Source organism: Hasllibacter halocynthiae, assembly GCF_003003095.1.
GTDB lineage: Bacteria > Pseudomonadota > Alphaproteobacteria > Rhodobacterales > Rhodobacteraceae > Hasllibacter > Hasllibacter halocynthiae.
The window spans coordinates 1,037,501-1,144,838 of the sequence record NZ_PVTT01000002.1 but is presented as its reverse complement, the minus strand read 5'-3'; the positions used below and the strand labels follow the sequence as shown (position 1 = coordinate 1,144,838).

General features: G+C 72.2%; 114 protein-coding genes, 1 tRNA gene, 2 rRNA genes, 1 other RNA gene and 1 pseudogene (1 of these 119 only partly in view). 44 read left to right on the top strand and 75 right to left on the bottom strand.

Annotation, left to right across the window (positions count from 1 at the left end; genetic code table 11):
* Positions 1–183: 183 nt before the first annotated feature.
* The 3 genes from BCF33_RS12660 to clpS are packed head-to-tail and all read right to left on the bottom strand — an operon-like array spanning position 184 to position 2,395.
* Positions 184–990, bottom strand: coding sequence for an SDR family NAD(P)-dependent oxidoreductase (locus tag BCF33_RS12660; RefSeq protein ID WP_106161252.1), 807 nt, complete (start codon positions 988–990; stop codon positions 184–186).
* Positions 991–1,041: 51 nt separating this feature from the next.
* Positions 1,042–2,034: a class I SAM-dependent methyltransferase gene (locus tag BCF33_RS12655; protein ID WP_106161251.1), complete on the bottom strand. Its 993-nt coding sequence runs from the start codon at positions 2,032–2,034 to the stop codon at positions 1,042–1,044.
* A gap of 13 nt (positions 2,035–2,047) precedes the next feature.
* Positions 2,048–2,395 (bottom strand): ATP-dependent Clp protease adapter ClpS, encoded by a 348-nt coding sequence (gene clpS / locus BCF33_RS12650; RefSeq protein ID WP_425432779.1) that lies wholly within the window; start codon positions 2,393–2,395, stop codon positions 2,048–2,050.
* A 95-nt stretch (positions 2,396–2,490) separates the two neighbouring features.
* On the opposite strand from clpS, the gene BCF33_RS12645 reads away from it, so the two are divergent.
* Together BCF33_RS12645 and BCF33_RS12640 are read left to right on the top strand one after the other, a co-directional pair.
* On the top strand, positions 2,491–3,186 hold the full coding sequence (locus BCF33_RS12645; RefSeq protein WP_106161250.1) for an HAD family hydrolase: 696 nt from the start codon (positions 2,491–2,493) through the stop codon (positions 3,184–3,186).
* Between the two features lie 186 nt (positions 3,187–3,372).
* A complete protein-coding gene (locus tag BCF33_RS12640; RefSeq protein WP_245883825.1) occupies positions 3,373–5,040 on the top strand; it encodes a D-alanyl-D-alanine carboxypeptidase family protein in 1,668 nt (555 codons plus the stop codon).
* Here BCF33_RS12640 and BCF33_RS12635 read toward each other — a convergent pair.
* The 6 genes and pseudogenes from BCF33_RS12635 to BCF33_RS12610 all read right to left on the bottom strand — a co-directional run bounded on the left by BCF33_RS12635 (position 5,037) and on the right by BCF33_RS12610 (position 12,183).
* Positions 5,037–6,650 (bottom strand): ABC transporter ATP-binding protein, encoded by a 1,614-nt coding sequence (locus BCF33_RS12635; protein ID WP_211292390.1) that lies wholly within the window; start codon positions 6,648–6,650, stop codon positions 5,037–5,039. The genes BCF33_RS12640 and BCF33_RS12635 overlap by 4 nt on opposite strands.
* Positions 6,647–7,948, bottom strand: a complete 1,302-nt coding sequence (locus BCF33_RS14235) for an ABC transporter permease (RefSeq protein WP_106161248.1) — start codon at positions 7,946–7,948, stop codon at positions 6,647–6,649. Before BCF33_RS14235 ends, BCF33_RS12635 begins: the two co-directional genes overlap by 4 nt.
* Entirely contained in the window at positions 7,948–8,694 is a 747-nt protein-coding gene (locus BCF33_RS12625) for an ABC transporter permease subunit (RefSeq protein WP_281260024.1), read from the bottom strand. The genes BCF33_RS14235 and BCF33_RS12625 overlap by 1 nt, the downstream gene beginning before the upstream one ends.
* Before the next feature lie 42 nt (positions 8,695–8,736).
* A pseudogene (locus BCF33_RS12620) lies at positions 8,737–9,513 on the bottom strand (ABC transporter permease family protein); the annotation flags it as partial.
* 6 nt (positions 9,514–9,519) lie between these two features.
* On the bottom strand, positions 9,520–11,436 hold the full coding sequence (locus tag BCF33_RS12615) for an extracellular solute-binding protein (RefSeq protein WP_106161247.1): 1,917 nt from the start codon (positions 11,434–11,436) through the stop codon (positions 9,520–9,522).
* Between the two features lie 228 nt (positions 11,437–11,664).
* Complete coding sequence (locus tag BCF33_RS12610; RefSeq protein ID WP_106161246.1) at positions 11,665–12,183, bottom strand: c-type cytochrome; 519 nt, start codon at positions 12,181–12,183, stop codon at positions 11,665–11,667.
* Positions 12,184–12,297: 114 nt separating this feature from the next.
* On the opposite strand from BCF33_RS12610, the gene BCF33_RS12605 reads away from it, so the two are divergent.
* Positions 12,298–13,134, top strand: a complete 837-nt coding sequence (locus BCF33_RS12605; protein ID WP_106161245.1) for a prephenate dehydratase — start codon at positions 12,298–12,300, stop codon at positions 13,132–13,134.
* Here BCF33_RS12605 and BCF33_RS12600 read toward each other — a convergent pair.
* Both BCF33_RS12600 and nudC read right to left on the bottom strand, forming a co-directional pair.
* Positions 13,131–13,607, bottom strand: coding sequence for an SRPBCC family protein (locus BCF33_RS12600; RefSeq protein ID WP_106161244.1), 477 nt, complete (start codon positions 13,605–13,607; stop codon positions 13,131–13,133). The genes BCF33_RS12605 and BCF33_RS12600 overlap by 4 nt on opposite strands.
* On the bottom strand, positions 13,604–14,590 hold the full coding sequence (gene nudC, locus BCF33_RS12595; protein ID WP_106161243.1) for an NAD(+) diphosphatase: 987 nt from the start codon (positions 14,588–14,590) through the stop codon (positions 13,604–13,606). Before nudC ends, BCF33_RS12600 begins: the two co-directional genes overlap by 4 nt.
* A gap of 149 nt (positions 14,591–14,739) precedes the next feature.
* On the opposite strand from nudC, the gene ffs reads away from it, so the two are divergent.
* An RNA gene (gene ffs, locus BCF33_RS12590) (signal recognition particle sRNA small type) lies at positions 14,740–14,838 on the top strand.
* Between the two features lie 12 nt (positions 14,839–14,850).
* Here the strand turns inward: ffs and BCF33_RS12585 are convergent.
* On the bottom strand, positions 14,851–15,708 hold the full coding sequence (locus BCF33_RS12585; protein ID WP_106161242.1) for an alpha/beta hydrolase family protein: 858 nt from the start codon (positions 15,706–15,708) through the stop codon (positions 14,851–14,853).
* A gap of 59 nt (positions 15,709–15,767) precedes the next feature.
* Here BCF33_RS12585 and BCF33_RS12580 point away from each other — a divergent pair, with 59 nt between their 5' ends.
* Genes BCF33_RS12580 through recR form a run of 5 tightly spaced genes read left to right on the top strand, consistent with a single transcriptional unit; the run spans position 15,768 to position 19,519 of the window.
* On the top strand, positions 15,768–16,367 hold the full coding sequence (locus BCF33_RS12580; RefSeq protein WP_106161241.1) for a TetR/AcrR family transcriptional regulator: 600 nt from the start codon (positions 15,768–15,770) through the stop codon (positions 16,365–16,367).
* A gap of 20 nt (positions 16,368–16,387) precedes the next feature.
* Positions 16,388–16,777, top strand: coding sequence for a YidH family protein (locus tag BCF33_RS12575; protein WP_106161240.1), 390 nt, complete (start codon positions 16,388–16,390; stop codon positions 16,775–16,777).
* Positions 16,778–16,817: 40 nt separating this feature from the next.
* Complete coding sequence (locus tag BCF33_RS12570; RefSeq protein WP_106161664.1) at positions 16,818–18,551, top strand: DNA polymerase III subunit gamma/tau; 1,734 nt, start codon at positions 16,818–16,820, stop codon at positions 18,549–18,551.
* Between the two features lie 3 nt (positions 18,552–18,554).
* Entirely contained in the window at positions 18,555–18,899 is a 345-nt protein-coding gene (locus tag BCF33_RS12565; RefSeq protein ID WP_106161239.1) for a YbaB/EbfC family nucleoid-associated protein, read from the top strand.
* Positions 18,899–19,519 carry a recombination mediator RecR gene (gene recR / locus BCF33_RS12560; protein WP_106161238.1) on the top strand — a complete coding sequence of 207 codons (621 nt, stop codon included), beginning with the start codon at positions 18,899–18,901 and terminating at the stop codon, positions 19,517–19,519. Before BCF33_RS12565 ends, recR begins: the two co-directional genes overlap by 1 nt.
* Positions 19,520–19,548: 29 nt before the next feature.
* Here recR and BCF33_RS12555 read toward each other — a convergent pair whose 3' ends face one another.
* The gene (locus BCF33_RS12555) at positions 19,549–20,337 is read right to left on the bottom strand and encodes a DUF1013 domain-containing protein (RefSeq protein WP_106161237.1); all 789 of its coding nucleotides are present in this window, start codon (positions 20,335–20,337) and stop codon (positions 19,549–19,551) included.
* A gap of 123 nt (positions 20,338–20,460) precedes the next feature.
* Between BCF33_RS12555 and BCF33_RS12550 the strand changes: the two genes are divergently transcribed.
* Entirely contained in the window at positions 20,461–21,090 is a 630-nt protein-coding gene (locus BCF33_RS12550; RefSeq protein WP_106161236.1) for a ribonuclease T2 family protein, read from the top strand.
* Here BCF33_RS12550 and BCF33_RS14105 read toward each other — a convergent pair.
* The 3 genes from BCF33_RS14105 to BCF33_RS12540 all read right to left on the bottom strand — a co-directional run bounded on the left by BCF33_RS14105 (position 21,087) and on the right by BCF33_RS12540 (position 23,081).
* The gene (locus BCF33_RS14105) at positions 21,087–21,227 is read right to left on the bottom strand and encodes a hypothetical protein (RefSeq protein WP_158259422.1); all 141 of its coding nucleotides are present in this window, start codon (positions 21,225–21,227) and stop codon (positions 21,087–21,089) included. The genes BCF33_RS12550 and BCF33_RS14105 overlap by 4 nt on opposite strands.
* A 76-nt stretch (positions 21,228–21,303) precedes the next feature.
* Positions 21,304–22,296, bottom strand: a complete 993-nt coding sequence (locus tag BCF33_RS12545; protein ID WP_245883824.1) for an NAD(P)H-quinone oxidoreductase — start codon at positions 22,294–22,296, stop codon at positions 21,304–21,306.
* A 59-nt stretch (positions 22,297–22,355) separates the two neighbouring features.
* A complete protein-coding gene (locus tag BCF33_RS12540) occupies positions 22,356–23,081 on the bottom strand; it encodes a COQ9 family protein (protein ID WP_106161235.1) in 726 nt (241 codons plus the stop codon).
* A 101-nt stretch (positions 23,082–23,182) separates the two neighbouring features.
* Here BCF33_RS12540 and rpsU point away from each other — a divergent pair, with 101 nt between their 5' ends.
* Positions 23,183–23,389 carry a 30S ribosomal protein S21 gene (rpsU, locus tag BCF33_RS12535; protein ID WP_106161234.1) on the top strand — a complete coding sequence of 69 codons (207 nt, stop codon included), beginning with the start codon at positions 23,183–23,185 and terminating at the stop codon, positions 23,387–23,389.
* An 85-nt stretch (positions 23,390–23,474) separates the two neighbouring features.
* Positions 23,475–24,368, top strand: a complete 894-nt coding sequence (locus BCF33_RS12530; protein ID WP_106161233.1) for a Gfo/Idh/MocA family protein — start codon at positions 23,475–23,477, stop codon at positions 24,366–24,368.
* An 8-nt stretch (positions 24,369–24,376) separates the two neighbouring features.
* On the opposite strand, the gene BCF33_RS12525 is transcribed toward BCF33_RS12530, so the two are convergent.
* Both BCF33_RS12525 and mscL read right to left on the bottom strand, forming a co-directional pair.
* Positions 24,377–24,970, bottom strand: a complete 594-nt coding sequence (locus BCF33_RS12525; protein ID WP_211292389.1) for an SCO family protein — start codon at positions 24,968–24,970, stop codon at positions 24,377–24,379.
* 105 nt (positions 24,971–25,075) lie between these two features.
* Positions 25,076–25,522: a large conductance mechanosensitive channel protein MscL gene (gene mscL, locus BCF33_RS12520; protein ID WP_106161232.1), complete on the bottom strand. Its 447-nt coding sequence runs from the start codon at positions 25,520–25,522 to the stop codon at positions 25,076–25,078.
* Positions 25,523–25,678: 156 nt separating this feature from the next.
* On the opposite strand from mscL, the gene BCF33_RS12515 reads away from it, so the two are divergent.
* Positions 25,679–26,374 carry a glutathione S-transferase family protein gene (locus BCF33_RS12515; RefSeq protein ID WP_106161231.1) on the top strand — a complete coding sequence of 232 codons (696 nt, stop codon included), beginning with the start codon at positions 25,679–25,681 and terminating at the stop codon, positions 26,372–26,374.
* A gap of 22 nt (positions 26,375–26,396) precedes the next feature.
* Here the strand turns inward: BCF33_RS12515 and pheT are convergent, their stop codons facing one another.
* Both pheT and BCF33_RS12505 read right to left on the bottom strand, forming a co-directional pair.
* The gene (gene pheT / locus BCF33_RS12510; RefSeq protein WP_106161230.1) at positions 26,397–28,784 is read right to left on the bottom strand and encodes a phenylalanine--tRNA ligase subunit beta; all 2,388 of its coding nucleotides are present in this window, start codon (positions 28,782–28,784) and stop codon (positions 26,397–26,399) included.
* A gap of 116 nt (positions 28,785–28,900) precedes the next feature.
* Complete coding sequence (locus BCF33_RS12505; protein ID WP_106161229.1) at positions 28,901–29,269, bottom strand: hypothetical protein; 369 nt, start codon at positions 29,267–29,269, stop codon at positions 28,901–28,903.
* 241 nt (positions 29,270–29,510) lie between these two features.
* Here BCF33_RS12505 and BCF33_RS12500 point away from each other — a divergent pair, with 241 nt between their 5' ends.
* Positions 29,511–30,041 (top strand): hypothetical protein, encoded by a 531-nt coding sequence (locus tag BCF33_RS12500; RefSeq protein WP_106161228.1) that lies wholly within the window; start codon positions 29,511–29,513, stop codon positions 30,039–30,041.
* 37 nt (positions 30,042–30,078) lie between these two features.
* Here the strand turns inward: BCF33_RS12500 and BCF33_RS12495 are convergent, their stop codons facing one another.
* Both BCF33_RS12495 and pheS read right to left on the bottom strand, forming a co-directional pair.
* Positions 30,079–30,339 carry a hypothetical protein gene (locus BCF33_RS12495; protein ID WP_245883823.1) on the bottom strand — a complete coding sequence of 87 codons (261 nt, stop codon included), beginning with the start codon at positions 30,337–30,339 and terminating at the stop codon, positions 30,079–30,081.
* 6 nt (positions 30,340–30,345) lie between these two features.
* Positions 30,346–31,410 carry a phenylalanine--tRNA ligase subunit alpha gene (pheS, locus tag BCF33_RS12490; protein ID WP_106161227.1) on the bottom strand — a complete coding sequence of 355 codons (1,065 nt, stop codon included), beginning with the start codon at positions 31,408–31,410 and terminating at the stop codon, positions 30,346–30,348.
* A gap of 144 nt (positions 31,411–31,554) precedes the next feature.
* Here pheS and BCF33_RS12485 point away from each other — a divergent pair, with 144 nt between their 5' ends.
* Complete coding sequence (locus BCF33_RS12485; protein WP_106161226.1) at positions 31,555–32,751, top strand: AI-2E family transporter; 1,197 nt, start codon at positions 31,555–31,557, stop codon at positions 32,749–32,751.
* Positions 32,752–32,815: 64 nt separating this feature from the next.
* Here BCF33_RS12485 and rplT read toward each other — a convergent pair whose 3' ends face one another.
* The 4 genes from rplT to pyk all read right to left on the bottom strand — a co-directional run bounded on the left by rplT (position 32,816) and on the right by pyk (position 35,354).
* Positions 32,816–33,184: a 50S ribosomal protein L20 gene (gene rplT / locus BCF33_RS12480; protein ID WP_106161225.1), complete on the bottom strand. Its 369-nt coding sequence runs from the start codon at positions 33,182–33,184 to the stop codon at positions 32,816–32,818.
* Between the two features lie 12 nt (positions 33,185–33,196).
* Complete coding sequence (gene rpmI / locus BCF33_RS12475; protein WP_106161655.1) at positions 33,197–33,397, bottom strand: 50S ribosomal protein L35; 201 nt, start codon at positions 33,395–33,397, stop codon at positions 33,197–33,199.
* Between the two features lie 256 nt (positions 33,398–33,653).
* On the bottom strand, positions 33,654–33,890 hold the full coding sequence (locus tag BCF33_RS12470) for a hypothetical protein (RefSeq protein ID WP_106161224.1): 237 nt from the start codon (positions 33,888–33,890) through the stop codon (positions 33,654–33,656).
* Positions 33,891–33,905: 15 nt separating this feature from the next.
* Positions 33,906–35,354 (bottom strand): pyruvate kinase, encoded by a 1,449-nt coding sequence (gene pyk, locus BCF33_RS12465; RefSeq protein WP_106161223.1) that lies wholly within the window; start codon positions 35,352–35,354, stop codon positions 33,906–33,908.
* A 101-nt stretch (positions 35,355–35,455) separates the two neighbouring features.
* Between pyk and BCF33_RS12460 the strand changes: the two genes are divergently transcribed.
* Together BCF33_RS12460 and BCF33_RS12455 are read left to right on the top strand one after the other, a co-directional pair.
* A complete protein-coding gene (locus BCF33_RS12460) occupies positions 35,456–36,184 on the top strand; it encodes an N-formylglutamate amidohydrolase (RefSeq protein ID WP_106161222.1) in 729 nt (242 codons plus the stop codon).
* A 39-nt stretch (positions 36,185–36,223) separates the two neighbouring features.
* Entirely contained in the window at positions 36,224–36,523 is a 300-nt protein-coding gene (locus tag BCF33_RS12455; protein ID WP_106161221.1) for a DUF1244 domain-containing protein, read from the top strand.
* Between the two features lie 249 nt (positions 36,524–36,772).
* Here BCF33_RS12455 and BCF33_RS12450 read toward each other — a convergent pair whose 3' ends face one another.
* From BCF33_RS12450 to dgcN, 3 genes are all read right to left on the bottom strand, one after another.
* Complete coding sequence (locus BCF33_RS12450) at positions 36,773–37,627, bottom strand: D-amino-acid transaminase (RefSeq protein WP_106161220.1); 855 nt, start codon at positions 37,625–37,627, stop codon at positions 36,773–36,775.
* A gap of 437 nt (positions 37,628–38,064) precedes the next feature.
* A complete protein-coding gene (gene dgcA / locus BCF33_RS12445; RefSeq protein ID WP_106161219.1) occupies positions 38,065–39,015 on the bottom strand; it encodes an N-acetyl-D-Glu racemase DgcA in 951 nt (316 codons plus the stop codon).
* Between the two features lie 72 nt (positions 39,016–39,087).
* Positions 39,088–40,083 (bottom strand): N-acetyltransferase DgcN, encoded by a 996-nt coding sequence (dgcN, locus tag BCF33_RS12440; protein WP_106161218.1) that lies wholly within the window; start codon positions 40,081–40,083, stop codon positions 39,088–39,090.
* Positions 40,084–40,251: 168 nt separating this feature from the next.
* Between dgcN and BCF33_RS12435 the strand changes: the two genes are divergently transcribed.
* Positions 40,252–41,214: an acetyl-CoA carboxylase carboxyltransferase subunit alpha gene (locus tag BCF33_RS12435; protein ID WP_106161217.1), complete on the top strand. Its 963-nt coding sequence runs from the start codon at positions 40,252–40,254 to the stop codon at positions 41,212–41,214.
* Here the strand turns inward: BCF33_RS12435 and BCF33_RS12430 are convergent.
* The 5 genes from BCF33_RS12430 to BCF33_RS12410 form a co-directional block, all read right to left on the bottom strand.
* On the bottom strand, positions 41,211–42,014 hold the full coding sequence (locus BCF33_RS12430; protein ID WP_146132817.1) for an AAC(3) family N-acetyltransferase: 804 nt from the start codon (positions 42,012–42,014) through the stop codon (positions 41,211–41,213). The genes BCF33_RS12435 and BCF33_RS12430 overlap by 4 nt on opposite strands.
* On the bottom strand, positions 42,011–42,613 hold the full coding sequence (locus BCF33_RS12425) for a pyridoxamine 5'-phosphate oxidase family protein (protein ID WP_106161215.1): 603 nt from the start codon (positions 42,611–42,613) through the stop codon (positions 42,011–42,013). Before BCF33_RS12425 ends, BCF33_RS12430 begins: the two co-directional genes overlap by 4 nt.
* A gap of 119 nt (positions 42,614–42,732) precedes the next feature.
* Positions 42,733–43,479 carry a lysophospholipid acyltransferase family protein gene (locus BCF33_RS12420; protein WP_106161214.1) on the bottom strand — a complete coding sequence of 249 codons (747 nt, stop codon included), beginning with the start codon at positions 43,477–43,479 and terminating at the stop codon, positions 42,733–42,735.
* Positions 43,479–44,324 (bottom strand): cell division protein FtsX, encoded by an 846-nt coding sequence (locus BCF33_RS12415; protein ID WP_106161653.1) that lies wholly within the window; start codon positions 44,322–44,324, stop codon positions 43,479–43,481. The genes BCF33_RS12420 and BCF33_RS12415 overlap by 1 nt, the downstream gene beginning before the upstream one ends.
* A gap of 44 nt (positions 44,325–44,368) precedes the next feature.
* Positions 44,369–45,037, bottom strand: coding sequence for a cell division ATP-binding protein FtsE (locus tag BCF33_RS12410; RefSeq protein WP_106161213.1), 669 nt, complete (start codon positions 45,035–45,037; stop codon positions 44,369–44,371).
* 126 nt (positions 45,038–45,163) lie between these two features.
* Here BCF33_RS12410 and BCF33_RS12405 point away from each other — a divergent pair, with 126 nt between their 5' ends.
* Positions 45,164–45,988: a zinc-ribbon domain-containing protein gene (locus tag BCF33_RS12405; protein ID WP_106161212.1), complete on the top strand. Its 825-nt coding sequence runs from the start codon at positions 45,164–45,166 to the stop codon at positions 45,986–45,988.
* Between the two features lie 136 nt (positions 45,989–46,124).
* Here the strand turns inward: BCF33_RS12405 and BCF33_RS12400 are convergent, their stop codons facing one another.
* The 4 genes from BCF33_RS12400 to argH form a co-directional block, all read right to left on the bottom strand.
* The gene (locus BCF33_RS12400) at positions 46,125–48,722 is read right to left on the bottom strand and encodes a DUF4175 domain-containing protein (RefSeq protein ID WP_245883822.1); all 2,598 of its coding nucleotides are present in this window, start codon (positions 48,720–48,722) and stop codon (positions 46,125–46,127) included.
* 301 nt (positions 48,723–49,023) lie between these two features.
* The gene (gene lysA, locus BCF33_RS12395) at positions 49,024–50,304 is read right to left on the bottom strand and encodes a diaminopimelate decarboxylase (protein ID WP_106161211.1); all 1,281 of its coding nucleotides are present in this window, start codon (positions 50,302–50,304) and stop codon (positions 49,024–49,026) included.
* Between the two features lie 130 nt (positions 50,305–50,434).
* Positions 50,435–50,578: a hypothetical protein gene (locus BCF33_RS14100; protein ID WP_158259421.1), complete on the bottom strand. Its 144-nt coding sequence runs from the start codon at positions 50,576–50,578 to the stop codon at positions 50,435–50,437.
* Between the two features lie 88 nt (positions 50,579–50,666).
* The gene (gene argH / locus BCF33_RS12390; RefSeq protein ID WP_106161649.1) at positions 50,667–52,037 is read right to left on the bottom strand and encodes an argininosuccinate lyase; all 1,371 of its coding nucleotides are present in this window, start codon (positions 52,035–52,037) and stop codon (positions 50,667–50,669) included.
* A gap of 76 nt (positions 52,038–52,113) precedes the next feature.
* Here argH and BCF33_RS12385 point away from each other — a divergent pair, with 76 nt between their 5' ends.
* The 6 genes from BCF33_RS12385 to yddG all read left to right on the top strand — a co-directional run bounded on the left by BCF33_RS12385 (position 52,114) and on the right by yddG (position 57,551).
* Positions 52,114–52,644, top strand: coding sequence for a TlpA disulfide reductase family protein (locus BCF33_RS12385; RefSeq protein WP_106161210.1), 531 nt, complete (start codon positions 52,114–52,116; stop codon positions 52,642–52,644).
* Between the two features lie 42 nt (positions 52,645–52,686).
* Complete coding sequence (locus tag BCF33_RS12380) at positions 52,687–53,511, top strand: EAL domain-containing protein (RefSeq protein ID WP_106161209.1); 825 nt, start codon at positions 52,687–52,689, stop codon at positions 53,509–53,511.
* A gap of 146 nt (positions 53,512–53,657) precedes the next feature.
* On the top strand, positions 53,658–54,830 hold the full coding sequence (locus BCF33_RS12375; RefSeq protein ID WP_106161208.1) for an acetyl-CoA C-acetyltransferase: 1,173 nt from the start codon (positions 53,658–53,660) through the stop codon (positions 54,828–54,830).
* A gap of 14 nt (positions 54,831–54,844) precedes the next feature.
* Positions 54,845–55,699, top strand: coding sequence for a patatin-like phospholipase family protein (locus BCF33_RS12370; protein ID WP_158259420.1), 855 nt, complete (start codon positions 54,845–54,847; stop codon positions 55,697–55,699).
* Positions 55,700–55,703: 4 nt separating this feature from the next.
* Complete coding sequence (gene phbB, locus BCF33_RS12365) at positions 55,704–56,429, top strand: acetoacetyl-CoA reductase (protein WP_106161206.1); 726 nt, start codon at positions 55,704–55,706, stop codon at positions 56,427–56,429.
* 228 nt (positions 56,430–56,657) lie between these two features.
* A complete protein-coding gene (gene yddG / locus BCF33_RS12360) occupies positions 56,658–57,551 on the top strand; it encodes an aromatic amino acid exporter YddG (protein WP_106161647.1) in 894 nt (297 codons plus the stop codon).
* Here yddG and BCF33_RS12355 read toward each other — a convergent pair.
* Together BCF33_RS12355 and BCF33_RS12350 are read right to left on the bottom strand one after the other, a co-directional pair.
* Entirely contained in the window at positions 57,520–57,684 is a 165-nt protein-coding gene (locus BCF33_RS12355) for a YdcH family protein (RefSeq protein WP_106161205.1), read from the bottom strand. The genes yddG and BCF33_RS12355 overlap by 32 nt on opposite strands.
* Positions 57,685–57,836: 152 nt before the next feature.
* Entirely contained in the window at positions 57,837–58,067 is a 231-nt protein-coding gene (locus BCF33_RS12350; protein WP_106161204.1) for a putative signal transducing protein, read from the bottom strand.
* Here BCF33_RS12350 and BCF33_RS12345 point away from each other — a divergent pair.
* Positions 58,066–59,085 (top strand): polyprenyl synthetase family protein, encoded by a 1,020-nt coding sequence (locus tag BCF33_RS12345; RefSeq protein WP_106161203.1) that lies wholly within the window; start codon positions 58,066–58,068, stop codon positions 59,083–59,085. The two genes, BCF33_RS12350 and BCF33_RS12345, sit on opposite strands and share 2 nt — an antisense overlap.
* 26 nt (positions 59,086–59,111) lie before the next feature.
* On the opposite strand, the gene BCF33_RS12340 is transcribed toward BCF33_RS12345, so the two are convergent.
* From BCF33_RS12340 to BCF33_RS12330, 3 genes are all read right to left on the bottom strand, one after another.
* Positions 59,112–60,008: a 4-(cytidine 5'-diphospho)-2-C-methyl-D-erythritol kinase gene (locus BCF33_RS12340; RefSeq protein ID WP_245883821.1), complete on the bottom strand. Its 897-nt coding sequence runs from the start codon at positions 60,006–60,008 to the stop codon at positions 59,112–59,114.
* Positions 60,005–61,699, bottom strand: coding sequence for a tetratricopeptide repeat protein (locus tag BCF33_RS12335; RefSeq protein WP_106161202.1), 1,695 nt, complete (start codon positions 61,697–61,699; stop codon positions 60,005–60,007). The genes BCF33_RS12340 and BCF33_RS12335 overlap by 4 nt, the downstream gene beginning before the upstream one ends.
* 116 nt (positions 61,700–61,815) lie before the next feature.
* A complete protein-coding gene (locus tag BCF33_RS12330; protein ID WP_106161201.1) occupies positions 61,816–63,462 on the bottom strand; it encodes an electron transfer flavoprotein-ubiquinone oxidoreductase in 1,647 nt (548 codons plus the stop codon).
* A 260-nt stretch (positions 63,463–63,722) separates the two neighbouring features.
* On the opposite strand from BCF33_RS12330, the gene greA reads away from it, so the two are divergent.
* The 3 genes from greA to BCF33_RS14095 all read left to right on the top strand — a co-directional run bounded on the left by greA (position 63,723) and on the right by BCF33_RS14095 (position 65,127).
* Positions 63,723–64,193 carry a transcription elongation factor GreA gene (greA, locus tag BCF33_RS12325; protein ID WP_106161200.1) on the top strand — a complete coding sequence of 157 codons (471 nt, stop codon included), beginning with the start codon at positions 63,723–63,725 and terminating at the stop codon, positions 64,191–64,193.
* A 568-nt stretch (positions 64,194–64,761) separates the two neighbouring features.
* The gene (locus BCF33_RS12320; protein WP_146132816.1) at positions 64,762–64,968 is read left to right on the top strand and encodes a hypothetical protein; all 207 of its coding nucleotides are present in this window, start codon (positions 64,762–64,764) and stop codon (positions 64,966–64,968) included.
* 6 nt (positions 64,969–64,974) lie between these two features.
* Entirely contained in the window at positions 64,975–65,127 is a 153-nt protein-coding gene (locus tag BCF33_RS14095) for a hypothetical protein (protein ID WP_158259419.1), read from the top strand.
* Between the two features lie 9 nt (positions 65,128–65,136).
* Here BCF33_RS14095 and BCF33_RS12315 read toward each other — a convergent pair whose 3' ends face one another.
* The 12 genes from BCF33_RS12315 to BCF33_RS12260 form a co-directional block, all read right to left on the bottom strand.
* On the bottom strand, positions 65,137–67,266 hold the full coding sequence (locus BCF33_RS12315) for a molybdopterin-binding protein (RefSeq protein WP_106161198.1): 2,130 nt from the start codon (positions 67,264–67,266) through the stop codon (positions 65,137–65,139).
* Positions 67,263–67,748, bottom strand: a complete 486-nt coding sequence (mobB, locus tag BCF33_RS12310; protein ID WP_106161197.1) for a molybdopterin-guanine dinucleotide biosynthesis protein B — start codon at positions 67,746–67,748, stop codon at positions 67,263–67,265. The genes BCF33_RS12315 and mobB overlap by 4 nt, the downstream gene beginning before the upstream one ends.
* Positions 67,745–68,329, bottom strand: coding sequence for a molybdenum cofactor guanylyltransferase MobA (gene mobA, locus BCF33_RS12305; RefSeq protein ID WP_106161643.1), 585 nt, complete (start codon positions 68,327–68,329; stop codon positions 67,745–67,747). Before mobA ends, mobB begins: the two co-directional genes overlap by 4 nt.
* On the bottom strand, positions 68,326–68,838 hold the full coding sequence (locus BCF33_RS12300; protein WP_106161196.1) for a hypothetical protein: 513 nt from the start codon (positions 68,836–68,838) through the stop codon (positions 68,326–68,328). Before BCF33_RS12300 ends, mobA begins: the two co-directional genes overlap by 4 nt.
* A complete protein-coding gene (locus BCF33_RS12295; protein ID WP_106161195.1) occupies positions 68,831–69,382 on the bottom strand; it encodes a hypothetical protein in 552 nt (183 codons plus the stop codon). The genes BCF33_RS12300 and BCF33_RS12295 overlap by 8 nt, the downstream gene beginning before the upstream one ends.
* Positions 69,370–69,765: a cytidine deaminase family protein gene (locus BCF33_RS12290; protein ID WP_106161194.1), complete on the bottom strand. Its 396-nt coding sequence runs from the start codon at positions 69,763–69,765 to the stop codon at positions 69,370–69,372. The genes BCF33_RS12295 and BCF33_RS12290 overlap by 13 nt, the downstream gene beginning before the upstream one ends.
* A complete protein-coding gene (locus BCF33_RS12285) occupies positions 69,762–70,604 on the bottom strand; it encodes a formate dehydrogenase accessory sulfurtransferase FdhD (protein ID WP_425432775.1) in 843 nt (280 codons plus the stop codon). Before BCF33_RS12285 ends, BCF33_RS12290 begins: the two co-directional genes overlap by 4 nt.
* A gap of 1 nt (position 70,605) precedes the next feature.
* Positions 70,606–71,220 carry a hypothetical protein gene (locus BCF33_RS12280; protein ID WP_106161192.1) on the bottom strand — a complete coding sequence of 205 codons (615 nt, stop codon included), beginning with the start codon at positions 71,218–71,220 and terminating at the stop codon, positions 70,606–70,608.
* A gap of 87 nt (positions 71,221–71,307) precedes the next feature.
* Positions 71,308–71,448, bottom strand: coding sequence for an aa3-type cytochrome c oxidase subunit IV (locus BCF33_RS12275; protein WP_106161191.1), 141 nt, complete (start codon positions 71,446–71,448; stop codon positions 71,308–71,310).
* A gap of 60 nt (positions 71,449–71,508) precedes the next feature.
* Complete coding sequence (locus BCF33_RS12270; protein WP_106161190.1) at positions 71,509–71,997, bottom strand: DUF6173 family protein; 489 nt, start codon at positions 71,995–71,997, stop codon at positions 71,509–71,511.
* Entirely contained in the window at positions 71,994–73,049 is a 1,056-nt protein-coding gene (locus BCF33_RS12265) for an MBL fold metallo-hydrolase (protein WP_106161189.1), read from the bottom strand. Before BCF33_RS12265 ends, BCF33_RS12270 begins: the two co-directional genes overlap by 4 nt.
* Positions 73,050–73,151: 102 nt before the next feature.
* Entirely contained in the window at positions 73,152–74,855 is a 1,704-nt protein-coding gene (locus tag BCF33_RS12260; RefSeq protein ID WP_106161188.1) for an acyl-CoA dehydrogenase family protein, read from the bottom strand.
* Positions 74,856–74,936: 81 nt separating this feature from the next.
* On the opposite strand from BCF33_RS12260, the gene BCF33_RS12255 reads away from it, so the two are divergent.
* Positions 74,937–75,866, top strand: coding sequence for an L-threonylcarbamoyladenylate synthase (locus BCF33_RS12255; RefSeq protein ID WP_106161187.1), 930 nt, complete (start codon positions 74,937–74,939; stop codon positions 75,864–75,866).
* Between the two features lie 21 nt (positions 75,867–75,887).
* Here the strand turns inward: BCF33_RS12255 and BCF33_RS12250 are convergent, their stop codons facing one another.
* The 6 genes from BCF33_RS12250 to BCF33_RS12225 form a co-directional block, all read right to left on the bottom strand.
* A complete protein-coding gene (locus tag BCF33_RS12250; protein ID WP_106161186.1) occupies positions 75,888–76,439 on the bottom strand; it encodes a YqgE/AlgH family protein in 552 nt (183 codons plus the stop codon).
* A gap of 10 nt (positions 76,440–76,449) precedes the next feature.
* Entirely contained in the window at positions 76,450–80,079 is a 3,630-nt protein-coding gene (locus BCF33_RS14405) for an efflux RND transporter permease subunit (protein WP_245883820.1), read from the bottom strand.
* A complete protein-coding gene (locus BCF33_RS12240; protein WP_106161185.1) occupies positions 80,076–81,533 on the bottom strand; it encodes an efflux RND transporter periplasmic adaptor subunit in 1,458 nt (485 codons plus the stop codon). Before BCF33_RS12240 ends, BCF33_RS14405 begins: the two co-directional genes overlap by 4 nt.
* A gap of 98 nt (positions 81,534–81,631) precedes the next feature.
* Complete coding sequence (gene moaB, locus BCF33_RS12235; RefSeq protein ID WP_106161184.1) at positions 81,632–82,174, bottom strand: molybdenum cofactor biosynthesis protein B; 543 nt, start codon at positions 82,172–82,174, stop codon at positions 81,632–81,634.
* Positions 82,171–82,761: a metallophosphoesterase family protein gene (locus tag BCF33_RS12230; protein WP_106161183.1), complete on the bottom strand. Its 591-nt coding sequence runs from the start codon at positions 82,759–82,761 to the stop codon at positions 82,171–82,173. Before BCF33_RS12230 ends, moaB begins: the two co-directional genes overlap by 4 nt.
* Entirely contained in the window at positions 82,758–83,615 is an 858-nt protein-coding gene (locus tag BCF33_RS12225; protein WP_106161182.1) for a uracil-DNA glycosylase, read from the bottom strand. The genes BCF33_RS12230 and BCF33_RS12225 overlap by 4 nt, the downstream gene beginning before the upstream one ends.
* A gap of 178 nt (positions 83,616–83,793) precedes the next feature.
* Here BCF33_RS12225 and BCF33_RS12220 point away from each other — a divergent pair, with 178 nt between their 5' ends.
* The 6 genes from BCF33_RS12220 (at position 83,794) to BCF33_RS12195 (ending at position 88,122) form a co-directional block, all read left to right on the top strand.
* Entirely contained in the window at positions 83,794–84,696 is a 903-nt protein-coding gene (locus BCF33_RS12220) for an aspartate carbamoyltransferase catalytic subunit (protein WP_106161639.1), read from the top strand.
* Positions 84,693–85,277, top strand: a complete 585-nt coding sequence (locus BCF33_RS12215) for a hypothetical protein (RefSeq protein WP_106161181.1) — start codon at positions 84,693–84,695, stop codon at positions 85,275–85,277. Before BCF33_RS12220 ends, BCF33_RS12215 begins: the two co-directional genes overlap by 4 nt.
* Before the next feature lie 23 nt (positions 85,278–85,300).
* The gene (locus BCF33_RS12210; protein ID WP_106161180.1) at positions 85,301–85,843 is read left to right on the top strand and encodes a hypothetical protein; all 543 of its coding nucleotides are present in this window, start codon (positions 85,301–85,303) and stop codon (positions 85,841–85,843) included.
* Positions 85,844–85,854: 11 nt separating this feature from the next.
* Positions 85,855–87,141 (top strand): dihydroorotase, encoded by a 1,287-nt coding sequence (gene pyrC, locus BCF33_RS12205; RefSeq protein ID WP_245883819.1) that lies wholly within the window; start codon positions 85,855–85,857, stop codon positions 87,139–87,141.
* Positions 87,142–87,253: 112 nt separating this feature from the next.
* Positions 87,254–87,862: a glycerol-3-phosphate 1-O-acyltransferase PlsY gene (plsY, locus tag BCF33_RS12200; RefSeq protein WP_106161178.1), complete on the top strand. Its 609-nt coding sequence runs from the start codon at positions 87,254–87,256 to the stop codon at positions 87,860–87,862.
* On the top strand, positions 87,859–88,122 hold the full coding sequence (locus tag BCF33_RS12195; RefSeq protein ID WP_245883818.1) for a hypothetical protein: 264 nt from the start codon (positions 87,859–87,861) through the stop codon (positions 88,120–88,122). The genes plsY and BCF33_RS12195 overlap by 4 nt, the downstream gene beginning before the upstream one ends.
* Here the strand turns inward: BCF33_RS12195 and BCF33_RS12190 are convergent.
* From BCF33_RS12190 to BCF33_RS12180, 3 genes are all read right to left on the bottom strand, one after another.
* Positions 88,116–89,486 (bottom strand): glutamate--cysteine ligase, encoded by a 1,371-nt coding sequence (locus BCF33_RS12190; RefSeq protein WP_106161177.1) that lies wholly within the window; start codon positions 89,484–89,486, stop codon positions 88,116–88,118. The genes BCF33_RS12195 and BCF33_RS12190 overlap by 7 nt on opposite strands.
* A 106-nt stretch (positions 89,487–89,592) precedes the next feature.
* Positions 89,593–90,117 carry a hypothetical protein gene (locus BCF33_RS12185; protein WP_106161176.1) on the bottom strand — a complete coding sequence of 175 codons (525 nt, stop codon included), beginning with the start codon at positions 90,115–90,117 and terminating at the stop codon, positions 89,593–89,595.
* Positions 90,114–90,851, bottom strand: a complete 738-nt coding sequence (locus BCF33_RS12180; protein ID WP_106161175.1) for a 16S rRNA (uracil(1498)-N(3))-methyltransferase — start codon at positions 90,849–90,851, stop codon at positions 90,114–90,116. Before BCF33_RS12180 ends, BCF33_RS12185 begins: the two co-directional genes overlap by 4 nt.
* Positions 90,852–90,864: 13 nt before the next feature.
* On the opposite strand from BCF33_RS12180, the gene ubiA reads away from it, so the two are divergent.
* From ubiA to BCF33_RS12165, 3 genes are read left to right on the top strand one after another with little or no spacing between them, the layout of a single operon-like run.
* Positions 90,865–91,845, top strand: coding sequence for a 4-hydroxybenzoate octaprenyltransferase (ubiA, locus tag BCF33_RS12175; RefSeq protein ID WP_106161174.1), 981 nt, complete (start codon positions 90,865–90,867; stop codon positions 91,843–91,845).
* Between the two features lie 59 nt (positions 91,846–91,904).
* A complete protein-coding gene (locus tag BCF33_RS12170; protein ID WP_106161173.1) occupies positions 91,905–93,803 on the top strand; it encodes an OmpA family protein in 1,899 nt (632 codons plus the stop codon).
* Positions 93,800–94,126 carry a hypothetical protein gene (locus tag BCF33_RS12165; RefSeq protein WP_106161172.1) on the top strand — a complete coding sequence of 109 codons (327 nt, stop codon included), beginning with the start codon at positions 93,800–93,802 and terminating at the stop codon, positions 94,124–94,126. The genes BCF33_RS12170 and BCF33_RS12165 overlap by 4 nt, the downstream gene beginning before the upstream one ends.
* Before the next feature lie 56 nt (positions 94,127–94,182).
* On the opposite strand, the gene BCF33_RS12160 is transcribed toward BCF33_RS12165, so the two are convergent.
* The 3 genes from BCF33_RS12160 to pgsA are packed head-to-tail and all read right to left on the bottom strand — an operon-like array spanning position 94,183 to position 95,509.
* On the bottom strand, positions 94,183–94,617 hold the full coding sequence (locus tag BCF33_RS12160; RefSeq protein ID WP_106161171.1) for a molybdenum cofactor biosynthesis protein MoaE: 435 nt from the start codon (positions 94,615–94,617) through the stop codon (positions 94,183–94,185).
* Positions 94,618–94,619: 2 nt separating this feature from the next.
* On the bottom strand, positions 94,620–94,865 hold the full coding sequence (moaD, locus tag BCF33_RS12155) for a molybdopterin converting factor subunit 1 (protein ID WP_106161170.1): 246 nt from the start codon (positions 94,863–94,865) through the stop codon (positions 94,620–94,622).
* The gene (pgsA, locus tag BCF33_RS12150) at positions 94,862–95,509 is read right to left on the bottom strand and encodes a CDP-diacylglycerol--glycerol-3-phosphate 3-phosphatidyltransferase (RefSeq protein WP_106161169.1); all 648 of its coding nucleotides are present in this window, start codon (positions 95,507–95,509) and stop codon (positions 94,862–94,864) included. Before pgsA ends, moaD begins: the two co-directional genes overlap by 4 nt.
* Positions 95,510–95,596: 87 nt before the next feature.
* Here pgsA and BCF33_RS12145 point away from each other — a divergent pair, with 87 nt between their 5' ends.
* From BCF33_RS12145 to uvrC, 5 genes are all read left to right on the top strand, one after another.
* A complete protein-coding gene (locus tag BCF33_RS12145; RefSeq protein ID WP_106161168.1) occupies positions 95,597–96,403 on the top strand; it encodes a S49 family peptidase in 807 nt (268 codons plus the stop codon).
* 1 nt (position 96,404) lies between these two features.
* Positions 96,405–96,560, top strand: a complete 156-nt coding sequence (locus BCF33_RS14210; protein ID WP_170073291.1) for a hypothetical protein — start codon at positions 96,405–96,407, stop codon at positions 96,558–96,560.
* A complete protein-coding gene (locus BCF33_RS12140) occupies positions 96,548–97,504 on the top strand; it encodes a calcium/sodium antiporter (protein WP_106161167.1) in 957 nt (318 codons plus the stop codon). Before BCF33_RS14210 ends, BCF33_RS12140 begins: the two co-directional genes overlap by 13 nt.
* A complete protein-coding gene (locus BCF33_RS12135) occupies positions 97,501–98,271 on the top strand; it encodes an SDR family oxidoreductase (RefSeq protein ID WP_106161166.1) in 771 nt (256 codons plus the stop codon). Before BCF33_RS12140 ends, BCF33_RS12135 begins: the two co-directional genes overlap by 4 nt.
* A 312-nt stretch (positions 98,272–98,583) precedes the next feature.
* A complete protein-coding gene (gene uvrC / locus BCF33_RS12130) occupies positions 98,584–100,455 on the top strand; it encodes an excinuclease ABC subunit UvrC (protein ID WP_211292388.1) in 1,872 nt (623 codons plus the stop codon).
* Between the two features lie 9 nt (positions 100,456–100,464).
* On the opposite strand, the gene glpK is transcribed toward uvrC, so the two are convergent.
* From glpK to BCF33_RS12090, 8 genes are all read right to left on the bottom strand, one after another.
* Positions 100,465–101,922, bottom strand: a complete 1,458-nt coding sequence (glpK, locus tag BCF33_RS12125; protein ID WP_106161165.1) for a glycerol kinase GlpK — start codon at positions 101,920–101,922, stop codon at positions 100,465–100,467.
* Between the two features lie 51 nt (positions 101,923–101,973).
* Positions 101,974–103,518, bottom strand: a complete 1,545-nt coding sequence (glpD, locus tag BCF33_RS12120) for a glycerol-3-phosphate dehydrogenase (RefSeq protein ID WP_106161632.1) — start codon at positions 103,516–103,518, stop codon at positions 101,974–101,976.
* A 22-nt stretch (positions 103,519–103,540) separates the two neighbouring features.
* Positions 103,541–104,302 (bottom strand): ABC transporter permease, encoded by a 762-nt coding sequence (locus BCF33_RS12115; RefSeq protein ID WP_106161164.1) that lies wholly within the window; start codon positions 104,300–104,302, stop codon positions 103,541–103,543.
* The gene (locus BCF33_RS12110) at positions 104,299–105,240 is read right to left on the bottom strand and encodes an ABC transporter ATP-binding protein (protein WP_106161163.1); all 942 of its coding nucleotides are present in this window, start codon (positions 105,238–105,240) and stop codon (positions 104,299–104,301) included. Before BCF33_RS12110 ends, BCF33_RS12115 begins: the two co-directional genes overlap by 4 nt.
* 84 nt (positions 105,241–105,324) lie before the next feature.
* Entirely contained in the window at positions 105,325–106,503 is a 1,179-nt protein-coding gene (locus BCF33_RS12105) for a DVUA0089 family protein (protein ID WP_146132814.1), read from the bottom strand.
* A 172-nt stretch (positions 106,504–106,675) separates the two neighbouring features.
* Positions 106,676–106,752 (bottom strand) — tRNA-Met (locus tag BCF33_RS12100).
* Positions 106,753–106,794: 42 nt separating this feature from the next.
* A 5S ribosomal RNA gene (gene rrf, locus BCF33_RS12095) occupies positions 106,795–106,909 on the bottom strand.
* A 71-nt stretch (positions 106,910–106,980) separates the two neighbouring features.
* Positions 106,981–107,338 (bottom strand): 23S ribosomal RNA (locus tag BCF33_RS12090) (it continues 2,466 nt past the right edge of the window).

The following is a 107,338-nucleotide window of genomic DNA, read 5'->3' as shown; positions in this document are numbered from 1 at the left end:
TCGGGGGCGTCATGGAGGCATCCTGCCACGCGGGGGTTCCCGATCCGTTAACGCACCGCGCGGTGCGTCGGGCCGGCGTCGAGGGCACCGCGCTGCGGCCAGATTCTCAGAACCTTCTCAGAGACATGCCCCCTCAGGGCCGGCCCCCTCCCGCCGCCGCCACGCCCGCGCGGCCCGCGGCCCTCAGTGCGCCGGGGCCCGCGCCGCGTCCAGCAGCGACCGCCCGCCGTCCACGGTCAGCACCTCGCCCGTGACGAACCCCGCCCCGTCGCTGGCCAGGAACTGCGCCGCCTCCGCGACCTCGGCGGGCCGCGCGATCCGGTGCAGGGGCGTGTGCTCGGTGATGTCCTCGCGCCAGTCCCCGTTCTCCTTCAGGGCGCCCTTGAGGGACGAGGACATGACGCTGCCGAACGCCACCGCGTTCACCCGGATCCGCCGGGGCGCCAGCGCCACGGCCAGCGACCGCGTCATCTGGTCCAGCGCCGCGGCCGAGACCGAGTAGGCCAGCAGCTCCGGCTGGGTCCGCCGCGCCGCGATGGAGGAGAGGTTCACGATCGAGCCGATCACCCCCTCGTCGCGCCCCTCCTCCTCGGCCTGCCGGATCATCCGACCCGCGACGGACTGCGAAAGGCGCAGGGACGTCAGCAGGTTCTGGCGCAGCAGCTCCTCGACGGAATCGTCCTCGGGGTTCAGGGGGTCGGTCGGCATCACCTGCCGCGAGGCGTTCACCAGCACGTCGATCCGGTCGAAGGCGTCGATCGCCGCCGACAGGAGGTTCGCGACCGTCAGCTTCTCGCGCAGGTCGCCCGCGAAGACGCGGTAGCCCCCCGATTCGTCCGAGGCCCCGACCTCCTCGGCCAGCGCGGCCTCGTCGCGATCGGCGAAGACGACGTTCGCCCCCTGGTCGAGGAAGTGCCGCCCGATGGCGAGGCCGACGCCGCTCGCGGCCCCGGTGACGATGGCGGTCCTGCCGCGGATCGAGAAGGACATGGATTCTCCCGCTGTAGGGGCGCCGGTCTAGCGCGGGCCGGCGTGTCGCGCCTAGGGGTTCCGTCGCGGCGACCCGCCGACGAGCAGCTTGAACGCGGGCGTGCCGCCCACCTCCTCCACATGGCGGAACCGCTCGGCCAGCGCGGCCTCGTAGGGCAGGTGGCGGTTGGCGACGAACCAGGCGCGCCCCTTGGGGGACAGCACCCGCGCCGCCTGCGCGATGAACGCACGCCCCAGTGCCGGATCGGCCGCGCGCCCTTCGTGGAAAGGGGGGTTGCAGATCACCGCGTCCGCGGGCCGGTCGGGGGTCCAGCGGGTCGCGTCGGCCCAGTGGAAGCGGGCGCGCGGATCGGCGATCGCCCGCCGCGCGGCGTCCAGCGCGTCCTTCTCGGCCTCCACCAGGTCGATCCGCTCGACGCCCTCGCGCAGCAGCGCGGCGGCGCTCAGCAGCCCCCACCCGGCGCCGAGGTCGACCAGGTGGGCCGGCATCCGCGCGGGCAGCGCCTCCGCCAGCATCAGCGAGGCCGGATCGGCCCGCCCGGCGCTGAACGCCCCGGCGGGCGTCTCGAAGGTCCCCCAGGGCGTCGCGACCTCCGCGGCCCCCGCGGCCCAGCCTTCGGGCGCGGGCCCGCCGGGCACCCGGAACACCTTGCCATGCGCCTTCGAGATGGCCGGCGACGTGCCCGGGACCGCCTTCCGGCACGCCCGGAGGAGCCCTTCGATCCCGTCCGCCTTCAGCCCCTCGACCAGCACGGGTGCGCCGGCGGGCACCGCCTCCATCGCCTTCGCCACCAGGGCCTTGGCATGCTCGCGGGCGCGGGGCATCCGGACATGGGCGGCCGCGAAGGGCCCCCCGGGGGTCTCCGCCTCCACGGCCACCCCTGCGGCGGCGAGCGCGTCGAGGTCGGGCCGGAACCCTGTCACCGCCAGCACGTCGCCCAGGGGCGAGAGGTCCTCGCCCGCGCGGGGGCGCAGGGACAGCACCCGCCCTTCGGGCAGGGGCCATTCGCGAACGGCGAGGTCGAGGCGGGTGGGCGTCGGCATGATCCGCCGGCGCCTACTCCTTCTCCATCGTGCACTGCAACGGGTGCTGGTGGCGCTGGGCGAAGTCCATCACCTGCGTCACCTTCGTCTCCGCGATCTCGTAGGAGAACACCCCCACCACCGCGAGGCCCTTCTTGTGCACCGTCAGCATCAGCTCGAAGGACTGCGCGTGATTCAGGCCGAAGAACCGCTCCAGCACGGCGACGACGAACTCCATGGGGGTGTAGTCGTCGTTCAGCAGCAGCACCTTGTAGAGGGGCGGCTTCTGCGTTTTGGGCTTGGCCTTCGGCCGCAGCGCGACGTCCACGCCCGGGGCGGCGGGCGCGTCGTCCTTGTCGGCCATGCGGATGGTCTGCGGCATCGAAAGGCCCCGGTTCGGATCGGATTGTCGGACGGTCAGGCCCGACCATATAAGCGCCGCGTCCTGCCTGTGAAGGCCCGCCATGGGGATCCCCGATGCCGCTGGAATGCTTCGCCTTCGACGCCGACGACACGCTCTGGCACAACGAGCGTTTCTTCCGGCTGACCCATGCGACCTTCTTCGACCTGCTGAAGGACCATGCCGACCCCGACCACCTCGGCGCGCGCCTCCTCGAGGCCGAGCGGCGCAACCTCGGCACCTACGGCTACGGCATCAAGGCGTTCACGCTCTGCATGATCGAGACCGCGCTCGAGGTGACGGAAGGCCGCGCCCCCGGCCCCGTCATCGCCGAGATCGTCGCCGCGGGGCGCGAGATGCTGTCCCATCCGATCGACCTGCTGCCCGGCGCGCGCGAGGCGGTCGAGACGGCCGCGGCGCGCGGGCGCGCGGTCATGGTCACGAAGGGCGACCTCCTCGACCAGGAGCGCAAGCTCGCCCAGTCGGGTCTCGGGGACCTCTTCGACCATGTCGAGATCGTCTCCGAGAAGGACCCGGCGGTCTATGCGCGCGTCTTCGGCGCGGCGGCGGCCCGGACGCTGATGGTGGGCGATTCGATGCGCTCGGACATCCTGCCCGCGCTCGCCGCGGGGGCCTTCGCGGCCCACGTGCCGCAGGGCGTCCCCTGGGCGATCGAGCATGCCGAGGCCCCGGAGAATCATCCCCGATTCCGCCGCGCGGCGGACTTGTCGGGGTTCCCCACCCTTGTGGACGAGCTCGACGAAGTGACCTGAGGGCAACGCGTTGGCCGATCTGGTGCCCAGCCGCGCCGGACCCGCAAGCCGTGGGTGAGGATTTCCGCGCACCGCCTTGAGAACGTCGAAACTTCGCCCTCGCCGGCCGCGTCCGCGCCATGGTATCGAGACGTCGAGCGGCCGCGATCAACGACGGCCGCCGAGGCAGAAATCGAGGCAGACATCGTGCGGACCCGTCCGGGGCTATCGCCCCTATCCTACCTGATCGCGGCCCTGATCTGGGGGCTGTTCGCGCTGGCCGCCCAGACGGCCCATTCGGCGCCCTACGCGGCCATGGTGATCGACGCCCGCACGGGCGAGGTCCTGCATTCGCGGAACGCGGACACGCCCCTGCACCCGGCGTCGCTTACGAAGATGATGACCCTCTACATCGCGTTCGACGCGATCGAACGGGGCGAGATCGGCCTCGACACCCCGATCCCCATCAGCGCCCACGCCGCGGCGACCCCCTACGCGATCGGCTTCCGGGCCGGCTCCTCCGTGCCGCTGCGCCACCTCCTGCGGGCGGCGGCGATCCGCTCCTCCAACGACGGGGCCACCGCGATCGCCGAGGCCCTCTCCGGCTCGGAGGAGGCGTTCGCCCGCCGCATGACCGAGACGGCCCGCGCCCTGGGAATGTCGCGTACGACGTTCCGCAACGCACACGGCCTCACCGCCTCGGGGCACATGTCCACCGCGCGCGACATGACCACGCTGGGGCGGCGCGTGTTCTACGACTTTCCCCAGTACTACAACCTCTTCTCCCGCCGCAGCGCCGATATCGGCATCACCACGGTGCGCAACACGAACCGGCGCCTCCTGGACGCCTATCGCGGGGCGGACGGCATCAAGACGGGCTTCACCAATGCCGCCGGCTGGAACCTCGTCGCCTCGGCCGAGCGGGGCGGCGAGCGGGTCGTCGCCACCGTCTTCGGCGGTCAGAGCGCCGGCTGGCGCAACGCCCGCGTGGCCGAGCTGCTCGACATGGGGTTCGAGCGCGCGCCGACCCACGCGACCGTGCGCCGCCCCCGGCACGTGGACCTCACGGGCATCGCGCGGGGCGGGGCCGCCACGACGCTGCGGACCTCCGGCGCGGTGTCGCGCTCCATCCGGCCGCACGGAAGGCCCCGCCGCGGCACGCCGGTGCTGACGGTCGAGATGCAGGATCTGATCGAGGAGGCCGTCGGCGTCGCCCTTCTCGAGCCCGAGGCAGACGCCTCCGCCGCCGAGGAGGAGGCCGCAGCCGCGCCCATGCCCGCGCCGCAGCAGGGCGACGCGCCCGCCGCCGGGGAGACGGTCGTCGCCCAGGCGCAGGCGCCCGCCGAGGAGGAAGGGGGGGACGCCCTGCGCCTCGCCGCCGCCGCGCCCGACCCCGCCCCGGAAGCACCGGATGCAGGCGCCGCCCTCGCCCAGGAGGCGCCGGCCGACCTTTCCGCGGGCGATGCACCCGAAGGGGCGCCGCTCCTCGCGGTCGCGGAGCCGCAGATCGTCATCGAGGCCGTGCCGCTCCTCGCCACCGTCCCGGTCGCGGAAGCCGCCGTCGGCCTGCCGGCCATCGCCGATCCCGCAGCCGCCATCGCCCGCCCCGAGGCGATCGAACGCGTCTCCACCTCCGGCGGCGAGCGTCTCGCCGCCGCGCATCTCGGCCTCTACCCGACCGAGTTCGAGGCCAGGCGCGCGCTGCTGCAGGCCGCCCTCGCGGACGTCTCGACCCTCTCGGAGGCGCGCCGGGCGGTGCGCCACTCCCCCCGGGGCTGGGCCGCGCGCTTCGAGGGACTGACGCCCGCCGCCGCCGGCAGCGCCTGCGCCCGCCTCGCGGCGCGCGGCGCGGGCTGCGAGGTCGAGGCGCCCTAGCCCGCCGCCGCGTCCGAGGCGCGCATGTCGAAGGCCGCCCCGAGGAGCGCGCGGGTATAGGCCGTCCTGGGTGCGGTGAAGATCCCCTCCGCCGTGCCCTCCTCGACTACGTCGCCCTCCTTCATCACCATGACGCGATGCGACAGCGCCCGGACCACCTTCAGGTCGTGCGATATGAAGAGATAGGCGAGGTCGTGGCGCCGCTGCAGGTCGCGCAGGAGCTCGACGATCTGCACCTGCACCGTGGCGTCGAGCGCGCTCGTCGGCTCGTCCAGGACGACCAGCTCCGGCCGCAGGATCATCGCGCGCGCGATCGAGATGCGCTGGCGCTGCCCGCCCGAGAACTCGTGCGGGTAGCGATCCATCGCGGCCGGGTCGAGGCCGACCTCCTGGAGTATCTCGGCCACCATCTCGCGGCGGTCGCGGCCGGGATCGACGCCGTGCACGCCGAGGCCCTCGGCGACGATCTCGGCCACGGTCATCCGCGGTGAGAGGCTGCCGAACGGGTCCTGGAACACGATCTGCATCTCGCGCCGGAGGGGGCGTAGCGCCTTCTCGCGCAGGCCCTGGATGTCGCGGCCCTGGAAGACCACCGGCCCGTCCGACCGGATCAGCCGCAGGATCGCCAGCGCCAGCGTGGTCTTGCCCGACCCCGATTCACCCACCACGCCCAGCGTCTCGCCCCGCCGGACGTGCAGCGTGGCCGCGTTCACCGCCTTCACATGCCCTACCGTGCGCTTGAGGAGGCCGCGCTGTATCGGGAACCAGACGCGCAGCCCCTCGGTATGGACGATCTCCTCGGCGGCGTCGGGGACCGGGTCCGGGCCGCCCGCCGATTCGGCGGCCAGCAGCATGCGGGTGTACGGGTGCCGGGGGGCGCGGAAGATCGTCTCGGCGTCGCCCTGCTCGACGATCTCTCCGTCCTTCATCACGCAGACCCGGTCGGCGATGGCCCGCACCACCCCGAGGTCATGCGTGATGAAGAGCATGGACAGGCCCCGCTCGCGCTTCAGATCGGCGAGCAGCTCGAGGATCTGCGCTTGGATGGTGACGTCCAGCGCGGTCGTCGGCTCGTCGGCGATCAGCAGGTCGGGACCGTTGGCCAGCGCCATCGCGATCATCACCCGCTGCCGCTGGCCGCCCGAAAGCTGATGCGGATAGGCTGCCAGCCGGCTTTCGGGATCGCGGATGCCGACCTGGTTCAGCAGCTCCACGATGCGGTCGCGCTTCGCGCCCCCCGACAGCCCCTGGTGCAGGTCCAGCGCCTCGCCCAGCTGCTTCTCGATCGTGTGCAGCGGGTTCAGCGAGGTCATCGGCTCCTGGAAGATGAAGGAGATGTCGTTGCCACGCACGCGCCGCAGCTCCCTCTCCGGGGCGCCGATCATCTCGGCGCCGTCATAGCGCACGGACCCTTCGACGCGGGGCGCGCCGGGCACAAGGTCCACGGTCGAGAGGGCCGTCACCGACTTGCCCGAGCCCGACTCGCCCACCAGCGCGACGGTCTCTCCCCGGTCCACGTGGAAGGACACGCCCTTGACGGCCTCCACGTCCCGCCCCTCCGACCGGAACGTCACGCGAAGGTCGTCCACTTCGAGGAGGCGATCGGTCACTGGAAGGTCTTCCGGGGGTCGAACGCGTCGCGCACGCCCTCGAAGATGAACACGAGGAGCGAGAGCATGATCGCGAAGGTGAAGAAGGCGGTGAACGCCAGCCAGGGCGCCTGGAGGTTGTTCTTGGCCTGCAGCGTGAGCTCGCCCAGCGAGGGCGCCGAGGAAGGCAGCCCGAAGCCCAGGAAGTCCAGGGAAGCCAACGTGCCGATCCCCCCGGTGATCAGGAAGGGCAGCAGCGTCACCGTCGCCACGAGGGCGTTGGGCAGGACGTGGCGCAGCATGATCGTCCCGTCCCGGACCCCGAGGGCGCGGGCCGCGCGGACGTACTCGAAGTTGCGGGCGCGCAGGAACTCGGCCCGCACGACGCCGACGAGGGCGGGCCAGGCGAAGAGCGTGGTTATGAACACCAGCAGCCAGAACGATCGGCCGAGGATCGCGAAGAGGATGATGATGATGTAGAGCGACGGGGTGGAGCCCCATATCTCGATGAAGCGCTGCATCAGGAGGTCGGTCCAGCCGCCGAAATAGCCCTGGATCGCCCCCAGCGCGATGCCGATCAGGGACGCGATGCCCGTGACGATGAGGGTGAAGAGGATCGACAGCCGGAAGCCGTAGATCACCCGCGCCATCACGTCCCGGTGCGAGCGGTCCGTCCCCAGGAGGTTCGCCCCCCGCTGATCCGGGGGCAGCAGGCCGAAGCGCCGCTCGCCCGTCTCGTCGGTGTAGAAGCCGATCACGTCGGGGGCGCCCGGCGCGCTGCCGCGGCGGTCCACGATGGTTCGGTAGCCGTAGGGAATCAGCGGATCGAGGACCCAGCCCTCGACCTGATCCTCCCACACGGTCTCGCCCGCGTCGATGCGGGCGATGAGGTCCTCGGGCTCGTAGTAGCACTCCTCGTAGCCGCCCGTCTTGATGAGGCAGCGGACCTCGACGTCGCGGTAGATCGCCTCCGTCGGTACGTCGCCGCCGAAGGTCCGCTCGGAGTAGAACTGCGTCAGGGGGGTGTACAGCTCGCCCCGGTACTGCACGAGGAGGGGGCGGTCGTTGGCCAGAAGCTCCGCGAAGAGCGAGAGGCCGAAGAGCAGCGCGAAGATCCACAAGGACCAGTAGGCGCGCCGATTGCGGGTGAAGTTGCGCCAGCGGCGCTGGTTCAGCGGCGAGAGCGCGAGGCGCCGGCGGCGCGGGACGGGCGCGGCGACGGGCGCCGGCGCGCCCAGGGCTTCGGCGGGCGCGTCGACGCGCCGCTCGTCGATGCGGTCGGGCCGGTCGGGGCCCGGAAGGGGGCGCTGATCGTTCATCAGGTCCTCCTCGCCTCGAAGTCGATGCGGGGGTCCACGAGGACGTACATCAGGTCCGACAGGATGCCGACGACGAGGCCGACGAGCCCGAAGAAGAAGAGCGTGCCGAAGATCACCGGGTAGTTGCGCGCGACGGCCGCCTCGAACCCCAGTCGACCCAAGCCGTCGAGCGAGAAGATCGTCTCGATGATGATCGAGCCGCCGAAGAACACCGCGATGAAGAGGCCGGGGAAGCCTGCGATCACGATCAGCATCGCGTTGCGGAAGACGTGCCCGTAGAGCACGCGCCCCTCGGACAGGCCCTTGGCCTTGGCGGTCATCACGTACTGCTTCCTGATCTCGTCGAGGAAGGAGTTCTTCGTCAGCAGGGTCAGCGTCGCGAAGGACGCGATGGTCGACGCCGCGACCGGCAGGGTGATGTGCCAGAAGTAGTCGCCGAGTTGCCCGAAGAGGGTCGTCGGCCCGTCCGGGCGCGGGGCGCCCGGCGGCACCGCGCGCACGAGGCCCGCGACGGAGAGGAGGCCGATCAGCACGAGGCCGAGCCCCGCCCCGAGCGCCATGCGCAGGAGGATCGCGCCCGCCCCCTCCGCGCCCCGCCGCGCCGCCCATGCCGCCCAGAGCGTGCCGGCGGCCGCCGGGGCTGCGACGATCCAGAGATGCTGCCCTTCGCCGCCGAGAAGGTCGCCGGCCAGCCCCCGGGCGGCCAGCGCGGCGAGGACCAGGCCCGCCGCCCCCCCGGCCAGCACCGCAAGGCCCGGCCCGGCCCGCCCGGACCCCGCCCGCCGCGCCGCCAGCGCGCCGAGCCACGCCCCCGCGAGGACGAGGAGGATGAACGGCAGGTAGAGCTGCACCCGCCCCAGCGGCGACAGCACGTCGAAATAATCCGAGGTCAGCCCGCGAAGCGGATAGGCTTGGTAGTAGGACCCGCCCGCGAAGAGCACGAGGAGGAGGATCGCGAAGAGGAAGCCGGGGATGGCGTAGCCCACGATGATGAGGCCCGAGGTCCATGTGTCGAAGCGCGAGCCGTCGCGCACCGCCTTGCGGATGCCCAGCGGGATCGAGATCAGGTAGGCGATCAGCGTCGACCAGAGCCCCAGCGTGATCGAGACCGGCATCTTGTCGAGGACGAGGTCCACCACGGAGGTGCCGGGATGGCGGAAGCTCTCGCCGAAGTCGAAGCGGACGTAGTCCCAGATCATCAGCCAGAACCGCTCGAAGGCGGGGATGTCCACGGCCTCGCATTCCGGGGCGTCGAAGGCCGGCGCGCCCTCGTGGCCCGGGGCGCAGACGAGGCGGGCGAAGTTGTACTGGACGCGCAGCTCGTCGAGGAAGCTCTGCGGCAGGCCCCGCGCGCCGGCATAGCCGTCGTCGGAGGCGCCCTGCTCGATCTCGCCGCCGCCCGTGCCGGCGATGCCCTCGAACACGTCGCCGCCGCCCTCCAGTTCGGCGATGACCTGCTCGATGGGTCCGCCGGGCACGAACTGGGTGAGGACGAAGTTGATGACCATGATCCCGAAGAGCGTCGGGATGATCAGCAGGAACCGCTTGAGGAGGTAGGCGCCCATCCCCGGTTACAGCGCGCCGGCGTCCCGAAGGCGCGCGGCCGCGGCTTCGTCGAACCACCAGAAGTCGAGGTCCCCGAGCGCGAAGGGCGGAATCTCCTCCGGGTGACGGTACATGTCGTAATAGGCGATCGTGTGGAACGGCTTGTACCAATGAGGGATCCAGAACCGCTCCGCCCGCAGGACGCGGTCGAGGGCCGCTGTCGCGGCGCGCAGCTCCTCCTCGGTGCCCGCCTCGACGGCCGCCTCGATCAGGCGGTCCACGGCAGGGTCCATCAGGCCCATCAGGTTGCGCGTGGACTCCTCAGCGGCCTCCGAGCCGAAGAACTGCTCGAGGCCGGTGTCGGGCTCCAGTTGCTGGCGCATGGTGTGGACGGTCAGCTCGAAGTCGTAGTCTCGCCGGCGGTCCGTTTCCTGCGCGGGGTCGACCCGCTCGAGCGTGGCGTCGATCCCTAGCCGGCGCAGGTTCTCGACGAAGGGGTCGTGCACGCGGTCGAAGGTCGGGCTCGCCTCGAGGATGGCGACCGACAGAACCTCGCCGTCCTTGCTCCAGCGTCCGTCCTGGCCGACGGTCCAGCCGGCCTCCTCCAGAAGGGCGGAGGCGCGGCGCAGCGCGGCGCGGTCGAGCTGCCGATTCGAGGAGACTGGCCAGACGAACGCCTCGTCCGTCAGGATGGACGCGTCGAGCAGCCCTTCGTCCACGAGGGGGCGCAGCAGCGCCAGCTCGTCCTCGGACGGGGTGCCGGTGGCGGCGAGGTCGCTGTTCTCCCAGAAGGAGTTGATGCGGTCGTAGAGGCCGTAGAACAGCGCGTCGTTCGACCATTCGAAATTGAACATCAGGCCGATCGCCTCGCGGACGCGGGGGTCCTGGAACTTCGGCAGCCGGGTGTTGAACACGTAGCTCTGCGCGGTGGCGAGGGCGCCGTCAGGCACCTCCTCGGTGACCACCCACCCGTTCTCCACCGCCGGGAAGTCGTAGCCCGTCGCCCAGAGGAGCGAGTTGTTCTCGACCCGGAACGTGTATTCCCCGGCCTTGAACGCCTCGAAGGCGGCGGTGCTGTCGGCGAAGTACTCGACCCTGATGCGGTCGAAGTTGTTGCGGCCACGGTTGATGGGCAGGTCGGCGCCCCAGTAGTCGTCCCGCCGCTCGTAGACGACGCGGCGGTTGAAGTCGAAGTCGGCCAGCTCGTAGGGGCCGGTGCCCATGTACGGCTCCGTCTGGGCCTCGTCGATCCTGAGGTCGTTCGCCTCGAAATGCTCGCGCGAGAGGACGGGCAGCCCGCCGGCGAGGGAGATGCGGTCGCGGGGCGGCGCATCCTCGGCGAAGGTGAAGCGGACGCGATGCTCGTCCACCGCCTCGACCTCGTCGATCTGCCCGCCGAAGGCCGCGCGGAAGGAAGGCAGGGCCTGCTCGATGAAGATGTCGTGGGTGAAGACGACGTCCTCGGCCGTCATGGGCGTGCCGTCCGCGAAGCGGACCTCGGGACGCAGCTCGAACTCCACCCAGGCGAGGTCCTCGGGATAGGTCAGCGTCTCGCAGAGAAAGCAGTAGAGCGAGGTGGGATCGTCCGCCGTCACGGTCATGATCGCCTCGTGGCCGATGTTCGACAGGGCGGCGGGCCGGCCCACCCGGGCGTAGGGATTGAAGCCGTCGAAGGTGCCGGGCGCCCATTGCGAGATCTCGCCGCCCTTCGGGGCGTCGGGATTCACGTAGTCGAGATGGTCGAAATCCGCGGCGTACCTGAGGTCGCCGAAGAAGGTGTAGCCATGCGCCGTGACTGTGTCCTCGCCTGCCTGCCCGAAGGCGGCCTGCCCGGCGGCGATCAGCACCCCCGCCCCGACGGCGAGCCCTGCGAGCGCGATCCTGGGATCGGGCCTCGTGGCGGCCCTGGCCTTCGAGGCGCGGCGCGTTTCGCGATCGGTCATGGGCTGGCCTCTTGCTGATGACGTAGGGCGTTCGGCGGTCTTGGAAACCCGCGGGCGAGGCTACGATTCGTTCCGCCCGTTGTTCAAGGGAGGAACGCTGAACGCTCCGTGACCGGATAGGCCGAGGGTGCGGGTGCGGGCCCGCGTAAACCCTTGGCACGGGGCAGGACCCTGCCGGGCGGGGCGGGATGCGGGGGTCGTGACGATCGGACGCGGGGGGGCTTCGCCTCAGCCCTCGGCCTCGAGCCAAGCGATGATGTTGGCGCGGTCCTCGACGTCGCCGATGCCCGAGTAGGTCATCTTCGTGCCCGGCACCCAGCCCGACGGGTTCTCGAGGAAATGACTCAGGTTCTCGGGGGTCCAGACGCCGTCCAGCTCGGCGAAGGCGGAGGAGTAGGCGTATTCCGAGACGGCCGCCTGCTCGCGCCCGACGATCCCGGCGAGGGTGGGGCCGGTGCCGTTCACCCCCGGCTCCATCGCGTGGCAGGCGCGGCATTGGTTCCAGATGCGCCCGCCGGCGTCGGCGTCTGCGCTGGCATAGACCACGTCGAAGGCGACCTCCTCGACGGCCTCCTCCTCCGCGCCGGCGTCAGGCAGCGGGATGACGTAGGCCTGGTGGACCTCGTCGCCGTAATGGTCGCCGCCCGTATGGTAGAGCGTTTCCGCCGCCCAGCCGCCGAGCAGGAAGATCAGCAGCGCGCCGCAGAAGCCGCCGACCAGCTTCGTAAGGGTCATCGTGTCGAACATGGGGGGACGCCTGCTTCCTGCCTGCTAAGTCGGGGCGACATAGACGGTTCCCGCGCGGGCCTTCAAGGTGTAGCGGGCGCGACCGAGGGACACGGGTGCTCGAGGGGGCCGCCGATGGAGAGACCGCGCATCGCCTTCCAGGGCGAGCTTGGCGCCTATGGGCACGAAGCCTGCGCCCGCGCCCGCCCGAGCCACCGGCCGCTGCCCTGCCCCACCTTCGAGGACGCGCTGGCCGCGGTGCGCGACGGGCGCGCCGACCTCGGCATGATCGCGATCGAGAACTCGACCTACGGACGCGTTGCGGACGTGCACCGCCTCTTGCCCGAATCCGGCCTCTCCATCGTGGGCGAGACCTATATCCGCGTCCGGATCGCGCTGATGGCGCCGAAGGGCACCGCGCTCGGGGACATCGGTGTCGTTCGGGCGCATCTCGTGCTGATCCCGCAGGCGCGAGGATTCCTCGACGCGCACGGCATCCGCGCGGAGCCCGCCGCCGACAGCGCCGGCGCCGCCGCGCGCCTCGCCGAGCGGCGCGTGCCCGGCGAGGGGGCGCTGGCCTCGCGCCTCGCGGCGGAGACCTACGGCCTCGACGTGCTGGCCGAGGGCATCGAGGATCACGGCCACAATACCACGCGGTTCCTCGTCATGTCGCGCCGGCCCGATCCGCCACCCGCCGGCGACGGGCCGGTCAAGACGACCTTCGTCTTCCGCGTCCGCAACATCCCGGCCGCCCTCTACAAGGCGATGGGCGGGTTCGCGACGAACGGCGTGAACATGACCAAGCTGGAGAGCTACATGCTCGACGGCTCGTTCGAGGCGACGCAGTTCTACGCCGACATCGACGGCCATCCCGACGACCCGCCCGTCCGCCGCGCCCTGGAGGAGCTGGACTACTTCACCTCGCGCCTCGAGGTCCTCGGCACCTATCCGGCCGGATCGCCTGCGGACTAGCCCCGCCCCTCGCCCGCCGCATGGCGCCGCGAGAGGTCCTGTGCGTAGCCGCGCATCCGCTCCCCCAGCCGCCGGTTCAGCTGCTGCTTGGCCAGGCGCAGGGACTGCACGAGGATTCGGCCGGGGATCGTGGTGGGCCTCAGCTCGATCCCCAGCACGATGCGCGTGCGGCGCGGCGACAGCTCGACGAGATCGACGCCCACGTCGCCCGAGACGCCGCCCGTGCCGGAGACGAAGCGCAGGGCATGCGGCGGATCCATGTCGACGAGACGGAGCCGCGTCTCGCGGGGGCGGCCGCGGAACTCGTAGGTGATGCGCCAGGCGGCGCCGGGGGCCGCCTCCCCGCCGTCGTCGAGCCGCTCGATGTCCGCGCCGCGTCGCAGGATCGCCCGCTCATGCGCGGCGAAGTCGGCGAGGTCGCGCCAGACGAACCCGATCGGCGCCTCGACGTCCTCGCGGTTGCTGAGCTTCATTCTCTCGCCTTTCGCTGCCGCCCGGCCTCCCACTCGCCCCGGGGAAGCCGGCCTTCGACCCAGAGGCGGATCAGGTGCCCCGCGATGGCGCCGGGGCGCGGCGCCCTGATGCGCGGGTGCAGCCCGCCGATCACGGCCAGCCCCTCCTCGCGGGTGATCCAGACCGCGTCCTCGATCTCCGCCGGATCGGCGGCGATCTCGCGGCCGGCCGCCTGGCCCAGGCACCCTATCATCAGCGACCCAGGGAAGGGCCAGGGCTGCGAGCGCAGCACCTCGACCCGCTCGACGGGCACGCCGGTCTCCTCGTGGACCTCGCGGCGCACGGCGGCCTCGAGCGTCTCGCCCGGCTCCACGAAGCCCGCGAGGCAGGAGTACATCCCCTCCGGCCAGCCAGGGCTCCGCCCGAGGAGGAGGTCGTCGCCCTCCAGCACCAGCATGATGACCACCGGGTCGGTGCGCGGGAAGTGGTGGCGTCCGCAGGCCGCGCAGTTCCGCTGCCACCCGCCCTGCGCGACCGCCGTTCCCGCCCCGCAGTTCGCGCAGAAGGAATGCGTCCCGTGCCATTCGAGCAGATGCCTCGCGATGGCCGCGAGCTCGGCCTCCAGCGGGTCCAGGGCGGTCATCCGCGCGCGCAGCTCGGCGAAGGCGCTGCCGGCCGGCGCGTCCGGGTGCCGCTGCTCGGACGGGTCGAAGAAGGCGCCGACCGTGCCCGGGACCTCCTCCGGGGCCCAGTCCACCGCCGCGGCGAGGCGCGGCGCGCCATTCGCGAGGCCCAGGAAGGCGGGGGGCCCGGCGGCGTCCAGCAGCCGGTGGCCTGGCCGCACCCATTCGAGGCCGCGCGCCGACATCAGCGGCTTGCCCCGCCAGAGGGCGAGCACCCGCGCGCCCTCGGCCGCGGCCATGTCGCGTCCGCGCAAGTGCGCCGCCCGGTCCAGCGCTCCGTTCGCGCCCCCGAAGGCGAAGCCGTGATCCGTTCCGTCCATCGCGCCGCCCTGCCACGCGGAGAGGCCGGCCGGAACCCGTTCGCCCTCGGGCGATGCGGAAATGCCGCCCGATGGCTTCCGCGGGAACAGAGAGTCCCGCCGCCGCCTACCCCCTTTGCACGGGGGCGGCTCCTCGCTTATATGGCGGGGGAGAGGTTGGCGCGGGCAGGCGCCTCGCCAACCGGGTCAGGTCCGGAAGGAAGCAGCCCCAACGAGTCCCGCTTGGGTCGTCGTCCAGCCTCTCACCATCCTCGCTACGGTCATAGGCCCACGATCTCGGGCCAGACGGCTCGGCTAGCGCGTGCGAAAGGCGCGACGTGGCCGATGCGGCGCAGGCCGTGGGCCTCGGGCCGCAGCACCGCCTGCTCGTGCCGGGCCTCGGGGAAGGACCGCATGTGCCGCCAGGCCGTCGCCGGCGGGCAGAGGTCGTCGTCGGAGGCCACCACGAAGCGCGCGGTTCCGGTCAGCTCGGCGCCGCGTGGCGGGGGCAGCGCCGGGTCCCCCGCGCTGAAGCCGCGCGTCGTGCACCAGCGGCGCCACTGCCGGAACACCCCGCCCGGAAGGTCGGCCCCCGGCCCGAGCCGCGCGGGAAGATAGCCGGCCGTCCGCACGGCCAGCGCCGCCGGACCCCACCAGAAGCCCGCCGCCACGGGGCGGTAGCGCCAGGGATGGTCGGAGATGTGGACGGGGCCCGATGCGACCGCGACGAAGCGCTCGATCCGCCCGAGGCCCGCCTGATAGGCCAGCCCCAGCCCGCCGAGCGAATGGCCGATCACCCAGATCGGCAGCCCGGGAAAGCGCCTTTCGGCGCAGTCGCGGGCGGCCTGCTGATCGGCGACCGCCCAGTCGGACATGCGCGCCCGACTCTCGCGGGCGGGCCGCACGGCGGAGGAGCCGAAGTCCCGGTAGTCCCAGGTCAGGACCGCCGCCTGCCGCGTCTCGGCCAGCCAGTCGGCGAAGGCCCGGTAGTAGCCCGCAGGCACCCCCGTCGCGCCGTTGATCACCACGACCCGCCGCGGGGGCCCCGCCGGATGCGCCAGCCGCCCGGCCAGCCGGTTCCCCTCGCTCTCGAAGGCGACGGCTTCGGTGGAGCCGCTTTGCCCGGCATGGTCCCGCATGGCGCGTCCTTCCCTGGACCGATCGGTCCAGCCTGGATGCTAGACCGATCGGTCCAACCATGGCAAGAGAGGTCATGGCGACCTTGGCTGCCCCCGCGAAGACAGGCGAGACCACGCGCGAGCGGATCGCCCGCGAGGCGGCGCTCCTCTTCCAGCGCAAGGGGTTCCACGGGACCGGCATGGCCGATGTGCTCGCCGCCGCCGGGGTGCCGAAGGGGTCGCTCTACCACCACTTCCCGAACGGCAAGGCGGACCTCGCGCTCGCGGCCGCCGACTGGGCGTCGGGCTCGCTCCTCGGGATCGTCGAGGATGCGTTCGCCTCGGCGACGCGCTGGGACGACGGGGTGGCGACCCTCTCGCACAAGCTCGCCAAGCTCTTCGAGGAGTCGGGGCGCTGGGCGGGATGCCCGATCACCTCGACCCTCTTCACGAACGAGGAGGACGAGAGGTCCCGCGCCGCCACGGCCGCGCATCTCGACCGGTGGACCGAGGCCGTCGCCCGTCACGCGGCGCGAATGGGTTGCGACGATCCCGCCGCCCGTGCCGAGGGGATGTGGATGGCGGTCCAGGGGGCCTGGACCCTCTCGCGGGTGCGGCGGACGGGCGATCCCCTGCGACGGGTGCCGCGTCTTCTGGGCCTCGCGCCGGAACCGCGTTGAGCGCGCGCCGTTCGCCCCCCATGCGCGACACCAAGGGCACAGAGGAGACGGACGACTCGACAGAGCTGGCGAAGGACCGCACGGATTGGGCCGAGGATCGGACCCTCCTCGCCAACGAGCGCACCTTCGCGGGCTGGATGCGGACCGGCATGGCCGCCATCGCCATCGCGATCGGCCTGCGCGCGGTCTTCGGCGAGTTCGAGCCCGCCTGGGCCGCGAAGATCGTCGCCACCCTCTTCATCGTCACCGCCATCGGCATGTTCTGGGCGTCCGCGACGAAATCGCGGGAGGCGCAGCGGCGCATCCGCTCGCACGACGCGGAGGCGCAGCCCTCCTCCACCATGACCGTCATCGCGGTCGCCCTCTCGGCCGGCGCGCTGGCCACGGGGGCGATCCTCTGGGCGCTGTGAACGGGTGGCGCCGGCCGGCCCGAACGCCTATCTGCAGGGGGTGACGGAAAGCCCCCAATCCTACCGCGTCCTGGCGCGCAAGTACCGGCCCGAGACCTTCGACCAGCTCGTCGGTCAGGATGCGATGGTGCGCGTCCTCTCGGCCGCGTTCGAGACCGGACGCATCGCGCAGGCCTTCGTGCTGACGGGCATCCGCGGCACCGGCAAGACGACCACCGCCCGCATCATCGCCAAGGGGCTGAACTGCGTCGGCCCGGACGGGAACGGCACCGAGACGGTCACGCCCTGCGGCGTCTGCGCCGAATGCGTAGCCATCCAGGAAGGCCGGCACGTCGACGTCCTCGAGATCGACGCCGCCTCGAACACGGGGGTGCAGAACGTCCGCGACGCGATCATCGACACGGTCGCCTACGCCCCCTCCCGCGCGCGCTACAAGGTCTTCATCATCGACGAGGTGCACATGCTCAGCACCTCGGCGTTCAACGCCCTCCTCAAGACCCTCGAGGAGCCGCCCGCCCATGTGAAGTTCATCCTCGCCACGACGGACATCCAGAAGGTGCCGGTCACGGTCCTCTCGCGCTGCCAGCGCTTCGACCTGCGCCGGATCGAGCCGGAGGCGATGGTCGCCATGCTTCAGGACATCGCCGAGCGCGAGGGAGCCACCGTCACCGACGGCGCCGCCGCGCTGCTCGCGCGGGCGGCAGAGGGATCGGCGCGCGACGCGCAGTCGCTGCTCGACCAGGCGATTGGCCGGGGCGCGGGCGCGGCGGTCGACGCGGAAGGCGTTCGCGCCATGCTGGGCCTGGCGGATCGGGGGCGGGTGCTGGACCTCTTCGACCTGATCCTGCGGGGCGACGCCGCCGGCGCCCTGCACGAGCTCGCCGCCCAGTATGCCGACGGCGCCGATCCGGCGGCCGTCCTGAAGGGGCTGGCCGAGGCCACGCACTGGACGAGCGTCATCAAGATCACGCCCGAGGCGGCGGACGATCCCGGCACCTCGCCGGACGAACGCGACCGCGGCCGCGCGATAGCGGGCGCCGTCCCCATGCGGGTCCTCTCGCGTATGTGGCAGATGCTGCTGCGCGCGGGCGAGGAGGTGGCATCGGCGCCGAACGCGCTCATGGCCGCCGAGATGGCGGTGATCCGGCTGACCCATGCCGCGGACCTGCCCTCGCCCGACGACCTGATCCGCAGGTTGAAGGACGCTGCGCCCCGGGACACTCTGCCAGGCAACCCAGCATCGGATGGCGCGCCCGCGCCGACGCGGCAGGCCGCCGCCCCCCCGCCGCCAGCCGCGCGCGTCGCCAACGGCGGGCCCGTGGCCAGCCCCGGCGCGCTCGCCCGGTACGGGCGGTTCGAGGACGTCGTCGCCCTGATCCGCGCGCGCCGGGACGTAGCCCTCCTCGTGGAGGTCGAGGCGGGGGTGCGCCTCGTATCCTACGCGCCCGGCCGGATCGAGTTCACGCCCGCGCCCGAGGCCAGGCCCGACCTCGCCCAGCGGCTGGGGCAGCGGCTGGCCCAGTGGACGGGCGCCCGCTGGGGCGTCTCCGTCTCCGGGGGGGGGACCGCCCTCACCATCGAGGAGGTCCGTCGCGCGAAGGCGAGCGGTCTCGAGGCCGAGGCGAAGGCCCATCCCATGGTACAGGCGGTGCTGCAGCATTTCCCGCAGGCCCGCATCACCAGGATCGAGAGTCGCGAGGCCGTCGCCGCTGAGGCGCAGGCCGAGGCGCTGGAGGAAGTCCCCGAAGAGTGGGACCCGTTCGAGGAGGACTAGAGCATGTTCAAGGGACTGGGCGGCATGGGGGACATCGGCAAGATGATGTCCGCCGCCAAGGAGATGCAGGGCAAGATGGAGGCCCTCCAGGAGGAGGCCGCCAACGCCGAGGTCACAGGCGAGGCCGGCGGCGGGCTGGTGAAGGCCACCGTCACGGGCAAGGGCGACCTGAAGGCTCTGAACGTCGACCCTTCGATATTCGTCGCCTCCGAGAAGGAGGTGGTTGAGGACCTGATCGTCGCCGCCGTCGCCGACGCGCAGGCCAAGGGCCGCGACGAGCAGCAGCGCCAAATGGCCAAGATGGCCGAGGGGCTGGGGCTGCCGCCGGGGATGAAGCTGCCCTTCTGATGACGGGCTTCGGTCACAACTCCGAGGACGAGGCCGAGGGCCGGATCGAGGCCCTGGCCGAGATGATGGCCCGTCTGCCCGGCCTCGGCCCCCGCTCGGCCCGCCGTGCGGTGCTGCACATGCTGCAGCGGCGCGATCTGTTGATGACGCCGCTCGCGGACGCGATGCACGACGTCGCCGCCGCCGCGCGCGAATGCGTCCAGTGCGGCAACCTCTCCACGGCCGAGACCTGCGCGATCTGCCGGGAGGAGCGCCGCGCCAACGGCGAGATCTGCGTCGTCGAGGACGTCGCCTCCCTCTGGGCGATGGAGCGGGCGGGTGCGTTCCGGGGCCGCTACCATGTGCTGGGCGGCCTTCTCTCGGCGCTGGACAACGTGGGCCCGGACGACCTTCGCATCCCCAGGCTGCGGGGCCGCATCGCGGACGAGGGCGTGCGCGAGGTGATCCTGGCCCTGCCCGCCACCGTGGACGGCCAGACCACCGCCCACTACGTCGCCGACGCCGTGGAAGGGTCCGCCACGGTCAGCACCCTCGCCCAGGGGGTGCCGGTCGGGGGCGAGTTGGACTATCTCGACGACGGCACGATCGGCGCGGCCCTGAGGGCCCGTCGCAGCCTCTAGACCGCGCCGGCCGGACGCCCCGGAGGCCGTCAGATCTTCGGGACGTTGTTCTCGGGGTCGTCCTCGCCTTCCTCGCCCGCTTCCTCCGCGTCCGAGGGCAGGTTGAAGAGGCTTTCGGCGTCGAGCGGCTCCTCGTCGTCAGCACGCAGGTTCTCCTCGCCCGTGTCCGAGAGCGTGAAGGTCTCGAGCCCCGCGATGGAGGAGGGCATCCGCGCCTCGGGCTCCGCGCCGAGCGACTGCTCCGTCGAGAGGAGCTTGCGCCGCTCGTCGTCCGACATCGCCTCCCCCTCCTTGGCCCTCCTCGCGGCGGCCTTCTGCACGGCTGCGTCCAGCTCGGACTGCTTGCACAGGCCCAACGCGACGGGATCGATGGGCTCGAGGTTCTGGATGTTCCAGTGGGAGCGGTCGCGGATCGACTGGATCGTCGGCTTCGTGGTGCCGATCAGCTTGGAGATCTGCGCGTCCGTCAGCTCGGGGTGGAACTTCACCAGCCACAGGATCGAGGCGGGGCGGTCCTGCCGCTTGGAGAGGGGGGTGTAGCGCGGCCCGCGCCGCGCCTCCTCGCCGTCGGCGGCCGGGTTGTGGAACAGGCGCAGCTTGTGGAGCGGATCGCCCTGGGCGCGGTCGATCTCGTCCTGGGTCAGCTGCTTGTTGGCGATGGGGTCGAAGCCCTTCACGCCCGCGGCCACGTCGCCGTCGGCGATGCCCTGGACCTCCAGCTCGTGCAGGCCGGTGAAATCGGCGATCTGCCTGAAGGAGATCGTGGTGTTCTCGACCAGCCAGACGGCGGTCGCCTTGGGCATGATGGGCAGGGCCATGTTTGATCTCCGTCGAAGCAAGCCTTCCCCGTCCGGTGAAACCGGGTGGCGGAAACCGCCGGACCTCGATTTGCGGGGATTGGCCGGGCATATAGGCGTGCGGCCGCTTCGAGGGAACCCCGAATGATTCGCGCCCTGCTATGCCTCCTGGCGCTGACCGGCGCCGCGCGCGCCGAGGATGGGCGCTCGGGCGTCTTCGACTACTACGTCCTGTCCCTCTCCTGGTCGCCGACCTGGTGCGCGCTTGAGGGGGACGGGCGCGGCGCGCCCCAGTGCGGGCAACCCTTCGGCTGGGTGCTGCACGGCCTCTGGCCGCAGAACGAGATCGGCTGGCCGAGCGACTGCCCGACCACCGAACGCGATCCCACCCGCGCCGAGGCTGCCGCGATGGCTGACGTGACGGGGACCTCGGGCCTCGCCCGGCACCAATGGCGGAAGCACGGCCGCTGCTCGGGGCTGCCGCCGGCGGATTACTTCGCCCTCTCCCGCCTCGCGCTGGGCCGCATCGAACGGCCCGACCTCCTCGAGCGGCTAGAGCGGCCGGTCGAGGTGCCGGCCGCCGTGATCGAGGAGGCCTTCCTCGAGGCGAACCCGGGCCTCTGGGCGGACGCCATCACCGTCACCTGCCGGCGGGGACGTATCCACGAGGCGCGCATCTGCCTGACCCGCGAGATGGAGTTCCGCCGCTGCGGGGCGGACGTGATCCGCGATTGCGAGCTGGAGGACGCCCTTCTAGACCCCGTGCGCCGCTAGCCTAGGAGGATCCGCAGCGCCCATTCCCCGGCGAGCGCTGCCGCCAGGGTCGCCGGCAGAAGCCCGGCCACCCAGAGGACGCTCAGCGCCAGGTCCACCGCGAGGTGGCACGTCCGGTCGATGCCCCTGTCCCCCACCCTTTCGTCCCCCTTCGCCGGACCGTCCGCACGACCCTATCCGCAGGGGATTAAGAATTTCTGAACGGGGCCGGGATCAGGCGCCGACGTTCAGGACGATCTTGCCGATATGGCCGGAAGCCTCCATCCGCGCATGCGCCTCCGCCGCACGCGCGAGGGGGAAGGCGCTGTCCATCACCGGGCGGAGCCGTCCGGCGACGACATCGGGCCAGACCTCCGCGAGGATGCGGTCGCGGATGGCGGCCTTCGCCTCCACCGAGCGGGGGCGGAGGGTGCTGCCGGTGATCGTCTGCCGGCGCGCCATGAGCGGGGCGAGGTTCACCTCGGCCCTGGCGCCGCGCAGGAAAGCGATCTGCACGAGGCGGCCGTCCTCCCGCAGGCAGGAGAGGTTCCGGGGGAGGTAGTCGCCACCGACCATGTCGAGGATGACGTCCGCCCCGCCGAGTTCCTCGACGGCGTGGACGAAGTCCCTGTCGCGGTAGTTCACGGCCATGTCGGCCCCCAGCGCCTCGCAGGCCTGGCACTTCGCGTCGGTCCCGGCGGTGACGACCACCCGCGCGCCCAGGAGCCGGGCGAGCTGGATCGCCGTCGTCCCGATCCCGGACGAGCCGCCATGCACCAGAAGCGTCTCGCCCGCCGAGAGGCTCGCGCGCATCACGAGGTTCGAGAAGGTCGTGAACAGCGTCTCGGGCAGGCAGGCGGCCTCCGCCAGGGGCAGGTCGTCGGGCACGGGCAGGCAATGCGCGGCGGGCGCGAGCGCGTATTCCGCATAGCCACCACCGGGCAGAAGGGCGCAGATGCGATCCCCCTCGGACCATCCCGAGACGTCCGCTCCCAACGCGGCGACCGTCCCCGCCCCCTCAAGCCCCGGCAGGTCCGAGGCACCGGGGGGCGGCTCGTAGGCGCCTGCGCGCTGCAGCGCGTCGGGCCGGTTCACGCCGGCATGGGCGAGGCGGACCAACACCTCGCCCGCGCCGGGACGGGGAACGGGGCGGGCGACCTCGGCCAGCACGTCGGGTCCGCCCGGACGGGCGATCTCGACGGCGCGCATGGTGTCGGGAAGGGTCATGGGTTCGTCCTAGCAGGCACGGGTGTCGGGATGTCTCGGCGTGGCCGTTCCGCCCGCCCTCAACTCCCGCGGGAGGGATCCTCGCCGAGCGCGGCGTCGTTCGCGCCTGCGACGTGCCCCGGAAGGTCGACCCGCGGGACCCGCATCGGTGGACGGACGCGCGACATCACCCACCGCGGCCCCGCGAACACGGTCCGCAGAACCGGATTCGCGTCGATCTGCGCCTTGGCCTTCTCGATCCGCATGACGTCCTCGATCCGGCGGTCCAGGAAGGCCCAGGTATCCTCGTGATCCATAGACCCGTCTCCCAGCCAGTAGAGCACGGTCGAGCCGTAGACCCCCGCCAGGGTGGCACGCTTGGTGTACCAGTTCCCGTCCCGCGAGGTGTCCCCTAGCGCGTCCCAGATGGCGTCCGCGGTCCCCCAGATCAGGCGGGTCCCGATCGGGGCGTTGTTCGGCAGCGCGAAGAATGTCGTCCCGCGGCGGACCGCCTCGACGTCCTCTATGGCCTCGATACGGGCGCGGACGGCACGGGTCACCTTCTCGCGCACCTTCATCTCGGCCAACGGCATGGCCCGCAGCGCCTCGAGCATCCTCCGGTCGCCCCGTTCGTGGAACGCCACGGCAAGGTCCAGCGCGCCCCTTGGGCAGAGCGCGCGGGCACGCGCCTCCTCCATCCTGGAATCCCGTATCGCAGCGCGGAAGGTCGCGTGCGACCAGCCGTCGAAGGCGACGTGCGGCAGGGCCGCGTCCAGAAGCGCCTCGCGGGCGGGGTCGGCGTGCATGGGCGATCCTCCTTGCAGGTGGACAAGCTAGCGGGCCTGCCTTATGGGGCCACCTTCCTGCATTCATTTGCAACTCGAACCAGAAAGGTGGTGACAACCACATGCAGGTCAGCGTCCGCGACAACAACGTCGATCAGGCCCTCCGCGCCCTGAAGAAGAAGCTTCAGCGCGAAGGCGTCTTCCGCGAGATGAAGCTCCGCCAGCACTTCGAGAAACCTTCGGAGAAGAAGGCGCGGCAGAAGGCCGAGGCGATCCGCCGGGCTCGCAAGCTCGCTCGGAAGAAGGCCCAGCGCGAAGGGCTGATGTGATCCGACGCGATCGCACGCCGCCGGGGGCGATCCCGGCACGCAAGGACCCCCGCCCCGCGCGGGGGTTTTCGTAGGGAAGACCGCCATGAGGGTCGCGATCGTGGGGACGGCCCACGTGCATGCGGCGGATTACGCCGCCGTCTGCGAAGGCCGTCCGGGAACCACCCTTGTCGGCATCGCGGCCCCGGACCCGGGCTCGCCCTTTCGGTTCCCGCCGGACGTTCCGGTCGTGGCGGAACCCGCCGTCTTGATCCCTCACGACCTCGCGGTCGTGACGGTCGACGCGCGGAGCCAGGAGAGCGTGATTCCTAGCCTGCGCGCGCCGCACCTCTTCGTCGAGAAGCCCCTGGGCGCGGATCGCGGTGCGCGCGAAAGGCTGGCCGTCCATTTGGCGGCGCGCGGCGGTACGACCAGCTTGGGCTTCTTCCTCCGGCACGGTCCCGCGCCGTGCGCGATGGCGGAGGCCGTCCGCGGGGGACGACGGCTGCGCGAGCTGCGGCTACGGTTCGCGCATGACGGACTGCGCGCCGGCTGGCTCGAAGCATGGCCCGCGCATCTGTCGCCGGAGCGTATGGGCTACGGCGCGTTCGGCGACCTCGGGATCCATCTGCTCGACGCCGCGACGCTCGTGGCCGGCCCGCTCGCGCCCGAAGCGTGCCGGCTTCGCCATCGCGCCGACGGGTTGGAGACCGGAGGATCGGCGCGCCTCGCCGGCCCGAACGGCGTGGCTGTCCATCTCGAGGTCGACGCCGCCGCGACCGAAGCTTGCCTGACGGTAGAAGCCAAGTTCGAGGACGGCACCCTGACCTGCGGCGGCCGGCTCGGCCCGCCCGGCACGGGCGCCGGGGGGCTTCCCGACCCGGCCTCGGGTTTCTCGACCGTTCTGGACGCGTTGGAACGGGGCGAGCCACCGGGCGGCGCGATCCTCTCCGACGCGGTCGCCGCCGGGCGCCTCCTCGACGCCGTGCTCGCCACCTAACCCCTCAGCTAGCCTCTCAGAACCCTCCGGATGGTCTCGACCGCGCGGCCTTCGTCCTCGCCGTAGCCGATAGTTCCGGCGAGGTTCCCGTCACGGTCCAACACGTAGACCGTGGACGTGTGGTCGACGTTGTAGTTGCCGCCCCCCAGATCCTCGCCCTTGGCCCAGTAGATCGACCAGGACCGGGCCATGTCCCAGACATCCTCCGGCTCGCCCGTGATGCCGGTGATCCGGTCCGACTGCCCCTCGAGATAGGGCTTCATCGCCTCGGGCGTGTCCCGCTCTGGGTCGACGGAGACGAAGAACCCTTCGACCTCCTCGCCCTCCTCGCCGAGGGCCCGCAGCCAGTTCTCCATCTCGTAGACGGTCGTGGGGCAGATCTCGGGGCAGTGGGTGAACCCGAAGAAGAGAAGGCTGACCTGCCCGTCGAACGCCGCCTCCGTGATGGCGCCGCCGTCATGGTCGACCAGCTCGAACGGGGCGCCGATGACGGCCTGCTGCCATGGCTGGGACCGGTTCACCCACCAATTGCCCGCCGCGAGGCCGGCGACCATCACGATGGCGGCCACGCCGGCCAGGAACAGCATCTGGATACGGGTCATCGGGTCTTCCTCCACGTGCGGGAGATCAGTTGGCCGCATGCCCGGGCGTCCGCAACCCGGTTGCGGCAAGGCGCCGCGACGCTGGGGCGGCCACCCGGCGCGCGCTCATCCGGGCCGCGACGCCGCCCCATCTCCGCGCAGCGCGTCGCGGATCTCCATCAGGAGGTCCTTCTCCGAAGGGCCGGTCGGCACCTCGGGGGCGACCTCGTCGTCCTTCCAGGCCTCCGCCTTGATGCGGTTCACCATCTTAACCAGCACGAACACGGCGGAGGCTACGATCAGGAAGTTGATCACCGCCATCAGGAAGCTGCCGACCGCGAAGACCGAGGCGCCGGCCTCCTGCGCGGCGGCGAGCGACGCGTACTCGCCCCCGTCGAGGACGTAGAACCAGCCCGAGAAGTCTATCCCGCCCGTGAAGAGCGCGATGACCGGGTTGATGATGTCCCCCACCAGCGAGTTGACGATCGCCGTGAATGCGGCGCCGACGATGATGCCGACGGCCATGTCCATGACGTTGCCCTTGGCGATGAAGTCCTTGAACTCGTTGATCATCCTGAACACCTTTCCCTCGTCCGTCCAGCGCTACGCGCCCCTGGAAGTGCGCGGATGCACATCCCTATCGCGATTCCGTAAGGTCGGGGATCCCTTTCGCCCGCTCCGCGCGCCCCTAGGTCGCGGGGGGCCGAAGCCCCGTCATGGAGACCTCTCATGGCCGATCTCTCCGACTTTCCGATCACCACCCGCTGGGTGCCCCTGGACCCCTCGAAGCTGCAGCTCTTCTCGTTCCCGACGCCGAATGGGATCAAGGTCTCGCTCATGCTGGAGGAGACGGGTCTCGACTACGAGGCGCACCGGGTGACACTCTCGGACGACGACGTCCGCTCGCCCGAGTTCCTGTCGCTGAACCCCAACAACAAGATCCCCGCCATCATCGACCCCGACGGGCCGGGCGGCGCCCCGCTGGGCCTCTTCGAGAGCGGCGCGATCATGCTCTACCTGGCGGAGAAGACCGGCCGTTTCGGCGGGGCGGGCGCCGGGGCGCAGCACGTGCGACAGTGGCTGATGTGGCAGATGGGCGGCCTCGGACCGATGCTGGGGCAGATGGGCTTCTTCGTGCGCTTCGCCGGCAAGGACTGGGACGAGCGGGCGCGGGGCCGCTACGTCGACGAGGCCAAGCGCCTCCTGAACGTGCTCGATGGGCATCTTGAGGGGCGCGAATGGGTCGCGGGCGACTACTCGATCGCCGACATGGCCATAGGCCCATGGTTGAACGCTGTCGATTTCTATGGGGCGAGGCCTTTGGTCGGCTGGGACGAGCTGGCCAACGTCGCGGCCTACTCGGATCGCTTCCAGGCCCGCCCCGCGGTGCAGCGCGCCGCGGACATCCCCCCGCGCGAGGGCTGACGCCGCGTCCGGCGGGGGAGGCTCAGCCCCTCAGAACCCCGCCGGTCGCCCGACCGACCTTCGCGACGATGGCATCAGAGACGCGGCCGATCTCGTCCTCCGTCAGGGTCTTCTCCTTGGGCTGCATCCGCACCGCGAGGGCGAGCGACTTCTTGCCCCCCTCCAATCCACGGAACTCGTCGAAGACGCGCACGCTCTCGATGAGGGACCTGTCAGCGCCCTGGGCGGCGTTCGCGACGTCCTGCGCCGCCACCTTATCGTCGACGAGGAAGGCGAAGTCCCGCTCGACCGGCTGCAGGTTAGACATCTCCAGCGCGCCGCGCGACGGACCCTTGCCCTTGGGCAGGGGGATCGCGTCGAGCATCGCCTCGAAGGCCACCGCGGGACCCTTCACGCCGAACGCCTCCAGAACCTTCGGGTGCAGCTCGCCATAGGTGCCGATCGTCGCCTTCGGCCCAAGGCCGAGTCGGGCCGAGCGGCCAGGGTGCCACCAGCCGGGCAGATCGCGGAACGTCTGGGCGCGCGGCGGCGCGCCCGCGGCGGCGAGCACCGCCTCCAGATCGGCCTTGGCGTCGAAGAGGTCGCGGGCCCGGCCCTCCCCGTGGACGTCCTTCGGCCCCGTCCGTCCGACCAGCAGCCCCGCCAAGGTCAGCCGCTGCTCGCCCGGCTCGCCGCCGTCGAAGACATACCCGCATTCGAACAGGGCGAGGTCCATGCGCCCGCGGCTCTGATTGCGGGCGGCCGCGCGCAGAAGGCCCGGCAGCAGCGAGGGGCGTAGATGGCTCATCTCGCTGCTGATGGGGTTGTCGAGGCGGACGGCCTCGCCGCCCCCGCCGAACGCCTCGGCATCTTGGCCGGCGACGAAGGAATAGGTCACCGCCTCCGCATAGCCGAGCGCGGCCGCCTGTCGGCGCGCCGCCCGCTCGCGCCGCTGCGCGGGGGTCAGGACAGGCTCAGGCACGCCCGCCGGACGAGGCATCGGCACGCCTTCCAGCTTGGCAAGGGAGGCGATGCGCGCGACCTCCTCCACGATGTCCGCATCGCCCTGCACGTCCGGCCGCCAGGGGGGCACGTGCGCCTGCCCCCCCTCGACACGGAAGCCCAGGGCCTCCAGCGCGGCGCGCTGCTCGGCCTCGGGAACATCCATGCCGACGAGGGTGCGCAGGCGGCAGGGATCGAAGGCGTAGCTCCGCGCGGTCTCGGGGATCGTGCCGGCGACGACGACCTCGGACGCCTCGCCTCCGGCATGGTCCAGGATCATGCGGGTCGCGTGCTCGATCCCCTCAGGGGTCCATTCGGGATCGATCCCCCGCTCGAACCGGTAGCGGGCATCCGAGTGGATGCGCAGCGCCCGCCCCGTCAGCGCGGTGCGGACCGGATCGAAATAGGCGGCTTCCAGGAAGACGTCCGTGGTCCCGTCCGTGACGCCGGTCGCCTCGCCGCCCATGATCCCGCCCAGGCTCTCGACGCCGTCGTCGTCCGAGATGAGGACCGCGCCGGGGATGGCCTCGTACTCCTTCTCGTCAAGCGCGACGAGACGCTCGCCCCCTTCGGCCAAGTGCACCCGCAGATCGCCCTTCACCTTGGCGGCGTCGAAGACGTGCAGCGGCCGGTTGCGATCGAAGGTGAACCAGTTCGTCACGTCCACGAGGAACGAGATGGGGCGCAGCCCGATCGCCTTCAGCTGCCGCTGCAGCCACTCCGGCGAAGGGCCGTTCCGCACGCCGCGTATGAGGCGCCCGTAGAAGACGGGGCAGGCGCCGCGCGCACCCTCGTCGATGGTCACGCCGACCGGACTGGGGAACGTGCCTTCCACCGGCGCGGCGTCCCGGGGCTTCAGCTGGCCCAGCCCGCGTGCCGCAAGGTCGCGGGCCACGCCCCGTACCCCCAAGGCGTCGGGCCGGTTGGGGGTGACCGCGATCTCGATCACGGGGTCGACCTTGCCCGGCTCGTTCGCCGCGAGCCAGTCGGCGAAGCTCTCCCCCACCTCGCCGGAGGGAAGCTCGATGATGCCGTCATGCTCGTCCGACAGCTCCATCTCGCGTTCGGAGGCCATCATGCCGTGACTCTCGACCCCACGGATCTTGCCAACCCGGATCGTCGTGCCGATGCCCGGCACGTATGTTCCCGGTTCGGCCACGACGACGGTGATGCCCTCGCGCGCGTTCGGCGCGCCGCAGACGATCTGCTTCACGCCGGCCGCGGTCCGCACCCGGCAGACCTTCAACCGATCGGCGTCCGGGTGCTTCTCGGCGGCCTCCACATAGCCGATCCGGAACGGGCGCAGCGTATCGCCGGGGTTCGTCACCCCCTCCACCTCGAGGCCGAGGTCGGTCAGCGTCTCGGCGATCTCGTCCACCGACGCGTCCGTCTCGAGATGCGATTTCAGCCAGGACAGGGTGAACTTCATGGGGGGCCTCCGCGGATCGCCGCACCCCTAGCGCGCAGCCCCGGCAAGGAAAAGCCGCGCACGAGAAAGGGCCGGGGGATCGCCCCGGCCCTGCACATCGAGTTGTGGCTACGCGCTTAGTTCTCGATGACTTCGACGTCGGTCTCCAGTTCGATCAGACCGTCGTCGGCGGGGGTCTCGCCGATCACCGGATCGGTTTCGACGGGCGCCACGGGATCGACTTCCTCTACCACGACCGGATCGGTCTCGACCGGCGCAACGGGATCGACTTCCTCTACCACGACGGGCTCGGGCTCGGGGTCTACCGTCTCGATCGCGACCGGCTCGACCTCCTCGACCTCGGCAACCTCGGGACCGTCGAACCACCCCAGCAGCCAAGCCAGAAGCAACAGCACGACGAGGACGGCGATCAGGATGCCGATCCACTTGCCGATGCCGCCGCCCTCGTTCGTCTCCGTCACCTTCGGATCGCGATAGTCCGCCATCAGTCGTCTCCTTCGTATGATGTTGCGTCGCGGGGACGCTCGGGCGGTCAACGTCGCTGCATGGGGTTCGGGTTCCCCTCCCCTCCAAAAGGGTTCGGCGGAGGATCGCCAAAAGGCCTTCCGGAGGGTCCCCGGGGGGGTTCGATGAAACCAAGCTGCCCCCCTTGGGCGTTGTGGAGGCGCAAAGGGCCCCCGGCTTCCGACCGCGCGGCCCGCACATGCGCATCGAACAGGAGACACCATGACCAAGGCAGTCACCGCAATCTACCGCACCCACGCGACCGCCGACCTCGTCCGCAAGGAGCTGCAGGACGCCGGCGTCGGCGTGTCCGACATCCACATCGTCCCCGACGATCCGGCCCCGCTCGCCGAAGGGACCACGCGTTCCGACGACGACGGCTGGAACGAGGGGCTCCATCGCCTGCACGTCCCCGAGGAGGACATGCGCACCTATCAGAACGCCGTCCGCAAGGGCGACTACGTGGTGTCGGTCGACCTCGACGGCGACGAAGGCGCCGCGCGCGTGAAGGAGATCATGCGTCGCCCCGAGGGCGAGGCCTACGACATCGACGCGATGGACAAGCTCTACGCCGGGACCGAGTACAAGCCCATGACCGGCGCCGACGCCTATGCGGCGGACGACCGCTATCTCGGCACCCGTGACCCGGCCCTGGAGGGCGAGGACAACTACGTCCGGACCTACTCGCGACCCAACCGCTACTCGTGGGACGACGACGCCTCCGCGGCCGATCCGGACCGCCGGACCGTCTGACCGCGGCGCATACGGATGTGAACGAGGGGGCGGGCCGCTACGGCTCGCCCCTTTCGCGTTCGGCATTCCGCTTCTCGACGGCCGCGAGCCATCGACCCACCAGCCAGACCGGCCCCAACACGACCGTCCAACCGGCCGCATTCAGCACGGTCAGTCGCCATTTCGCGTCATCCGGCATGTCCGACAGCCACAGCGCGACATGCGCCGCCACGACACCTACGAGCAGGAACGCGAAGGCGACGCGGCCTCTCGTTCGCAGCTGCGCCAGGGCGCCGAACCGCCGGGCGTTCCGCCCCACCGCGTGTCAGGTCCCCGCGTGCAGTGAAGGCACGGCGAGGGGCGAGAAGCCGTAATGCCGCAGCCAGCGCAGGTCGGCCTCGAAGAAGGCGCGCAGGTCGGGGATGCCATATTTCAGCATGGCGATCCGGTCGATGCCCATCCCGAAGGCGAAGCCCTGCCATTGGGCAGGATCGATCCCTCCCGCTTCCAGGACCTTGGGATGCATCATCCCCGAGCCGAGGATCTCCAGCCAGTCGTCCCCCTGCCCCAGCTTCAGCGCGCCCCCCTCCCACGAGCAGCGAATGTCCACTTCGGCGGAAGGCTCCGTGAAGGGGAAGTGCGAGGCGCGGAACCGCAGGAGGCCCTTCGGCTCGATTTCGAAGAAGGCGCCGCAGAACTCCTCCAGGCACCACTTGAGGTTCGCCATGGTGATGTCCCGATCGACCGCGATCCCTTCGACCTGGTGGAACATGGGCGTGTGGGTTTGGTCGTAGTCCGCGCGGTAGACCCGCCCGGGGCAGATCTTCCGCAGAGGCGCGCCGTTCTCCAGCATCGAGCGGATCTGCACGGGGCTCGTATGGGTCCGCAAGACGTGCGGCCGCCGCCCCTCGGGCGCAGCGAGGTAGAACGTGTCCATCTCCTCGCGCGAGGAATGGTGCCAGGGGATGTTGAGCGCATCGAAATTGTGCCAGTCGTCCTCGACCTGGGGGCCTTCGGCGACGCCGAACCCCATGTCCGCGAAGATCGCCGTCACCTCCTCCGTCACCTGCGAGACGGGATGGATGGACCCTTCCGGCCGGCGCCGGGCAGGCAGGGTAACGTCCAGCCACTCCTCGGCGAGCCGTGCCTCAAGGGCGGCGTCCCTCAAGGCGGCGGCGCGCGCGGCGAGGGCGGCGTTCAGTTCGGATTTCAAGGCGTTGAGCGCAGGCCCGGCCACCTGCCGCTCCTCCGGGGTCATGCGGCCCAACTCGCGCATCCTCAGCGCGACCTCGCCTTTCTTTCCCAAGGCCCGGACGCGCACGTCCTCGATGGCGGCCTCGTCGCCTGCTTCCGCAATCTCGCCCAGCCACCTGCCCCGAAGATCGTCCATCGCACCCGTCCGCGCCGCACCTTGCATCGGGCGCGGCCCTAGCGCCGGGCGGGCCCGCGCGCAACGGCGGCGCAACCTTGTCGCACCGTCGCGCGTTCCAGAACCGCCGGCGCCTCGTCCGGCCGCACCACCGGAACCCCGAGCATGGCTCATACCGCCGGCCCCGTGACGCCCGTTCCCGGCAGCCCTCAGACCGACCCCCCGCCCCAGCGGCCGTTCCCGCGATGGGCGGTCATCGGCATCTTCGCGATGCTCGCCGTGGCCGGCCTCGCCTATGCGCAGACCTTCCTCACGCCGGTCATCCTCGCCTTCGTGCTCGCGCTCGTCTTCTCGCCGCTCCGAAGGGCGCTCGAGCGCGTGCGCATAGCCCCCGGGCTTGCCGCCGCACTGATCGTAACGACCCTTCTCGCGCTGCTGATCGTGGCGGTCACGGCGCTGGCGACGCCGGTCCGGCAATGGACGGCCGATGCGCCGCAGATCGGCGCCAAGCTGGAGGAGCGGGTCCGCGACATCCGGGCGTCCTTCGGCGCCGACGAGGAGGGAACCTCCCTCGGGGAGGTGGTCGAGAAGGTAACCGAAGCCGCCGCCCCTGGGGAAGACGATGCCGAAGCGCCGGTCGAGGTCGTCGTCCAAGAGGAAAGCTGGCTGACCACCATAGCCAGCAGCGGCTCGGCGATCCTCATCCAGTTCATCCTGACGCTCGTGCTGCTCTTCTTCATCCTCGCATCGGGCGACATGTTCTACGAAAAGATGGTCCACGTGACGCCGCGCTTCGCCGACAAGCGCAAGGCCATCCGCATCGCACGCGAGATCGAGCGCAAGCTGTCGCGTTACCTCCTGACGATCACGGTCATTAACTTCGGCCTCGGCACGGCCGTTGGCTTGGCATTCTGGGCGCTGGGGATGCCCGATCCCCTTCTCTTCGGGGTGCTGGCCGCGCTGATGAACTACGTCCCCTATGTCGGGGCGGTCGTTGGCGCGGCCGTGGCGCTCGTCGTGGGGTTGCTGACCTTCGACGGCCTGTGGGGCGGCGTCGCGCCGGCGTTGGTCTACTACGCGCTCACCTCGATCGAGGGGCAGTTCGTCACGCCCTACGCGGTCGGTCGGAACCTCAAGCTGAACACGGTGGTCGTCTTCATCGCCGTCGCCTTCTGGGCTTGGCTCTGGTCCATCGTCGGCATGTTGCTGGCAGTGCCGCTCCTCGTGGCGGTGCGGGTCCTGTGCGAGCATGTCGACGCGCTCGAGCCGCTCGGCGACTTCCTATCAGCGCGCGGGGCCGAGCGTGAGAAGGACGACGACGAGGAGGAGCCTCCCGCCCCCCAGGGGCGCGTCGCCGCCTAGCGCGGAACGGAAAAGGGCCGCCCCCGCGGGCGGCCCTTCCTGTCGCCAAGCTTTGGTCGCGGTGTCAGGCCGGCTGAAGCGCGGCCTTGGCCTGATCGACGATGGCGCCGAAGGCCGCCGGGTCGTGCACGGCCAGATCGGCCAGGACCTTGCGGTCCACCTCGATCCCCGCGGCGGCGAGGCCGCCGATGAAGCGCGAGTAGGTCAACCCCTCGTCATGCGCGCGCACGGCCGCGTTGATCCGCTGGATCCACAGCGCGCGGAACTGCCGCTTGCGGTTCTTGCGATCGCGCGTCGCGTACTGGTTGGCCTTGTCGACCGCCTGGCGGGCGACCTTGAACGTGGTCGAGCGCCGACCGTAATAGCCCTTGGCCTGGTCGAGGACCTTCTTGTGGCGACGATGGGTGACGGTTCCGCCCTTGGTACGAGACATGTCCGATCCTCCTCAGCGGTCGTAGGGCATGAACTTGAGCGCGATCTTCTGATCGGGCTCGCTCATCACGGACAAGCCGCGGCTGTTGCGGATGAACTTGTTCGACCGCTTGATCATGCCGTGCCGCTTGCCCGCCGGGCCGGACATGACCTTGCCCGTGGCCGTCACCTTGAAGCGCTTCTTCGCGCTCGACTTGGTCTTCATCTTCGGCATCTTGTCCTCCATCGGGGTTCGTCGCGCCGGTCGGCGATGCCACTCGGGCCGCCGGCGCGGTTATTCGAGACGCGCCGGCTATCCCGGCCGGGCGGGCTTGTCCAGCGGCCCGCGCAGCACGAGCACGAGCACGAGCACGGAGACCGGCGAGGCCCGCGCCATCCTCGGCGGCGGAACCGAGCGACGGGGCCGGGAAGCCGGATCGGGAAGCCCCCCCGCGCGAGGAACGCCTGCACTGCCTTCTTTCCAGGGCCGCTTATCGCAGGAAGTAGGCGACGACGTTGGCGAAGGCGCGGGGGATGTCCTCGGGGGCGTAGCCGGTCGCGCTCTGCGCGAGTGCCCAGATGACCAGGCCGCCGCCGACCATCACCATGACGGACGGCAACACCGGGACCCGCCCGCCTGCCCAAGCCGAGACCATGCCCGGAACCGACAGGAGCAGGACGACCATGCCCGTCACGAGGTAGAGATCGAACAAGAGGCTCTGCGTCATCCCCCTGCCCTAGCGTCACTCGGGCCCCTGGCGATAGATCAAACGTTCCTCGCAGGGCGCGACGCGAAGGATGTTGGTCGTTCCTGCCACACCGAAGGGCACGCCCGCGGTCACGACGATGCGGTCGGCCTCCGTCGCGAAGCCCAGGCGCAGCACCGCGCGGACGGCTGCGATCACGGCCTCCTTGAAGCGCTCCACGTCGTCCGTCAGCACGCAGGTCGTCCCCCAGCTCAGGCACAGGCGGCGGGCCGTTCCCGGCAGCGGGGTCAGCGCGAGGATCGGCACGCGCGGCCGCTCGCGCGCGGTCAGCAGCGCCGTCTCGCCGGACTGGGTGAAGCAGCAGATCGCCTGCACGTCGGCCGTCTCGGCGATCTCGCGCGCGGCCGAGACGATGGCGTCGGCGACGCTGGACTTCTGGGCGCTGCGCTGGGCGTCGATGATCTCGCGGTAAAGGGGGTCGCCCTCGACCTCGCGCGCGGTGTTGTCCATCGTGGTGACGGCCTCGACCGGGTAGCCGCCGGCGGCCGACTCCGCCGACAGCATGATCGCGTCCGCGCCCTCGTAGATCGCCGTCGCCACGTCCGAGACCTCGGCCCGGGTGGGAACGGGGCTCTCGATCATCGACTCGAGCATCTGGGTCGCCACGATCACCGGCTTTCCCACCGTGCGGCAGAGCCGCCCGAGGCGCTTCTGAATCGGGGGCACGTTCTGCACGGGCAATTCCACCCCCAGGTCGCCGCGCGCGATCATGATCCCGTCGGAAGCGGCAAGGATGTCGTCGAAGGTCTTCACCGCGGCGGGCTTCTCGATCTTCGACAGGATCGCCGCGCGGCCGCGGGACAGGGCGCGCGCCTCCTCCACGTCGGCGGGCCGCTGGACGAAGCTCAGCGCCAGCCAATCCACCCCGAGCTCGCACACGAACTCGAGGTCGCGGCGGTCCTTCTCCGACAGCGCGGCCAGCGGCAGCAGGACGTCCGGCACGTTCACGCCCTTGCGGTTCGAGATCACGCCCCCGACCTCGACGCGCGTCTCGGCGAAGTCCTTGCCGCACTCCGTCACCTTCAGACGGATCTTGCCGTCGTTCACCAGAAGCCGCGCCCCGGGCTCGAGCGCGTCGAATATCTCGCGGTGGGGAAGCATCACGCGGCGCGCGTCGCCCGGCGCCTCGTCGAGGTCGAGGCGGAAGGAGGCCCCCTCCTCCAACACGGCGCCGGCCTCGTCCGCGAAGGTGCCCACCCGCAGCTTCGGCCCCTGCAGATCGGCGAGGATCGCGATCGGCCGGCCGGTATCCTCCTCGACCTGCCGGATGATGGCGTGGCGGGCGCCGATCTCCTCGTGGTCGCCATGGGACATGTTCAGCCGGAACACGTCCGCGCCGGCTTCGAAGAGGGCGCGGATGGTCTCGTAGTCGGAGGAGGCGGGGCCGAGCGTGGCCACGATCTTGACGTTGCGTTGACGGCGCATCGGGGGGATTCCTCGGGCGAACGTATGTCGGGTTGCAGGGCGCTTAGCGGCTGGATACCGCCCGCGCAACGCCGAGATCACCAAGGGGATTTACCGCTAACATGGACGCCTTCCGGATCACGGGCGCCGATCGTCCCGGCCCTTGGGTCGTCACCGTGGACCATGCCATGAACCGCGTCCCCCCCGGGGTGGGGCCGCTCGGCTTGCCCGACCGTGACATGCGCCGCCATATCGCCTGGGATCCCGGCGCGCTCGGCACCGCGCTCGCCCTGGGCGAGACGCTCGGCGCGCCGGTGGTCGCCTCGACCTACTCGCGCCTCGTGATCGACCCCAACCGGGGCGAGGACGATCCGACCCTTCTGATGAAGCTCTACGACGGCACCCCGATTCCCGGGAACCGCCGCGCCGGCACCGCGGAGCGCGAGCGACGCCTCCGCCTCTTCCACCGGCCCTACCACGACGCGGTCGCCCGGCTCATGGCGCGTCCCGGCGCGATCCTCCTTGCGATCCACACCTTCACGCCGCGCCTCCGGGGCCGCCCGCCCCGCCCGTGGGAGGTCGGCATCCTCTCCGCCCGGGACCGCCGCCTCGCGGACCCGCTTCTTCGGCTCTTGCGGGCCGAAGGGCTGACCGTCGGCGACAACGAGCCTTACACCGGCGCGCTTCCCGGCGATTCCGTCGATCGCCACGCCCTCTCGCAGGGCCGGCCCAACGCTTTGGTCGAGCTTCGCAACGACCTCGTCGCGACGCCCGAGGGCGAGCGCGCCTGGGCCGCCCGGCTCGCCCCCGTCCTCGAGGCGGCGCGCGCCGAAGCGCTACCATCAAGCTGACCCAGCCCCTAAATCAAGGTCGCAACAGGAGGACCCGCCATGGACGAACGGACGAGGACCGAAGCCGAGGCCGCCGCCTTCCGGCGCCTGCGCGACCACCTCGCGGAGCGTACGGACGTGCAGAACATCGACATGATGAACCTCGCCGGGTTCTGCCGGAACTGCCTCTCGCGCTGGTACGGCGAGGCCGCGGCCGAACGGGGACACGAGATGTCCAAGGAAGAGGCGCGCGAGGCTTTCTACGGCATGCCCTACGCGGACTGGCGCGACCGCTACCAGCGCGAGGCGACGCCCGGGCAGATCCACGACTTCGGCCAGAACGTGAACCGCCACGAGTGACGTCGCCGCCGCCATGAATCCTCGCCGCCACCGCAGGGCTGCCCCTTCGGCGCCCGATTTCAGGCGGAACCCTGCTTACAGAAAAGCAGCATTCGGGGGATCGTCCGCTCATGGGGCTGATCGCGCTCATCGTGGCTTGGGTCATCATCGGCGGCGTTGTCTACGACCTCGCCGCCGACCGCACCCGCCGCGCCAGAGGCAAGGGCTGAGCGTTCCGCTTCCGTGCGGGACGTCCGGCCGTTCGACCGCTCAGATCGCCGCCGCGCGCATCTCGTCGAGATAGACCTCGCGTAGCCGCGCCGCGACCGGGCCGGGACGCCCCTCGCCCACCGACGCGCCGTCGATCTCGACCACCGGCATCACGAAGGTAGAGGCCGAGGTCACGAAAGCCTCGTCCGCGGCCCGCGCCTCCTCCAGGGTGAACGGCCGCTCCTCGACCTCCATCTGCAGGTCGCGCGCCACGCGCAGGACGGCCGCGCGGGTGATGCCGTGCAGGATCTCCTCGCCGAGATGGCGGGTGACAATCCGACCCCCCGTGACGATGTAGGCATTGTTGCTGGTCCCTTCGGTCACGAACCCGTCCTCGACCATCCAGGCGTCGTCAGCGCCGGCCTTCCTCGCCGCCATCTTGGCCATGCTGGGATAGAGCAGCTGCACGGTCTTGATATCACGCCGCCCCCAGCGCCGGTCGGCGATAGAGATGACCTTCATCCCCTCGCGCGCCTTCGGATTGTCCGCCAGCCCCGGCTTCGACTGCGTGAAGAGGACGATCGTCGGCTCACCCTCGGCGCCCCAGGCAAAGTCCCGGTCCGCCACCCCGCGCGTGACCTGCAGATAGACCATCCCTTCTTCGATCCCGTTCACGCGCACCAGCTCGCGGTGGATGTCCAGAAGCTGCTCGTCGGTGACGGGGCTTTCCATCTCCAGCTCGCGCAGCGAGCGGGAGAGCCGCTCGGCGTGGCCCGGAAAGTCGATCAACCGGCCGTCCAGCACGCTCGTCACCTCGTAGACGCCGTCCGCGAAGAGGAAGCCGCGGTCGAACACGCTCACGCGGGCCTCTTCCTCGGGCAGGTACTCGCCGTTGACGTAGACGGTGCGGGACATGGTGGGGCCTCCTTGCGCTCCGCGCCGTCGTCGCGCCGCGCCGGGGGCGCGTCAAGCGCCCGGAACGCCGCCTCGTCCCGCGTCCATCCCGCCTCGAAGCTGCCCATGCGCCGTGCCCGATCACGGCCGCCCTCTCCCCCTCCGCTCGGAAAGGCTGCCACGCCTACGACCGCCGCCCGCGATCTCGTGATCGCCGGCCGGGCGGCCCCGCCGGCGAAGGGTCCCGCCCCGACGAGAAGGGCCGGAGAGTGCACAACCTTCCGAAGTGCGGACTACGATGGCCCCAGGCACGCCCCCGGCGGCAGGGAGGCGGCCGTGGTGGCGGAGGTAGGGCCGCTGGATCCCTTCGGCCGCCAAGGCTGCCGTCAATCCATCCTCACCTGGCATCGGACCGCAAGCGTGCGACGAAGGCGGGTCTCGTCACGAGACCCCGCCCGTCATCCCCACAGCGCCGGATCGGGGGGGTGAACCCCCTCCCGATCGAAGCGAAGCGGCGTCTCCCGATCCTCCGCCAGCAGGAGCGGCCCATCCAGATCCGTGACCGCAGCCCCCTGCGCCGCCAGGACCGCCGGTGCCATCGCCAGCGAGGTGCCGACCATGCACCCCACCATGACCTCGAATCCCCGCGCCCGCGCCGCCTCACGCAGCCGCAGGGCCTCCGAAAAGCCCCCGGTCTTGTCGAGCTTCACGTTCACGACGTCGTAGAGGCCCGCCAGCCGCGCCAGATCCGCCGTCACATGGCAGGATTCGTCGGCGCAGACCGGCAGGGGTCGCGCCATTCCCCCCAGCGCATCGTCTTCCCCCACGGGCAGGGGCTGCTCAACCATCTCCAATCCAAGGCGCACCAGCACGGGCGCGATCTCCGCATAAAGGTCGGCCGTCCACCCTTCGTTCGCGTCCGCGACCAGCCGCGCGTCCGGCGCCCCGGCGCGCACCGCCTCGATCCGCGGCACGTCGTCCTCGGTCCCCAGCTTCACCTTCAGGAGCGGTCGCCAGGCGTTCTCGCTCGCCTGCCGGCGCATCTCCTCCGGGCTACCCAGCGACAGCGTGTAGGCCGTCACCTCCGGCCCCGGGCGCGGCAAGCCCGCCAGGGCCCAAACGGGCCGCCCCTCGCGCTTGGCCCGCAGGTCCCAAAGCGCGCAGTCCAGCGCGTTGCGCGCCGCGCCCGCAGGCATCCCCTCCAGCGGCCCGCCGGACCAGTCGCGTATCTGGGCATCGACCGAGTCCGGCGTCTCGCCGTAGCGGGCGTAGGGCACGCATTCCCCTCGCCCGGAATGACCGCCCTCGCGCAGCGTGACCGTCAGGACCTCTGCATGGGTCCGCGTCCCGCGCGAGATCGTGAAGGGTCGCTGCAGCCGGAACCGCTCGCGCCTGACGTCGATCTCCACCCCCGAACCTCCTCCTCGTCGGTCGAAATGTTCTCAGGGCGCGAGAGCGGAGCGTCTCGCCTCGCCGCCCTCTCAGGGCAGGGCGTCCACCAACCGCCCCGCGCCGTGGCGGTAGGGGTCGACCGTGGGCAAGCCCATCCGGCCCTCGATCTCCTCGCAGCAGCGCACGGCCTCGTCCTCGCCTAGATGCTGCGTGTTCACCGAGACCGCCACCACCTCGCAGCCGGGGTTCGCCCAGCGGGCCAGCGGCAAGGCCGTGTCGCGCAGCCGCTCCAGCGTGGGCAGCCCGTAATGCGGCAGGCCCCTCATGTGGCTTCGCGTCGGCTCGTGGGCCAAGATGAGCGCATCGGGGCGGCCACCATGGATCAATGCCATGGTAACCCCGGAATAGGAGACGTGGAACAGGCTGCCCTGCCCCTCGATCAGGTCCCAGTGGCCGGGATCGTTCGCGGGCGTCAGCCACTCCACCGCCCCGGCCATGAAATCCGCCACCACCGCGTCGAGCGGCACGCCCGAGCCGGTCACCAGGATCCCCGTCTGCCCCGTCGCGCGGAAGGTGGCCTGCATGCCACGACTGCGCATCTCACGCTCCATGGCCATGGCGGTGTACATCTTGCCGACCGAGCAGTCGGTCCCCACCGCGAGGCACCGCCTGCCCGCCCGCTCGCGCCCCTCCGCGATGGGATACTTCACCGAAGGCACCCGGACGTCGTGCAGCGTCGCACCCCCCGCCTTCGCGGCGGCAACGAGGTCGGGCTCGTCCCGCAGGAGCTCGTGCAGGCCCGACGCCACGTCGAGGCCCATCCCCAGCGCGTCCTTCAGCACGGCCTTCCAGCTCTCGGCGACGACCCCGCCCCGATTGGCGACCCCGACCACGACCGTCCGCGCCCCGGCGGCGCGCGCCTCCTCCAGCGTCATCTCCGGAAGGCCCAGGTCGGCTCCGCAGCCCGGAAGGCGGAACTGGCCGACCGCATGCCCGGGCCGCCAGTCGCGGATGCCGACGGCGACCTTCGCAGCCAGGATGTCGGGCGCGTCCCCTAGGAACAGAAGGTAGGGCGTAGGAATCATGGCGCCTCCGATGACCGACGCGCGATCCCTGCACGGGCGGACGGCGGCCGCCAAGGAAAATCTCGGTGGGTCCGAACGGGGCCCCGCTGCGGGCTGGGCGTCCCGGGGGCCGTTGCGGAGACGCGGCCGGAGGGGCATATCCGGCCCGATCGCGCCGGAGGCCCCCGCATGACCCACTACCTCGATTTCGAGAAGCCCCTCGCCGAGCTGGAGGGCAAGGCCGCCGAGCTGCGCGCCCTCGCCGCCCAGGAGGAGACGAAGGACGTCGTGGGCGAGGCCGACGCCCTGGACCGCAAGGCCAAGGACAAGCTGCGCGAACTCTACGCCAAGCTCACCCCCTGGCAGAAGGCGCAGGTGGCCCGCCATCCCGAACGGCCGCATTGCGTGGACTACGTGCGCGAGCTCTTCACAGAGTGGACGCCGCTGGCGGGGGACCGGAACTTCGCGGACGACCATGCGGTGATCGGAGGGCTCGCGCGGCTCGACGGACGGGCGGTCATGGTGATCGGCCACGAGAAGGGGCACGACACCCGCACCCGGATCGAGCGGAACTTCGGCATGGCCCGCCCCGAAGGCTACCGGAAGGCGATCCGCCTGATGGAGCTGGCGGGCCGCTTCGGCGTGCCCGTGGTGACGCTGATCGATACGCCCGGTGCCTATCCCGGCAAGGGCGCGGAGGAGCGCGGCCAGTCCGAAGCCATCGCGCGATCGACCGAGACGTGCCTGCGGATCGGGGTGCCCATCGTCGCCGCCATCGTGGGCGAGGGCGGGTCGGGCGGGGCGGTGGCCTTCGCGACGGGAGACCGCATCCTGATGCTGGAGCATTCGATCTACTCGGTGATCTCGCCGGAGGGTTGCGCCTCGATCCTCTGGAAGGACGCGGAGAAGATGCGCGAGGCTGCCGAGGCGCTGCGCCTGACGGCGAAGGATCTCTCGCAGCTCGGCGTGATCGACCGTATCGTGGAGGAGCCCTTGGGCGGCGCCCACCGCGACCGCGCCGCGACGATCCGCGCCGTGGGCGAGGCCATCGAGGAGGAGCTGAAGGCGCTGGACGGGCAGAAGGGCGACGCCCTCGTCGCCGCCCGCCGTAGGAAGTTCCTTGACATGGGCACGAAGGGTTTGGCGGCCTAGCCGGGCACGACACCGTCGGCGGCGTTCCGGCGGTCGATCCAGCCGGAAGCGAACCCAAGCAGGCTGGCCGCATCCGCGACCCGGGCTTCCGCTGCCCCGACGTGGCCGCGGGCAACCGCCTCCATCTCCTCGAACCGCTCGCCGACGAGCGGAAAGAGGCGATCGCCGTCATCGGCGACGTCTGAGGTCTCCCTCCAGAACCGCTCGCCGGTTTCGGGGTCGGACCACAAGAAGCGGCGATGCTTGACGCGCTGGTGCGCCGCCAAGGTCTCGGCCGTGTGGAGCAGCGAGCACCGGTTCCAGCCGACGCCCAGCAGGAGCACCTTCGAGTCCGGAACGAGGGCGAACGAATGGAGGGGCGTGCCCTCGCCGCAGGCGAAAGCCAGCGCGTGCCGGCGCACGAGCCCGGCGGCCGCCGGGCCTCGCGCACATATCGAGACGACCGGGTGACCGCTGCGCCGGGTGCCCGGCCATGTCCGGAAGGTCTCGGCTATGGCGCCCACCCCCGCCGCCGGCGAAAGCGCGGCGTCGAAGCCCGGCACCGCCTCGTCGAGCGAGGGGTTGAGGTCGCGGCCGAGCTGCCGGCTCGCCGGGTACGCATCGATGGAGAACGCGGGCATCGCCAGGGTTCCTTCCGCGCCCACCGCATCGGCGAGGGCGGCGACGACGGTGCGCGCGCCACCCAGAACCGGGCCCATGGCCCCCATCGACGCATGGACGAATACGGCGCCGCCCTGGGCCACGCCGACGGAGCGAAGGCCCTCGAGCAAGGCGGCGCGCGTCCAGACCGTACGCTTCACCACATCGTCCGCGCGGCCCGCCCCGGCCACTCGGCGTCGTAGGCCGCGCCGTCGAAGCCCCGCTTCGCTTCGGCCAGGAGGTCGCCCACGGTCGGCAGCCCCGCACTCTCGTCCCCCGCCGTCCAAAGGCGCGCGCGGATCAGGGCGCGGGCGCATTGGGAATAGACCTCCCCCACCGCGACGAGGATCGCCACGCGGGGGCGGCGGCCGTCCCTCTCGAACCCCTCCAGCAGCGCGGCGTCCGCCGTGATCCTGCCCCGGCCGTTCACCCGCACCACGTTGTTCGAGCCGGGGACCATGAACACCAGGCTCAGCCGTCCGTCGCGCACTACGTTGCGCAGGCTGTCGATGCGCTGGTTCCCCCGCCAATCCGGCAGCGCGAGCGTCCGCCCGTCCAGCACCCGCACCACGGGGCCGTCGTCGCCTCGGGGGCTGCCGTCCGTGCCCTCGGGCCCCACTGTCGAGAGGACGCAGAACCGCGAGGCGTCGATCCAGCGCCGGTAGAGCGGCGTGATCCGATCCATCACCTTAATCGTCGATGCCTCTCCCGGTGCGCCGTAGAGCGCCTCCAGCGCCGCGATGTCCTCGATGAACTCCATCCGCTCCTCCTCTTCGCCGCTCCGGCATCGCCGCCGCGGGCCCGGGTCGATCCTCCCACACGTCCCGCTCCCCGGGCGCAAGGCAGCGCCCACGCGGGGGCAGGGGCCGGCGGGCGGCCCTACCCCTCCGCCAGCGGGCCGGGGGCCGAGGGGGCACGGAAGCCCGCCTCCGCCATCAGCCGGTCGCTCGACGCCTCGACCTCGCGCTCCAGCCGTTCCATGAACGCCTCTTGGCCGAGGCCGGGGGGGATAGGCTCGCCGAACTCTACCACCGCCGTGCCGGGACGGCGCAGGACGCCGCGGCGGGGCCAGAACACGCCCACGTTGCAGCCCACCGGCACGCAGGGTTGGCCAGTCTCCTTGTAGAGGACGTAGGTGCCCGCCTTGTAGGGACGCGACGCGCCCGGCGCGACGCGCGTGCCCTGCGGATAGATCACCAGCTGTCCCGGCACCTCGCGCCCGGCGGCGACCTCGGCCACCATACGGCGCATCGCCTCGGCCCGGCGCCCGCGCTTCACCGGAACGCAGCCCACACGCATCGCGAACCAGCCGACGACGGGGGCGTAGCGCAGCTCGTCCTTCATGATAAACTTGGCGTTCGGGAGGGATCCATAGATCAGGAAGATGTCGAGGAAGCTCTGGTGCTTGGCCGCGACCAGGACCTCGCCTTGCGGGACCGGGCCCCTCACCTCCGTCCGCAGGCCCACCATCCAGGGGGCGGACCAGCGGACGTAGCGGCAGACGGCCTTGCAGGCCGCGACGGCCTTGTCACGCCTGAACACGGCCTGCGGTGCGTACCAGAGGCCGACCGCCGCGATCACGACATAGACCGAAAGGTTGAAGAGAAGGCTGCGGAGGAGCTGCATCAACTCACGGCCCGAAGCTGGCGCATGGCCGCCGCGCGGGTCGCGGCGAAGGCCACCGCGCCCGCGACGGGCGGGATCAGCAGCGGCCAGAGCCAGCCCGCCCCCCGAAAGCCCAGGCCCGTCAGGAAACCGCCTGCCGCGTCCGCCGACGGCAGGAGCGCGATGGCCATGGCACCGAGCGCCGTGCCCCCCGCCGCGCCGATGAAGGCACGCAGAGTGAATCGGCGCACGAAAGCGCGGGCGACGTAGTCGTCGCGCGCGCCGTTCAGGCGCAGCACCTCGATCACGCGCGCGTTCGCCGCGAGCGCCGCGTTCGCCGCGAGCGTCACGATCGCCGCCGACGAAAGCGCGATGATCCCCATCGAGAGCCAACCCAAGAGCCGTAGCCGTCTCGCGGCCGCCACGAGGGGTCCGCGCCAGCGGGCGTGGTCGTCGAGCACCGCGCCCGGCGCCTCTGCTGCGAGACGCAGACGCAGCCCTTCGGCATCATAGCCGGGCACTGCCTCGGTCACGGCGATGAGAATTGGCAGCGGCAGGTCGGCGACCGGCACGTCCTCGCCGAACCAAGGCGCGACGAGCGCGGCCCGCTCCTCTGCCGAGAGCGCGCGAACCTCCGCGACGCCGGGGGTCTGCCGCAGCACCGTCAGGGCGGCACGCATCTGGGGCTCGACCTGGGCCCGGGGGGCTTCGATCCGCACGGTGGCGGTGCCGGCAAGGCCGTCGGACCAGCGGTCGGCCAGCCGTCCCGACGCGAAGGTCAGCGCCAGGGCGAACATCGCGAGGAACCCCATCGCGGCCGACGCCCCCAGGGTCAGCGTGGCGGCCGCACCGGTGCGCGGAACCATGCGCCCCGCGCCGCTCTCGCCCCGCAACAGCGTGAGGACGCGCCTCACAAGCCGGCCCCCGCCAGTTCGGGGGCGCCGTCCCTGATGCGCAGTGTTCGGGCCGAGGCGCGGCCCTTCATCGCGCGGATCAACCCGAGGTCGTGGGTCGCGATCAGCACCGTCTTGCCCATGCGGTTCAGCTCCACGAGGAGGGTCATCAGGCGCATCGACATCTCCCAGTCGACGTTTCCCGTCGGCTCGTCGGCGAGGACCACGTCGGGGGACATGACCACGGCCCGGGCAAGGGCCATGCGCTGCCGCTCGCCCCCCGAGAGCTGGGGCGGCAAGGCCCGTGCGCGCGATCCGAGGCCGGTCCAGGCGAGAAGCTCGCGCACGGCCTCGGGGTCCGAGCGGCCCGCGACCGTCAGCGGCAGGGCGACGTTCTCGGCCACGGAGAGGTGGTCGAGAAAGGCGAGGTCCTGGTGCACCACGCCGATGCGCCGCCGGACGCCCGCCACGGCGTCGCGATCCATGGCCGCCGCGTCGTCGCCGAAGATCCGCAGCGTGCCGCCCGTCGGCACGAGCTGGCGCGCGAGGAGGCGCAGGAAGGTCGTCTTGCCGCTACCCGAGGGACCGGTCAGGAAGTGGAAGCTGCCGGGCGCCAACGTCAGGTCCATGCCGCGCAGAACAGCCTCGCCCCCGTAGGCATAGCTCACGTCCTGCAGCTCGATCATGATCCCGCGCCTCCGCTGTTGCCGCGTCCCCGCGAAACGGGATCGCTCCTTCCCGGCGGACTGTTGCCGATCCGGCGCGGGTGTTACACGGGCCAAGTTCGGGGAAAAGGTGGGGCGGGAGATGGAATGCGTCTGAGGTGCCCGAGTTGCGATGCGGTCTACGACGTGCCCGAGGGCGCCGTGCCGCCGGAGGGGCGCGACGTGCAGTGCACGAACTGCGACCATCTCTGGTTCCAGGAGGGCGCGCGCGCGGACGATCCAGCGCCCAAAGGAGACCAAGAGGAGGTCGAGGCGCCACCTGTCTCCGCCGCGCGGGAGGGGACGGACGCCGCCGCCGGGGAGATGCCGGAGGGGTGGGACGAGGGCATCGAATGGCCACGGAAAGCCAGCGAGGCCGCGCCGACGGCGCATGACGGCCCGCGCCTCCGCACCCCGGCGGACGTGGCCGACATCGACCTTCTGCGCGAGGAGGCCGAGCGCGAGCGTCGCGCCCGCGCGGCCGAACGGCGTGCCGCAGCATCCGCGGCCGGGTCGCAGGTGGACCCGACCCCTGGCGCGCCGCCGGCCGCGCCCGTCGGCCTGGTGGAGCCGCCTTCCGTGCCGGCGGAGGATCGCATCGCCACCGGGCCGAAGGGCCGCGGACGCGAGGCATTGCCCGACGTGGACGAGATCAACTCGTCCCTGCGGCCCGCCGAACCGGGCGAGGAGGACGGCGCCCCCGCACCCCGGGACCGCGAGCGGAGCGGGTTCCGCGCGGGGTTCATCGGCTCGGTCCTCGTCTTCGCGCTGGCCGTGCTGTTCTACGGGTTCGCCCCGGACATCGGACGGGCCGTGCCAGCGCTCGCCGGGCCGATGGACGGGTATGTCGGCTGGGTGAACGGACGGCGGGCGACGCTGGACGCCGGCGCACGCGACCTCGCCGCTCGCCTGTCCGGGCTAGCTGACGACTAGGGTCCATATGGTTTCCCGCCCCTCGTAGTTCCGGCCGTTCCAAGGGGCCAACAGCGGGCCGCTGCCCCCTTTGTCCGGCGGGACGAAGGGCGCCACGGTCCGCTCCGGCCGTCGCCGGGAGGCGCCTTGCCTTGCCTCAAAATCGATTCAGCAGACGCTCGTAGTAGTCTCGCTCGTCCGCCGGGCGGTTCCGGTCGGCAGCGCGTCGGCGCAGCTCCTCCAGCAACTCGTTCGCGCGGCTTTCGGCCTCCGCGCCCGGCACGTCGCCGTCGCCGCCGAGGCGCCCATCCGTGCCTGCCATACGCCCCAGCGGGTCGGCGCCCTGACCGCTGATCGTATCCTCGCCATCGCCGCCGCGGTCGGCCTGCCGCGTCTCGTCGTCCCGCTCGAACTGCTCGCGCAGGGCGCGCATGGACTCGCGCAGCCCCTCGATCGCGTCGGCCTGCCGGTCCAGCGCGCGGGGCACGTCGCCCTGGCGCAGCGCGCGCTCGGCCTCGTCCATGGCTCCCTCGGCCCGGTCGAGGGCGCGGCTCGCCCGCTCGTCCGCCTCCGATCCGTCGCCCGGAAGCTGCCCGCGCCGGTCCTCCAGATCGCGGCGCAGCCGCCCCTGCCGTTCGGCAAGATCGCGGGACGAGGTGCCTTGCCCCTCGCGCTCGCCGCCGCCTTCCGCGCCCTGCCGCTCGGTGTCCGACCCGTCACCTTCGCGGCTGCCCGGCTGCTGCTGGCCGGACTGGCCCTGACCCGCCTGCGGCTGGCCTCGCTGCTGGCCCGGCTGCCCTTCGGGGCTCGGCTGCTGACCCTGCTGGTCCTGGCCCTCCTGCCGCTCCTGGAGCGAGCGGAAGGCTTCGTCCGAAAGCTCCTGCTGCTCGCGCAGGGTGTCGCCGAGGTCGCCCATCAGGGGATCGCCCTCGCCGCCCTCGCCTTCGGTGATGCGCAGGTTCTCCATCATTTCCTGGAACTCCTGGAGGAGCTGCATCGCCTCCTCGGTGCGGCCCTCCTCCATCAGCTCCTGGATGCGGTCCATCATCTCCTGGATTTCGCTTCCGGTGACGCGCTGACCCTCGCCGCCCTGCTCCGCGAAGTCCTGCTCGCCCGGATCCATGCCCTGCTGGGCGAGTTGGCGCATGTATTCCCGCGTGGCCTCGCGCAGCTCCTGCATCAGCTCGGCGATCTCCTCCTCCGTGGCGCCGTTCTCGATCGCGTCGGCGAGGCGTTCCTGCGCCGCCTGCATCCGCGCGAGCGCGTCCGAGAGGCGCCCCTCCTCGATCTCGACGGCGACATCCCAGAGGGCATCGGTGACCTCGTCGCGCCGCTCGGCGGTGAGCGGCCCGGCGGCCAGGAACGCCTCGAGCCGGCGGATCACCGTCCGCAGGCGCAGATAGGTCACCTCGTTGGAGAAGGCGTCCTGCGGGCGATGGGACACGGCCCGCAGGAGGAGGCGCGCATCCGCGGCGTTGACCTCGCGGTTCCACAAGAGAGCCTGCCGCTGCTCGATCACCGCGCGGGCGAGCGGGTCGAAGAAGCGGCGCTGCGGCAGCGAGCCCTCGATCGAAAAGGGCGCGGAGAGCTGCCCGGCGCCGTCCTCGGCCCGAAGGGTGACCACGACGGGAAGCCCCGCGAACGGATGACGAGCCAGATCGGCGACGAGGATCTCCTCGAAGGCGCCGCGATCGCCGGAGATGGGCAGCGGCAGGTCGAGGACGAAGGCTTCGCGCGGCTCGGGCTCGGGGGCGAGGTGGAAGATCCGGTCGACGGCGGGAAGGTCGAGCGCGATGCGCGCCGTCCCCGCGGTGACGGCGTAGTCGTCCCGAAGGGCGAAGGGCAACTGTGTCTCGCCCTCGGGGGTGCGCTCCATCGGACCGGCGGAGGCGACCTCCGGCGGGGCGTCGGGCAGCGGCTCGACCCCCCATTCGCGCCCCCCGGGGCCGCGGATCGCCAGAAGGCCGGGCCCGTCGGCGGTGAGGGCGAAGGCCCCCTCGCCCCCTTCGGGCCCGTCGGCATCGATCGTCTCGTCGAGAGTCAGCCCCTCACCGTAGAGGCGCAGCGTGATCTCCGAACCTTCGGGCACGCGAAGGACCTGGGCATCCTGGTCGGCGAGGTAGAGCACCGGCAGGCCGGTATGGGCGGGAGGCGCGATCCACCCCTCCCAAGCGGGGCCGGGGGGCGGGCCGTCCGACGGCCCGAGCGCAAGGGGCGGCAGGTCGGGCGCGGCCCCGAGGCGCAGCGCCGGGCCGAAGAGCAATCCCAGCGCGAGGGCGAGCATCGCGACGTAGCGCAGGGCGAAGGGGTCGCGGGCGGAGGCCCGCAGATCGCCCGGCACCGCACGCGCGCCCTTCAGGCGGGCGGCCATGCGCCGCTGGTGCGCGGCCCAGATGGCGGAGGTCGCCGGATCGGAGGGGCTCATGGAGGGCGCGTCGGCGAGCGTGCCGAGCGGGCGGCCCGGAAGGGTCGCATCGAGGCGCGCGGCGGCCTCGGCCCAGGTGGGGCTGCGAAAGCGGCGGGCGCCATGGACCAGCGCGGTGATGAAGGCGACGAGGAAGGCCAGCGCGCCGATCCAGAACGCCTCGATCGGCGCGGTGGCGTGGAGGTTGAACAAGGCCGCCGCGAGGGTCAGCGCGGTCACCGTCCAGAGCGGCCAGAAGGCCCGGACCGCCCGTTCGGCCGTCATCCCGAGGCGGGTCAGGGCGATCTTGCGCCTCAGGGCGCGGTCGGTGCTGGCCACGTCGAAGGTCATGGGGGCGTCCGGCTGAGGGTCCGCACGGGATCGCACGGCTGCCACGGGGGCAACGTAACCCCTCCCGCATGGGCGTCAAAGGTCCCGTTGACGCGCCCGTGAGCGGGTTCCCCCCGCCCGTGCCGAGGTCCTTTCGTGACCCGCCCATGCCGGGGTTGGGGCATTCGGCGGCTGCTCAGGAAGGGGTGAAGGCCGGCGCGGGCCGCCCCGCCTCCGCCGATGCCCGGCCTTCGACGCCGGCCACCCTCGATGGACTTCCGGCCTGCCGCCGGCGGCGTGGCTGCGCCCTTCCGGGGCATCGTCAGCCGTGCGCGTCCAGCCAGTCGGGCACGCGCTCGCGGGCGATCATCGCCTCCACGGTCGGCCGGGGGCGGACCACGGCCCAGCGATCCCCGTCAACCAGCACCTCGGCGGCGAGGGGCCGCGTGTTGTACTCCGAGGACATGACCGCGCCGTAGGCCCCGGCCGAGCGGAAGGCGACGAGGTCGCCTTCGCCCATGGGCGGCAGCGGGCGCTGGCGGGCGAAGGTGTCGCCGCTCTCGCAGACGGGGCCTACGACGTCGAAGGGACGGCGCTCGGCGCCCGGTTCGGCCTCCCGCACGGGTACTATGTCGTGCCAGGCGCCGTACATGGCGGGGCGGATCAGGTCGTTCATCGCCGCGTCGAGGATGAGGAAGTCCCGCCCCTCCCCCTCCTTCAGCCAGATTACCCGCGACAGCAGCAGCCCCGCGTTGCCCGAGACGAGGCGCCCGGGCTCGATCTCGATCTCGCAGCCGAGATCGCCGACCGTGCGCCGGATCAGCGCGCCGTACTCCAACGGCAGGGGCGGCGCCTCGTTGGAGGTCTCGTAGGGGATGCCGAGACCCCCGCCGAGGTCGAGGCGGTCTATGGAATGGCCGTCCCCGCGCAGCGCCCGCGTCAGGTCCGCGACCTTGCCGTACGCCTCCTCGAAGGGCTCGAGGTCCGTGAGCTGCGAGCCGATGTGCACGTCGACGCCCCTGACGCGCAGGCCCGGCAGGCGGGCCATCTCGGTATAGACCTCGCGCGCGCGGGCGATGGGGACGCCGAACTTGTTCTCGGCCTTCCCGGTCGCGATCTTCTCGTGCGTGCGGGCATCGACGTCGGGGTTCACGCGCAGCGCCACGGGGGCCTCGACGCCCAAGGAGGAGGCGACCTCCGAGAGGGCGCGCATCTCGGGCTCGGACTCGACGTTGAACTGGCGCACCCCGCCTTCGAGCGCGGCACGCATCTCGTCGCGGGTCTTGCCCACGCCGGAGAAGACGATCCGTTCGCCCGGCACGCCGGCGGTGCGGGCGCGCGCGTATTCGCCCCCCGACACCACGTCCATGCCGGCCCCCTCGGCGGCGAGTACCGAGAGCACCGCCTGGTTGCTGCAGGATTTCACCGCGAAGCAGACGAGAGACGCCTCAGCCCAGTCCAGCGCCTCCGTGAAGAGGCGGTAGTGCCGGCGCAGGGTCGCGGCCGAGTAGACGAAGGTCGGCGTGCCCGCGCCCTCGGCGATCTCCGAGAGGGGCACGTCCTCGGCATGGAGCGCGCCGCCGCGGTAGAGGAAATGATCCATGGATGGGCCTCGGAAGGGGTGGAGCCGGCAGGTGCCGGTAGGGGTGGCGTCGCCCGAGGCGTCCGCACGGAGGGCAGAGATGGCCGTCTCCCGCAGCGCCTGAAGAAGGAAGGGACCGCCGCGGCGCGCGTCAGCCGCCTTCGGAGAAGACGACGCCGATGCGAGCCTCGCCGCCGGCGGTGAAGGTCGGCCCGGCACCGCCCGGGGTAAGCGGGGCATCGGCGCCGCAGGCGGCAAGGAACGCAAGGGCGAGAACGTGGAAGAGCGGCTTCATGGCAAATCTCCTGGAGGCATGGTCAGGGTGCGGCGGCGCCCCGGCAAGCGCCGCCCGGCGGGGGCGTCCGAAGGCGGGCGCGGCGGCTTCATCCGCCCAGGCGCTCGCGCCATCGGCCCACCTGCGCGCGAACGTTCTCGGGCGCCGTGCCGCCGTAGGAGCGGCGCGAGGCGACCGACGCCTCGACCGTGAGGACGTCGAACACGCCTTCGCCGATGGCCGGGTGCGCCTCGCGCATCTCCTCCAGCGAGAGGTCCGAGAGGTCGCAGCCCTTGCCTTCCGCCCTCGCGACGAGCGCGCCGGTCACGTGATGCGCCTCGCGGAAGGGCAGGCCTGCCTCGCGCACCAGCCAGTCGGCGAGGTCCGTCGCGGTCGAGAACCCGGTCGCGGCCGCGGCGCGCATGGCTTCGGCCCGGGGGGTCATGGTGGCCACCATCCCCGCCATCGCCGCCAGCGAGAGGGCCAAGGTGTCGGCGGCGTCGAAGACCTGCTCCTTATCCTCCTGCATGTCCTTCGAATAGGTCATCGGAAGCCCCTTCATCACCGTCGCCAGCGCCACGAACGCCCCGTTCACGCGCGCGACCTTGGCGCGGATCAGCTCGGCCGCGTCGGGGTTCTTCTTCTGCGGCATGATCGAGCTGCCGGTCGACCACTGGTCGGACATGAGGACGAAGCCGAACTGGGCGGAGGACCAGATCACCAGCTCCTCCGCGAGGCGCGAGAGGTGGGTGGCGCAGATCGAGGCGGCGGCGAGGTACTCCAGCGCGAAGTCGCGGGCCGCCACGGCATCAAGGCTGTTGGCCATGGGCCGATCGAAGCCCAATGCATCCGCGGTCATCTCGCGGTCGACGGGAAAGCCCGTGCCGGCCAGCGCAGCGGCGCCGAGGGGGGATTCGTTCATGCGCGCGCGGGCGTCGCGGAAACGCCCGGCGTCGCGGCCCAGCATCTCGACATAGGCGAGCATGTGGTGGCCCCAGGTGACGGGCTGCGCGACCTGCAGATGGGTGAAGCCCGGCATCGGCCAGTCCGCCCCCGCCTCCGCCTGATCGAGGAGCGCGCGCTGCAGCGCGGCTATCCCGTCCGCCGCCTGGTCGCACTGCTCGCGGACCCAGAGGCGCAGGTCCGTCGCCACCTGGTCGTTGCGCGAGCGCGCGGTGTGCAGCCGTCCCGCCGGCTCGCCTATCAGTTCGCGCAGACGGGCCTCGACGTTCATGTGGATGTCCTCGAGGTCGGTGCGGAAGGCGAAGCGCCCTCCCTCGATTTCGGCGAGCACGGCGGCGAGGCCTTCTCGGATCGCCTCCGCGTCGCTAGGGGTGACGATGCCCGTCGCCGCCAGCATGGCGGCATGGGCGCGGCTGCCCTCCACGTCTTGGCGGGCGAGGCGCCGGTCGAAGCCGATCGAGGCGTTGATCGCCTCCATGATCGCGGAGGGGCCGGCGGCGAATCGGCCGCCCCACATGTCGTTCGCATCGCCCAAGGGAGTTCTCCTTGCCCGTCCCATGCGCCCTTAGCCGCTCCGCCCCCGGGGGGCCAGCATGAGGCGGCGCGCGCTGCTGATCGCCGGGGGGGGCGCCGCGCTGATCGCCGTGGCGGGGGCCTGGACGCTCTGGCCGAGCGATGGGATCCCGCGCAGGGGCGACATGGCCAAGCTGCGCCCGCCCGGCCCGGAGGGCGCGCTGCCCGCCGGCGCGGTGCCGCTGGCGCCTCGGCTGACGCTGGTGAACTTCTGGGCCACCTGGTGCGCGCCCTGCCGCGAGGAGATGCCCGCCCTCGCCCGCGCGCACGGGATGCTCGCACCCAAGGGGATCGGCGTGGTGCTCGTCGCCTCGGACCGCTCGCCGCCCGAACGGATCGAGGCCTTTCTCGCGGATGCGGGCGCCGGGGCGCTGCCCAACGTGCCCGACCCCGACGGCGCGCTGCGCCGGGCCGCGGGGGCGGCAGGGCTGCCCACCACGCTGATCCTCGGGCCGGGCGGGGATGAGGTCGCGCGCCTGCCCGGGACCGCCAGATGGGATGGAGCGGACGCGCTGGCCACGATCCGCGCGCTCGCGGACACGGTTTCTTAAGGTCCGTCCCCTAGAGCGGTCCGGAAAGGAGGGCCGCCCCCCGTGACGCGCGACGCATCCGAACCCGATACCGGCGCCAGCCCGCTGGCGGTGGCCGACGCCGCCCGTTCGCACGGGATCCTCGACTTGGTGGCGCAGGCCGTGGCCGCGCGCCACGTCGCGCTGGCCTTCCAGCCGGTCCGGCGCGCGGACGAGCGAACAGGGCCGCCCGCCTTCCACGAGGCGCTGGTGCGCGTGATCGACCCGGCTGGCCGCGTGGTGCCCGCACGCGACTTCATCGACCGGATCGAGCGGACCGAGACCGGGCGCCGGGTCGACGTCCTCGCGCTCGAGATGGGGTTGGCGGCGCTGCGATCCGACCCGGGTCTCGCGCTCTCGGTGAACCTCTCGGCCCGCTCGATCGGCTACCGCCCCTGGACCGCCGCGCTGGAGGCGGGCACCGCCGCCGACCCCGCCAGTGCCGAACGCCTCATCCTCGAGATCGAGGAACGGTCCGCTTTGGCCATGCGCGAGGTGATCGCGCCCTTCGCCGCCCACTGGCAACAGGCGGGCGTCTGCTTCGCACTCGACGGCTTCGGCGCGGGCGCAACGGACCTCCGGGGGGTGCGCGACCTCGGCTTCGACCTCGTCAAGATCGACGGGCGCGCGTCGCGCGGCGTCGCCGCGGACCCCGAGGCGCGCGTCCTCGCACGGGCGCTGCAAGGCGTCGCGGCGCGGTTCGGGATGCTCAGCGTGGCCCAGGGGGTCGAGGCCGAGGAGGACGCAGAGGTCCTCGCCGCGATGGGCGTCGACTGCGTCCAGGGGTTCCTGGCTGGCCCGCCGGTTTTGGGGCGCCCCAACCCGCCGGGCTCCCGCTCCGCTGCCTGAACGGGGGATCGCTCCGGGGGCGGGGCGGGTGCAGCGGGCCGCAGGCGCGATCTTGCCCAGCGGGCATATGGCATCCTATGCCGGGCGGCGACCCGGCTCCGCCTGCCCACCGTCCGGCGGGGCATCCTTCCGAGGAAAGGACCCCTATGACCGGCACCGTCATCGTTTCAGCCGCCCGCACCCCCGTCGGCAGCTTCGGGGGCGCGTTCGCGCGCACCCCCGCCCACGATCTCGGCGCCGCTGTGCTGCGGGCGGTGGTCGGGAGGGCGGGCATCGAGAAAGCCGAGGTCGAGGAGACGATCCTGGGCCAGGTCCTGACGGCCGCGCAGGGCCAGAACCCGGCCCGGCAAGCCCATGTCGGGGCCGGCCTTCCGCAGGAGAGCGCGGCCTGGGGCATCAACCAAGTCTGCGGCTCGGGTCTCCGGGCGGTGGCGCTGGCCTCGCAGCACGTGCAGCTCGGCGACGCGAAGGTGGTCGCCGCCGGCGGACAGGAGAACATGTCCCTCTCGCCCCATGCCCAGTCCATCCGGCAGGGGCACAGGATGGGCGACGTGAAGCTCGTCGACACTATGATCCGCGACGGTCTCTGGGACGCGTTCGGCGACTACCACATGGGCCAGACGGCAGAGAACGTCGCGACGCGCTGGCAGATCACCCGCGACCAGCAGGACGAGTTCGCCGTCCGATCGCAGAACAAAGCCGAGGCCGCGCAGGAGGAGGGGCGCTTCAAGGACGAGATCGTCCCCTTCACGGTGAAGGGCCGGAAGGGCGACACGGTCGTCGAGAAGGACGAGTACATTCGCCACGGCGCGACGCTGGAAGCCATGCAGAAGCTGCGCCCCGCCTTCGCGAAGGACGGCAGCGTGACGGCTGCCAACGCTTCGGGGATCAACGACGGCGCGGCGGCCGCCCTCGTCATGTCCGAGGGGGAGGCCGCGCGCCGGGGGATCGAGCCGCTGGCGCGGATCGCGTCTCACGCAACGGCAGGCCTCGACCCCGCGGTCATGGGGATGGGCCCCGTCCATGCCTCGCGCAGGGCGCTCGAGAAGGCGGGCTGGACGGTCGCGGATCTCGACCTCGTCGAGGCGAACGAGGCCTTCGCCGCCCAGGCCTGCGCCGTGAACAAGGAGATGGGCTGGGATCCAGCGATCGTGAACGTCAACGGCGGCGCCATCGCCATAGGCCATCCGATCGGCGCGTCCGGCGCGCGCGTGCTCAGCACCCTGCTCTACGAGATGCGCCGACGGGACGCGAAGCGCGGCCTCGCCACGCTATGCATCGGCGGCGGCATGGGCGTCGCCATGTGCGTCGAGCGTTGAGAGGTCCGGGCGGCATGGACGGCATCAAGCAGATCGTCTTCTCGGGCGGTGGGCTGCGCTGCTTCTGGCACGGCGGATGGATGGCCGCCCTCTCCGAGGCGGGCGCCGAGCCCCGGCCCCGGCGCGTGACCGGCGTGTCGGGCGGCGCGCTCTCGGCGGCGGCCTGGATCGCGGGCGCCGAGACCCGACTGTTCGAGCGGTTCGCCCGCGCGGCGATGCGGAACGACCGGAACGTGACCCTGCGCGACCTGGACGAAGAGGATGGCCGCTCGCCCCATCAGCGGATCTACGATACCATCGTGGAGGACGTGCTGGACGCCGAGGCGCAAGCCCGGATCGCCGAAGGACCGGCCTTCCAGATCAGCGTCTCGACGACGGGCGGTGGCGGTGGCGCCACGCTGCGTGCCCTCGCCGCCGGCGCCATCTATCAGGTCGAGCAAGTGCTCGCCCCCACGCCTCGTCCGCGTCTCTCGGCCGCCGGCGGGGTCGAGCAACGGCTGATCGACGCGCGCGGCGCCGCCCGCGACGGCACGCTGCCGGACCTCGTCCGTATGGCGGCCACGGTGCCGCCGGCGTTCCGGCCGGACACGTGGCACGGGCCCGAAACGGACGGGGACGAGCCGATCTACGACGGCGGCATGGTCGACAAGGCCCCCCTGCCCGAACCGAACGAGGGTTCGACGCTGGTGCTGCTGACCAAGCGGTTCGAAGCGCTACCCGACGAGGCGGGCGTGCATTACGTCCAGCCGTCGGAGCCGGTGCTCGATGGATCGAAGCTGGACTTCACGGATCCGGGCCTGCTGCGCCAGGCCTGGGATCAGGGCCGCCGCGACGGCGAGGCCTGGCTGGATAGCCCCGAGGAAGGATGAAACCATGGCCCGCGTCGCGCTCGTCACCGGAGGAACCCGCGGCATCGGCGCCGCGATCGCCAAGGCGCTGCACGCCGAAGGCCGCGAGGTCGCAGCGACGTATGGCGGCAACGACGAGGCTGCGAAGGCCTTCACCGACGAGACCGGGATCGCCGCCTACAGATGGCCCGTGGGCGAGTACGACGCCTGCAGGAACGGCGTCGCACAGGTCGAGGGCGACATCGGCCCCGTCGACATCCTCGTGAACAACGCCGGCATCACCCGCGATGCGCCCTTCCACCGAATGACCCCCGCACAGTGGTCCGAGGTGATCGAGACCAACCTCACGGGGGTGTTCAACATGACCCACGCGGTCTGGCCCGGCATGCGCGAGCGGCGGTTCGGCCGCGTCATCACGATCTCGTCGATCAACGGGCAGAAGGGGCAGTTCGCCCAGGCGAACTACGCCGCTGCGAAGGCGGGCGACATCGGCTTCACCAAGGCGCTGGCGCAGGAGGGAGCGCGGGCGGGGATTACGGTGAACGTGGTGGCGCCCGGCTACGTCGACACGGACATGATGAAGGGCGTGAAGCCCGAGGTCATGGACGACGTGATCCTGCCCGCCATCCCCGTCGGACGCCTTGGCCGCACGAAGGAGATAGCCCGTTGCGTGGCCTTCCTCGCCTCGGACGAGGCGGGTTTCGTCACGGGATCGACCTTGTCGGCCAATGGCGGCCAGTACATGTGTTGACCCTTTGGACTGCAGGGGTGGCGCAGGCCGCGGGCCTGCCTTCCTCGGCGGCAGGGCCGGCGCTTCCCAGGCCGCGACGAGATCGCCCGCCGCACGGCCGGCGGACAGGAAACCGCGTAGGCCCGTCCCGCGTCGGCCGATCTTGCGAAGACCTGCCGCCCCATGCCGCGCGCCATTCGGTGCGGGTGCGCGCATGACCGCCGGCTGTTGCGCCGGCCGCTCCTCGGGATGACGCGGCGCGGCGCCAACGCCACGGGCTTCGTCGCGGTCCTTCTCTGGTCGCTCCTCGCGCTTCTGACGACGCGCGCCGCGCCGGTGCCGCCCCTGCTGCTGAACGTCGTTTGCTTCGGCATCGGCGGGGTCGTCGGGATCATCTGGATGCTGCTGACCGACGATACCGGGGCGTTGCGGGCTGTGCCGCTGCGGGTCTATGCCTTCGGGACGGCAGGCCTCTTCGGATATCATCTCCTCTACTTCTCGGCCTTGCGGCTTGCCGCACCGCACGGGGCCGAGGCGCAGGCGGGGCTGATCGCATATCTCTGGCCGCTGCTCATCGTCCTTCTCTCCGGCCTGCTGCCGGGGGAGCGGCTGCGAGCGGGCCACCTCCTCGGCGCGGTTCTGGCCCTTGCGGGGGCGACGCTCCTGATTCCGGGGACGGAGGTTGGCGGGACGGGCGCGGGGGCGCTGCCCTCCTACGCGCTCGCGGGGCTCTGCGCGCTGGTATGGGCGGGCTACTCGGTCGCCTCGCGGCGGCTCGGCGACGTACCGACCGCCTCCGTCGCGGTGTTCTGCCTCGCAACGGCGGCCCTTTCGCTGCCGCTGCACCTGGCGCTGGAAGAAGCGGCCTGGCCGGACACGAATGTGGGCTGGGCGGCGCTGCTGGCGCTCGGCGCGGGCCCGGTCGGCGCGGCCTTCTACGTCTGGGACATCGGCATGAAGCGGGGCGACATCCAACTCCTCGGCACGGCGAGCTACGCGGCGCCCGTCCTGTCGACCGCGTCGCTCGTCATCGCGGGAGTCGCGGAGCCGAACTGGCGCCTCGGAGGCGCGGCGGCGCTGATCGCCGCCGGCGCCTTTCTGGCGGCGCGGTCTAGCCGCTCAGCCGCACCATCTGCTCCTTGAGGGCGAGCTTCTGCTTCTTCATCTGCGCGATCGCGAGATCGTCCGCGGAGGGCGATCGCTGCGCGGCCTCCACCTGCTGCGAAAGGGACTGGTGCTTCTTCCGAAGGGCGGAGATATGCGCGTCTGTCGTCATGAAGGTCCTCCTCTCTTTGCGAGACGGGCCCCTGCGCCGCAGGGCGCGGGGCCCATCCCGGAATGGTAGCACGACCCTCTCCGATACCCTCCTAAAAAATCGTTAACGGCCCGGATCCGGGCGCCCTACCGCCGGCGGGAAAGGCGGACGCCTCATGTCCAGGGGCCGGGCTCGCTCAACTCGATGTCGTTGTCGCGCAGGATCGCGGCTGCGCGGAAGTGATCCTGCCGCCGCACCATCAGCCGGCGGGGAAACAGCCCGATCCCGCCCTCGAGGATGCTCATGTTTACATCGAGCGTGACCGCTTCTATCCCCTCGCCGTCCAGCAGGGCCGTGGCGAACGCGATGACCGTCGGGTCGGTGGTGCGGAGGAGTTCCTTCATGGCGACCGATCTAGGCGCGCCCGCCGCCGCCCGTAACCCCGCCGCTGCCGGCCGGCCGCTCGACCGGCTGAACGCCCTGCTCGCGCCTGGCCTCTCGCGGACGGCCGCGATCATCGAGGGGCGCATGGCCTCGGATGCCGCGCCGCGGATCCCCGAAGTCACCGCCCACCTCGTCGGCGCGGGCGGCAAGCGGGTGCGCCCCGTGCTGGTCCTCGCCTCGGCCGCCCTCTGCGGCGAGACCGGCGAGGACGCCGCCAAGCTGGCCGCGACGGTCGAGTTCATCCACACTGCCACGCTGCTGCACGACGACGTGGTGGACGAATCGCGCCAGCGCCGTGGTCGCCCTTCGGCGAACCTGCTCTGGGACAACCAGTCGAGCGTGCTCGTCGGCGACTACCTCTTCGCACGCGCCTTCCAGCTTATGGTCGAGCCCGGCTCGCTGCGCGTCCTCGGCATTCTGTCCAACGCCGCCGCCACCATCGCCGAAGGCGAGGTGCTGCAGCTCACCGCCTCGCGCAACCTCGCCACGGACGAGGCGACCTATCTCAGGGTCGTTCGCGGCAAGACCGCGGCCCTCTTCTCGGCCGCGACGGAGGCAGGGGCCGAGCTGGCCGGCGCGGACGCCGGAACGGTGGCGGCGCTGCGCGATTACGGCGACGCATTGGGGATCGCCTTCCAGATCGCGGACGACCTTCTCGACTGGGAGGGGGGGGCCGAGATCGGCAAGAATCCCGGCGACGACCTGCGCGAGGGGAAAATGTCGCTGCCCGTCATCAAGGCCGTCGCCAGCGGGAGCCGCGAGTTCTGGCACCGCACGATCGAGCTCGGGCGCGTGGATGCCGGCGACTTCGAGCAGGCGCTCGACCTCGTGCGCGCAGCCGGCGCGCTGGATGAGACGCGGACCGAGGCGCTGGGCTGGTCGGCCCGCGCCAAGGCGATGCTGAACGGGGCTCCGGAGGGGCCGGTCCGGGACGCGCTCGCGGATCTGGCGGACTACGTGGTGGCGCGCATCGCCTGAAGGCCAGGCCCTTCGCCGCGACGCCTTCAGGCGTCCAGCGGAGCGTCCGGCGTCAGGATCGGTCCGCCCAGAACTATCCATTCCGGGTGCGCCTCCCGCAATCGGGCAAGGGAGGCGCCCCCTTCGCGGCACAGCGCCCAATGCGCCGCGCCCGAGCCCGAGAGGCCGACCGCCAGCGCGTCCGTCCCCTCCAGCACAGCCCGGACGTCGCGCAACTCAGGGGCGAGGGAATAGGCGGCTTCGGCAAGATGGTTGCGCTCCTCCGCCCGAAGCCAGACGGCTAGATCGGAAAGGTCCGCGCCTGCGGGGGGCATCGCGCCGGGTCCGGCCGTGCCGATCCGCGCCCGCTCGGCGAAGACCGCCGGGGTCGAGAGATGCAGGGGCGGCGCGACGATCCAGAGCGCGGCACGTGGCAGCGCTGCGAGGGGCGCGACCTCATCGCCTACCCCGCGCATCCGCTGCGGGCCGGGCGCGGCCATGCAGACCGGCACGTCCGCGCCGAGAATCAATGCCTCCTTCGGGGACAGGGGTTCGACGCCCCAGAGGCGGGCGAGGAGGGCAAGGGCCGCCGCCGCGTCCGAGGACCCCCCACCGACCCCGCCGCCGTGCGGCAGAGCCTTGCGAAGCGAGAGGGCCGCCCCCGTCCTCACGTCCCGCCGCTCGCGCAGGAGGGCGGCCGCTTTCAAAACCAGGTTCCGCCCGTCCGTCGGCACGCCCCCGGACCGCGGCCCCGTCACGGCGAGCGTCAGGTCCTCCGCGGCGCGCGCCTCGAGCGTCTCGCCGAGGTCCGCAAACACCACGAGGCTGTCGAGGAGGTGGTAGCCGTCCGCCCGCCGCCCCGTCACCGCGAGGGAGAGGTTGACCTTGGCCGGCGCGAGGCGACGCAGGGGACGGGGGCCCTCCCCCTGGTCGAAGGTCGTCAATCGGAGAGCCGCGCCTGCTCGATCCGGGCCTCCTCCGCCATCACCTCGTCGAGGCCGACGGCGAGCTTGCGCTCGATGCGGACGGGGTCCTCGGCACCGAGGGTCAGCGCACGGGCCCACTGGAAGCGTGCCTCGCGCGTGCGGCCCACCGCCCAGAGGACGTCGCCGAGATGATCGTTGATCGTCGCGTCACCCGCCTCCAGCGCCGCGGCACGCTCGAGATGGGGGATGGCCTCCTCGGCGCGACCCAGCTTGAAGAGCGCCCAGCCGAGGCTGTCGGCGATGAATCCGTCCTCCGGCTCGGCGGCGGCGGCGCGCTCGATCATGGCGAGTGCCTCGGGAAGCGCCTCGCCCGCCTCGACCATCGAATAGCCAAGATAGTTCAGGATGTTCGCCTCTTCCGGGCGCTGCGCGAGGGCAGCGCGCAGGTCGGCCCGGGCAGCGCCCCAGTTCCCGGCCCGGTGGTGCGCCACCCCCGAAGCGTAGAGCGTGCGCCAGGGCGCCTCGTCACGCCCACCATGCAGCGTCAGCGCGGCCGCATAGGCGTCCGCCGCCCCGCCCCAGTCGCCCACGGCCCGGCGCGCATCGCCAAGCGCCACCTGCACGCGCGGCATCGCGCCATAACGCTCCGCGAGGGCGTCCATCACCTCGACCGAGGCGCGGGCGTTGCCGGCGGCCAGCAGGCCCCGGGCCCGCCCGATCGTCGCGGCGGGATGGGCCGGATCGTCCGCGGCGACGCGGCCATAGGCGCGGATCGCCAAGTCGTGCCGCTCGAGGCGCATCAGGAGGCGCGCCGACAGCATCAGCGCGTCCGTGTGGTCTGGGGCGAGGTGCTCTGCCGCGCGGGCATAGAGGAGCGTGTAGCCGTCCGCCGCCTCTCCCGAGAGGGCGGAGGCCACGGTGAAGAGGCTTTCGCCCATGCCTTCGCGGGCATCGGCCACTGTCTCGAAGGCGAGGGTCCCGCCATCGGTGAGGACGGCGCGCATGCGGGCGAGGCGCGGGTCGAGGTCCTTCCCGAAAAGGCGGTCGAGCAGCGCAAGGGCGCCGGAGCCGTTGCCGGCCCGCGACAGGTTCTCGATCCGGGCAACGGCGCTGCGGCGCGTCAGTCGGAGCGGCCCGGCCTCGCTCCCCTCGCCCGAGAACGCGATCTCGGCCTCCGCATGGCGACCGGCGGCGGCCAGCGCATACGCGCGGTGCAGCCGTCCGAACCGCGCGAGCCCCGGCCGCGCGGCGGTGCGATCGAAAGCCGCGAGCGCGGCCCCGACGTCGCCGCGCCCGAAATGCGCCCATCCGGCGGCGAGCCCGTCGACCAGCGGACCCACGCTTCCCCCCGCCTCCAGCCGGGCGAGGATGCCCGCCCAGTCGCCCTTCTGGGCAGCGTCGACCAGCAGGATCATGTCGGCGATCTGGCTGTCCCCACCGGCCTCGGCGAAATGCGCGGCCGTCAGGGCCGCCCGCTCGGGCCGTCCGGCGTTGAGCTGGACCGACATGGTCGCCTCCAGCAGCATTCGGTTCCCCGGATCGTGACGGAGCGCTTCGGCATAAGCGGTGGCCGCCATGGCATAGTCGCCCCTGTAGGCCGCCGTCCGCGCCTGGAGATAGGCCGACGCGAGCCCTTCGGCTAGCGCGCCCGTGCCCATGGCCGCCATGGCGGCCGCGCCGAAGATCCGGCGCAGGTCCCGTCGCTGCATGATCCCGTCCTTGCCTGTCCCGCGGACCACGCTAGGAGGGGCCGGCCGCGCCGCGCAAGCCCTCTAGAAACGGACGCGGCTGCGATGTCACATGTGGGTTATCTGCCAGCCGGCCTTCACATGTTCGGGTAGTTCGGCCCGTCCCCGCCCTGCGGCACCGTCCAGACGATGTTCTGCAACGGGTCTTTGATGTCGCAGGTCTTGCAATGGACGCAGTTCTGGAAGTTGATCTGGAAGCGTGTCGCTCCGCCCTCCTCCACGAACTCGTAGACGCCTGCGGGGCAGTAGCGTGCGGACGGCCCGGCATAGCGCGGCAGGTTCACGTCGACCGGCACGTTTGGGTCACGCAGCTTCAGGTGCGAGGGCTGCGCCTCCTCGTGGTTGGTGAAGGAATAGGCGACGTTGGTCAGCCGGTCGAAGGAGAGGGTGCCGTCCGGCTTCGGATACTCGATGGCCTGATGCTTCTCGGCCGGCTCGGTCGCCTCGGCGTCGGTCTTGCCGTGCCCCAGGGTGCCGAACAGGGTCAGACGGGCATGGTTCAGCCACATGTCCGCGCCGCCCGCGACCATAGAGGCGGTCAGCCCGTAGCGCGACCAGAGCGGCTTGACGTTGCGCACCCGCTTGAGGTCCCGGCCGACCGGGCCGGTCCGCAACTCATCCGAGTAGCCCGAGAGGACGTCGCCCTCCCGCCCCTCGGCGATGGCGGCACGGGCATGCTCGGCCGCGGCGATCCCGGAGAGCATCGCGTTGTGGTTGCCCTTGATGCGGGGCACGTTGACGAGACCCACCGAGCAGCCGAGCAGCACCCCGCCCGGGAACGCCGCCTCCGGCATGGACTGGAACCCCCCTTCGGAGATCGCGCGCGCGCCGTAGGCCACGCGCTTGCCGCCCGCCAGGAGGTCCGCGACCATCGGATGGTGCTTGAACTGTTGGAAGGAGAGGTAGGGGTTCACGTATGGGTTCTTGTAACCCAGGTGGACGACGAACCCGACATAGACCTGCCCCGGCTCGGCAAGGTGGTAGATGAAGCTGCCGCCGCCCGCGTTCTTGCCCAAGGGCCAGCCCATCGTGTGCACGACCTTGCCGGGCTGGTGCTTCTCGGGCGCGACCTCCCATAGCTCCTTCATGCCGAGGCCGTATTTCTGAACGTCCGCGTCCGCATCGAGGCCGTAGCGTGCGATCACCTGCTTGGAGAGGCTGCCGCGCACCCCCTCGGCCAGCATGACGTACTTGCCGCGCAGCTCCATCCCGGGCTCGTAGCCCTCGCCGATCGTGCCGTCGGGCTCGCGCCCGAACTCGCCCGCGACGACGCCGGCGACGCGGTCGCCGTCCATCACCAGCTCCGAGCAGGCCATGCCTGGGAAGATCTCGACCTCCAGCGCCTCGGCCTGTTCGGCAAGCCAGCGGCAGACGTTGCCCATGGAGACGACGTAGTTTCCATGATTGGACATCAGGGGCGGCATCAGGGCGTTGGGCATCCTTATGCGCCCACCCTCGCCCAGCACGTAGAAGCTGTCGGACGTCACGGGCGCGTCGAGCGGGGCGCCCTTCTCCTTCCAGTCGGGAATCAGCGCATCGAGGCCAACGGGGTCGAGCACGGCGCCCGAGAGGATGTGCGCGCCCACCTCCGAGCCCTTCTCGAGAACGACGACCGACAGATCGGGGTCGAGCTGCTTCAGGCGGATCGCCGCCGAGAGGCCCGCAGGGCCCGCGCCCACCACGACCACGTCGTAATCCATCGCCTCGCGCTCGATCTCGGCCATGACTGCCTTCCCTTCGCGTCAACCGGCCCCGATGTGGCCATGCAGGCGGGGGCCGTCAATCGCGCCGCCGCGTCATTCGGGCGGACGCGTCGTCGCGGTGGCGGGTGCGGCCGGGCGCGGGGCGCCGGCGCCGAACGGCGCGGATGCGCCGGCGGCCGGGCCGGTTTGCCGCCCGCCGGCGCCCCCTTCGGCGCCCCCCGCTTGCGGCGGGCCGCCACGCCCTGCATCAAGGCCCGGACATCCCAAGCGGGACGAAGCCCATGGAAAAGATCCCCCTCACCCCCGCCGGCGCCAAGCGGCTGGAGGCCGAGCTGAAGCACCTCAAGTCCGAGGAGCGGCCGGCCATCATCCGCGCCATCGCGGAGGCGCGAGAGCACGGCGACCTCTCCGAGAACGCCGAGTACCATTCCGCGCGCGAGAAGCAGTCCTTCATCGAGGGCCGCATCAAGGAGATTGAGGGCATCCTCTCGCGCGCAGATGTCATCGATCCGGCCAAGCAGTCCGGACCCATCAAGTTCGGCGCCACCGTGACCGTCGCCGACGAGGACACCGACGAGGAGGTGACCTGGCAGATCGTGGGCGAGCCCGAGGCCAACACGGAGGAGGGGCGGTTGAACCTCAAGTCGCCCCTCGCCCGTGCCCTGATCGGCAAGGAGGAAGGGGACTCCGTGGAGGTGCGGACCCCGCGGGGCGAGAAGTCCTACGAGGTGGTGAAGGTCGTCTACGCCTAGTCTGATGACGCGACTCGGAAGGGTCAGCTGAGGCGAGTGGGCCGCCGCACTGCTGACCATGGCGTGGCTGGCGCTGCACACGGCGACGTTCCCGGGTGCGCGCGCGGAGGGCGACGTTCCTCGCGGCCTTCGTCACGGCGTTGCTGCCCGTCGCGACGATCTGGCTCGCGGCAGCTTCGGCCTGCACGCTGTGCGCCCTCCGGGAGGAGAACGCCCGGCTCGCGGACGCGGTCGAGACGCTGCGCCGCCAGTCCCCTGCGGGGGCGAACTTGGGAAGGTACGCAGAACAGGTGCGGCGGGAGGGGCGGCCGGATGTGCCGCCGATGCCGACCGCGCCGCCCCGACATTCGCTGCCGTCCGGGCCGCTGCCTCGCCCTCCGCCGCGCCGGAGCCTGAGAAGGCCCTTGCCGCGCGGGAGTCTCGGCGCGCGCTCCCCCGCGATCTGCCGGCGGATGGGAACGCGGAGCCGCACGTCCCTTCGGATCTGGTCCAGGCGCTGAACTTTCCCGACGACCCTGCGGACGCGGAAGGGTTCTCGGCGCTGCGCCGGGTGCTTCGGGACCGCGGGATGGCCAAGCTGGTGCGCGCGGCGCAGGACGTGCTGACGCTGCTGGCGCAGGACGGCATCTACATCGACGACATCCCCGCGGAGCCCGCCCCGCCCGAGCCGTGGCGCGCCTTCGCCGCCGGCCCGCGCGGGCGGGCGCAGGGCTGGCGGCGGACGACGACCGATCGGCGCTGGATGTGGCGGCGACCAGGATGCAGTCGGACATGATATTCCGTGACGCCGTGCACCACTTTCCTGCGGCAGTTCGACCTCGGCTTCGCGTGCCTCGAGGCCGGCGCGAACGGCGAGGAGGTCACCGGCATGTCGCGCACCCGCACCGCGAAAACGTTCATGCTTCTCGCCGGGGCGGCGGGCATCTTCGGCTGAGCGTCGCCGCTAGAGGCCGAATGATCCGAAGGGCAGGTAGCGGACCGGATCGCCCTCCCGCAGGTCGAGCGCACGGTCGGGCAGCTCGACGAAGCCCTCGGCCCAGGCGAGACCGGAGACCCGGCCGGACCCTTCGGTGGCGAAGACCTCCGCGCGGCCACCGCGCAGCCGGGCCCGCAGGAACTCGCGCCGGCCAGCCTTCTTGCGCCGGGCGAAGGCGGCCGGCACCTCGAAGCCCGCCGGTTCCCCCCAGGGCTCGCCCGCGAGGGCACCCAGCGCGGGGCGCGAGAAGACCAGCGCGCAAGTGAATGCCGCGACCGGATTCCCCGGCAGGCCGAAGACCGGCACGCCGCGCCAACGACCCAGGATGAGGGGGCGCCCCGGCTTCATCGCGATCCGCCATTCGGCCACGCTGCCCTCGGCCTGCATCAGGGCTGAGAGGTGATCCTCCACCCCGGCGGAGGCCCCGCCCGAGGTCAGGATCGCGTCGCACCGCGCCGCGCCCCCGTCCATCGCGGCGCGAAGCGCGTCCCGGTCGTCGGGCGCACGGCCCAGGTCGACTGCTTCGTGCCCCCAGCGCCCCGCGAGCGACAGGAGCATGGGCCGGTTCGCGTCGAACGTCCGGTCGGGCGACGCGTCCGGGGCGGGGTCCGCCAGCTCGTCCCCGGTGGAGAGGACGCCGACCCGCAGCACCGGGCGCACCCGGACCCTCGCCGCGCCCACGGCGGTAGCCAGCGCCAATGCGGGCGCGTCTAGGCGACGTCCCGCGGCAAGGGCTTCGTGCCCGGAAGCGACGTCCTCGCCGGCCGCGCGGACGTTAGCGCCGGGCTTCGGCAGGCGCAGCCGCACGGCGTCGCCGGCTTTCTCCGCGTCCTCCTGAAGGCAGACCGTGTCGACGCCCTCGGGCAGGAGCGCGCCGGTCATGATCCGCACGGCAGCGCCCGCCGGCACCCCTCCCGGAAGCGGCCGGCCCGCGGCCGCCATGCCGGGATGAACCGGAAAGGACGCCCCACCCACGCCCCCCGGGTGCCGGAAGCCCCAGCCGTCCACGGCGGCGTTGGCCCCTGGTGGATTCGCCCGGGCGGCCACGACCGGTTCGACCAGCACCCGGCCCGCGGCTTCGGAAAGCTCCAGCGCCTCCGGGGCGCCCACGGCCCCGCAGGAGGCGCGCAACGCCGCGAGCGCCACGTCCACCGGCGTCCAGTCGATACCCGGCGGCAGGGCGAAGCAGTCGTTGCCCTGCCGCGTGCCCTTCTCCGGCCCGCTCCCTGCCGCGGCCTTCGCGGCCGCCTCGATCGCCGACTCGTGACCGATCCCCAGGACCCAGCCTTCCGCGAGGGCCCGCGGATCCTGCGGCGGGGCGAGAAGGTCGCACTCCTCTTGGGCGCCCATGAGGCCCGCCGCCATCGCCCGGACCTGCCCCGCATCCTTCGGCCCACCGCATCGCAAGGCGGCCTCCGCGGGATCGGCATGCGCGAGGTAGACCTCGGCCAGCACCACCGGGGCCTCGCTGGCGACCTCGAAGGGCCAGGTCGCGCAGCGCCCCCCGAGGGCCGCCCGCAGGCGCGAGAGGGCTGCCATGGCCGTCAAGGTCTGCGAGCCGACCGCACCATTGTAGGCGAGCTGCCAGACCGATTTCGGCCGCCCCGCCGGACCGCCTGCGGCGATCAGCGCCTCCTCCGTCCCGCGCCATTCGGGATAGGCACCGCCCGTCACCTTGCGCGCCGGGAGGCCGGGCAGGTCCAGCTTCGGGGGCCGGCCCCAGAACGGCCCCTCGCCCGGGAGCATCGCGTTCAGCCGCGCCGCGAGGTCGTAGCGGTCGTTCCGCCCGTCCGGCCCGTCGGAGAGCCGCTCCGCCACCCAGTCCCAGAGCGCGAGCGGATCGTCCATGCCCGTCACCGCGCGCGCCGCGCCCTCCGGCCACCCGAAGGAGACATCAAACACCACGAGGACGCGCCCTTCCCCGCAAGAGAGGCGCGCGATCAGCCATTCGGTCGCCGCGTGCCGCGTCGGGAAGTGGCGGGCCTCGCCCACGCCTCCCGCACCCGCCTCGGCGATCCAGATCGTGTCGGGGCCGGGGCGGGTGCGGCCCGACGTGGCGGACCAGTCCACCGCGATCACCGCGTCGAACCGCTTCACAGCAGCCGGACCGCGAGCTTCAGCGCGAAGCCGGCCAGCGCCTCCGTGTCGTCCAGGGGCAGCACGGGCAACGGAACCTGCGGCGCGCCTGTCGAGGCGACCGCCGCGATTCCGTGCGCCGGCGCCAGCGGACCTTCCCGGCATTCGGGGCGCCAAGCCTCGATCTTCGGCCAGGGTGCGGCCTTGAACCCTTCCGCGAGGACGACATCCGCCCCGGCGAGGCGCCGCGCCAGCGCCTCGGGACCCTCGGGGGCGCCGCCCGTCATCGCCCAGCCCTCCGGCGTGGCCAGCAGCACCCGCGCGGCCCCCGCCCTCCGGTGCCGATCGCTGTCGGTCCCCGGCACGTCGAGGCGTGCGTCGTGATGGGCGTTCTTCATCGTCGCGACCTCCAGCCCCCGCGCGGCCAGCACGCCGACCAGCCGCTCGACGAGGCCGGTCTTGCCGCCGTTCTTGCGGCCCACCACGCCGACTATCCGGGTCACGGCAGCATCCTTCGCGCGGCCACCAGATCCTCGGGGGTGTTCACGTTGAAGAACGTCGCCTCGTCCGGGAAGTCCACGTCGCGATTGCCGTGGGCGTCTGCGAAGGCGACGACCCGCCGGGTGCCTCTCTCCAGCGCCTCCTCCAGCGCCTCGGCGAGGGTGACGTCCCAGAGAGCGAAGACCGGATGCCGCAGGCGGCCCCGCGCCGGGTCCGAGGTGGCGGCCATGGCGACGGGCGCACGGGCTTCCGCGAGCCGGGCGAGCAGGTCCTTGGGCGGGAAGGGCGTGTCGGCGGCGGCCGTGGCCACCCGCGCGGCGCCTAGCCCGCCAGCCCAGCGCATCGCTGCGAGAACCCCGGCGAGGGGGCCGGGACGGCCCGGCACCGTATCGCGTAGGATCGGCAGGTTCATCGCCTCGAGGCCCGGGTCGTTCGCGTTCAACGCCACCGCCTCGGCCTGCGGCGCCAGGCGGGCCAGAGCGGAGCCGATCAACGTCGTGTCGCCTAGCGGCAGGAGGCCCTTCAGCCCGCCCCCCATCCGCCGCGCCGCGCCGCCCGCGAGGATGACGAGCGGCGGCCTCACGCCCGCCACCAGCGGAGAAGCCAGTCCCGCGCGGTCACCGGGTCCGCCAGCACCCGGCGGGGCACCCAAAGCACCACGCCCCCCGACGAGATGGCGAGGATCCGGCGCGTCAGGATCACGCCGTCCACCGCATCCCAACCCGCCCGGAAGAGCGAGCCGCCGGACGCGACCTCCATTACGCGGGGGTCCGCGCGGAAGCCCTGCTCCCTGGCAAGGCGCGGCGTCCGCACGAGCCGCCCCGCCATGACGCGCCCGGGCGGCGCGACCACCCTCCAGAGGGGCACGCAGCAGAGGAGGGCAACCGCGAGGATGGACCAGAGCGGCATATCGTCCGAACCCAGGCGTGAGCCCATTCCCACGGCCCCCGCGAGCGCGAGCACCGACAGCGGGACGGCGAGGAGAAAGATCGCGTGAAGCCTCCGATCCGATGCCTGCCGCCCGGCGACGACCATCGCAGCGTGAAGGTCCCCCCGGGGTGTCTGGAATCGGTCCTCGACGGCCTCATCCATGATCCGTCCTCCTCCCGATCGCGGCCAGCGCGGCGCCGGGGTCCGGGAACGCGCCCCGTGGCGCGGCCCATGCGCCACCGTCCGCCACGACGCCGATCAGCTCGGGCGTCTCCATTACCTCCCGAACGGCGACCCATCCGATCCGGTGCCCAAGGGCGCCGCGATCAACCGCGATGCCCTTGGGGCCGATCGCGAAGCGCGTCTCGCCGCCGCAAAGCCGCAGCGTCCGGCGCGCGGATACTTGGTCGAAGGCCCGTCCCAGCACCGGCGGGAGCCGGATCGTCAGAGACCCGCAGACCCCGCCGGCCAGCGCCAGGAGCCAGACAGGAGGCGCCCTATCCGCGCCCAGCCCGATCCATGCCGCACAGATCAGGGCGACGATCCCGACGATCACGAGGATCGTGCCCGGCCAGATCAGCGCCTGGAGCCGAAGCCGCTCGCCGGGCGCGAGGGGCGCGGCGGCCTCGCACGCCTCGGCCACGCGCAGGAGGAACGCGACATCCGGCATGAAGCGGCCCTCTTGGACCTCGCTCACCGACCCCATCTCTCGGCCTCCTTCCAAGCCTCCGGAAGGAGCGCGCGGAGGGGGACGAGACGCTCTCCGGGGACGATGACATGGCAGCCCGGGGCGTAATCCACGAGAAGCTCGCGGCAGACGCCGCAGGGGGGGATCACCTCGCCCCGGCGGTTCACGGCGACGACGACCTCGATGGGCGAGGCGGGATCGGCCACCCGGGCAGCGGCCAAGGCCCCCGGCTCGGCGCAGATCGTGGCGCGGGGCAGCGTGCATTCGAGGTTCACGCCCAGGTGCACCCCCGCGGCCGTCGCGGCGGCGGAGGCGACGTGATGGCGCCCTTCCTCGTAGCGCTCGGCGATCAGCGCGCGGGCGGCGGCCAGGGCGGCCTCGGCGCGGGGCGGCAGGCTCACGCGCCGCCCTCCTCGCGCGGGGCGCCCTTCGGGTCCGCGTCCCGCACCAGCCGCCCCTCGCCCGAGAGGCAGACGAACCGCCGCCCCCGCAGGCGCCCGATCAGCGTCAGGTCCACCTGCCGCGCCAAATCCACCCCCCAAGCCGTGAACCCTGAGCGCGAGGCGAGGATCGGCACGCCCATACGCGCGCATTTCAGCACCATCTCGGAGGTCAGGCGACCCGTCGTGTACATCGTCTTGCCTTCTGGCCCTACCCTTTCGGCGCGCATCCAGCCGGCCAGCTTGTCGACGGCGTTGTGGCGGCCCACGTCCTCGAAATAGGCCAGCACCTCCGCGCCCTCGCAAAGACAGGTGCCGTGGATCGCCCCCGCCTCGAGGTAGAGCGACGGCATCGTGTTGATGCGCGTGGCGAGGGCATAGAGGTCGGAGGTCCGCAGAGCCCCGTCCGGCGCGCGCAGCCCCTCGACCCCCTCCATCATGTCGCCGAACACCGTGCCCACCGCGCAGCCCGACGTGCGGGTTCTGCGCGAGAGCTTCGCCTCGTGGTCGGTCTCGTGGGCGGTGCGGACCACGACCGCCTCCAGCTCGGCGTCGAAATCGATCCCCGTGATCTCGTCCTCAGGGGCCAGCATCCCCTGATTCAGGAGGAACCCCAGCGCCAGCCAGCGGGGATGGTCGCCCACGGTCATGGCGGTCACGATCTCGCGCGAGTTGAGGAAGACGGTGAGGGGCCGCTCCTCGACCACGGGCAGGTCGACCGGCCGGCCCGCGTGGTCGGTGCCCCGGACCCGGCGGGTCAGCCCCGACGCGCCGGGGTCCGGCGCGATGTGGGGTGCCACCTCAGCCGTCCGCCCGCGTGAGGGGACGCGCGACGAGGGTGGAGTTGTCGTCGTCGTCATCGTCGTAATAGACCCGCTCGACCACGCCCGGCAGGGCGCGCACCTCCTCCATGAGGTCGGTCGGGAACCAGCCGGTGTCCACCCCCTCGAAGCCCGGGAGCCGCGCCAAAATACGCGAGGTGGCGAGCGCGCATTGCGCCTTCGGGACGGCCCCCTGCGACCGCACCAGCCGCAGCGCCGTCTCGGCCACCTCGGGCGAGACGGGGATCGTCTGCTCGACGGTGCGGAAGGTGGTCCGGGTGTGGAAGTCGACATAGGCTGCGTAATAGGCCGGCGTCATCCCGTAGAGTACGTCACCCCGCTCGACCATGGCGCGCGAGGTGTTGAACGTGCCCGCGGGGTCCCACATCACCCGCTGGCTGCCGTTCACCATCAGCCCCGTGTGGGCCCCCGAATTCGACCCGTTGGAGATCACCGTCAGCAGCGTCAGCGAGGGCTGGCCGCCGTGGACGTAGGTGGCGCGCGTCACGTCCTCGGGCGGGGCGCCGACCTCTTCGGCGCCGCCGCAGGCCGAGAGCGTCGCGGCGAGGGCCAGCGCGGCCAGTATGCGGATCATCCTACGTGCTCCCGGAGGGGTCGTTGCGAGGAACCTTGGCGCGGGGCGCGCGCGCCCGCAAGACGGCCGGCGGCCCGGGCCGCGCCGTCAGCCGTTCACGATGTAGAGGAGGATCAGGAGTCCGACGATCACCATCACCGCGCGGGTGCTGATGCGGACGAACCTCGCGAACGTCTTCTCCTGCTCGGTGATGTCCATCGTCCCTTCCTGGTACTCCTGATCGGCCATGCCCGTCCTCCTGGATTGATCGGCAGGCGCGTAGCGCGGCCCGCGCGGGCTGTGAAGGGCTCAGGGCGCGACGCCGTCCGCCGGAGCCGTCCCCGGTTCGGGGCCTTCCTCGAGGTCGCGGCGCAGGTCGAAGCCGATCCGGTACGGCCGGCCCCGCCCGGCCTTCGGCAGCGCCCGCAGGAGAACGGAGAGCTGCGAGACGTGCTGGATCAGCTGGACCTTCACCCCGGCGGGATCGATCCCGTAGAAGGTGACGATGTCGGGGTCGAAATGGCCCATGCCGCGGATGCGGATCGCGGACGCCCCCCCGGCGGAGGCGGTCATCGCCATCTCCTCGCCCTCGGCTAGCCCTTCCTCGAACTTCGCCATGTAGAGGGCGAGGCGCCGGTAGGCCCATTCGGCGGGGCTGCGGGGACGACGCTTCGAGGGGTCGGGCGTCTTCTCGTCCTCCACGCCGCGCAGCCCGTCCATGCGGACCGCGTGGGCGCGCGCCGGGTCGGGTGGAAGGGCCGCCTCCTCGGCCGCGCTGGCGAGGGTGGATTCGGTCACGCCGCCGCCTCCCCGACTTCCGTCGCCCTGTAGACCCATGCCTCCCCCCGAAGCGTGCGCGCGGCGCGACCGGCCTTCCACAGATGGACGCAGTGCGCCACCGCCTCGACGAGCGCCAGCCCGTACTCCTCCAGCCCGATGCTCCGGCGGAAGAGCGGCGGGAAGCACTCCGCCGCGCTGCGCGGCTCGGCGAGCCAGCCCTCCAGGCGCGCCAGGGCGGCGTGATGGTTCTCCTCCAGCTGGCGCAGCCGGACGGGCAGCCCCCGGAAGGGGCGCTTGTGCCCGGCGAGGACGAGCTGCCCCTCCGCCGCGTGCGGCGCGAGGCGCCGGCAGGTGGCGATCCAGTCCGCGACGGGATCGGCCTCCGGCTCGGTCGGATAGGTGCCGAGATTGGGCGAGATGCCCGAGAGGAGCTGGTCGCCCCCCACGACGATGTCGTCCGACCAGAGCGTCACGTGGTCCGGCGCGTGGCCCCCGCCGAGCCGCACGGTCCAGACACGCCCCCCGAACGAAAGGGCGTCCCCTTCCTCCAGCCGGGTGAAGCCGAGCGGGATCGGATGGACGACGTCCGCGAAGTTCCAGGGCCGGGCCGCCTTCCGCTCCTCGTAGATGACGGGGATCATCCCCGCGCGGCGCCAGAAGCGCAGCGTCTCGGGCGGCGGCGCGTCCTGCACGTCGAGGGTCAGCATCCGGCCCATCAGCCATGCGGTGCGCGAGGTCAGCACCTCGGCCCCCCGCGCGGCGAACCATCCCGCGAGCCCCAGATGGTCCGGGTGGTGGTGGGTCAGCAGAAGGCGCGTGACGGGCCTGCCGCCCAGCGGACCGTTCAGGAGCCGCTCCCAGATCGCGCGGGTGCGGCCGGTGTCGAAGCCGGTATCGACCAGCGCCCAGCCATCGCCCTCGTCGAAGGCGTAGACGTCGACATGGTCCAGCGCCATCGGCAGGGGCAGGCGCATCCACAGGACGCCGTCCGCCACCTCCACCGCCTCGCCCTCGGCTGGCGGCTCGAAGGGATGGCGCACCCCTTCAGCCAATCGGCGCGCGCTCGGCATACGCGGACGTGGGGCCGGGTTCCCCAACCGTCCGGGCGGCGGGACTTGGCCCGCCCCTCACGCGGCGAAGCGCCCGCTCAGGGGCCACGCGAAGGGCGGGCCTCACGCTGCGAGGTCGTCGAGCGAGAGCGCGTAGAGCCCTTCGGCGCCCGCGCGCGCCTGCTCGAGCAGGCCGCGATACTCGGGCATCAGGCGCTGGACGTAGAACCGCGCGAGGTGCTCGCGCGCCGGCCCCTCGTCCGCGAGCGCGGCCTTGAGGTGGAAATGCCCGCCCAGCACGCGGGCGAAGGCCCGAAGGAAGGGCACGGCGCCGGCGAAGCGGTCGCGAAGCTCCTGCGCGACGAGGAACTCGGTGGCCTCGCGCAGGTCCTCGGCCGCGTCGCGAAGGGCGGCGGCCTCCTCCGGGAAGCGGGCCCTGGCGCGGCCGGCGCCCTCGACCATCTCCTCGATCAGGGCGAAGGCCGCCTCGCCACCGTCGAGCATCTTGCGCCCGACGAGGTCCATCGCCTGGATGCCGTTCGTGCCCTCGTAGATGGCCGTCACGCGCACGTCGCGGGCGTACTGGGCGGCGCCCGTCTCCTCCACGAAGCCCATGCCGCCGTGGACCTGGATCCCCTCGGAGGCGACGTCGATCCCGACATCGGTGCCGAAGGCTTTGGTGATCGGCGTCAGGAAGGCGGCGCGGGCCTTCCAGGCGGCGTCGCCCGTCGCGGCGGCCATGTCGATTGCGACCGCGTTCGCCAGCGCGATCATGCGCGCGGCCTGAGTATCGGCCTTCATACGGGTCAGCATCCGCCGGACGTCCGCATGCTCGGCGATGGACCCCGAACCTTCGGCCTTCCCCTGCCGGCGGTCGAGGGCATAGGCCAGCGCATGCTGGTACGCCCCTTCGGCAACGCCGATGCCCTGCACGCCGACCCCGAGGCGGGCGTTGTTCATCATGGTGAACATGGCCGCCATCCCCTTATGCGGCTCGCCCACCAGCCAGCCGGTCGCGCCGTCGTACTCCATCACCGCGGTGGGCGAGGCGTGAAGGCCCAGCTTGTGCTCGAGCGAGACGACCTTGAGCCCGTTCGCGACGCCGGCCTTCCCTTCCGCGTCCGGCAGCTTCTTCGGCACCATGAAGAGGCTGATGCCCTTCGTGCCCTCCACCGCGTCCGGCAGCCGGGCGAGGACGAGGTGGCAGACGTTCTCGGCCATGTCGTGATCGCCCCAGGAGATGTAGATCTTCTGGCCGGTGACCGCGTAGGTGCCGTCGTCCTTGGGCTCGGCGCGGGTGCGCAGCGCGCCCACGTCGGACCCGGCCTGCGGCTCGGTCAGGTTCATGGTGCCCGTCCACTCGCCCGAGATCAGCTTGGGGATGTAGAGCGCCTTGATCTCCTCCGAGGCATGGGCCTCCAGCGCCTCGATCTGGCCCTGGGTCATCAGCGGGTTGAGCTGGAGCGAGAGGCAGGCCGAGGACATCATCTCGTTCACCGCCGTCGTCACCGCCATGGGCAGGGCCATGCCGCCGTATTCCTCCGGGGCGGCGATGCCGATCCAGCCGCCCTCCGCGACGGCGCGGAACGCCTCCGGGAAGCCGTCCGGCGTACGGACCACCCCGTTCTCGAGGCGCGAGCCCTGGACGTCGCCGATGCGCTGGAGCGGGGCGAGCGCCTCCTCCGAGAGCTTGCCGGCCTCCTCGAGGATGGCGGCCACCGTATCCTCGTCGGCATGGGCGAAACGTTCCGTCCCGCTGACCTCGGGCAGCCCGGCAACGTGGCTGAGGAGGAATGCGAACTCGGACGTGGGGGCACGATAGGGCATGGGGCGGCTCGGCTTTCGGATGTCGCGGGCAGGGTATAGGACATGGCGGTCCGATCCACAGCAACGCGGCGTCACGACGACATGGGTGCGACACAGCTGCTGAAGCCCGATGCGGCGGGGATCGAGGCGGGCGCGGCGATCCTGCGGTCGGGCGGCCTCGTCGCCTTCCCGACGGAGACGGTCTACGGCCTCGGAGCACGGGCGGACGACGACCGGGCGGTGGCGCGGATCTTCGAGGCCAAGGGCCGGCCGACGTTCAACCCCCTCATCTGCCACGTCTCCGCAGCGGAGGACGCATTTAGCATCGGCCGCTTGGACGACCGGGCTGGGCTGCTGGCCGCGGCGTTCTGGCCCGGGCCGCTGACGCTGGTGGCGCCGCACAGGGCCGGCGTGTCCGACCTCGCGCGGGCCAGCCTGGGCACGGTGGGGCTGCGGGTGCCCGGGCATCCGGTGGCGCGGGCCCTCATCGAGGCGGCGGGGGTGCCCGTCGCCGCGCCGAGCGCGAACCCATCGGGCCGGATCAGCCCGACGGCGGCGGCCCACGTCCTGGAAGGTCTGGAGGGGCGGATCGACGCGGTGTTCGACGCCGGCCCCTGCCCCGTCGGCGTGGAGAGCACGATCGTCGCCTGCACGGGCGGCCCCCCGCGCCTCCTGCGCGAGGGGGGCGTGCCGCGCGAGGCGCTCGAGCGGGTCGCCGGGCCGCTCGGCGCGGGCGGCGGGGGGGCGGTCGAGGCGCCGGGGATGACCCTCTCGCACTACGCGCCGCGGGGCGCGGTGCGGCTGGACGCGGACGCCCCCCGTGCGGGCGAGCGGATGCTCGGCTTCGGCGCGGTGGGGGGGGAGGCGAACCTCTCGCCTTCGGGCGACCTGGGCGAGGCGGCGGCGAACCTCTTCGCCATGATGCGGGCGCTCGACGACGGGCGTCCCCTCGCCGTCGCGCCGATACCGGACCGAGGGCTTGGCCGGGCGATCCGCGACCGCCTGACGCGCGCCGCGGCGCCGCAAGGCTGACGGCGGCCTGGACGGATCCCGTCAGGCCTGGCCGGAATGCCCCGACAGGACGCCGGGCGCGGCGCCGAGGCCTCGAAGGCCCGTCGCCCAGACGCCGCCCGGATCGTCCGAGAGGACCAGGGCGGGATCGGCCGGGGTGGTGAGCCACACGTTCTGGGCCAGCTCGTCCTCGAGCTGGCCGGGTCCCCAGCCGGCATAGCCCAGCAGCAGGACGCAGGGTTCGGGCCCCTCGCCCGCGGCGACCGCGCGCAGAAGGTCGACCGTCGCGCACATGGACAGCTCCCGCGACACCGCCTGCCCGCCCTGCACGGGCGGCCCGGCATGGAGGAGGAAGCCGCGCTCGGTCTCGCAGGGGCCGCCCACGCGCACCGGCACGCCGCCCGTGCCGGCGACGGGCAGGTCGAGCTGCTCGGCTATCTCGGAAAAGGAGACGTCGACGGCGGGCTTGTTCACCACGAGGCCCATCGCCCCCCCGGACCCATGCTCGCACAGGAGGATCGCGGCGCGGTCGAAGCGCGGATCGCGCATGGAGGGCAGCGCGATGAGGAGGTGACCTGCGAGATTGTCGCTCATTCGCCCGACGCTATGCGCCGGGGCGCACCCCGCCGTCCACCCGGGGGGGTCGCCCGACGCGGCGTCGCGCGCGGATCGCCGCCGCACCGGCGAGAAGGAACAGCGCGAGCAGCGCGCCGACGCCGGCGAGGAACGCGGCCGCCGCGCCCGCCGCGCCCCCGTCGATCAGCGGCTCGCCCACCGCCGCCGTGCCGAGCGTCGCCCCGCCCCAGAGCAGGCCGAGCGCCCCGAGCGCCCAGGCGAGGGCGAAGGCCGGCCCGGCGCGACGCCCGGCGAGCGCCCGGCGCATCGCCGCGCCCATGCGCCCGAAGTCGCGCTGCACCGCCATGAGCGCCGGCACCAGGAGGAGGACGATCGCCATGCCGAAGCCCAGGCCGTAGACCAGCGTGATCACCGTGGGCTTGAGGAACTGCGCGTCCTGCGAGCGCTCGAAGAGGAGCGGGGCGAGCCCGAGGACGGTGGTGGCGGTGGTCAGGAAGACCGGTCGCAGCCGCTCGGCCGTGCCCTCGACGATGGATGGAAGGAGGCCGCGGCTTTCGGCCTTGCCATCGATCGTTGTCACGAGGACGATCGAGTCGTTGATGATGATCCCGGTCATCCCGATCAGCCCCACCACGGTGAACATCGACAGCGGCACGTCCCATGCGGCGTGGCCCCAGATGGTGCCGACGAGGCCGAAGGGGATGATCGCCATGATGACGAGCGGCCGGGTGAAGGACGCGAATATCCAGGCCAGCACGAGATAGATGCCCAGGACGCAGAGGAGGAAGCCGATCAGCGCGTCGAGGAGGAACTCGCGCTCCTGCTCGGCGAGGCCGGAGAGGCGGGTCCCCACGCCGAACCGCTCCTCCACATCCGGAAGGATGGCGTCGCGCAGGGCCTGCATGACGGCGGCCGCGGCCTCCGGGTCGTCCTCGGAGAGCTCGCCCGTCACCTGCGCGATGCGGACGCCGTCCTGGCGCGTGATCGTGCCGAACCCCGCCTCGGACCGCACGGTGACGACATCCGAGAGGGGGACGTATTCGCCTGCCGGGGTACGCAGGAGGGTGCGTTCGAGGAAGTCGCCGGCGCGGTCGCCGGGCGCCAGCTCGACCCGCACGGTGGCCGAGCGGGGGCCGACGGGCCAGGAGGCGGCCTCGATCCCCGAGAGGCGGTCGCGCAGGGTGGCGCCGACGGCGGCCTCGTCGAAGCCGAGGGCACGGCCCTGCGGCGTGACGGCGAGGACCAGCTCCTCCTTGTCGAAGGTCAGGCTGTCGCCGAGGCCCGAGACGGCCGGGAACGCCCCCAGCGCGGCCTTCACCTCCTCGGCGGCGGCCTTCAGGACGTCCGGTTCGGCCCCGACCAGGTCCACGGAGAGCGAATCGCCCCCGGGGCCCGAGCCCCAGCGCCGGAAGGAGACCGTCTCGAGTAGCGGATGGTCGCGGACCTCGTCCTGCAGGGCGGCCGTGAACTCGAACGAGGAGTACGGGCGCAGGTCCGCGTTGATCAGCTCGATCGCGATGGAGCCCAGGAGCTCGGCGTCGCGGTCGCCGCCGAGGCCCTGGCCCGAGTTACCCCCCACCTCCGCGAGGGCGTGGAGGACCGGGTTCCGGTCATGCTCGGCCTCGTAGCGCCCCGCGACGGCCTCGGTGGCGCGCTGCAGCTCGGCCATCATCTCCAGCGCGTCCTCGCGGGTCGCGCCGGGCAGCATGGCGAAGTTGCCCGAGACGCTGCCCTGCTCGGGCGCGTTGAAGAAGCGCCACGTGACGTCGCCGCGCATGAACGACGCCGCCTGCGAGGCGAGAAGGGCGACCATGGCCGCGAGGACGACGTAGCGCGCCGCGACCACGGCCCGCATCAAGGGCACGAAGAGGCCAGCGCGCACCCGGTCGAACGCGGCGTTCACGGCCTGCGGGACGCTGTCGATCCCATGGTCCGAGAGGCGGCCCCAGGTCGCCGCCCGTTCGGATGCCGGGCGCAGGCCGTAGAGGCCGAGCGCGAGGACGAGGCCCCAGACGGCCCCCAGCGGCGCGGAGGCGAGAGCCAGCCCCCAGCCGTCCGCGAGAAGCCCCAGGCGCCCGGCGAGGAGGACCCCCCCGATCCAGAGCCCCGCGCCGATCCCCGCGAAGAGGAGGAGCAGCGCGAGCGCCCCGACCCCGGCCCTGAGAGGCGAGAAGCCGCGGCGGGGTCGCTCCTTCAGCGCATGGGCCATGTGGCGGGGCAGGATCAGGAAGCACTCGACCAGCGAGGCCACGAGCACCGCGATCACGGTGAAGGGGATGTCCGCGATCAGCGTGCCGAAGCGCCCGCCCACCACGACGAGCGCGGCGAAGGCGATCACCGTGGTCAGGGTCGCGGCGAAGACCGGGGGGAACATGCGCACGGCGGCGTTCTCGGCGGCCTCGGTGGCGCCCTCGCCCAGCGTGCGGGCGCGGTAGTCGGAATGCTCGCCCACCACGATGGCGTCGTCCACCACTATCCCAAGCGTGATGATCAGCGCGAAGAGCGAGATCATGTTGATCGTGAGCCCTCCCGCCCACATCAAGGCCACGGCCGTCAGCATGGCGACGGGGATGCCCGCGGCCACCCAGAACGCGGTGCGGGCGTTGAGGAAGAGGAAGAGAAGCCCCACCACGAGGACAAGGCCGAAGAGGCCGTTCTCCGTCAGGATGCCGATCCGGCCGGAGATGGAATCGGCCAGCGTGCGGATGGGCTCGATCCGCACGCCCTCGGGCAAGGTCGGCCCGACCTCGGCGATCACCTCCTCGACCGTGGCCTGGATGCCCAGGGCGTCGCCTGCGGCGTCGCGCTCGATGCGGATGGTGACGGCGGGCTCGTCCCCGACGAAGTAGGCTCGCGCGCGGTCTGCGCCCAGCGTCTCGACCCGGGCCACGTCGCCGACGCGAAGGACGGTGCCGTCCGCCTCAAGCCTGAGGGGCAGCGCGGCGATGGCGGCGGCGTCGCGCGCCTGCTCGCCCGCGCGCAGGCGCGCCGATCCGCCAACGGCGCCTGCCGGGGCGGAGGCCGCGCCCGCGCGCGCCACCTCCGCGATCTCCCGCAGGGTGGTGCGGTGGCGGATCAGCTCGGCGCCCGTGGTCTCCAGGAGGATCTCGGGCGCGGCGACCCCGCGGATGTCGGCGCGCGTCACCCCTTCGGCGAAGAGGCGCAGGACCAGCTCGTCCCCGATCCGGGCGAGGGTATCCGGCGCGACGGGCCCCGAGATCACGAGGTCCGTCACCCGGTCCCGCCAGACGCCGCGCACGGTCTCGGGCTCCTCGGCCTCCTCCGGAAGGGGGCCGGCGGCCTCGGCCGCGCGCTCCAGGTCGGACATGGCGCGGGCCATGTCGGTGCCCGGCTCGAACTCGAGGAAGACAGAGGCGAGCCCTTCGGTGGCCCGGGCGCGGGTGCCCTCGACCCCTTCGACGCGCAGGAGCGCGGGCTCGAGCGCCTGGAGGATGCCGGCGTCGACCTCCTCGGCGCCAGCCCCCTCCCACGCGACCGAGACGGTCGCCGTCTCCAGCACGACGTCGGGGAAGAACTGCGCCCGCATCCGCGGCAGCACGGCGACGCCCGCCGCGAGCAGCACGAGCAGGAGTAGGTTCGCCGCCGTCCGGTGCCGGGCGAAGTAGCCGAGGAGGCCCGCGCCGGGCAGCCGCCTCATCCGCCCATCCGCCGTTCGATCCGCTCGACCACCTGAAGGGGGACACGGTCCGCCCGCAGCTGAGCGAGCACCCGCTCCTTGGCCTCGGAGGGGATGCGGTCGGAGTCCTCGACGAAGGCGATGAGCGCGGCGCGGCGGCCCTCGTCCAGCCGCACGGTCTCGGGTCCGGCCGGGGGGCGGGCGGCCCCCTCCGGGCGGATGGGGCGCAGGACGATGCCGGGCCCGAGTAGCGGCGTCCGCTCCGCCACGACCTCCTCGCCGGCGATGCGGGCGGCGTCCACGATCACGTCGTCCCCCTCCCGCCGCAGGATCGGGGCGGGCCGCTCCTCCATCCGATCCTCCGCGCCGAGGATCAGCACCGTCCCGTCGGAGGCGACGGCCGCGCCCGGCAGGCGGGCGACGCCTTCGAGCGCGGGCTCGCGCACGCGGACCTCGACGAAGTCGCCCGGGCGCAGCCATGGCGCGTCCTCCACGGCGGCGAAGACGAGGCGGCCGGACCCGCCCTCGCCCGTGGCGGCCGCCTCGCGCGTGATGACGGCCTCCGCCTCGAGGTCGAGCCCATCGACGCCCAGCGTCACCAAGACCGGCCGCTCGGAGAGCGGGCCCGCCGCCGAGAGGCGGGCATGGGCGGCTGTCGAGAGGCGGAACGCCACCTCGAGCGCGGAGGCGTCCACGAGGGTGGCCAGCCGCTCGTTCGGGGTGAGAAGGACCCCCTCGGCCACGGCGACCGACTGCAGAATTCCGCCGAACGGCGCGGCGAGGACCGTGTCCTCGGCCCCCCGCCGCGCCTCCGCGAGGTCGAGCGCGGCGCGGCGCTCGGCCAGGGCGGCGCGGTCGATGCGGGCCTCGGCGGCGGCGAGGGCCTGCCTGCGGGCGAGCACGGCCTGCTCGGCGGACTGGACCGCGATCTCGGCCGTCTCCCGAGCCGCGGCGGTGCCCGTGCCGCGACCCAGGAGATCCTCCGCGCGATCCAGCGCGCGCCGCTGCGTCGCGGCCTGGGCTTCGGCGGCCTCCAGCTCGGCCCGGGCGAGGACCTCGGCGCGCCGGGCGTCGCGCGTCTCGGCCTCGGCCTCGGCCTCGGCGGCCTCCGCACGGGCCAGCGCGGCCCGTGCGTCGGCGGGATCGACCCGCAGGAGGACGTCGCCCGACGCGACGATGCCCCCTTCGGCGAAGCCGGGCGCCAGCTCGACCACCCGGCCCTGGGCGGGCGCGCGCAGCTCGACCGTGCGGGCGGCGCGCACCTCTCCGAAGGCGGCGAGGGTGGGCGCGATGGTCTCCGGCAGGACGGGAAGGACGCGGGCGGCATAGGCCCGTTCGGCCGCCGGACGCCCGCCGAAGCCCCCTTCCCCGCCTGCCGTGCGCGCGTCGCGCACCATGAGCGCGCCCCAGGCGAGAAGGCCCAGCGCGGCGAGCGTCAGGGCGACGCCCGAAAGGGATCTGGCTAGAAAGCGCATGGCTCGGTCCCCGGGTCTGCCCCGCTCCAGATAGGACGGCGCGGGCGGATCCGAAACGCGCCGTCCGGTCACGCCCTCGTCATGCGGCCCCGCGCGGGTCACTTCCGGCGCAGGTGCTCCTCCAGCCGGGGCATGATCTCCACGAAGTTGCAGGGCCGGTGGCGGTAGTCGAGCTGCGGCCCCAGAAGCCCGTCCCAGGCATCCCGGCAGGCCGAAGGCGAGCCGGGAAGCGCGAAGAGGTACGTGCCCTTCGCCACGCCGCCCGTGGCCCGCGACTGCACCGCCGAGGTGCCGATCTTGGTCGCCGAGAGCTGCGCGAAGAGGGGGCCGAAGGCGTCGATCTCCTTTTCGTAGACGTCGCGGTGCGCCTCGATGGTCACGTCGCGCCCGGTCAGGCCTGTGCCGCCGGTGGAGAGGACGACGTCCACCCCGGGATCGGCGCACCATTCCCGAAGCGCGGCGGCGATGGCCGGGCGGTCGTCCCGGACGATCCGGCGGGCGGCGATCCGGTGGCCCGCGCGCCCCAGCCGCTCGGCGAGGGCGTCGCCGGAGCGGTCGTCGGCCTCGGTCCTCGTGTCGCTGACCGTCAGGATAGCGACGTTCAGCGAGACGAACGCGCGGGATTCGTCGATGCGGCTCATGGGACCTCGAATAGGACGGGGACGGGGCCGAGATTGGCGCAGAGCGTCTCCCCGATTCGTCCCCGCGCGCCCCAGGAGGAATGGACGTGTCCGAAGAGATGGAGAGACGGGGCCATGCGCTGGACCGCGCCGCGGATCGCGGAGGAGCCGGCGGAGCGCCCAGAAAGACGGTCGCCCACGCCGAGGGGCGGGGAATGGGTCAGGAGGATGTCGGCCCCCTCCAGGGGGGCGAGCAGGGTCTCGGCCTCCTCCTCCGAGAGATCCCAGGAGGGGAACGGCGCTCCCTGAAGGGGCGGCACCCCGCCGCCCAGCCCCGCGACGACGAGGCCCGCGACCTCAACGGCCTCGCCATGCAGCACGGTGCCCGGCAAGGCGGCCCGCGCGGCCCCCAACGTCTCGTTGTTGCCGGGAACCGAGACCAGCCGCCCCTCCAGAGGGGCGAGCCCGGCGGCGTATGCCCCGAGGCCCTCGTGCCGCCGGGCGAGGTCGCCGGCGTTCAGCACTAGGTCCGCCCCTTCCGCAGCCAGGAGCAGCGCCTCGAGGCATACGGGGTCGAGATGGAGGTCGGAGACGGCGACGACCTTCATCCGGCCGCCAGCCGGTCGCGGATCGCCTGAAGGTCCGCCCAGGCGCCCGCCTTACCCTCCGGCCGGCGCAGAAGGTAGGCGGGATGGAAGGTCGGCATCACGGGGACGGGCCCGTCCTCGATCCAGGTGCCCCGGCGGCGGGTGATGCCGGCCTGTCCCGTAAGCGCGCGCAGGGGCGTGTTGCCCATCGCGACCACGATCCGCGGCGCAGCCAGCGCGATGTGGCGCCTCAGGAACGGGGCGAGCATGGCGACCTCCTCGGGCTCGGGGGTGGCGTTGCCCGGGGGGCGGTAGTGCTGGACGTTGGTCAGGTAGACCCCGCGATCGGCGCCCGGGTCGCGGCGGTCGCGCCCGATCGCCCCGAGCATCCGGTCGAGGAGCTGGCCCGAGACGCCGACGAAGGGCTCGCCCTCGACGTCCTCGTCGCGGCCCGGAGCCTCGCCCACGATCATCAGTGGCGCGCCGGGGGTGCCGCCCGAGAAGACGATCCGCCGCGCGCCCTCGCGGTGGCGGATGTGGGGGAAGGCCTCGATCGCGGCGCGCAGCGCGGCGAGGTCGCCCGCGGCCCCGGCGGCGGCCTCGGCCTCCGCGACGGGATCGGCGGGCAACCCGAGGTCGAGCGCGGGGGCGGTCCGGGACGCCGGGGATACGGGGGACGCCGGCGGGGCCGCGGGGGCGGGCTTCGCGTCGCCCTCCGGACCGGGCACGGGGGTAGGCTTGGCGGCGGGCGGCGGGGCGGCCTCCAGCGCGTAGCGGTCGACCGCCTCCTCGCCGATGGCGTCGGTCACACCCATCTCGGCCTGCCATTCGAGAAGCGCGCGCGCGGTCGCGGGATCGAGGGCCTCGGGTTCCATGGCGGCAGGATACGCCCGTCGCCGCGCCGCCGCCAGCCGGGCGCGGCTTCCGCCCCCAAGCCGGTAGCCGCCCGCGCGGCCTTCGGCAGGCCCGCGACGTCGACCGCCACCGCGGCCCCTCCGTCGGCGTCCTCTCCCGCTGTTGACGCCCCCGGCCCCCGCGCCCTACCTCGCCGCCATGCTCGGCAAGGACCTCCTCGGGATCGAGACGCTGCCCCCCGCGGCGATCGAGGCGATCCTCGACCGGGCCGACGCCCATGCCGAGAGCCGGCATGGCGAGGCCCTGGAGGGCCGCACCCAGATCAACATGTTCTTCGAGAACTCGACCCGCACCCAGGCGAGCTTCGAGATCGCCGGAAAGCGCCTCGGCGCCGAGGTCATGAACATGGAGATGCGGACCAGCTCCGTCGCCAAGGGCGAGACGCTGATCGACACCGCGCTGACGCTGAACGCGATGCGCCCCGATCTCCTCGTGGTGCGCCATCCGCATTCTGGCGCGGTGGACCTCTTGGCGCAGAAGGTGGACTGCCACGTCCTGAACGCGGGCGATGGGCGGCACGAGCATCCGACCCAGGCGCTTCTCGACGCGCTGACCATCCGGCGCGCGAAGGGCCGGCTGCACCGGCTGACGGTCGCGATCTGCGGCGACATCGCCCATTCCCGCGTCGCGCGCTCCAACATCCTCCTCCTGGGCAAGATGGAGAGCCGGGTGCGCCTGATCGCCCCCCCGACCCTGATCCCCCCCGGCGTGGCCGAGCTGGGGGTCGAGGTCACGGACGACATGGAACGGGGCCTGGAGGGGGCCGACGTCGTCATGATGCTGCGCCTCCAGCGCGAGCGGATGGACGGCGGCTTCATCCCCTCCGAGCGCGAGTACTTCCATCGCTTCGGCCTCGACGCCGCGAAGCTGGCGCGCGCGAAGCCCGACGCCATCGTCATGCATCCCGGCCCGATGAACCGCGGCGTCGAGATCGACGGCGTCATCGCAGACGACATCAACCGCTCCGTCATCCAGACCCAGGTCGAGATGGGGGTCGCCGTGCGGATGGCCGCAATGGACATGCTGGTCACCGGCGGATGAGAACGCTCGCGCTCTGCCTCCTCGCCGCCCTGCCCGCCGCCGCCGACGCGCCGGACCTCTTCCGCGTGGCCTGCCTGGAAGGAGCCGGCTCGGCCGCCCTTCACGGCATCGGGCCCGTGCCGCTCGACGCTCCGCCGGACGTGGCCCTCCACCCCGAGGGTGCGGCCGTCCTCCTGTCGGAGGACCCGGAGGGCTACGGCGCGGGCGGGCCGGGCCCGCACCTCGTCCTGATGGGCGACGCGCCCCGCCCGCTCTACTGCGCGGCGATCTTCGGCGCGCCGCCCCCGGGCGAGGCGCGGGCCGCGCTGGCGGACGTCCTGGCGGGCGCGCGGCACCTCGCCGGGATGGCGGACCCGCGGGCGGACCATTTCCTCCTCGCGGACGGGCGGCTGCTCGCCGTCGCCTGCCCCGCCGCGCCGGACGCAGGCCCCATGACCGTCCTGATCCTCAACGACCCCGGGGCCCCCGGCGCCGATCCGGCCGCGCGCGCCGCCCTCGAGGGCCTGCGCGCCGAGGCCGCGGCGATCCCCCCCGGACTGCCGGCGGCGGGAACGCTCCGCTGCGTGGAGGGCTTGGCATGACACGCACAACGCCGGAGGCTCCCATGACCGAGATCGCGATCCCCCCTCACGAGACCCCGACCATCCGCCTCCTGTCGGGCACGTTCCCCAGCGCCGCGGCCCTGAAGGCCTACGCCCTGCCCGGGCCCGAAGGCTGGCCGCTCGCCGAGGAGGCGGGGGCCGAGATGGATCCCGGGCGGGTCGAGGCGTTCATGCGGCGCGACCTCGGCGAGCTCGGCCTCGCCGGCTACCTCGAGGAGGGGCTGGGCGTCCCGCTCGACCGGCTGGCGGGCGCGCCGCTCGACGAGGTCGGCGAAGCGGTGGTGGTCCTGCACCCCCGCGTGCTGGGCGACGGGGGCGGCGTGCTGCGCGTGCCCGATCGGCTGCGCTATCACGGCGCCTTCACCGAAGGCGGCTGGGAGCCGGGGCTGCCGCCCGTCATGCCCAAGGCCGACACCCTGCCTGCCGGAGGCGAGGTGGACGCGGCCGAGGACCCTGAGGTCAAGACGCCGCCGGCGCTGCCATGGGGCCTAGCGCTCGCCGGAACGGTGGTGCTGGTGCTGCTCCTGACCTGGATCTTCTCCTGATAGGGGGCCGCTTGACCGTCATCACCTTCGAGAACGCCCGCCTGATCGACCCCGACGCGGGCACCGACGCGCCGGGGATGCTGGTCGTGAGGGGCGGCGTCATCGTGCAGGTGAACGGCCCCCGCCCCGCCACGGGCGAGCGTCTCGACTGCGGGGGGCTGCCGCTCGCGCCGGGGATCGTCGATCTCGGCGTGAAGGTCGGCGAGCCGGGCGAGCGCCACAAGGAGGGCTTCCGCTCCGCCGGGCGGGCGGCGGCGGCGGGGGGCGTGACGACGATCGTCACCCGCCCCGACACGGCGCCCGCGCTCGACACGCCCGAGGCGCTGGTCTTCCTGCGCTCGCGCGCGCGGGACCGCTGCGGGGTGAACGTCGCCCCCATGGCCGCCTTGACCAAGGGGCGCGAGGGCCGCGAGATGACGGAGATCGGCTTCCTGCGCGACGCGGGCGCGGTCGCCTTCACCGACTGCGACCGGGTGGCGGAGGACACGCGCGTCCTCTCCCGCGCGCTCTCCTATGCCGGATCGCTCGGCGCGCTCACCGTCGCCCACGTGCAGGAGCCGATCCTGTCGGCCGGCGCGGCGGCGACATCGGGCGCCTTCGCGACCCTGCGGGGCCTGCCGGGCGTCTCCCCCATGGCCGAGCGGATGGGGCTGGAGCGGCTGATCGCCCTCGCGGAGATGACCGGCGCGCCCGTCCACGCCGACCAGATCACCTGCCGCGCCGCGCTTCCCGCGCTGCGACGCGCCAAGGGCGGCGGCGCGGACCTGACGGCCGGGACCTCGATCCACCATCTCTGCCTCAACGCGCTCGACGTCGGGCCGTGGCGGACCTTCTTCAAGGTGAAGCCCCCCCTGCGCCCCGAGGAGGACCGCGTCGCGGTCGTCGAGGCGCTGCTGGACGGCACGATCGACGTCCTCTCCTCCTGGCACACCCCCCAGGACGAGGAGAGCAAGCGCCTGCCCTTCGAGGCCGCCGCCTCGGGCGCGGTGGGGCTGCAGACCCTCCTGCCGGCGGCGCTGCGCCTCCATCATGAGGGGCTGGCCGACCTGCCGGCCCTCTTCCGCGCGATGTCCCTGAACCCCGCGCGCCGCCTCGGCCTCGCCGGAGGGCGGCTGGCGGAGGGGGCGCCGGCGGACCTGACGCTCTTCGACCCGGACGCGCCCTGGCGGCTGGACCGCTGGACGCTCCTCTCCAAGTCCAAGAACACGCCCTTCGACGGCGCGCTCCTTCAGGGCCGCGTCCTCGGCACCTGGGTCGGCGGGGCCCGCGTCTGGCCCGAGCCGGAGCGCCCGGCGTGAGGGCGGAGGGACCGGCGGAGCGGCCGCGCCCGACCCCGTCGCGCGCTCCGGCCGCGCCTTCATGCGGCTCGCCTCGCCGAAGGGCGGCGGCGAAGCGAGGGGGAGGCGCGCGATGCCCGATCCGGTGACGCCTCTCTGGCTACTGATCGCGACGGGGGCGCTGGCCTACCTCCTCGGGTCCGTGCCGTTCGGCATCGTCATGGCCCGTCTCTTCGGCCTGGGCGATCTGCGCCGGATCGGGTCGGGCAACATCGGCGCGACCAACGTCCTGCGGACGGGCAACAGGCTGGCGGCGTTCCTGACGCTGGTCCTCGACGCGGGAAAGGGCGCCATCGCGGTCCTCGCGGCCCGCGCCCTCTTGGGGGCCGGGGACGCGGCGCAGGTCGCGGGCTTCTTCGCCTTCCTCGGGCACTGCGCGCCGGTCTGGCTGCGGTTCCGGGGGGGCAAGGGGGTGGCGACCTTCCTCGGTACGGCGCTGGCCCTCGCCTGGCCGGTGGGCCTCGCCGCCTGCGCGACATGGCTCGCGGGGGCGGCGCTCACGCGCATCTCCTCCGCGGCGGCGCTTCTTGCGGCCGCACTGGCCCCGGTCTGGGCGCTTCTCCTCGGGCGACCGGACGCGGTCGTCCTCTTCGCCCTTCTCGGCGCGCTGGTCTGGTGGCGGCACCGCCCCAACATCGCCCGCATCCTGCGCGGGGAGGAGCCGCGCATCGGCGCCGGATGACCCCGGTCGAGGAAGAGATCGCCGCCCTCTGGGACCGGGTGCCCCCGGGCGCCTCCACGGGGACGAGCGGCGGCCGCCGGTGGCGCGCGGCGCGTACGGTCTTCGCCGGCGGGCGCTCCGAGAAGATCGTCGCCGAGACCGAAGGCAGCACCGTCTCCTGCAACCTCTACCGCCTGGCCTCGGGCCCCCGCGCTTTCCCGTGCGAGATGCCCGCCGCCCGCGTCGCCGCCTTCCTGCGCGGCTGGCGGGCGGATCAGTAGCGGAACTCGGGATAGATGCGGGAGAGGTCGCCGTGCCATTCGCCGCGGTACCGCTCCAGAAGGACGTCCGCGGGCGCCATGCCGGTCTCGACGCTCTCGTGCAGGGCGTTGAGGAAATGCGTCTCGTCCGGGATCAGCCCGCCCGCGCCGGGCTTCGCGCGCGCCTTCAGGCCCACGTCCGCGATCTCCACCGCACGGCGGCAAAGGTCGTGCAGCCCGACCCCCTCGGCCTCGCCCTGAAGCCCGTCCTCCGCGGCGGCGCGGCGCAGGCCGTCGCGGGTGGCCTGCGTGAAGTCCCGCGTCAGGTCCTCGGCCGCCGACAGCGCGCCCTCGTCGTAGAGCAGCCCGACCCATAGCGCGGGCAGCGCGCAGAGCCGCCGCCACGGCCCGCCATCCGCGCCGCGCATTTCCATGAAGCGCTTCACGCGGGCCTCGGGGAAGAGGGTGGTCAGATGGTCGGCCCAGTCGGCGGTGGTGGGCCGCTCGCCCGGCAGGACGTCGAGCCGGCCGTCCAGGAAGTCGCGGAAGGACTTGCCCAGCGCGTCGTGATAGACCCCGTCCCGGTGGACGAAGTACATCGGCACGTCCAAGGCCCAGTCGACCCACCGCTCGAAGCCGAAGCCCTCCTCGAAGACGAAGGCGGGCATCCCCGTGCGCGCGGGGTCGAGATAGCGCCAGATCTTCGCGCGATAGGACTTCAGCCCCGTCGGCTCGCCCTCCTTGAAGGGCGAGTTGGCGAAGAGCGCGGTGGCCACGGGCTGCAGGTTCAGCGCGACCCGCAGCTTGCGGACCATGTCCCGCTCGGACGCGAAGTCGAGGTTGACCTGCACCGTGCAGGAGCGGCGCATCATCTCCTTTCCCGTGGTGCCGACCGTGTCCATGTAGGCGTCCATCAGCCGGTACCGGCCCTTGGGCATGAGGGGCATGTCCTCGTGACGCCATTCGGGCGCGAAGCCGAGGCCGATGAACTCGACCCCGAGTCCCTTGGCCACTTGCTGCACCTCGCGCAGGTGGCCGTTCACCTCGTCGCAGGTCTCGTGGATCGTCTCCAGCGGCGCGCCCGCCAGCTCCAGCGCGCCGCCCGGCTCGAGCGAGATGCCCGCCGCGCCGCGCGTCAGGCCGATCAGGTTGCCCTCCTCCTCCACGGGGGACCAGCCGAACTGGTCGCGGAGGCCCGAGAGGACCGCGTGGACCGAGGCGGGGCCTTCGTAGGGGATCGGGCGGTATCCCTTCTCCGTGTAGCCGAGCTTCTCGTGCTCGGTGCCGATGCGCCATTCGGCCTCGGGCTTGCAGCCCTCCTCCATCCAGCGGGCGAGATCCTCGCGCGATTCCACAGGGGTTCCGCCTGACTGGGGGACTGACATCGTTTCGGGCCTCCTCGCCGGGCGTCCCCCGGACCTGTTCCGGGGAGGGGGCGCTGTCAACGCACGAAGCGGGGGAAGAGGTTCGGCGCCCCGCCCCGCCGGGGGCTCAGTGCGCGGGCAGGCGGCGGCGGGCGCGGGCCTCGTCCGGGTGCTCCCATATCGCGACGGCGGCCCCGTCGCGCTTGTCCAGCTCGGCGAGCATCCGGCCCGTGTCGATCCCCGGCAGCGCCGCGAACGCATCGTAGAGCGCGTCCGCCCCCTTCGCCGTCACGGGAATGTGCAATGCGCCGTCCCGCGTGGTGACGACCCAGGCCGGATCGGGCCGCGCCGAGGGGTCGAGGTCGAGGCGCCGGATGCCGTCCACCGCTGCCGTCCCGCCCGTCAGCGGACCCATGTAGGCGATCCGCCGCTCGTCCACGCTGACGATCCCCGGTCCCTCGCCGCCTCGGCGGAACCGGCCCAGCCGCAGCCCCGCCACCGCAAGCGCGCCCCCGCCCAGCGCGACCGCGAAGCCCAGCCAGCGCGCGGTGTCGATCCCGGCCGTCATCCAGAGGCCCAGCACGGCGAGCGCGGCGCCCGCCAGCACCTCGCGCCAGCGCCGGAGGGCATCGCGCAGCTCGGGCCGGATCACGTGCCGTCCCCTTGCCAGTCCCCGTGCCGCGCCTGCCAGAGCGTCAGCGCGGCGACGGCGGCGGTGTCCGCGCGCAGGACCCGGGGGCCGAGGCCGACGGGATGGGCGATCCGGCGCAGGCGGTCCCGTTCGGGCGGCGAGAAGCCCCCTTCGGGCCCGATCAGCACCGCCGCGGGGCCCGGCGGGACCCTGTCCCAGCCGGGCGGCTCGGTGCGCCCGCCGAAGCCCGCCGCCGTCTCGTCGCAGAACACCAAGGCGCGGCCTGTGGGCCATGCCTCCAGCAGCTTCGCCAGCGGCGCCAGCTCGGCGACCTCGGGCACGAAGGAGCCGCCGCACTGCTCGGCCGCCTCAACGGCGAGGCCGCGCAACCGATCCGCCCGCACCCGTTCCGAGTTCGTGTGGTCCGTCCGAACGGGCAGGATACGGCGCGCGCCCAGCTCGGTCGCCTTCTCCGCGATGAAGTCCGTGCGCGCCTTCTTGACGGGCGCGAACATCAGCCAGAGATCCGGCGGCACCACCACGGGCCCGGTCCGCGCGCCCACGAGCAGCGCGCCCTTCCTGCCCGCCTTCGCGACCGAGGCGTCGTAGACCCCCGTTCGGCCGTCGAACACCTCGACCGGGGCGCCCTCGCCCGCGCGCATCACGTTGAACAGCCAGTGCGCCTGGGGCGGCTCGAGGGCGACCGCCTCGCCCTCCGCGAGGGTCCGGTCTAGGAAGAGGCGCAACTGTCCCATCGGAGCCGCAGATATGGCCGAGGCCGGAACGCCGCCAGAGGGAAGCGTCGCCGACGCCCCGCCGGACAACTGGGTCGACCGCTTCGCCCCGCCTGCCCTGCGTCCCTTCCTGCGCCTCTCGCGCGCGGACCGGCCCATCGGGACGTGGCTCCTCCTGATTCCCTGCTGGTGGGGGCTGCTCCTGGCGATGCTGGCAGGGGGCGACCCGCGGCCCGGCGACCTCTGGATCGCGGCGGGCTGCGCCCTCGGGGCCTTCCTGATGCGGGGCGCGGGATGCACCTGGAACGACGTCACCGACCGTCGGATCGACGCGGCCGTCGCGCGGACCCGGTCGCGGCCCATCCCCTCGGGGCAGGTCACGGTGCGGGGCGCGCTCCTCTGGATGGGGGCGCAGGCGCTCGTCGCCTTCGCGATCCTCCTGACCTTCCACCCGCTCGCGGTCCTTCTCGGGATTGCCTCGCTGGGGCTCGTGGGCGTCTACCCCTTCGCCAAGCGCTTCACTTGGTGGCCGCAGGTCTTCCTCGGGCTCGCGTTCAACTGGGGCGCGCTCCTCGCCTGGGCGGCGCATGCCGGGACGCTCTCGCCCGCGCCGGTGGCCCTCTACGCCGCGGGGATCGCCTGGACGCTCTACTACGACACCATCTACGCGCTGCAGGACGTCGAGGACGACGCCCTGATCGGCGTGAAGAGCACCGCCCGCCTCTTCGGGGCCCGCGCGCGCGGCTGGCTGAGGGGGTTCCTTGCCCTGACGGTGATCCTGCTGGCCGTCGCCCTCGTCCTCGCGCTGCCGCCGGGGCTGAACCCTCTCGCCGCCGTCCTCGCCCTCGCGGGGCCCTGGGCGATGGGCTGGCACATGGCCTGGCAGATGCGGAACCTGCGCGAGGAGGACCCCGCCTCCGCCCTCCGGGCCTTCCGGTCGAACCGCGACGCAGGGTTGATCCCCGCCGCCGCGCTCGGGGCCGGCCTGATCGTCGCCGCGGCGCTGCCGGCGTGATTGCGCCCGCGCCCCCGGGCGGCTAGCACCGCGCCCGCAAAGGTGGACCCCAGACGCCCATGAGACAGCTCCCCGTCATCGCCGCGCTCCTGATCGCCCTCGCGGCCTCCTTCGGCGCGGCGGCCGTCCTCGCGCGGACCATCGAGGCGCGCTCCGCCGAGGACGTGCGCCGCGCCCTCCTCCTCTCGGAGATCGACTTCGCCGAGGTGGCGACCGACGGGCTTCAGGTCGTCCTGACCGGCACCGCCCCCACGGAGGCCCGCCGCTTCCGCGCGCTCACGGTCGCGGGGCAGGTGGTGGACAGCGCCCGCGTCGTCGACATGCTCGACGTGGCCGACGCCGCCGCCATCCCCGCCCCCCGCTTCGCCGTCGAGATGCTGCGCAACGCCTCGGGCGTCTCGCTGATCGGCCTCGTTCCGGCGGGCGAGGACCGCGAGGCGCTCCTCGCGGCCATCGGCGACGCGACGGGCGATCCGGTCGCGGACCTTCTGCAGACGGCGGACTGGCCCGCCCCCTCCGGCTGGGACGCGGCGCTGGGCTTCGCGGTGGAAGCGGTCGGACGCCTCGACCGATCCAAGGTCTCCGTCTCCGCCGACCGGGTTGCCGTCACCGCCGCCGCCCCTTCCGAGCGCGAGCGCCAGGCCGCCGAGCGGGCGCTGAACGCCGCCGTCCCGGGCGGCGTGCGGCTCGTGCTGGGCGTCACCGCGCCCCGCCCCGTGGTCACGCCGTTCGTGCTGCGCTTCTCGAAGGACGCGGGCGGGGCGCGCTTCGACGCCTGCTCGGCGGGCGACGAGGGCGACGTGGCCGCGATCCGCGAGGCCGCAGCCTCGATGGGCGCCGAGGGGCGGGTCGACTGCACGCTCGCGCTCGGGCGCCCTTCGCCCCGCTGGGGCGAGGCCGTGGCGATGACCATCCGCGCCCTGGGCGACCTCGGCGGCGGCGAGGCGACCTTCGCCGACGGCGCGGTCGCGCTGACCGCGCCCGAGGGCACCGACCGGGCGGCCTTCGACGCGGTGGTCGGACGGCTCGAGCAGGCGCTGCCGCCGGTGTTCGAGCTGACGGCGACGCTGCCCGTCGCCGTCGATCCGAACGCGCCGCCGACCATCGCCCGCATCATCGCCACCCTGGACGAGGAGGGCGCCGCCCGCGTCACCGGCGTGCTGCCGGACGCCCGCGCGCGGGAGACGGCGCGCACCTTGGCGCAGGCGCGCCTCGGCACCGGGGTCGAGTTCGGGGTGCGGGTGGCCGAGGACCTGCCGGCGGGATGGCCGATGCGGGTGCTGGCCGGGATCGACGCGCTGGGGATGCTCGATTCGGGCGCCCTGGAGGTGACGGAGGACGGGCTCTCCGTCTCGGGCCGCACGGGGGACGCCAGCACGCGCGAGCGCATCGCTGCCCTTCTGGCCGAGCGTCTCGGGCGCGGCGACTTCGAGATCGCGGTCGAGTACGTCGAGGCGCTGGACCCCGCCGCCGCCCTTCCCACGCCCGAGGAATGCCTCGCCCGCATCCGGACCGCCAACGAGGCGCGCAAGATCACCTTCGCCCCCGGCAGCGACGACATCGAGCCGGGCGGCATCCGCACCCTGGGCGAGATCGCCGAGATCATCGGCGGCTGTCCGCCCATGCGCCTCGAGGTGGCGGGCCACACGGACAGCCAGGGCCGCGAGGAGATGAACCTAGAGCTCAGCCAGGAGCGTGCGGACGCCGTGGTCGACGCCCTCCTCCAGCGGCGGGTGGTCAACGCCGAGCTGGTCGCGCAAGGCTACGGCGAGACCGACCCCCTCGCGGACAACGAGACCGCCGAGGGCCGGGAGGAGAACCGCCGCATCGTCTTCGGCCTCCTCCCCCTCGAGGGCGCGCGGGACGACGCAGGCGAGGACGGCGAGGAGGAGGAGGACGCAGCAGGCCCGCCAGAGGTCGGCGCCCCCGAAGAGGATCAGGAGGAGGAGGCGGAATGAACCGCACGGAGTTCATCGTCGCGACCGCGATCATCCTCTTCGTGGCCTTCGCGCTGGGATGGTTCGTCTCGTGGCTCTTGAACCGGTTCACGCGGGTGACGAAGGCCGACATCGGCGAGCTCGACCGCCTGGCCCAGCAGGTCCACGAGGCCGAGGAGCAGCGCGACGAGGCCGTCGCCTACTACCAGCAGCGCGAGGCCGAGCTGCAGAGCCGCGCCCAGCAGACCGAGGCCGAGCTGCGGGCCGCCATGGAGGGGCTGCGCGACGCCCGCGCCGAGGCGTCCGAGCTGCGCGCCTACATCGAGCGGGTGAGCGCGGGCTGACCCGCTGCCCAGCCCGCTAACCCATTGTTAACGTGTTGCCCATGGGCAACCGCCCGTCACCAGCGCCCCAGCGCGTCCTCGTCCTCCGGGGCGGCCTCGACCCATCGCTCGCCCCAGGGACCCCGCTCCTTCTTCCAGAAGGGCGCGCGGGACTTCAGCCAGTCCATCAGGAAGGCGGCCCCGTCGAAGGCCGCGCGGCGATGCGGCGCCGTGCAGGCGACGGCCATGATCGTCTCGCCCGGGCGCAGGGGGCCGTGGCGATGCACGATGCAGGCGCGCAGCAGGCCGAACCGCTCGGCCGCCTCGGCGGCGAAGAGGCGCAGCCTCTCCTCCGTCACCCCGGGCCAGTGCTCGATCTCCATCTCCGAGAGGCCGTCATCGGCCCGCACCTGCCCCGCGAAGAGGACGGCGGCCCCCGCCGCGCCGTCGCCTGCGGGCAGCAGCGCCGCCGGATCGAACGGCTCGCGCTGGACGCGGACCTCGATCGCCATCTCTAGCCGCCCGTCATCGGCGGGAAGAACGCCACCTCCCGCGCGCCGGCGAGGTCGGCGTCCCAGCCGCGCATCTCCTGGTCCACGGCGACGCGGACCGCCTTCGTGTCGGCGAAGGCGGCGGCATAGCGCGGCTCGCGCGCGCGCAGTTCCTCGACGAGGGCGGCGGGCGTCGGGGCGGCGGTCTCGACCTCCTCCGACGAGATTCCGATCCGCTCGCGCAGCCAGGCGAAGTAGAGGATCCTCATGGTGCCTCCGTCAGGAAGGGGCGGGCCTTGGCGAAGTAGTCCCAGCCGGTGACCGCGGTCAGGATGCCCGCCACCCAGAAGAGGGCGAGGCCGATCCAGAACGTCGCCGTCGCCAGCCATGCCGTCGCGTCGACGAGGAAGGGCAGCTCCTCCAGCGCGCCGCGCGCCTCGGCCGCGTCGATCTGAAGGCCGAGCGCGCCCTCGAACATGCGGGCGGCGAGGAGGAACCCGATCGAGACGAGCTGCGCGGTCGTCTTCCACTTGGCCAGCCGCGTGACCGCCAGCTTGCCGGCATCCGCGCCGAGGAACTCGCGCAGGCCGGAGACGAAAACCTCGCGGAAGAGGATCAGGGTCGCGGGGACCACGATGGCGAGGTCTAGCCCGTAGAGGCCGAAGAGGATCGCGACGGCCGTCACCACCATCGCCTTGTCCGCGATCGGGTCCAGCATGGCGCCGAAACGGCTGACCTGACCCCAGCGGCGGGCGAGCTGACCGTCGACGTAGTCCGTGATCGCGGCCGCCGAGAAGAGGATCAGCCCCACGAGGTCCGCCCAGGGCGCCGGGAGGAGGACGTAGGCCAGCGGCAGCGCCGGCGCCGCGACGAGCCGGCCGAAGGTCAGGACGTTGGGGAGGTTCCACTTCATGGGGTGGGTGTAGGACGGCGCGCGGGTGGGCGAAAGCGGGGGTCGGCGCGCCTTGCGGCCCCTCCGCCCCCGGCCTAGTCCGGGGCCATGCGCTGGAACCCGTTCGCCGCCCCAAAGCCCATCGTCGCGGTCGTGCGCCTTTCGGGGGCCATCGCGCAGGGCACGCGCGGCACCCTGAACGACGCCGGGATCGGGCCGGTGCTCGAGCGGGCGTTCGCGAAGGGCAAACCGAAGGCCGTGGCGCTGCAGATCAACTCGCCCGGGGGCAGCCCGGTCCAGTCGTCGCTGATCGGCGCGCGCATCCGGCGCCTCTCGGAGAAGCACGGCGTTCCCGTCCATGCCTTCGTCGAGGACGTCGCCGCCTCGGGCGGCTACTGGCTGGCCTGCGCCGCGGACGACATCTGGACCGACGCCAGCAGCATCACCGGGTCCATCGGGGTGATCTCGGCGGGTTTCGGCTTGGAGGGGCTGATCGGACGCTACGGCATCGAGCGGCGCGTCCACACCGCCGGCGAGTCGAAGTCCAAGCTGGACCCGTTCCGGCCGGAGGACCCCCAGGACGTCGCCCGCCTGCGCGAGCTTCTCGAGCAGATCCACCAGAGCTTCATCGCGCACGTGAAGGCCCGCCGCGGCGCCCGCCTGTCGGACGATCCGCGCCTCTTCACGGGCGAGATATGGGTCGGCGAGACCGCCCATGCGGTCGGGCTGACCGACGGCGTCGCCCATCTGGAGCCGAAGATGCGCGCGCTCTACGGCAAGGACATCCGCTTCCGCCGCTACGGCCAGCGCCGGCCCTTCCTGCGGCGCTTCGGCGCGGGCCTCGCGGACGGGGCGGCCGGCCGGCTCGACGCGATGCTGGCGGAACGCGCGATGCTCGCGCGGTTCGGCCTCTGACGTGCTGAAGATCGTCACCCTCTTTCTGGTGTTCATGGCGCTCATGGCGATGTGGGGCCGGATCTGGGTGCCGGGGCGCGGCGTCAGGCGCGTCGGTCGCTGCCGCGGATGCGGGCGCTTGCGCATCGGCGACGCCGGCTGCGGATGCCGCGCGTGATCCTCGACTGGGTCATGGTCGGGGGCGGCCTCGCCCTTCTGCTGGTGGGGGGCGACTTTCTCGTGAAGGGGGCGGTGAACCTCTCGCTGCGGCTCGGGGTGCCGGCGCTGATCGTGTCGCTCACGATCGTGGCCTTCGGCACCTCCGCGCCCGAGCTGCTGATCTCGATCCAGGCGATCCTGGACGGGGTGGCCGGGCTGGCGCTCGGCAACGTCGTCGGCTCGAACACGGCGAACGTCCTCCTGGTCCTGGGGGTGCCGGCGCTGATGACGGGCCTCGCCACCTCAGGGTTCGACACCCGCCGCTCCTACGTGCAGATGCTGGCGGCGACGGCGCTGTTCATCCTGCTGGCCTTCTTCGGCCCGTTCACCTGGTGGCACGGGCTGATCCTCCTGGCCGGGCTGGCGGCGATGCTGCTCTGGGCCTACCGCGCCGCGGCGGCCGCCCACCGCGCGGCCGAGGACCACGAGGAGGAGGTCGAGGGCGCGGACCCCTCGCTCGGCTGGCCGAAGATCCTCGGCGCGCTGGCGATCGGCCTCGTCGCCCTGCCGATCGGCGCGAACCTCCTCGTGGACGGCGCCTCGGGCATCGCGCGCTCCTTCGGCTTCTCCGACGAGGTGATCGGGCTCACGCTGGTGGCCCTCGGGACCTCCCTGCCCGAATTGGCGACCACCATCTCCGCCGCACATCGCAGACAAGTTGACGTGGCGCTGGGCAACGTCATCGGGTCGAACATGTTCAACCTCCTGGCGATCATCGGCGTCGCCTCGCTGGTCGGGCCGATCCCGGTGGATCCGCAGGTCCTACGCTCGGATCTGTGGGTCATGGCGGGGGCGTCCCTGGTGCTGGTGCCCTTCGTCTTCGGCAGGCGGGACATGGGGCGGGCCACCGGGGGCATACTGACGGCGCTCTACGTCCTCTACGTCGCGTTCGTCCTGACGTGAGGGCGCTGGTCACCGGGGCGGGCGGGCGGCTGGGGCGCGCGATGGCCGTGCGGCTGGCACGCAGGGGTCATGCGGTCGCGGTCCACTACCACGAGAGCGCCGCGGGCGCGGAGGAGACGGCCGCCATGGTCCAGGCCGAGGGCGCGGTGGCCGAGACGGTACGCGGCGACCTCCTCGACCGGGACGTGGCCCGCGCCCTTCTGCCGCGCGCGGCCGGGGCGCTCGGCGGGCCGGTCACCGTCCTCGTGAACAACGCCTCGATCTTCGAGCGCGACGACATTCGCACCGCGACGCCCGAAGGCTGGGACCGCCATCTGGGATCGAACCTCGAGGCGCCGTTCTGGCTGATGCAGGCCATGGCCGAGCAGGGGCTGGAGCCCGGGGGGGACGGCGAGCCGCTCGCCTCCGGCCTCGTCGTCAACATGGTCGACCAGCGCGTCCTCAAGCCCACGCCGGAGTTCGCGACATACTCGCTCGCGAAGGCGGGGCTGTGGTGGCTGACGCGGACGGGCGCCCAAGCGCTGGCCCCCGCCATCCGGGTCAACGCCATCGCCCCCGGCCCTACCCTGCGCGCGAGCCGCCAGTCCGAGGCGCATTTCGCCGCCCAGCGCGCCGCCACGATCCTCGGACGGGGCGGCGACCCCGAGGGGATCGCGGACGCGCTCGACTACCTCCTCGGCGCACGGGCCGTGACGGGGCAGGTGATCTGCGTCGATGGCGGCCAGCATCTGGGATGGCGGACGCGGGACGTCCTGGGCGGGGGCTGACGAAGCGGCGGCCCGGCAAGGGACGCAGGCCCGGCGCCGCCGAGACGCGGGAGTTGTGCACGAAGGGAGCGCACGGGCTAGACCGCGTCATCGAACCGTCAAGGAACCGGCCGCCCGGCAGGGCTGTATTTATCTTTCGTTCGATATCAATGGGCTATATTTCGCCCAAGATTTGGGCATTCGACCCCCGGGCCTTGAATCCTTGACCCCGAGGGGGGCGAGGGACCATTTCACCCACCGAGTTACCCACAGTCCTGGGGATCGTTCCCGTCTTGCCATGGGATGCAGCGCGGGGGAGGCCCGATTCGACCGATGAACCAGCTGAACCCCGACATGCCCAAGCCCGCCACCGGCCCCGAGGTCATCAAGCGCCACCTGCGCCAGATCGACGGCTCGCCCGGCGTGTACCGGATGCTCGACGCCGAGAGCCGCGTCCTCTATGTCGGTAAGGCGAAGAACCTGAAGGCGCGGGTCTCGTCCTACGCCCGCCTCTCGGGCCACAGCCCCCGCATCCGGCGCATGATCTGCGAGACGGCGTCGATGATGTTCCTCACGACCCGGACCGAGACCGAGGCGCTGCTGCTCGAGCAGAACCTGATCAAGCAGCTCAAGCCGAAGTTCAACGTGCTGCTGCGGGACGACAAGTCGTTCCCGAACATCATGTTCACCGCCGACCACGATTTCCCGCGCATCGCCAAGCACCGCGGCCGCAAGGCGCCGGGCGGGCAGTATTTCGGTCCGTTCGCGTCCGCGGGCGCGGTGAACCGCGTGCTGACGCAGCTGCAGAAGGTGTTCCTCCTGCGGAACTGCTCGGATGCGATGTTCGACTCGCGCTCGCGGCCCTGCCTGCTCTACCAGATCAAGCGCTGCTCGGGGCCCTGCGTCGGCCTCGTCTCCGAGGAGGAGTACGCCGAGAGCGTCCGCGACGCCGCCCGCTTCCTGCAGGGAAAGACCACCAAGGTGCAGGAGAACCTCGCCCACCAGATGGAGGAGGCCGCCGAAGCCATGGAGTTCGAGCGCGCGGCCGCCCTGCGCGACCGGATCAAGGCGCTGACGATGGTGCAGTCCGTGCAGGGCGTGAACCCCAAGTCGACGCCCGAGGCGGACGTGATCGCGCTGCACACCGCCGGCGGGCAGGCCTGCGTGCAGGTCTTCTTCATCCGCGCTGGCCAGAACTGGGGCAACCGCGACTATTATCCCAAGGTCTCGGGCGAGGAGGACCCGGCGGAGGTCATGGAGGCCTTCGTCGGACAGTTCTACGAGAACCGGGAGGCGCCCTCCCTCCTCCTCGTCTCGCACGGGCTGGAGGACACCGCCCTCATGGAGAAGGCCCTGGGCGAGAAGGCCGGGCGCAAGGTTCGCATCGGCGTTCCCCAGAAGGGCGAGAAGGCCGAGCTGGTGGCCTTCGCCCTGCGCAACGCGAGGGAATCGCTGACCCGCCGCATGTCCGAGGGCGCCGCGCAGGCCAAGCTGCTGGAGGGGCTGGCCGAGGCGTTCGGTCTGCCGGAGACGCCTCGCCGGATCGAGGTCTACGACAACTCGCACATCATGGGCGCGGACGCGGTCGGCGCCTTCGTCGTCGTCGGCCCGGACGGCTACGAGAAGGGCCAGTACCGCAAGTTCAACATCAAGGGCGACGGCATCACCGCGGGCGACGATTTCGGCATGATGACCGAGGTGCTGACCCGCCGCTTCACGCGCCTGCTGAAGGAGGACCCGGACCGCGAGGGGCAGGGCTGGCCGGACCTTCTGCTGATCGACGGCGGCGCGGGCCAGGTCTCGGCCGTCGCGAAGGTCCTGCGCGAGATGGGCGTGGACGACGTCCCGGTGGTCGGCGTCGCCAAGGGCGTCGACCGCGACGCCGGCAAGGAGGTCTTCCACGTCCCGGGCAGGCCGTCCTTCGCCCTGCGCCGGCAGGACCCCGTCCTCTACTTCGTGCAGCGGATGCGCGACGAGGCGCACCGCTTCGCCATCGGCACCCACCGGGCCAAGCGGTCGAAGGGCTTCATGGCCAACCCCTTGGACGACGTGCCGGGCGTCGGGCAGGGGCGCAAGTCAGCCCTTCTGCGCCATTTCGGCAGCGCCAAGGCGGTCTCGCGCGCGAACCTGAAGGACCTTCAGGCGGTGCCGGGCATCTCGAAGAGCCTCGCGCAGAAGATCTACGACCACTTCCAGGCGGGCTGAGGGAAGGCTTCAGACGCCCCGCGTCGCCGCCACCGCCCGGTCCCATCGCTCGGTCCGCGCCGCACGCTCGGCCTCGTCCATCGCGGGCTCGAAGCTGCGGTCGAGCGCCCAGCGCGCCGCGAAGCCCTCCGCGCCGGGGTAGAGGCCGACCGCGTGCCCCGCGATCCACGCGACGCCCAGCGCCGTCGTCTCGAGGATGGTGGGCCGGTCCACCCGCCCCCCGGTGATGTCGGCCAGGAACTGCATCGCCGGGTCCGAGGCCGTCATGCCCCCGTCCACCCGGATCACCGCGCCCGTGTCCCCGCCATGGTCCGCCTGCATGGCGCGGATCAGATCCAGCGTCTGGTAGCCCACCGATTCCAGAGCCGCCTTCGCCACCTCGTCGCGCCCCGTGCCCCGCGTCAGCCCGAAGAGCGCGCCGCGCGCCTCCGGCACCCAATGCGGCGCGCCGAGGCCGGTGAAGGCCGGCACCAGCAGCACGTCCTGCTTGGGGTCCGCCCTCGCCGCCATGCGCGCCGTCTCGTGCGCCGCCTCGACGATCCCGAGGCCGTCGCGCAGCCACTGCACGGCCGCGCCCGCGATGAAGATGGCCCCTTCCAGGGCGTAGGTGGTCCTGCCCCCCAGGCGGTAGGCCACGGTGGTCAGCAGCCGGCTCTTCGAGAACTGCGGCGCGTCCCCGGTGTTCAGGAGCGCGAAGCACCCCGTGCCGTAGGTCGACTTCAGCATCCCCGGCTCGAAGCAGGCCTGGCCCACCGTGGCCGCCTGCTGGTCGCCCGCCACGCCCCGGATCGGGACCGGGTCGCCGAAGAGCGTCGTCTCGCCGAAATCGCCGTCGCAGTCCCGGATCTCGGGGAGGACGGCGCGGGGAACGTCCAGCATCTCCAGCATCTCGTCCGACCAGTCCCCGGCCCGGATGTCGTAGAGCAGCGTCCGGCAAGCGTTGGTGTGGTCCGTCGCATGGACCCGGCCTTCCGTCAGGTTCCAGATCAGCCAGGTGTCGACCGTGCCGAAGAGCAGCTCGCCCGCCTCGGCCCGCTCGCGCGCGCCTTCGACCTCGTCGAGGATCCAGGCCAGCTTGGTGCCCGAGAAGTAGGGGTCGAGCAGCAGACCCGTCACCTCGGTCGCCCGCTCCTCCAGGCCCTCCTTCTTCAGCGCGGCGCAGCGGTCGGCGGTGCGCCGGTCCTGCCAGACGATCGCGCGGTGGATCGGCTCGCCCGTGCGGCGGTCCCATACCACGGTGGTCTCGCGCTGGTTGGTGATGCCGATCGCCCGGACGGAGCTGTCCATCACCTCGGCCGTGACGCGGCGCGTCGTCTCCCAAAGGTCGGCGGCCTCGTGCTCGACCCAGCCGGAGGCGGGGAAGTACTGCTCGAACTCCTCCTGCGCGGTCGCCTCGGGCGCGAGGTCGGGCCCGAAGCGGATGGCGCGCGAGGACGTGGTGCCCTGATCGATGGCGATGACGGACAATGGCCCCTCCCCTTTGGGCGGAGGCTGGCCCGGCAGGGCGGGACGCGCAAGCTACTCGGCGGCCTCGCGCGCCTCGCCCATGAAGGCGCCGACCTCCGCCCGCTCGCCTTCGGTCATGTGCAGCCCCAGCTTCGAGCGGCGCCAGAGCACGTCCTCGGCGGTGCGCGCGAACTCGCGCGTCCGCAGCCAATCGATCTCGCACTCCGTCAGGTCGGCGCCGAAGCGCCGGCCAAGCGCGGCCTCGCCCCCCTCCAGCAACTCGGCCGCCTCCGTGCCGTAGGCCCGCACGAGGCGGTGCGCCCAGCGGTCCGACAGGAACGGGTGCGCCGCCTTCAGGTCCGCGATCAGCTTCAGGTGCCCGCCCACGGGGAAGTCGCCGCCCGGCAGGGGCGCGCCTTCGGTCCAGGCGGGACTGTCGTTCCCCAGGGCGCCGGCCACCTGGTCCGTCGCCGACTGCGCCAGCGTCCGGTAGGTCGTGATCTTGCCCCCGAACACCGACAGGAGCGGCGCGCCCCCCCCCTCGTCCATCAGGAGGACGTAGTCCCGCGTCGCCGCCGTGGCCGATTTCGCCCCGTCGTCATAGAGCGGGCGAACCCCCGAATAGGTGTGCACGACGTCCTCGCGCGTGACAGGGTCGGCGAAGTATTCGGACGCGAAGGCGAGGAGGTAGTCGACCTCCTCCTCCGTTGCCTCGGGCTTGGCGTGGAGGTCGTCGTGCTCGGCGTCAGTGGTGCCGATCAGGGTGAAGTCGTACTCGTAGGGGATGGCGAAGATGATCCGCCCGTCGCGGCCCTGGAAGAAGTAGCACTTGCCGTGGTCGAAGAGCTTGCGGGTGACGACGTGGCTGCCGCGGACCAGCCGGACGCCGGCTTCGGTGTTCCGCCTGAGCGTGCCGGTCAGCACCTCCTCGACCCAGGGACCGGCGGCGTTCACCAGGGCGCGCGCGCGGACGGGGCCGTCCGTGGTCTCGACGTGCCAGCGCCCCTCCCGCCGCTCGGCCGAGAAGACCTTGCAGCGCGTGCGCACGTCGGCACCCCGCTGGGCCGCGTCGCGGGCGTTCAGCGCGACGAGGCGGCTGTCCTCGACCCAGGCGTCCGAATACTCGAACGCCTTCTCGAATCGCGGCTTCAGGGAGGCGCCAGCCGGATCGTCCGCCAGTCGGATCGTCTTCGTCCCGGGGAAATGCCCCCGCCCGCCCATCCGGTCGTAGAGGAACAGCCCCGTTCGGATCAGCCAGTCCGGCCGCCGCCCCTTCATCCAGGGCATCGCCCGGGACAGGAGCTTCGAGGTCGGTGTGTCCCCTTCGAACCGCGCCTCGGGGTCGTAGGGCAGCACGAAGCGCATCGGCCAGGCGATATGGGGCATCGCCTCGAGGAGCGTTCCCCGCTCGACCAGCGCCTTGCGGACGAGGCCGAACTCGAAGAACTCGAGATAGCGCAGCCCCCCATGGAAGAGCTTGGTGGAAGCCGAGGAGGTGGCGCCGGCCAGGTCCCCCATCTCGCAGAGGGTGACGGAAAGGCCCCGCCCGGCTGCGTCGCGGGCGATGCCGCAGCCGTTCACGCCGCCGCCGATGACCAGGATGTCGGTATCCGTCATGCCGTCCAACGCCTCCGCTCCGCTACTGTTTCAGCCGCCATCCGGTGCGGAATATCCACGCCGTCACCGCCAGCATGATGCCGAGGAAGGCCGCGATCGCCACGAGGCTGATCGCCACGGGCACGTCGGCGGTCCCGAAGAAGGACCAGCGGAACCCCGAGACGAGGTAGACCACCGGGTTGAACAGCGTCACCCCCTGCCAGAACGGCGGCAGCATCGAGATCGAGTAGAACGAGCCTCCGAGGAACACGAGCGGCGTGATCACGAGGAGCGGGACGAGCTGCAGCTGCTCGAAGTTCTTCGCCCAGATCCCGATGATGAACCCCAGGAGCGCGAAGCTGACGCAGGTGAGGATCAGGAAGGCGACCATCACCAACGGATGCAGGATCGTCATATCCACGAAGAAGAAGGAGGTGACGAGGATGATCACGCCGATGAACAGCGCCTTGGTCGCCGCCGCGCCCACGTAGCCCAGCACGATCTCGACGTAGCCGATCGGGGCCGACAGGATCTCGTACATGGTGCCGATGAACTTCGGGAAGTAGATGCCGAAGCTGGCGTTCGACGTCGCCTGCGTCAGAACCGTCAGCATGATGAGGCCGGGCACGATGAAGGCGCCATAGGGAACCCCCTCGACCTGATCGATGCGGGAGCCGATCGCCGCCCCGAACACCACGAAGTAGAGCGAGGTCGAGAGGACGGGCGAGACGAGCGATTGCGTGATCGTGCGAAAGAAGCGGGCCATCTCGAAGCGGTAGATGGCGGCGACGGCGGACCAGTTCATTCCGCCGCCTCCCGCGCGTCGTGGTCCACGAGGCCGGTGAATATCTCCTCCAGGCTGGACTGCCGCGTCGTGACGTCCCGCACCCGGATGCCCGCAGCCTGCAGGTCCGACAGGAGCCGCGTGATCCCGGTTCGTTCGGCATGCACGTCGTAGACGTAGCGCAGGCTGCTTCCGTCCGCACCGAGGGCGAGCCCGCTCGCGCGAAGTGCCGGGGGGAGCGCGTCCAGGGGTTCGGACAGCTCCAGCACCATCTCCTTGCGGCCCATCCGCGCCATGAGCGCGTCCTTCTCCTCGACGAGGAGGATCCGCCCCTTCGAGATGACGGCGATCCGGTCGGCGATGGCCTCGGCCTCCTCGATGTAATGGGTGGTCAGGATGATCGTAACGCCCCGGCGCTTCAGCTCGGCCACCACCTCCCACATGCCGCGGCGCAGCTCGACGTCGACGCCGGCCGTCGGCTCGTCGAGGAAGAGGACCTTAGGGTCGTGCGACAGCGCCTTGGCGATCAGCACCCGCCGCTTCATGCCGCCGGACAGTTCCTTGATCTGGCTGCCGGCCTTGTCCGTCAGCGACAGCGCCTCGAGCACCGCCGCGACCTTCGCGTCGTCCCGCGGCGCGCCGAACAGCCCGCGCGAGAAGGCGACCGTGTCGCGCACCTTCTCGAACGGCTCGAGATTGATCTCCTGCGGGACGAGGCCGATCATCCTGCGGGCGGCGCGGAAGTCGCGCACCACGTCATGCCCGCCCACGCGCACCGCCCCATCCGTCGGCACCGTGATCCCGCATATGGTCGAGATCAGCGTCGTCTTGCCCGCGCCGTTCGGTCCCAGAAGGGCGAGGATCTCGCCCTCTCGGATCGAAAGGTCCACGCCCTTCAACGCTTCGAACCCGCCATCATAACGCTTGGCCAGCCCGTCCACTTCCACAATTCCGCTCATGCCGCTCGCCCTGACACGAAAACGCCGCCGGCGCGAGGCCGGCGGCGCGAACAGGGGGCGTGCGGCCCTGCGCGGGCAAGCGCCCTACTGCGCGGGAACGTAGCGCGTCATCGCCACGGTGATCCCGCCCGCCGCCGCTTGGCCATACTGGCCCACGCCAAGGATGTAGGTTCCGGGCGCCAGCTCCAGCGCGAGGAAGCTGTCGAGACCTTGAGGGCCGTCGTCATTCCAGCCGATTTCGCGGCCGAACTCGTCATAAAGGACGACGATGGGATCGGCCCCGCCCTGCCCGATCGCCTCGACGGTGGCGAGGCCGAACTGCGGCATGTCGAAAGTATAATACCGATACGCGTCCACGGCATCGGCGGAGGCGCGCAGCCGCGTCTGCAAGGGACCGAGCGGCTCGACCTGATAGCTTCCGTCGAGGGGCGGCGCGATCTCGCCCCGTTCTATCAGCGCCTGCTGGGCGGCGGCGGCGTCGAATTCCGCCACGGTGACGGTCACGGGTTGCGTCTCGTCGGACAGCGCTTCCAGCGCCACGCAGTAGCTGCCCGCCGAAAGGGGCTCCATCATCTCGAGCCGGCTGTTGAGGCCGTCGAAATCGTCGTTCTGCCCCATCAGTCCACCGCGCTCGTCGTAGAGATAGACGTATGGGTCCGCGTCGGGGTTCTCGGCCGTGACGACGATGGGCGTCTCCGATTCCAAGGTGAAGCGGTAGAAAGGCACGGCGCCGATGGGGGCCGTCGCCTGCAAAGAGCCGCCTGGCGCCAGAGCCCCCTCGCCCAGCGTCTGCGCCTCGGTGTCGGGGCCGCATTCGGGCGCGCCGAATGCCCCGCCCCCGCCGACCGCGCCCAGTCCCTCCGTCATCGCTTCCTGGCTCTGCAGGCCGATGCTGACGGTCGCCGGGATCAGAGAGCCGCCGAAGCTGCGGGTCTGAAGGCAATAGGTCCCCGCAGGAAGATCGACTTCCAACCGCGAGGAAAGGGCGCCGCCACCATCGTCGTCATTGCCGATCAGGTTGCCGGACGCGTCCAGCAGGTCGATCACCGTGTCCCCGCCATCTGCACCCTCGGCCTCCAGCCGCACGCCGGTCTGCTCGGACAGGGTGAACAGCGTCACCGCAGCGCCGTTCTGCGGCACAAGCGTGACCTGCTGCACGGGCTCCTCGAAGGAGGTGACGTTCGACGCATCCTCGGTGCCGTTGATCCACAAGGCGCCTGCGCCGCAGGCGACCTCCTGCTGCTCCTGCGCTGAGACGGGCATGGCAGTTGCACCAAGGATTGCGGCGGCGATGGGAACAGGTCTGATGAACATGGATCCTCCGGGAAACGGCCCTCCGCCGAGTGGGCGGGTTAGCCGGAGGTTAACGGCGCAACCAACGGTGGGGAAGCGGAACCACGCCCTCGAAAGGACTAAACCCCTCATCAGGGCGGTCTGGTTGCGGGGGTAGGATTTGAACCTACGACCTTCAGGTTATGAGCCTGACGAGCTACCGGGCTGCTCCACCCCGCGCCATCGACATCATACTGGAGAGATACGCACGTTCCTTTCTAGATCCGGCGATGACCTACTCTCCCACGTCTTAAGACGCAGTACCATCGGCGCAGCGGCGCTTAACGGCCGAGTTCGGGATGGGATCGGGTGTTTCGCTCGCGCTATTATCACCGGATCGAAAAAGGAACGTATCCAAGTCATACTGGCGTATGCTCTCGATCAGGGAAGGCCTAGCCTCCACTGGATCAAATCAAGCCTATCGGACAATTAGTACCGGTCAACTGAGCCGCTCACACGACTTACATCTCCGGCCTATCGACGTGGTGGTCTTCCACGGTCCTCAGGGATACCTTGTTTCGAGGGGGGCTTCCCGCTTAGATGCCTTCAGCGGTTATCCTGTCCGATCATAGCTACCCAGCACTGCCGTTGGCACGACAACTGGTCCACCAGTGGATCGTTCACCCCGGTCCTCTCGTACTAGGGGCAACTCCTCTCAAGTATCCTACACCCACGGCAGATAGGGACCGAACTGTCTCACGACGTTCTAAACCCAGCTCACGTACCTCTTTAAATGGCGAACAGCCATACCCTTGGGACCTGCTCC

Excerpts from the sequence above, each read along its gene's own strand:
- BCF33_RS12660 (WP_106161252.1), bottom strand. The coding sequence starts at position 990 with ATGTCCTTCTCGATCCGCGGCAGGACCGCCATCGTCACCGGGGCCGCG.
- BCF33_RS12655 (WP_106161251.1), bottom strand. The coding sequence starts at position 2,034 with ATGCCGACGCCCACCCGCCTCGACCTCGCCGTTCGCGAATGGCCCCTG.
- clpS (WP_425432779.1), bottom strand. The coding sequence starts at position 2,395 with ATGCCGCAGACCATCCGCATGGCCGACAAGGACGACGCGCCCGCCGCC.
- BCF33_RS12645 (WP_106161250.1), top strand. The coding sequence starts at position 2,491 with ATGCCGCTGGAATGCTTCGCCTTCGACGCCGACGACACGCTCTGGCAC.
- BCF33_RS14235 (WP_106161248.1), bottom strand. The coding sequence starts at position 7,948 with ATGAACGATCAGCGCCCCCTTCCGGGCCCCGACCGGCCCGACCGCATC.
- BCF33_RS12615 (WP_106161247.1), bottom strand. The coding sequence starts at position 11,436 with ATGACCGATCGCGAAACGCGCCGCGCCTCGAAGGCCAGGGCCGCCACG.
- BCF33_RS12610 (WP_106161246.1), bottom strand. The coding sequence starts at position 12,183 with ATGTTCGACACGATGACCCTTACGAAGCTGGTCGGCGGCTTCTGCGGC.
- BCF33_RS12605 (WP_106161245.1), top strand. The coding sequence starts at position 12,298 with ATGGAGAGACCGCGCATCGCCTTCCAGGGCGAGCTTGGCGCCTATGGG.
- BCF33_RS12600 (WP_106161244.1), bottom strand. The coding sequence starts at position 13,607 with ATGAAGCTCAGCAACCGCGAGGACGTCGAGGCGCCGATCGGGTTCGTC.
- nudC (WP_106161243.1), bottom strand. The coding sequence starts at position 14,590 with ATGGACGGAACGGATCACGGCTTCGCCTTCGGGGGCGCGAACGGAGCG.
- BCF33_RS12585 (WP_106161242.1), bottom strand. The coding sequence starts at position 15,708 with ATGCGGGACCATGCCGGGCAAAGCGGCTCCACCGAAGCCGTCGCCTTC.
- BCF33_RS12580 (WP_106161241.1), top strand. The coding sequence starts at position 15,768 with ATGGCAAGAGAGGTCATGGCGACCTTGGCTGCCCCCGCGAAGACAGGC.
- BCF33_RS12575 (WP_106161240.1), top strand. The coding sequence starts at position 16,388 with ATGCGCGACACCAAGGGCACAGAGGAGACGGACGACTCGACAGAGCTG.
- BCF33_RS12565 (WP_106161239.1), top strand. The coding sequence starts at position 18,555 with ATGTTCAAGGGACTGGGCGGCATGGGGGACATCGGCAAGATGATGTCC.
- recR (WP_106161238.1), top strand. The coding sequence starts at position 18,899 with ATGACGGGCTTCGGTCACAACTCCGAGGACGAGGCCGAGGGCCGGATC.
- BCF33_RS12555 (WP_106161237.1), bottom strand. The coding sequence starts at position 20,337 with ATGGCCCTGCCCATCATGCCCAAGGCGACCGCCGTCTGGCTGGTCGAG.
- BCF33_RS12550 (WP_106161236.1), top strand. The coding sequence starts at position 20,461 with ATGATTCGCGCCCTGCTATGCCTCCTGGCGCTGACCGGCGCCGCGCGC.
- BCF33_RS12545 (WP_245883824.1), bottom strand. The coding sequence starts at position 22,296 with ATGACCCTTCCCGACACCATGCGCGCCGTCGAGATCGCCCGTCCGGGC.
- BCF33_RS12540 (WP_106161235.1), bottom strand. The coding sequence starts at position 23,081 with ATGCACGCCGACCCCGCCCGCGAGGCGCTTCTGGACGCGGCCCTGCCG.
- rpsU (WP_106161234.1), top strand. The coding sequence starts at position 23,183 with ATGCAGGTCAGCGTCCGCGACAACAACGTCGATCAGGCCCTCCGCGCC.
- BCF33_RS12530 (WP_106161233.1), top strand. The coding sequence starts at position 23,475 with ATGAGGGTCGCGATCGTGGGGACGGCCCACGTGCATGCGGCGGATTAC.
- BCF33_RS12525 (WP_211292389.1), bottom strand. The coding sequence starts at position 24,970 with ATGACCCGTATCCAGATGCTGTTCCTGGCCGGCGTGGCCGCCATCGTG.
- mscL (WP_106161232.1), bottom strand. The coding sequence starts at position 25,522 with ATGATCAACGAGTTCAAGGACTTCATCGCCAAGGGCAACGTCATGGAC.
- BCF33_RS12515 (WP_106161231.1), top strand. The coding sequence starts at position 25,679 with ATGGCCGATCTCTCCGACTTTCCGATCACCACCCGCTGGGTGCCCCTG.
- pheT (WP_106161230.1), bottom strand. The coding sequence starts at position 28,784 with ATGAAGTTCACCCTGTCCTGGCTGAAATCGCATCTCGAGACGGACGCG.
- BCF33_RS12505 (WP_106161229.1), bottom strand. The coding sequence starts at position 29,269 with ATGGCGGACTATCGCGATCCGAAGGTGACGGAGACGAACGAGGGCGGC.
- BCF33_RS12500 (WP_106161228.1), top strand. The coding sequence starts at position 29,511 with ATGACCAAGGCAGTCACCGCAATCTACCGCACCCACGCGACCGCCGAC.
- pheS (WP_106161227.1), bottom strand. The coding sequence starts at position 31,410 with ATGGACGATCTTCGGGGCAGGTGGCTGGGCGAGATTGCGGAAGCAGGC.
- BCF33_RS12485 (WP_106161226.1), top strand. The coding sequence starts at position 31,555 with ATGGCTCATACCGCCGGCCCCGTGACGCCCGTTCCCGGCAGCCCTCAG.
- rplT (WP_106161225.1), bottom strand. The coding sequence starts at position 33,184 with ATGTCTCGTACCAAGGGCGGAACCGTCACCCATCGTCGCCACAAGAAG.
- rpmI (WP_106161655.1), bottom strand. The coding sequence starts at position 33,397 with ATGCCGAAGATGAAGACCAAGTCGAGCGCGAAGAAGCGCTTCAAGGTG.
- BCF33_RS12470 (WP_106161224.1), bottom strand. The coding sequence starts at position 33,890 with ATGACGCAGAGCCTCTTGTTCGATCTCTACCTCGTGACGGGCATGGTC.
- pyk (WP_106161223.1), bottom strand. The coding sequence starts at position 35,354 with ATGCGCCGTCAACGCAACGTCAAGATCGTGGCCACGCTCGGCCCCGCC.
- BCF33_RS12460 (WP_106161222.1), top strand. The coding sequence starts at position 35,456 with ATGGACGCCTTCCGGATCACGGGCGCCGATCGTCCCGGCCCTTGGGTC.
- BCF33_RS12455 (WP_106161221.1), top strand. The coding sequence starts at position 36,224 with ATGGACGAACGGACGAGGACCGAAGCCGAGGCCGCCGCCTTCCGGCGC.
- BCF33_RS12450 (WP_106161220.1), bottom strand. The coding sequence starts at position 37,627 with ATGTCCCGCACCGTCTACGTCAACGGCGAGTACCTGCCCGAGGAAGAG.
- dgcN (WP_106161218.1), bottom strand. The coding sequence starts at position 40,083 with ATGATTCCTACGCCCTACCTTCTGTTCCTAGGGGACGCGCCCGACATC.
- BCF33_RS12435 (WP_106161217.1), top strand. The coding sequence starts at position 40,252 with ATGACCCACTACCTCGATTTCGAGAAGCCCCTCGCCGAGCTGGAGGGC.
- BCF33_RS12425 (WP_106161215.1), bottom strand. The coding sequence starts at position 42,613 with ATGGAGTTCATCGAGGACATCGCGGCGCTGGAGGCGCTCTACGGCGCA.
- BCF33_RS12420 (WP_106161214.1), bottom strand. The coding sequence starts at position 43,479 with ATGCAGCTCCTCCGCAGCCTTCTCTTCAACCTTTCGGTCTATGTCGTG.
- BCF33_RS12415 (WP_106161653.1), bottom strand. The coding sequence starts at position 44,324 with ATGGTTCCGCGCACCGGTGCGGCCGCCACGCTGACCCTGGGGGCGTCG.
- BCF33_RS12410 (WP_106161213.1), bottom strand. The coding sequence starts at position 45,037 with ATGATCGAGCTGCAGGACGTGAGCTATGCCTACGGGGGCGAGGCTGTT.
- BCF33_RS12405 (WP_106161212.1), top strand. The coding sequence starts at position 45,164 with ATGCGTCTGAGGTGCCCGAGTTGCGATGCGGTCTACGACGTGCCCGAG.
- BCF33_RS12400 (WP_245883822.1), bottom strand. The coding sequence starts at position 48,722 with ATGACCTTCGACGTGGCCAGCACCGACCGCGCCCTGAGGCGCAAGATC.
- lysA (WP_106161211.1), bottom strand. The coding sequence starts at position 50,304 with ATGGATCATTTCCTCTACCGCGGCGGCGCGCTCCATGCCGAGGACGTG.
- BCF33_RS14100 (WP_158259421.1), bottom strand. The coding sequence starts at position 50,578 with ATGAAGCCGCTCTTCCACGTTCTCGCCCTTGCGTTCCTTGCCGCCTGC.
- argH (WP_106161649.1), bottom strand. The coding sequence starts at position 52,037 with ATGTGGGGCGGCCGATTCGCCGCCGGCCCCTCCGCGATCATGGAGGCG.
- BCF33_RS12385 (WP_106161210.1), top strand. The coding sequence starts at position 52,114 with ATGAGGCGGCGCGCGCTGCTGATCGCCGGGGGGGGCGCCGCGCTGATC.
- BCF33_RS12375 (WP_106161208.1), top strand. The coding sequence starts at position 53,658 with ATGACCGGCACCGTCATCGTTTCAGCCGCCCGCACCCCCGTCGGCAGC.
- BCF33_RS12370 (WP_158259420.1), top strand. The coding sequence starts at position 54,845 with ATGGACGGCATCAAGCAGATCGTCTTCTCGGGCGGTGGGCTGCGCTGC.
- phbB (WP_106161206.1), top strand. The coding sequence starts at position 55,704 with ATGGCCCGCGTCGCGCTCGTCACCGGAGGAACCCGCGGCATCGGCGCC.
- yddG (WP_106161647.1), top strand. The coding sequence starts at position 56,658 with ATGACGCGGCGCGGCGCCAACGCCACGGGCTTCGTCGCGGTCCTTCTC.
- BCF33_RS12355 (WP_106161205.1), bottom strand. The coding sequence starts at position 57,684 with ATGACGACAGACGCGCATATCTCCGCCCTTCGGAAGAAGCACCAGTCC.
- BCF33_RS12345 (WP_106161203.1), top strand. The coding sequence starts at position 58,066 with ATGGCGACCGATCTAGGCGCGCCCGCCGCCGCCCGTAACCCCGCCGCT.
- BCF33_RS12350 (WP_106161204.1), bottom strand. The coding sequence starts at position 58,067 with ATGAAGGAACTCCTCCGCACCACCGACCCGACGGTCATCGCGTTCGCC.
- BCF33_RS12335 (WP_106161202.1), bottom strand. The coding sequence starts at position 61,699 with ATGCAGCGACGGGACCTGCGCCGGATCTTCGGCGCGGCCGCCATGGCG.
- BCF33_RS12330 (WP_106161201.1), bottom strand. The coding sequence starts at position 63,462 with ATGGCCGAGATCGAGCGCGAGGCGATGGATTACGACGTGGTCGTGGTG.
- greA (WP_106161200.1), top strand. The coding sequence starts at position 63,723 with ATGGAAAAGATCCCCCTCACCCCCGCCGGCGCCAAGCGGCTGGAGGCC.
- BCF33_RS12320 (WP_146132816.1), top strand. The coding sequence starts at position 64,762 with ATGGCCAAGCTGGTGCGCGCGGCGCAGGACGTGCTGACGCTGCTGGCG.
- BCF33_RS12300 (WP_106161196.1), bottom strand. The coding sequence starts at position 68,838 with ATGGATGAGGCCGTCGAGGACCGATTCCAGACACCCCGGGGGGACCTT.
- BCF33_RS12295 (WP_106161195.1), bottom strand. The coding sequence starts at position 69,382 with ATGGGGTCGGTGAGCGAGGTCCAAGAGGGCCGCTTCATGCCGGATGTC.
- BCF33_RS12280 (WP_106161192.1), bottom strand. The coding sequence starts at position 71,220 with ATGATCCGCATACTGGCCGCGCTGGCCCTCGCCGCGACGCTCTCGGCC.
- BCF33_RS12275 (WP_106161191.1), bottom strand. The coding sequence starts at position 71,448 with ATGGCCGATCAGGAGTACCAGGAAGGGACGATGGACATCACCGAGCAG.
- BCF33_RS12265 (WP_106161189.1), bottom strand. The coding sequence starts at position 73,049 with ATGCCGAGCGCGCGCCGATTGGCTGAAGGGGTGCGCCATCCCTTCGAG.
- BCF33_RS12260 (WP_106161188.1), bottom strand. The coding sequence starts at position 74,855 with ATGCCCTATCGTGCCCCCACGTCCGAGTTCGCATTCCTCCTCAGCCAC.
- BCF33_RS12255 (WP_106161187.1), top strand. The coding sequence starts at position 74,937 with ATGGGTGCGACACAGCTGCTGAAGCCCGATGCGGCGGGGATCGAGGCG.
- BCF33_RS12250 (WP_106161186.1), bottom strand. The coding sequence starts at position 76,439 with ATGAGCGACAATCTCGCAGGTCACCTCCTCATCGCGCTGCCCTCCATG.
- BCF33_RS14405 (WP_245883820.1), bottom strand. The coding sequence starts at position 80,079 with ATGAGGCGGCTGCCCGGCGCGGGCCTCCTCGGCTACTTCGCCCGGCAC.
- BCF33_RS12240 (WP_106161185.1), bottom strand. The coding sequence starts at position 81,533 with ATGCGCTTTCTAGCCAGATCCCTTTCGGGCGTCGCCCTGACGCTCGCC.
- moaB (WP_106161184.1), bottom strand. The coding sequence starts at position 82,174 with ATGAGCCGCATCGACGAATCCCGCGCGTTCGTCTCGCTGAACGTCGCT.
- BCF33_RS12230 (WP_106161183.1), bottom strand. The coding sequence starts at position 82,761 with ATGAAGGTCGTCGCCGTCTCCGACCTCCATCTCGACCCCGTATGCCTC.
- BCF33_RS12225 (WP_106161182.1), bottom strand. The coding sequence starts at position 83,615 with ATGGAACCCGAGGCCCTCGATCCCGCGACCGCGCGCGCGCTTCTCGAA.
- BCF33_RS12220 (WP_106161639.1), top strand. The coding sequence starts at position 83,794 with ATGCTCGGCAAGGACCTCCTCGGGATCGAGACGCTGCCCCCCGCGGCG.
- BCF33_RS12215 (WP_106161181.1), top strand. The coding sequence starts at position 84,693 with ATGAGAACGCTCGCGCTCTGCCTCCTCGCCGCCCTGCCCGCCGCCGCC.
- BCF33_RS12210 (WP_106161180.1), top strand. The coding sequence starts at position 85,301 with ATGACCGAGATCGCGATCCCCCCTCACGAGACCCCGACCATCCGCCTC.
- plsY (WP_106161178.1), top strand. The coding sequence starts at position 87,254 with ATGCCCGATCCGGTGACGCCTCTCTGGCTACTGATCGCGACGGGGGCG.
- BCF33_RS12195 (WP_245883818.1), top strand. The coding sequence starts at position 87,859 with ATGACCCCGGTCGAGGAAGAGATCGCCGCCCTCTGGGACCGGGTGCCC.
- BCF33_RS12190 (WP_106161177.1), bottom strand. The coding sequence starts at position 89,486 with ATGTCAGTCCCCCAGTCAGGCGGAACCCCTGTGGAATCGCGCGAGGAT.
- BCF33_RS12180 (WP_106161175.1), bottom strand. The coding sequence starts at position 90,851 with ATGGGACAGTTGCGCCTCTTCCTAGACCGGACCCTCGCGGAGGGCGAG.
- ubiA (WP_106161174.1), top strand. The coding sequence starts at position 90,865 with ATGGCCGAGGCCGGAACGCCGCCAGAGGGAAGCGTCGCCGACGCCCCG.
- BCF33_RS12170 (WP_106161173.1), top strand. The coding sequence starts at position 91,905 with ATGAGACAGCTCCCCGTCATCGCCGCGCTCCTGATCGCCCTCGCGGCC.
- BCF33_RS12165 (WP_106161172.1), top strand. The coding sequence starts at position 93,800 with ATGAACCGCACGGAGTTCATCGTCGCGACCGCGATCATCCTCTTCGTG.
- BCF33_RS12160 (WP_106161171.1), bottom strand. The coding sequence starts at position 94,617 with ATGGCGATCGAGGTCCGCGTCCAGCGCGAGCCGTTCGATCCGGCGGCG.
- moaD (WP_106161170.1), bottom strand. The coding sequence starts at position 94,865 with ATGAGGATCCTCTACTTCGCCTGGCTGCGCGAGCGGATCGGAATCTCG.
- pgsA (WP_106161169.1), bottom strand. The coding sequence starts at position 95,509 with ATGAAGTGGAACCTCCCCAACGTCCTGACCTTCGGCCGGCTCGTCGCG.
- BCF33_RS12145 (WP_106161168.1), top strand. The coding sequence starts at position 95,597 with ATGCGCTGGAACCCGTTCGCCGCCCCAAAGCCCATCGTCGCGGTCGTG.
- BCF33_RS12140 (WP_106161167.1), top strand. The coding sequence starts at position 96,548 with ATGCCGCGCGTGATCCTCGACTGGGTCATGGTCGGGGGCGGCCTCGCC.
- uvrC (WP_211292388.1), top strand. The coding sequence starts at position 98,584 with ATGAACCAGCTGAACCCCGACATGCCCAAGCCCGCCACCGGCCCCGAG.
- glpD (WP_106161632.1), bottom strand. The coding sequence starts at position 103,518 with ATGACGGATACCGACATCCTGGTCATCGGCGGCGGCGTGAACGGCTGC.
- BCF33_RS12115 (WP_106161164.1), bottom strand. The coding sequence starts at position 104,302 with ATGAACTGGTCCGCCGTCGCCGCCATCTACCGCTTCGAGATGGCCCGC.
- BCF33_RS12110 (WP_106161163.1), bottom strand. The coding sequence starts at position 105,240 with ATGAGCGGAATTGTGGAAGTGGACGGGCTGGCCAAGCGTTATGATGGC.
- BCF33_RS12105 (WP_146132814.1), bottom strand. The coding sequence starts at position 106,503 with ATGCCCGTCTCAGCGCAGGAGCAGCAGGAGGTCGCCTGCGGCGCAGGC.